97 protein-coding genes, 5 tRNA genes and 4 pseudogenes (1 of these 106 running past the window's edge) are annotated in these 115,343 nt (G+C 69.8%); 38 read left to right on the forward strand and 68 right to left on the reverse strand.

All coding sequences use genetic code 11. The features are described 5' to 3' along the window. Window positions 1-930 carry the 5' portion of a signal recognition particle-docking protein FtsY gene (ftsY, locus tag OG385_RS06210; RefSeq protein WP_266852545.1) on the reverse strand. 291 nt of this gene lie to the left of the window's left edge, so 930 of the gene's 1,221 nt are visible here — the first part of the coding sequence; its start codon is at window positions 928-930; its stop codon lies beyond the left edge, outside the window. A 193-nt stretch (window positions 931-1,123) separates the two neighbouring features. On the opposite strand from ftsY, the gene OG385_RS06215 reads away from it, so the two are divergent. Together OG385_RS06215 and OG385_RS06220 are read left to right on the forward strand one after the other, a co-directional pair. Then, the gene (locus OG385_RS06215) at window positions 1,124-2,599 is read left to right on the forward strand and encodes a cytosine permease (protein WP_266852547.1); all 1,476 of its coding nucleotides are present in this window, start codon (window positions 1,124-1,126) and stop codon (window positions 2,597-2,599) included. A 61-nt stretch (window positions 2,600-2,660) separates the two neighbouring features. After that, the gene (locus OG385_RS06220) at window positions 2,661-3,641 is read left to right on the forward strand and encodes an LLM class flavin-dependent oxidoreductase (protein ID WP_266852549.1); all 981 of its coding nucleotides are present in this window, start codon (window positions 2,661-2,663) and stop codon (window positions 3,639-3,641) included. 52 nt (window positions 3,642-3,693) lie between these two features. Here OG385_RS06220 and OG385_RS06225 read toward each other — a convergent pair whose 3' ends face one another. The 4 genes from OG385_RS06225 to OG385_RS06240 form a co-directional block, all read right to left on the reverse strand. Further along, window positions 3,694-5,112 carry a sugar porter family MFS transporter gene (locus tag OG385_RS06225; protein ID WP_266852551.1) on the reverse strand — a complete coding sequence of 473 codons (1,419 nt, stop codon included), beginning with the start codon at window positions 5,110-5,112 and terminating at the stop codon, window positions 3,694-3,696. A 147-nt stretch (window positions 5,113-5,259) separates the two neighbouring features. Continuing rightward, window positions 5,260-9,078 carry a chromosome segregation SMC family protein gene (locus OG385_RS06230; protein ID WP_266852553.1) on the reverse strand — a complete coding sequence of 1,273 codons (3,819 nt, stop codon included), beginning with the start codon at window positions 9,076-9,078 and terminating at the stop codon, window positions 5,260-5,262. Between the two features lie 233 nt (window positions 9,079-9,311). Further along, the gene (locus tag OG385_RS06235; RefSeq protein WP_164267867.1) at window positions 9,312-9,527 is read right to left on the reverse strand and encodes a hypothetical protein; all 216 of its coding nucleotides are present in this window, start codon (window positions 9,525-9,527) and stop codon (window positions 9,312-9,314) included. Between the two features lie 391 nt (window positions 9,528-9,918). Then, window positions 9,919-10,200 (reverse strand): acylphosphatase, encoded by a 282-nt coding sequence (locus OG385_RS06240; protein ID WP_266852558.1) that lies wholly within the window; start codon window positions 10,198-10,200, stop codon window positions 9,919-9,921. 133 nt (window positions 10,201-10,333) lie between these two features. On the opposite strand from OG385_RS06240, the gene OG385_RS06245 reads away from it, so the two are divergent. Continuing rightward, window positions 10,334-11,221, forward strand: a complete 888-nt coding sequence (locus OG385_RS06245) for a CAP domain-containing protein (protein WP_266852560.1) — start codon at window positions 10,334-10,336, stop codon at window positions 11,219-11,221. Between the two features lie 69 nt (window positions 11,222-11,290). Here the strand turns inward: OG385_RS06245 and mutM are convergent, their stop codons facing one another. From mutM to OG385_RS06290, 9 genes are all read right to left on the reverse strand, one after another. Then, window positions 11,291-12,205, reverse strand: a complete 915-nt coding sequence (gene mutM, locus OG385_RS06250; protein ID WP_266852562.1) for a bifunctional DNA-formamidopyrimidine glycosylase/DNA-(apurinic or apyrimidinic site) lyase — start codon at window positions 12,203-12,205, stop codon at window positions 11,291-11,293. 130 nt (window positions 12,206-12,335) lie between these two features. Beyond that, window positions 12,336-13,139, reverse strand: a complete 804-nt coding sequence (gene rnc, locus OG385_RS06255; protein WP_266852564.1) for a ribonuclease III — start codon at window positions 13,137-13,139, stop codon at window positions 12,336-12,338. Window positions 13,140-13,158: 19 nt separating this feature from the next. After that, window positions 13,159-13,332: a 50S ribosomal protein L32 gene (gene rpmF, locus OG385_RS06260; RefSeq protein ID WP_030753522.1), complete on the reverse strand. Its 174-nt coding sequence runs from the start codon at window positions 13,330-13,332 to the stop codon at window positions 13,159-13,161. A gap of 2 nt (window positions 13,333-13,334) precedes the next feature. Beyond that, window positions 13,335-13,979 carry a DUF177 domain-containing protein gene (locus OG385_RS06265; protein WP_266860673.1) on the reverse strand — a complete coding sequence of 215 codons (645 nt, stop codon included), beginning with the start codon at window positions 13,977-13,979 and terminating at the stop codon, window positions 13,335-13,337. A gap of 183 nt (window positions 13,980-14,162) precedes the next feature. Beyond that, window positions 14,163-15,272: an ATP synthase F0 subunit B gene (locus OG385_RS06270; protein ID WP_266860675.1), complete on the reverse strand. Its 1,110-nt coding sequence runs from the start codon at window positions 15,270-15,272 to the stop codon at window positions 14,163-14,165. A gap of 119 nt (window positions 15,273-15,391) precedes the next feature. After that, window positions 15,392-15,883 (reverse strand): pantetheine-phosphate adenylyltransferase, encoded by a 492-nt coding sequence (gene coaD, locus OG385_RS06275; protein WP_266860677.1) that lies wholly within the window; start codon window positions 15,881-15,883, stop codon window positions 15,392-15,394. Between the two features lie 26 nt (window positions 15,884-15,909). Further along, window positions 15,910-16,494, reverse strand: a complete 585-nt coding sequence (gene rsmD / locus OG385_RS06280) for a 16S rRNA (guanine(966)-N(2))-methyltransferase RsmD (protein WP_266852569.1) — start codon at window positions 16,492-16,494, stop codon at window positions 15,910-15,912. A 108-nt stretch (window positions 16,495-16,602) separates the two neighbouring features. Further along, the gene (gene recG / locus OG385_RS06285; protein WP_266852571.1) at window positions 16,603-18,816 is read right to left on the reverse strand and encodes an ATP-dependent DNA helicase RecG; all 2,214 of its coding nucleotides are present in this window, start codon (window positions 18,814-18,816) and stop codon (window positions 16,603-16,605) included. Window positions 18,817-18,953: 137 nt separating this feature from the next. Further along, window positions 18,954-20,657, reverse strand: coding sequence for a DAK2 domain-containing protein (locus tag OG385_RS06290; protein WP_266852572.1), 1,704 nt, complete (start codon window positions 20,655-20,657; stop codon window positions 18,954-18,956). A gap of 246 nt (window positions 20,658-20,903) precedes the next feature. On the opposite strand from OG385_RS06290, the gene rpmB reads away from it, so the two are divergent. Further along, the gene (gene rpmB / locus OG385_RS06295) at window positions 20,904-21,089 is read left to right on the forward strand and encodes a 50S ribosomal protein L28 (RefSeq protein ID WP_015036441.1); all 186 of its coding nucleotides are present in this window, start codon (window positions 20,904-20,906) and stop codon (window positions 21,087-21,089) included. A gap of 156 nt (window positions 21,090-21,245) precedes the next feature. Here the strand turns inward: rpmB and thiD are convergent, their stop codons facing one another. Both thiD and OG385_RS06305 read right to left on the reverse strand, forming a co-directional pair. Next, window positions 21,246-22,037, reverse strand: a complete 792-nt coding sequence (gene thiD, locus OG385_RS06300; protein WP_266852574.1) for a bifunctional hydroxymethylpyrimidine kinase/phosphomethylpyrimidine kinase — start codon at window positions 22,035-22,037, stop codon at window positions 21,246-21,248. Next, window positions 22,034-22,999 carry a thiamine-phosphate kinase gene (locus tag OG385_RS06305; protein ID WP_266852576.1) on the reverse strand — a complete coding sequence of 322 codons (966 nt, stop codon included), beginning with the start codon at window positions 22,997-22,999 and terminating at the stop codon, window positions 22,034-22,036. The genes thiD and OG385_RS06305 overlap by 4 nt, the downstream gene beginning before the upstream one ends. A gap of 283 nt (window positions 23,000-23,282) precedes the next feature. On the opposite strand from OG385_RS06305, the gene OG385_RS06310 reads away from it, so the two are divergent. Continuing rightward, window positions 23,283-23,516, forward strand: a complete 234-nt coding sequence (locus OG385_RS06310) for an Lrp/AsnC family transcriptional regulator (protein ID WP_266852578.1) — start codon at window positions 23,283-23,285, stop codon at window positions 23,514-23,516. A 19-nt stretch (window positions 23,517-23,535) separates the two neighbouring features. Further along, the gene (locus OG385_RS06315; protein ID WP_266852580.1) at window positions 23,536-24,006 is read left to right on the forward strand and encodes a DUF3515 domain-containing protein; all 471 of its coding nucleotides are present in this window, start codon (window positions 23,536-23,538) and stop codon (window positions 24,004-24,006) included. A 19-nt stretch (window positions 24,007-24,025) separates the two neighbouring features. On the opposite strand, the gene OG385_RS06320 is transcribed toward OG385_RS06315, so the two are convergent. The 3 genes from OG385_RS06320 to OG385_RS06330 are packed head-to-tail and all read right to left on the reverse strand — an operon-like array spanning window position 24,026 to window position 26,974. Further along, window positions 24,026-25,189: a D-alanine--D-alanine ligase family protein gene (locus OG385_RS06320; RefSeq protein ID WP_266852582.1), complete on the reverse strand. Its 1,164-nt coding sequence runs from the start codon at window positions 25,187-25,189 to the stop codon at window positions 24,026-24,028. Window positions 25,190-25,223: 34 nt separating this feature from the next. Then, the gene (locus OG385_RS06325) at window positions 25,224-26,225 is read right to left on the reverse strand and encodes an NAD(P)H-dependent glycerol-3-phosphate dehydrogenase (protein WP_266852583.1); all 1,002 of its coding nucleotides are present in this window, start codon (window positions 26,223-26,225) and stop codon (window positions 25,224-25,226) included. After that, entirely contained in the window at window positions 26,222-26,974 is a 753-nt protein-coding gene (locus OG385_RS06330; RefSeq protein WP_266852585.1) for a 1-acyl-sn-glycerol-3-phosphate acyltransferase, read from the reverse strand. The genes OG385_RS06325 and OG385_RS06330 overlap by 4 nt, the downstream gene beginning before the upstream one ends. Window positions 26,975-27,123: 149 nt before the next feature. Between OG385_RS06330 and cofC the strand changes: the two genes are divergently transcribed. Both cofC and OG385_RS06340 read left to right on the forward strand, forming a co-directional pair. After that, entirely contained in the window at window positions 27,124-27,819 is a 696-nt protein-coding gene (cofC, locus tag OG385_RS06335; protein WP_266852587.1) for a 2-phospho-L-lactate guanylyltransferase, read from the forward strand. Between the two features lie 38 nt (window positions 27,820-27,857). Beyond that, a complete protein-coding gene (locus tag OG385_RS06340) occupies window positions 27,858-28,070 on the forward strand; it encodes a hypothetical protein (RefSeq protein WP_266852589.1) in 213 nt (70 codons plus the stop codon). A gap of 82 nt (window positions 28,071-28,152) precedes the next feature. Here OG385_RS06340 and OG385_RS06345 read toward each other — a convergent pair whose 3' ends face one another. From OG385_RS06345 to leuC, 4 genes are all read right to left on the reverse strand, one after another. After that, a complete protein-coding gene (locus OG385_RS06345) occupies window positions 28,153-28,812 on the reverse strand; it encodes an HU family DNA-binding protein (protein ID WP_266852591.1) in 660 nt (219 codons plus the stop codon). Between the two features lie 125 nt (window positions 28,813-28,937). Next, entirely contained in the window at window positions 28,938-29,183 is a 246-nt protein-coding gene (locus OG385_RS06350) for a hypothetical protein (protein ID WP_266852593.1), read from the reverse strand. Window positions 29,184-29,287: 104 nt separating this feature from the next. Next, complete coding sequence (leuD, locus tag OG385_RS06355; protein WP_266852595.1) at window positions 29,288-29,881, reverse strand: 3-isopropylmalate dehydratase small subunit; 594 nt, start codon at window positions 29,879-29,881, stop codon at window positions 29,288-29,290. 5 nt (window positions 29,882-29,886) lie between these two features. Beyond that, entirely contained in the window at window positions 29,887-31,311 is a 1,425-nt protein-coding gene (gene leuC / locus OG385_RS06360; RefSeq protein WP_266852596.1) for a 3-isopropylmalate dehydratase large subunit, read from the reverse strand. Window positions 31,312-31,482: 171 nt separating this feature from the next. Between leuC and ndgR the strand changes: the two genes are divergently transcribed. Next, entirely contained in the window at window positions 31,483-32,199 is a 717-nt protein-coding gene (ndgR, locus tag OG385_RS06365; RefSeq protein ID WP_164265352.1) for an IclR family transcriptional regulator NdgR, read from the forward strand. A 139-nt stretch (window positions 32,200-32,338) separates the two neighbouring features. Here the strand turns inward: ndgR and OG385_RS06370 are convergent, their stop codons facing one another. After that, entirely contained in the window at window positions 32,339-32,854 is a 516-nt protein-coding gene (locus tag OG385_RS06370; protein ID WP_266852601.1) for a DUF4188 domain-containing protein, read from the reverse strand. A gap of 91 nt (window positions 32,855-32,945) precedes the next feature. On the opposite strand from OG385_RS06370, the pseudogene OG385_RS06375 reads away from it, so the two are divergent. After that, window positions 32,946-33,275: pseudogene (locus tag OG385_RS06375) on the forward strand (transcriptional regulator); the annotation flags it as partial. Between the two features lie 117 nt (window positions 33,276-33,392). Here OG385_RS06375 and OG385_RS06380 read toward each other — a convergent pair. The 9 genes from OG385_RS06380 to OG385_RS06420 form a co-directional block, all read right to left on the reverse strand. Then, window positions 33,393-33,465 (reverse strand) — tRNA-Glu (locus tag OG385_RS06380). A gap of 57 nt (window positions 33,466-33,522) precedes the next feature. Beyond that, a tRNA-Gln gene (locus tag OG385_RS06385) sits at window positions 33,523-33,594 on the reverse strand. Window positions 33,595-33,602: 8 nt separating this feature from the next. Beyond that, a tRNA-Glu gene (locus OG385_RS06390) sits at window positions 33,603-33,675 on the reverse strand. A gap of 61 nt (window positions 33,676-33,736) precedes the next feature. Further along, window positions 33,737-33,809, reverse strand: a tRNA-Glu gene (locus tag OG385_RS06395). 55 nt (window positions 33,810-33,864) lie between these two features. Further along, a tRNA-Gln gene (locus tag OG385_RS06400) sits at window positions 33,865-33,936 on the reverse strand. A gap of 85 nt (window positions 33,937-34,021) precedes the next feature. After that, window positions 34,022-34,741, reverse strand: a complete 720-nt coding sequence (locus OG385_RS06405; protein WP_266852603.1) for an HAD family hydrolase — start codon at window positions 34,739-34,741, stop codon at window positions 34,022-34,024. A gap of 9 nt (window positions 34,742-34,750) precedes the next feature. Beyond that, window positions 34,751-36,220, reverse strand: coding sequence for a glutamate--tRNA ligase (gene gltX / locus OG385_RS06410; RefSeq protein ID WP_266860679.1), 1,470 nt, complete (start codon window positions 36,218-36,220; stop codon window positions 34,751-34,753). A 46-nt stretch (window positions 36,221-36,266) separates the two neighbouring features. Beyond that, the gene (locus OG385_RS06415; protein ID WP_266852605.1) at window positions 36,267-37,052 is read right to left on the reverse strand and encodes a fumarylacetoacetate hydrolase family protein; all 786 of its coding nucleotides are present in this window, start codon (window positions 37,050-37,052) and stop codon (window positions 36,267-36,269) included. Between the two features lie 320 nt (window positions 37,053-37,372). Beyond that, entirely contained in the window at window positions 37,373-37,567 is a 195-nt protein-coding gene (locus tag OG385_RS06420) for a hypothetical protein (RefSeq protein ID WP_266852607.1), read from the reverse strand. 823 nt (window positions 37,568-38,390) lie between these two features. On the opposite strand from OG385_RS06420, the gene OG385_RS06425 reads away from it, so the two are divergent. The 8 genes from OG385_RS06425 to OG385_RS06460 all read left to right on the forward strand — a co-directional run bounded on the left by OG385_RS06425 (window position 38,391) and on the right by OG385_RS06460 (window position 48,894). Continuing rightward, entirely contained in the window at window positions 38,391-42,149 is a 3,759-nt protein-coding gene (locus OG385_RS06425) for a nitrate- and nitrite sensing domain-containing protein (RefSeq protein ID WP_266852608.1), read from the forward strand. Between the two features lie 9 nt (window positions 42,150-42,158). After that, window positions 42,159-42,572: a roadblock/LC7 domain-containing protein gene (locus OG385_RS06430; RefSeq protein ID WP_164260060.1), complete on the forward strand. Its 414-nt coding sequence runs from the start codon at window positions 42,159-42,161 to the stop codon at window positions 42,570-42,572. 119 nt (window positions 42,573-42,691) lie between these two features. Continuing rightward, the gene (locus tag OG385_RS06435) at window positions 42,692-43,099 is read left to right on the forward strand and encodes a DUF742 domain-containing protein (RefSeq protein ID WP_164259976.1); all 408 of its coding nucleotides are present in this window, start codon (window positions 42,692-42,694) and stop codon (window positions 43,097-43,099) included. Beyond that, entirely contained in the window at window positions 43,080-43,661 is a 582-nt protein-coding gene (locus OG385_RS06440) for an ATP/GTP-binding protein (RefSeq protein WP_164259978.1), read from the forward strand. Before OG385_RS06435 ends, OG385_RS06440 begins: the two co-directional genes overlap by 20 nt. A 363-nt stretch (window positions 43,662-44,024) precedes the next feature. Continuing rightward, window positions 44,025-47,255: a nitrate- and nitrite sensing domain-containing protein gene (locus OG385_RS06445; protein WP_266852612.1), complete on the forward strand. Its 3,231-nt coding sequence runs from the start codon at window positions 44,025-44,027 to the stop codon at window positions 47,253-47,255. Window positions 47,256-47,265: 10 nt separating this feature from the next. Beyond that, complete coding sequence (locus OG385_RS06450) at window positions 47,266-47,679, forward strand: roadblock/LC7 domain-containing protein (protein WP_164260062.1); 414 nt, start codon at window positions 47,266-47,268, stop codon at window positions 47,677-47,679. A gap of 89 nt (window positions 47,680-47,768) precedes the next feature. Continuing rightward, on the forward strand, window positions 47,769-48,332 hold the full coding sequence (locus OG385_RS06455; protein WP_266852614.1) for a DUF742 domain-containing protein: 564 nt from the start codon (window positions 47,769-47,771) through the stop codon (window positions 48,330-48,332). Continuing rightward, window positions 48,313-48,894 (forward strand): ATP/GTP-binding protein, encoded by a 582-nt coding sequence (locus OG385_RS06460; RefSeq protein ID WP_014048542.1) that lies wholly within the window; start codon window positions 48,313-48,315, stop codon window positions 48,892-48,894. The genes OG385_RS06455 and OG385_RS06460 overlap by 20 nt, the downstream gene beginning before the upstream one ends. Before the next feature lie 102 nt (window positions 48,895-48,996). On the opposite strand, the gene OG385_RS06465 is transcribed toward OG385_RS06460, so the two are convergent. The 5 genes from OG385_RS06465 to OG385_RS06485 all read right to left on the reverse strand — a co-directional run bounded on the left by OG385_RS06465 (window position 48,997) and on the right by OG385_RS06485 (window position 58,142). Then, on the reverse strand, window positions 48,997-49,203 hold the full coding sequence (locus tag OG385_RS06465; protein WP_266852616.1) for an acyl-CoA carboxylase subunit epsilon: 207 nt from the start codon (window positions 49,201-49,203) through the stop codon (window positions 48,997-48,999). Between the two features lie 49 nt (window positions 49,204-49,252). Beyond that, entirely contained in the window at window positions 49,253-50,836 is a 1,584-nt protein-coding gene (locus OG385_RS06470) for an acyl-CoA carboxylase subunit beta (RefSeq protein ID WP_266852618.1), read from the reverse strand. Window positions 50,837-51,054: 218 nt separating this feature from the next. Continuing rightward, entirely contained in the window at window positions 51,055-53,457 is a 2,403-nt protein-coding gene (locus OG385_RS06475; protein ID WP_266852620.1) for a polysaccharide lyase 8 family protein, read from the reverse strand. Between the two features lie 206 nt (window positions 53,458-53,663). After that, a complete protein-coding gene (locus tag OG385_RS06480) occupies window positions 53,664-57,521 on the reverse strand; it encodes an endo-alpha-N-acetylgalactosaminidase family protein (protein ID WP_266852622.1) in 3,858 nt (1,285 codons plus the stop codon). A 111-nt stretch (window positions 57,522-57,632) separates the two neighbouring features. Beyond that, complete coding sequence (locus tag OG385_RS06485; RefSeq protein WP_266852624.1) at window positions 57,633-58,142, reverse strand: hypothetical protein; 510 nt, start codon at window positions 58,140-58,142, stop codon at window positions 57,633-57,635. 372 nt (window positions 58,143-58,514) lie between these two features. Between OG385_RS06485 and OG385_RS06490 the strand changes: the two genes are divergently transcribed. Next, window positions 58,515-59,123, forward strand: coding sequence for a YceI family protein (locus tag OG385_RS06490; RefSeq protein ID WP_266852626.1), 609 nt, complete (start codon window positions 58,515-58,517; stop codon window positions 59,121-59,123). Here OG385_RS06490 and OG385_RS06495 read toward each other — a convergent pair whose 3' ends face one another. Further along, the gene (locus tag OG385_RS06495) at window positions 59,124-59,681 is read right to left on the reverse strand and encodes a CGNR zinc finger domain-containing protein (protein WP_266852628.1); all 558 of its coding nucleotides are present in this window, start codon (window positions 59,679-59,681) and stop codon (window positions 59,124-59,126) included. A gap of 38 nt (window positions 59,682-59,719) precedes the next feature. On the opposite strand from OG385_RS06495, the gene OG385_RS06500 reads away from it, so the two are divergent. Next, window positions 59,720-60,871 (forward strand): MFS transporter, encoded by a 1,152-nt coding sequence (locus OG385_RS06500; RefSeq protein ID WP_266852630.1) that lies wholly within the window; start codon window positions 59,720-59,722, stop codon window positions 60,869-60,871. Between the two features lie 5 nt (window positions 60,872-60,876). Here the strand turns inward: OG385_RS06500 and OG385_RS06505 are convergent, their stop codons facing one another. Then, a complete protein-coding gene (locus OG385_RS06505; protein WP_266852632.1) occupies window positions 60,877-61,590 on the reverse strand; it encodes a TetR/AcrR family transcriptional regulator in 714 nt (237 codons plus the stop codon). Window positions 61,591-61,696: 106 nt separating this feature from the next. On the opposite strand from OG385_RS06505, the gene OG385_RS06510 reads away from it, so the two are divergent. Together OG385_RS06510 and OG385_RS06515 are read left to right on the forward strand one after the other, a co-directional pair. After that, window positions 61,697-62,434 (forward strand): SDR family oxidoreductase, encoded by a 738-nt coding sequence (locus OG385_RS06510; RefSeq protein WP_266852634.1) that lies wholly within the window; start codon window positions 61,697-61,699, stop codon window positions 62,432-62,434. 84 nt (window positions 62,435-62,518) lie between these two features. Then, complete coding sequence (locus tag OG385_RS06515) at window positions 62,519-62,725, forward strand: 4-oxalocrotonate tautomerase family protein (RefSeq protein ID WP_266852636.1); 207 nt, start codon at window positions 62,519-62,521, stop codon at window positions 62,723-62,725. Window positions 62,726-62,777: 52 nt separating this feature from the next. Here OG385_RS06515 and OG385_RS06520 read toward each other — a convergent pair whose 3' ends face one another. Then, a complete protein-coding gene (locus OG385_RS06520; RefSeq protein WP_266852638.1) occupies window positions 62,778-63,215 on the reverse strand; it encodes an ATP-binding protein in 438 nt (145 codons plus the stop codon). Between the two features lie 111 nt (window positions 63,216-63,326). On the opposite strand from OG385_RS06520, the gene OG385_RS06525 reads away from it, so the two are divergent. From OG385_RS06525 to OG385_RS06540, 4 genes are all read left to right on the forward strand, one after another. Further along, window positions 63,327-64,148: a helix-turn-helix transcriptional regulator gene (locus tag OG385_RS06525; protein ID WP_266860682.1), complete on the forward strand. Its 822-nt coding sequence runs from the start codon at window positions 63,327-63,329 to the stop codon at window positions 64,146-64,148. Beyond that, window positions 64,148-64,375: a DUF397 domain-containing protein gene (locus OG385_RS06530; RefSeq protein ID WP_266852640.1), complete on the forward strand. Its 228-nt coding sequence runs from the start codon at window positions 64,148-64,150 to the stop codon at window positions 64,373-64,375. The genes OG385_RS06525 and OG385_RS06530 overlap by 1 nt, the downstream gene beginning before the upstream one ends. A gap of 65 nt (window positions 64,376-64,440) precedes the next feature. Beyond that, a complete protein-coding gene (locus OG385_RS06535; RefSeq protein WP_266852642.1) occupies window positions 64,441-65,634 on the forward strand; it encodes a phosphatidylserine/phosphatidylglycerophosphate/cardiolipin synthase family protein in 1,194 nt (397 codons plus the stop codon). Window positions 65,635-65,812: 178 nt separating this feature from the next. Continuing rightward, window positions 65,813-66,529, forward strand: coding sequence for a hypothetical protein (locus OG385_RS06540; protein ID WP_266852644.1), 717 nt, complete (start codon window positions 65,813-65,815; stop codon window positions 66,527-66,529). Window positions 66,530-66,661: 132 nt separating this feature from the next. On the opposite strand, the gene OG385_RS06545 is transcribed toward OG385_RS06540, so the two are convergent. Further along, window positions 66,662-68,110 (reverse strand): MFS transporter, encoded by a 1,449-nt coding sequence (locus OG385_RS06545; RefSeq protein WP_266852645.1) that lies wholly within the window; start codon window positions 68,108-68,110, stop codon window positions 66,662-66,664. Between the two features lie 414 nt (window positions 68,111-68,524). Between OG385_RS06545 and OG385_RS06550 the strand changes: the two genes are divergently transcribed. The 4 genes and pseudogenes from OG385_RS06550 to OG385_RS06565 form a co-directional block, all read left to right on the forward strand. Next, window positions 68,525-69,271, forward strand: coding sequence for a GntR family transcriptional regulator (locus OG385_RS06550; RefSeq protein WP_266852647.1), 747 nt, complete (start codon window positions 68,525-68,527; stop codon window positions 69,269-69,271). A gap of 145 nt (window positions 69,272-69,416) precedes the next feature. Beyond that, the gene (locus OG385_RS06555) at window positions 69,417-70,604 is read left to right on the forward strand and encodes an adenosine deaminase (protein WP_266852649.1); all 1,188 of its coding nucleotides are present in this window, start codon (window positions 69,417-69,419) and stop codon (window positions 70,602-70,604) included. 690 nt (window positions 70,605-71,294) lie between these two features. Next, the gene (locus OG385_RS06560) at window positions 71,295-72,497 is read left to right on the forward strand and encodes a globin domain-containing protein (RefSeq protein WP_266852651.1); all 1,203 of its coding nucleotides are present in this window, start codon (window positions 71,295-71,297) and stop codon (window positions 72,495-72,497) included. Window positions 72,498-72,535: 38 nt separating this feature from the next. Then, a pseudogene (locus OG385_RS06565) lies at window positions 72,536-73,072 on the forward strand (pyridoxamine 5'-phosphate oxidase family protein); the annotation flags it as partial. 315 nt (window positions 73,073-73,387) lie between these two features. Here OG385_RS06565 and cimA read toward each other — a convergent pair. From cimA to ureA, 6 genes are all read right to left on the reverse strand, one after another. Beyond that, the gene (gene cimA, locus OG385_RS06570; protein WP_266852653.1) at window positions 73,388-75,001 is read right to left on the reverse strand and encodes a citramalate synthase; all 1,614 of its coding nucleotides are present in this window, start codon (window positions 74,999-75,001) and stop codon (window positions 73,388-73,390) included. 360 nt (window positions 75,002-75,361) lie between these two features. Continuing rightward, a complete protein-coding gene (locus OG385_RS06575; protein WP_266852654.1) occupies window positions 75,362-76,693 on the reverse strand; it encodes an MFS transporter in 1,332 nt (443 codons plus the stop codon). 97 nt (window positions 76,694-76,790) lie between these two features. Further along, window positions 76,791-77,402, reverse strand: a complete 612-nt coding sequence (locus OG385_RS06580) for a TetR/AcrR family transcriptional regulator (protein WP_266852656.1) — start codon at window positions 77,400-77,402, stop codon at window positions 76,791-76,793. 76 nt (window positions 77,403-77,478) lie between these two features. Next, on the reverse strand, window positions 77,479-78,492 hold the full coding sequence (locus OG385_RS06585; RefSeq protein WP_266852658.1) for an agmatine/peptidylarginine deiminase: 1,014 nt from the start codon (window positions 78,490-78,492) through the stop codon (window positions 77,479-77,481). A gap of 95 nt (window positions 78,493-78,587) precedes the next feature. Continuing rightward, a complete protein-coding gene (locus tag OG385_RS06590; RefSeq protein ID WP_266852660.1) occupies window positions 78,588-80,252 on the reverse strand; it encodes an urease subunit alpha in 1,665 nt (554 codons plus the stop codon). Next, window positions 80,245-80,946, reverse strand: a complete 702-nt coding sequence (gene ureA, locus OG385_RS06595) for an urease subunit gamma (RefSeq protein WP_266852661.1) — start codon at window positions 80,944-80,946, stop codon at window positions 80,245-80,247. Before ureA ends, OG385_RS06590 begins: the two co-directional genes overlap by 8 nt. Before the next feature lie 161 nt (window positions 80,947-81,107). Here ureA and OG385_RS06600 point away from each other — a divergent pair, with 161 nt between their 5' ends. Further along, window positions 81,108-82,556 carry a cytosine permease gene (locus tag OG385_RS06600; RefSeq protein ID WP_266852663.1) on the forward strand — a complete coding sequence of 483 codons (1,449 nt, stop codon included), beginning with the start codon at window positions 81,108-81,110 and terminating at the stop codon, window positions 82,554-82,556. A gap of 11 nt (window positions 82,557-82,567) precedes the next feature. Continuing rightward, a complete protein-coding gene (locus OG385_RS06605; RefSeq protein WP_266852665.1) occupies window positions 82,568-83,779 on the forward strand; it encodes an amidase in 1,212 nt (403 codons plus the stop codon). A gap of 127 nt (window positions 83,780-83,906) precedes the next feature. Here OG385_RS06605 and OG385_RS06610 read toward each other — a convergent pair whose 3' ends face one another. Both OG385_RS06610 and OG385_RS06615 read right to left on the reverse strand, forming a co-directional pair. Further along, on the reverse strand, window positions 83,907-85,013 hold the full coding sequence (locus tag OG385_RS06610; protein ID WP_266852667.1) for a branched-chain amino acid aminotransferase: 1,107 nt from the start codon (window positions 85,011-85,013) through the stop codon (window positions 83,907-83,909). Between the two features lie 228 nt (window positions 85,014-85,241). Then, the gene (locus OG385_RS06615) at window positions 85,242-86,282 is read right to left on the reverse strand and encodes a 3-isopropylmalate dehydrogenase (protein WP_266852669.1); all 1,041 of its coding nucleotides are present in this window, start codon (window positions 86,280-86,282) and stop codon (window positions 85,242-85,244) included. Window positions 86,283-86,411: 129 nt separating this feature from the next. Between OG385_RS06615 and OG385_RS06620 the strand changes: the two genes are divergently transcribed. After that, on the forward strand, window positions 86,412-87,992 hold the full coding sequence (locus OG385_RS06620) for a metallophosphoesterase family protein (protein WP_266852671.1): 1,581 nt from the start codon (window positions 86,412-86,414) through the stop codon (window positions 87,990-87,992). Window positions 87,993-88,109: 117 nt separating this feature from the next. Here OG385_RS06620 and OG385_RS06625 read toward each other — a convergent pair whose 3' ends face one another. Continuing rightward, on the reverse strand, window positions 88,110-88,247 hold the full coding sequence (locus OG385_RS06625; RefSeq protein WP_203599203.1) for a hypothetical protein: 138 nt from the start codon (window positions 88,245-88,247) through the stop codon (window positions 88,110-88,112). A gap of 261 nt (window positions 88,248-88,508) precedes the next feature. Between OG385_RS06625 and OG385_RS06630 the strand changes: the two are divergent. Further along, window positions 88,509-88,826, forward strand: a pseudogene (locus tag OG385_RS06630) (PadR family transcriptional regulator); the annotation flags it as partial. Window positions 88,827-89,004: 178 nt separating this feature from the next. On the opposite strand, the gene OG385_RS06635 reads toward OG385_RS06630, so the two are convergent. From OG385_RS06635 to OG385_RS06680, 10 genes and pseudogenes are all read right to left on the reverse strand, one after another. After that, window positions 89,005-90,024 (reverse strand): hypothetical protein, encoded by a 1,020-nt coding sequence (locus tag OG385_RS06635; protein ID WP_266852699.1) that lies wholly within the window; start codon window positions 90,022-90,024, stop codon window positions 89,005-89,007. Between the two features lie 2 nt (window positions 90,025-90,026). After that, window positions 90,027-90,707 carry a hypothetical protein gene (locus OG385_RS06640; protein WP_266852701.1) on the reverse strand — a complete coding sequence of 227 codons (681 nt, stop codon included), beginning with the start codon at window positions 90,705-90,707 and terminating at the stop codon, window positions 90,027-90,029. Window positions 90,708-90,775: 68 nt separating this feature from the next. Continuing rightward, window positions 90,776-91,099, reverse strand: coding sequence for a hypothetical protein (locus tag OG385_RS06645; RefSeq protein ID WP_266852703.1), 324 nt, complete (start codon window positions 91,097-91,099; stop codon window positions 90,776-90,778). Between the two features lie 39 nt (window positions 91,100-91,138). After that, window positions 91,139-91,723 carry a hypothetical protein gene (locus OG385_RS06650; protein WP_266852705.1) on the reverse strand — a complete coding sequence of 195 codons (585 nt, stop codon included), beginning with the start codon at window positions 91,721-91,723 and terminating at the stop codon, window positions 91,139-91,141. Further along, entirely contained in the window at window positions 91,723-93,468 is a 1,746-nt protein-coding gene (locus OG385_RS06655; protein ID WP_266852708.1) for a hypothetical protein, read from the reverse strand. Before OG385_RS06655 ends, OG385_RS06650 begins: the two co-directional genes overlap by 1 nt. A gap of 246 nt (window positions 93,469-93,714) precedes the next feature. Further along, window positions 93,715-94,929: an LPXTG cell wall anchor domain-containing protein gene (locus tag OG385_RS06660; protein ID WP_266852710.1), complete on the reverse strand. Its 1,215-nt coding sequence runs from the start codon at window positions 94,927-94,929 to the stop codon at window positions 93,715-93,717. Between the two features lie 189 nt (window positions 94,930-95,118). Continuing rightward, complete coding sequence (locus OG385_RS06665) at window positions 95,119-97,701, reverse strand: NACHT domain-containing NTPase (protein WP_266852712.1); 2,583 nt, start codon at window positions 97,699-97,701, stop codon at window positions 95,119-95,121. A gap of 333 nt (window positions 97,702-98,034) precedes the next feature. Continuing rightward, window positions 98,035-98,571: pseudogene (locus OG385_RS06670) on the reverse strand (DUF4291 domain-containing protein); the annotation flags it as partial. A gap of 244 nt (window positions 98,572-98,815) precedes the next feature. Beyond that, the gene (pruA, locus tag OG385_RS06675) at window positions 98,816-100,456 is read right to left on the reverse strand and encodes an L-glutamate gamma-semialdehyde dehydrogenase (protein WP_266852714.1); all 1,641 of its coding nucleotides are present in this window, start codon (window positions 100,454-100,456) and stop codon (window positions 98,816-98,818) included. A gap of 48 nt (window positions 100,457-100,504) precedes the next feature. Continuing rightward, the gene (locus tag OG385_RS06680; RefSeq protein ID WP_266852716.1) at window positions 100,505-101,431 is read right to left on the reverse strand and encodes a proline dehydrogenase family protein; all 927 of its coding nucleotides are present in this window, start codon (window positions 101,429-101,431) and stop codon (window positions 100,505-100,507) included. Window positions 101,432-101,625: 194 nt separating this feature from the next. Here OG385_RS06680 and OG385_RS06685 point away from each other — a divergent pair, with 194 nt between their 5' ends. After that, entirely contained in the window at window positions 101,626-102,861 is a 1,236-nt protein-coding gene (locus OG385_RS06685; RefSeq protein WP_266860684.1) for a CdaR family transcriptional regulator, read from the forward strand. Between the two features lie 32 nt (window positions 102,862-102,893). Here OG385_RS06685 and cynR read toward each other — a convergent pair whose 3' ends face one another. Further along, the gene (cynR, locus tag OG385_RS06690; RefSeq protein WP_266852718.1) at window positions 102,894-103,805 is read right to left on the reverse strand and encodes a transcriptional regulator CynR; all 912 of its coding nucleotides are present in this window, start codon (window positions 103,803-103,805) and stop codon (window positions 102,894-102,896) included. Window positions 103,806-103,996: 191 nt separating this feature from the next. On the opposite strand from cynR, the gene OG385_RS06695 reads away from it, so the two are divergent. The 3 genes from OG385_RS06695 (at window position 103,997) to OG385_RS06705 (ending at window position 105,797) form a co-directional block, all read left to right on the forward strand. Further along, window positions 103,997-104,605 (forward strand): carbonic anhydrase, encoded by a 609-nt coding sequence (locus tag OG385_RS06695; RefSeq protein WP_266852720.1) that lies wholly within the window; start codon window positions 103,997-103,999, stop codon window positions 104,603-104,605. A 147-nt stretch (window positions 104,606-104,752) separates the two neighbouring features. Continuing rightward, on the forward strand, window positions 104,753-105,223 hold the full coding sequence (gene cynS, locus OG385_RS06700) for a cyanase (protein ID WP_266852722.1): 471 nt from the start codon (window positions 104,753-104,755) through the stop codon (window positions 105,221-105,223). Window positions 105,224-105,296: 73 nt separating this feature from the next. Further along, window positions 105,297-105,797, forward strand: coding sequence for a nucleoside deaminase (locus OG385_RS06705; RefSeq protein WP_266852724.1), 501 nt, complete (start codon window positions 105,297-105,299; stop codon window positions 105,795-105,797). A gap of 112 nt (window positions 105,798-105,909) precedes the next feature. Here the strand turns inward: OG385_RS06705 and OG385_RS06710 are convergent, their stop codons facing one another. The 6 genes from OG385_RS06710 to OG385_RS06735 all read right to left on the reverse strand — a co-directional run bounded on the left by OG385_RS06710 (window position 105,910) and on the right by OG385_RS06735 (window position 115,069). After that, window positions 105,910-106,497 carry a TetR/AcrR family transcriptional regulator gene (locus OG385_RS06710; protein WP_266852726.1) on the reverse strand — a complete coding sequence of 196 codons (588 nt, stop codon included), beginning with the start codon at window positions 106,495-106,497 and terminating at the stop codon, window positions 105,910-105,912. A gap of 98 nt (window positions 106,498-106,595) precedes the next feature. Continuing rightward, the gene (gene serA / locus OG385_RS06715; protein ID WP_266852728.1) at window positions 106,596-108,188 is read right to left on the reverse strand and encodes a phosphoglycerate dehydrogenase; all 1,593 of its coding nucleotides are present in this window, start codon (window positions 108,186-108,188) and stop codon (window positions 106,596-106,598) included. A 223-nt stretch (window positions 108,189-108,411) separates the two neighbouring features. Further along, entirely contained in the window at window positions 108,412-109,413 is a 1,002-nt protein-coding gene (ilvC, locus tag OG385_RS06720; protein ID WP_266852730.1) for a ketol-acid reductoisomerase, read from the reverse strand. Window positions 109,414-109,565: 152 nt separating this feature from the next. Beyond that, window positions 109,566-110,093: an acetolactate synthase small subunit gene (ilvN, locus tag OG385_RS06725; RefSeq protein WP_266852732.1), complete on the reverse strand. Its 528-nt coding sequence runs from the start codon at window positions 110,091-110,093 to the stop codon at window positions 109,566-109,568. Between the two features lie 20 nt (window positions 110,094-110,113). After that, window positions 110,114-112,000: an acetolactate synthase large subunit gene (locus OG385_RS06730; protein ID WP_266852734.1), complete on the reverse strand. Its 1,887-nt coding sequence runs from the start codon at window positions 111,998-112,000 to the stop codon at window positions 110,114-110,116. Between the two features lie 216 nt (window positions 112,001-112,216). Next, a complete protein-coding gene (locus OG385_RS06735; protein WP_266852736.1) occupies window positions 112,217-115,069 on the reverse strand; it encodes a bifunctional diguanylate cyclase/phosphodiesterase in 2,853 nt (950 codons plus the stop codon). Window positions 115,070-115,343: the final 274 nt, after the last annotated feature.

Consider the following 115,343-nt stretch of genomic DNA (forward strand, 5'->3'; position numbering starts at 1 on the left):
GAGCTCGTCCATCAGGCCGGTCTTGGTGTGCAGCCGCCCGGCGGTGTCGATGAGGACGACATCGGCGCCCTCCTTGATGCCTTCCTTCACCGCGTCGAAGGCGATCGACGCGGGGTCGCCGCCCTCGGGGCCACGCACCGTGCGGGCGCCGACCCGTTCGCCCCAGGTCTGGAGCTGGTCGGCGGCGGCGGCCCGGAAGGTGTCGGCCGCGCCGAGCACCACGCTGCGGCCGTCGGCCACCAGGACCCGGGCGAGCTTGCCGGTGGTGGTGGTCTTGCCGGTGCCGTTGACCCCGACGACCATGACGACGCCCGGGGTCTCCAGACCGCCCTCGGTCTTGACCTCGCGGTCGAAGTCCGTACCGAGCAGGTTCAGCAGCTCCTCGCGCAGCAGGGCTCGCAGATCCTGCGGCGTACGGGTGCCGAGCACCCTGACCCGCTCACGCAGCCGCTCGACCAGCTCCTGGGTCGGCGCGACACCGACGTCGGCCGTGAGCAGGGTGTCCTCGATCTCCTCCCAGGTGTCCTCGTCGAGGTTGTCGCGGGAGAGCAGGGTGAGCAGTCCCTTGCCGAGCGAGTTCTGCGAGCGGGCGAGCCGGGCGCGCAGCCGTACGAGACGGCCCTCGGTCGGTTCCGGGATCTCGATCCGCGGGGCGACGGGCTCCGCGACGACCGGGTCCTCGACCGCGGCGGGGGCGCCCGCGGCCTCGTCGGCGGGCGGGAGGTCCACCTCCTCGATGGTGCGGCGCGACTCGTCGCGCGGTGGGGCAGCGTCCTCGCCGACCTGAGGTTCGGCGGGAGGCGCTGTGATGGTCGGCGCACTCGGCGGTGCCGTGGGCAGCTGCTTCTTCTTGCGGCTGCTGACCACGAGCCCGCTGATCGCGCCGACAGCGACCAGGGCGATGACTACAGCAAGGATCACGATTTCCATAACCCACCCAGTATCAGTCACAGCTCAGCGTTCGGTCACGGCCCGGCCGCAGGTCCCTTCGTGGGAACACACAAGGGACTAAATCCTCTATTTGAAATTTTCCCGGCGGCCCTACCATGATGTCGCTATCTACGCGCGTCACATCGTCTTTCCCCCGTCCCCAACTCCCCTCACACGTGCACGGAGTAACTTCATGCCCCACGCCTCCGACGTCGAAGGCGCGGTGGAAACCCGCGGTCTCGAACCAGTCCCGGACACCGAACGCAAAGGCCGTGTCCGCGACCTGATCCCGACCTGGGTCGCCGCCAATATCAGTGTGCTGCTCCTCGCGATGGGCGCGAGTCTGGTCGTCGCCGACAAGCTGAACTTCTGGCAGGCACTGATCGCCGCCTTCGTGGCCCCGGTCATCAGTTACGGTCTGGTCGGCTTCATCAGCATCGCCGGCAAGCGCGGCGGTGCCCCCGGCATGGCCCTGTCCCGTTCGGTGTTCGGCCAGCGCGGCAATCTGCTGCCCGGCTCGCTGATCTGGATCGCCCGCTGGGGCTGGGAGACGATCAACGCGGTGACCGGTGCGTACGCGCTGCTCACCGTGCTGGACATCTGCTTCGGCATCCACAGCAGCACCCCGCTGATCGTCGTGACCCTGCTGCTGTTCGTCGCTGCCACGTTCCTGATCTCCGGCCTCGGCATCAACGCCCTGCACCTGTGCAACAAGTGGTCCACGTATCTCTTCGGGATCTTCTCCGTCCTGGTGCTGGTCTATCTGATCGCCGACACCGACTGGTCCGCCGTGTTCGCCAAGCCCGCCGGTACCACCGCCTCCCTGGTCGCGGGCATCGGCCTGATCGCGGCCGGCGGCCTCAGCTGGGTCCCGTCAGGACCGGATTTCGCGCGGTATCTGCCGCGGCGCTCCTCCGGTACGGGCATGGTCGGCGCGTCGATCGGCGGCGCGGGCATCGTCGTGCTGCCGATGGTGCTGATGGGCGCCGTGATGGCGGTCTCCACCCCGGACCTCGCGAACGCGTCCGACCCGGTCTCCTTCCTGGGCAAGGTCCTGCCGATGTGGATCGCGGTGCCGTACCTGCTGATCGCCGTGGTCGGCATGGTCCTGATCAACGCGATGTCGATGTACTCGGCCGGCTTCACCGCGCTGACGCTGGGCATCAAGGTGCCGCGCGCCTGGGCGGTCTCCGTGAACGCCGTGATCAGCGTGGTGCTCGGGCTGGTCCTGATGCTGGCGGCGACGAGCTTCCTCGGCTCCTTCGTCGCCTTCCTGTCGCTGCTCGCGGTGGCCTTCTCGGCCTGGATAGGGGTCTTCGGCGCGGACATGCTGCTCGGCCGGAAGTACGACCCGGTGGCCCTGATGGACACCACCCGGACCAGCGCCTACTGGTACCGGGGCGGCTTCAGCCCCGCCGCCGTCGGTGCCTGGCTCGCCGCGCTCATCACCGGGATGCTGTTCACCACGGCGGGCACCGCGGGCTCGGCCTGGTTCAGCGGACCGTTCGCGGACACCTGGCTGGGCCGCAACGGCCTCGGCTGGGTGGTCACCATCCTCGTCTCGGGCGTGCTCTACGCCGTACTCCCGAAGCCGAAGCCGAAGGCGCAGGGCGGCGCGACGGGCCAGGGTCCCGACGCCGACCGTGAGCCCGCGGGTCTACCTATCTGACGCCGCGTCAGCTACCGTCCCCCTTCGCCAGCTCCCACCCGGCGAAGGGGGATTTCCCGTCATGGCCTTCACAGTCGTCAGGTTCAATCTCGTCGATCCGCGGGCGACCCCCGAGTCACTCTCCGCCCGCTATCGCGCCGCCCTGGAGATGGCCGCGTACGCGGACGACCGTGGCGTCGACACCGTCCAGACCGAGGAGCACCACGGCGTCGGCAACAACTGGCTGCCCTCCCCGTTCGTCTTCGCGGGCTCCGTCTTCGGGGCCACCCGCCGGATCGCGGTCACCGTCTCCGCGATCATCGGCCCGCTCTACGACCCGCTGCGCCTCGCGGAGGACATCGCCGTCCTCGACCTGATCAGCGCCGGCCGGCTGGTCACGGTGGCGGGCATCGGCTACCGGCCCGACGAGTACGCGCAGCAGGGCGTCGAGTGGACCCGGCGCGGCCGGCTCCAGGACGAGCTGCTCGATACCCTGCTGGCCGCGTGGACCGGGGAGCCGTTCGCGTACCGCGGGCGTACGGTCCGGGTCACCCCGCGCCCGTACACCACTCCGCACCCGCTGCTGCTCGTCGGCGGATCGTCCCGGGCGGCCGCCCGCCGGGCGGCGCGGCTGGGGCTGCCGCTGTTCCCGAGCGCGTATCTGCCGGAGCTTGAGGCCTACTACCACCAGCAGCGCGCGGAGTACGGGACCGAGGGCTTCTGCATGATGCCGGAGGCCGAGACCCCGCTGCTGCACATCGCGGAGGATCCCGACCGGACCTGGGCCGAGTACGGCGAGTACTTCCTGCACGAGGCGCGCACCTACTCCTCCTGGCAGTCCAAGGACATCCACTCCGCGGTCCGTTCGGCGGCGGAGACGGTGGACGGGCTGCGCGCGGAGGGCGTCTACCGGATCGTCACCCCGGACGAGTGTGTGGCCCTGGCCGAGGGCGGCGCCGGGAGCCTCGTACTGCATCCGCTGTGCGGCGGGATACCGGTGGACGAGGGCTGGCGCAGTCTGCACCTCTTCGCCGAGCGCGTGCTGCCCCGGCTCAAGAGCTGAACCGGGGCGGGCGGGAGCGGGGCACGAGGGCGGGCGCAGGGCAGACCCGGCCTCAGCCCATCTGTTCCAGCGTCTTGCCCTTGGTCTCCTTCACGAACAGCAGCACGAAGGGGATCGAGAGCACAGCGAAGACGGTGTAGATCACGTACGTGGCCGAGAGGTTCCAGCCGGCGAGGCTCGGGAAGCTGGCCGTGATCGCCCAGTTGGCGATCCACTGGGCCGAGGCGGCCACCCCGAGCGCGGCGGCACGGATCTTGTTCGGGAACATCTCGCCGAGGAAGACCCAGACGACGACACCCCACGACATCGCGAAGAAGAACACGAACCAGTGGGCGGCGATGAGCGCGACCCAGCCCTGGGCCGTCGGCAGTTTGCCGCCGACGAGATGGTACGAGAAGGCCCAGGCCTCCAGGGCGAGCCCGATGACCATGCCCACGGAACCGATCAGCACGAGGGGCCTGCGGCCGATCCGGTCCACGAAGATCATGGCGACCACGGTGCCGATGATGTTGATGATGGACGTGGTGAACGAGTACAGGAACGAGGTCGAAGGGTCGATACCGACGGACTGCCACAGGGTCGCGGAGTAGTAGAACGCGACGTTGATGCCGACCAGTTGCTGGAAGGCCGAGAGGCCGATACCGATCCAGACGATGCGTTTGAAGTAGAAGCCCCCGCCCAGCAGGTCGCTGAACTTCGACTTGTGCTCGCGCTTCATGGCCAGCTTGATCTCGGCCACCCGCGCGTCGAGATCGACGTGCGAGCCCTCGACCTCGGACAGCACCTTCCTGGCCCGGTCCGGCTTGCCCGCCTCGATCAGATAGCGGGGCGACTCGGGGATGGCGAAGGAGAGCAGTCCGTAGATGACGGCCGGGATCACCATGACACCGAGCATGAGCTGCCATGCCTCGACACCGAGCAGCTTCCCCCGCTGGTTGCCGTTCGCAGTCTGGAGGATGCCGTAGTTGACGAGCTGCGATACGGCGATGCCGATGACGATCGCCGCCTGCTGGAAGGACCCGAGCCGGCCGCGGTACGCGGGCGGGGAGACCTCGGCGATGTAGGCCGGACCGATGACCGATGCCATCCCGATGCCGAAACCGCCGATGATGCGCCAGAGGGCCAGGTCCCACAGGGCGAAGGGCAGCGCGGAGCCGACGGCGCTGATGGTGAACAGCACGGACGCGATCTGCATACAGCGGATACGCCCGATGCGGTCGGCGATGCGGCCGGCCGTCGCCGCGCCGATCGCACAGCCGATCAGGGCGACGGCGATGACCTGGGCGAGGGTCCCCGAACCGATGTTGTACTTGTCCCGGATGCCCTCGACGGCTCCGTTGATCACCGAGCTGTCGTAGCCGAACAGGAACCCGCCCATCGCGGCCGCCGCCGTGATGAAGATGACGTGAGCGAGGTGCTCCGGGGCAGCCGGGGCGCCTCCGGCCTGCGGTGTGTTCGCCGTGCTTGTCACATGAGCTCCTCGGGCCCGTCCGCGATGACGGCCATGGGGGTACGAGCCCCTCCAGTTCCGCACAGCTTCCGGGCGCCCACCACTTGAGGACCGGCGCATCTGAGGGCCGCTCAGCCCGGCCGGGACCGATTGCCCACCGGGGCCCGTTCAGCGGAGACGCTGGCTGATGACCTTGGAGACCCCGTCGCCCTGCATGGAGACGCCGTAGAGCGCGTCGGCCACCTCCATCGTCCGCTTCTGATGAGTGATCACGATGAGCTGGGAACTCTCCTGGAGCTCCTCCATGATCCGGATCAGCCGCTGGAGGTTGGTGTCGTCGAGCGCGGCCTCCACCTCGTCCATCACGTAGAACGGACTGGGCCTGGCCTTGAAGATCGACACCAGCAGGGCCACGGCGGTCAGCGACCGCTCCCCGCCGGAGAGCAGCGACAGGCGCTTGACCTTCTTGCCCGGCGGCCGGGCCTCGACGTCCACACCGGTGGTGAGCATGTTGCCGGGGTCGGTCAGGATCAGCCGTCCGTCGCCGCCGGGGAAGAGCCGCGCGAAGACCCCTTCGAACTCGCGTGCGGTGTCGCGGTACGCCTCGGTGAAGACCTGCTCGACGCGTTCGTCGACCTCCTTGACCACCAGCAGCAGGTCGGCCCGCGTCTTCTTCAGGTCCTCCAGCTGCTCGGAGAGGAACTTGTGCCGCTCCTCCAGCGCGGAGAACTCCTCCAGAGCGAGCGGATTCACCTTTCCGAGTTGCTGGTACGCCCGTTCGGCCGACCTGAGCCGCTTCTCCTGTCCGGCCCGGTCGAACGGCACCGGCTGGTTCCGCGGATGGTCCGGATCGTCGGGCAGCTCCTCCCCCTCGGCCGCGGGGGACGGCGGCACCGGCTGGTCCGGGCCGTAGTCGGCCACCAGACCGGCCGGCTCCACGCCAAGCTCCTCCAGCGCCCTGGTCTCCAGCTGCTCGATCCGCAGCCGCTTCTCGGCTCCGATCACCTCACCGCGGTGCACCGAGTCGGTGAGCCGGTCGAGTTCGGCCTTGAGGTCGCGGCCCCGGTTCCGCTCGGCGGCCAGCTCCTGCTCGCGCCCGGCCTTGGCGGCCTCGGCGGCGGCCCTCTCCTGCTCGGCGCGGACCAGCGACACCTCGACATGGGCGAGCAACTGGCGCGCCCCGTCGCCGACGGCCGACGCGACCGCTGCCTCGTGGCGCAGCCGGGCGCGGCGCTGCTCGGCGCGCGCCCGGGCCTCACGCTCGGCGCGCGCTCCCCGGTCGAGTGCTTCGGCCCGCCCCGCGAGCCCCTTGACCCTCTCCTCATGGGTACGGGCCTGGAGCCTGGCCTCCATCTCGGTCTGCCGGGCATTGGCCCCGTCGGCGGCCAGCCGGTCCCGTACGGAGGTGTCCGGCTCCTCCTCCATCGGTGACTCCTCGGCCACCAGCAGCCGTTCGGCCAGCTCCTCGGCCTCGCCGGTCGCACGCTCCAGCGCATCCTGGGCCTTGGCTGCGGCCGCCGCCGACCGCTCGGCCTCGCCCGCCGCGCCCCGCGCCTGCCCGGCCAGGCGCCCGAGCTGCTGGGCGACACCGGACTTCTCCCGGTCGGCTGCGCGCCGTAGTTCCGCCAGCTCGTCGACGAGCGCCGCGCACTCCGCGCGCCGGGCTGCCGCGGCGCGCTGCGCGCCGGCCAGCTCGTCGCACCGTACGGCCAGCTCCGCCAGCCCGGCGGCGGCCTCGTCCACGGACGCCTGCACCTCCAGCAGGCTGGGCGCACCGGCGGACCCGCCGTGTGCGAAGTGCGCTCCCAGGACATCGCCTTCGGCGGTCACGGCGGTCAGCCCGGGCCGTTCGGCGATCAGCTCCTCGGCGTCTTCGAGGGTGCCTACGACGACGATGTCGCGCAGCAGTCTCCGCACCCCGGGCAGCAGTTCGGCGGGGCCGCCGACCAGATCGACGGCGAAGGGCGCCGCGAGAGCGAGGGCGGCACGGTCCGGTCCCGGTCCGGTCCCGCCGGACGGGACAGAACCGGCACCGCTGTCCTCGTGGCCTGCGGACCGGCCTACTGAATGGCCTGCTGCCTGACCGCCGGAATGCCCTCCGGGCCGACCTGCGGGCCGGTCCTCCGAAGCAGCCCCCGCACCGTCGTCGCCATGCCGGGCCTCCGGCACCTCAGGAGCCCCGCCGCCCGGCTGCCCGGGAACGGCCGTACGGACCTGGCCCGGCAGCCCACCGGCGCCGGACTCCCGCACCGGTGCCGCGGCCGTGCCGGGCAGCAGGGTCGCGCGGCCGGCGTCCTGCTTGCGCAACCGGCGGATCGCGTCCGCCGCGGTGGCCGTGTCGCGCACCGCGAGCGCGTCGGCCGCCACACCCAGCGCGGCAGCCACCGGGACCTCGTACCCGGCGGCCACCGTCAGCAGCTCCGCGACCGGGCCCAGCAGACCGGCCGGGCGGTCATCGGCTCCGAGCAGCACCCCGGTGCCGTCCTTGCGGCGCAGCCCGAGCGCCAGCGCCTCGTGCCGGGCCGCCAGCGCGGCCCGCTCCCGCTCGGCGGCCGTGGCCGCCTCCCGGGACGCGGTGAGCGCGGTCTCCGCCTCCGCCAGCGCCGACTTCGCCGCGCTGTGCCGGTCGGCGAGGTCCAGGTCACCGGCTTCGAGCCCGTCGACCTCGGCCTTGAGCTGCTCGTACTCCTGCTGGGCCGCTTCGGCGCGCTCCTGCGCCCCGTCCCGCGCCGCGGCGAGCCGGTCGATCTCGGCCTGCGCCGAACCGGCTCTGCTGCGGGCCGCGTTGACCTGCCCGTTCAGCCGCGCGAGCCCTTCGCGCCGGTCGGCGATGGCACGGGCTGCGTCCCTGAGCCTGCGCTCCTCGGCGGCGAGTTCCCGCTCCAGCTCGGCCCGGTGCGCCGAGGTGTCCTCCAGCGCGCGCTCCGCGGACTCCAGCGCGGCCTCCAGCTCGGCCTCCTGCTCCCGGATCCTGGCGGCCTCGCGCTCCATCATCTCGGGGGACTCGGGATCACGGCCCCGCCGCTCCTCATCGGGGGCGGCGGACGCGCTCTTCACCCGCGCGTCGGCGAGCGAGACCGTACCGCGCACCCGCTCGGCCAGCTGCGACAGCTCGTACCAGGTCTGCTGGGCCCGCTGGAGCCTCGGTGCCAGCTGCCGCACCTCGTCCTCCAGGCCGGCCTCGCGTGCGAGCGCGGCCTTGAGCGCCGTCTCCGCGGTCTCCCGGCGCTCCTTCAGCGCGGCCTCGTCGGCGATCTCGCTCCGCAGCGCCCGGCGCATCGTCACCAGATCGTCGGCGAGCAGCCGCAGCCGCGCGTCCCTGAGGTCGGCCTGGATGACGGCGGCGCGCCGGGCGACCGCGGCCTGCCGGCCCAACGGCTTGAGCTGGCGGCGCAGTTCATCGGTGAGGTCCTGCACCCGCGCGAGGTTGGCCTGCATCGCGTCCAGCTTCCGCAGCGCCTTCTCCTTGCGCTTGCGGTGCTTCAGTACGCCTGCGGCCTCCTCGATGAAGGCCCGGCGCCCCATCGGATCCGCGTGCAGTACGGAGTCGAGCTGTCCCTGTCCGACGATGACGTGCATCTCGCGGCCGATCCCGGAATCCGACAGCAGTTCCTGGATGTCCAGCAGCCGGCAGGTGTCGCCGTTGATCTGGTACTCGCTGCCGCCATTGCGGAACATGATCCGGGTAATGGTGACTTCGGCGTACTCGATGGGCAGCACACCGTCGGAGTTGTCGATGGTGAGCGAGACCTCGGCGCGGCCCAGCGGCGGCCGGCCGGTCGTCCCGGCGAAGATGACGTCCTCCATCTTGCCGCCGCGCAGCGATTTGGCGCCCTGCTCCCCCATGACCCAGGAGAGCGCGTCGACCACGTTGGACTTGCCTGATCCGTTGGGCCCCACGACACAGGTGATGCCGGGCTCGAACCGGAGAGTGGTGGCCGAGGCGAAGGATTTGAACCCGCGGAGGGTCATGGCCTTGAGGTGCACGCCGCCGGACTCTACCTTTCACTGCCGGTTTCACCCATGAAGGTGCAGGGCACATCAGACGTTAAAGGAAGCACACGCGGCAGTGCGTGACGGGGCGGGGAGCGACCGGGGGGAAAGAGACAGAAAAGGCAGAAAGAAAGAAGGGACGCCGAAGCGTCCCTTGCATATCCTTGCGCATTGGATCTCAAGCGGCTGTACGGATCAGCCCGGCCGGTACCCTTGTGGGGTGCGGGTCAGGTGAGCGCAGGCTCCGCCTGGGGTACGTCCATGTCGATACCGTCGAGCAACGAGTCTCCGTGGTGCTGGACTGCGGCGGCCAGCGCGTCGTTCTCGGACTGAATCCGTACGAGCTCGGATTCGAGGTCCTGGACGCGCTGCTGAAGCCGTCGCATCTCGGAGAGAAGTCGCGGGTCGGAACCGCCGACGTAACCGAGAAGCGCCTTTGCCATGATGGATGGTCCTCCACACTGAGTGACCGACCGAAGAGTGGTGGGTCGTAGGGGGAATCGCACCCGCGGAACTCGGCAGCCTCTGTCTTCTCTGCTGTTTTCTCTGCGTTTCTCGCTGCCGAGCAGCTGAGGTGCGCGGGGCTTCCAGAGTCTCACCAAAAAGTTTGACGGTCAACACGATCACACCCCGTATCGATGGGCAGACCCGGGGGCACACGCCGGACGATGTCCGGTGCGGCTCTCCTGCGGGGCCCAGGGGGCGTGGAGATCATTCCTACTGCGGCAGCCTGGCACGGAGAGCGCTTCTTGGCAACCACCAGGCATTTTCTGCCTCACACATATGTCAGAGGCAGATCGGCGGGGCCCCCGGCCACCGCCGGGACCGGGCGCGTCAGCGGATCTCGAAGGTCTGGTAGATGTGCCGCGGAGTGTCCCAGATCTCACTGACACCGTCGACGCGGCCGGGTGTGTCGGACGACCTCAGCCACTCCAGGAGAAGGTCGCACTTCTCCCGCGGTCCTTCGGCGACGACCTGCACCCTGCCGTCCTCCAGATTGAGGGCGAATCCGGTGAGCCCACCGATCCGCAGGGCGTTCGCCCTGGTGAACCAGCGGAACCCCACGCCCTGGACCTTGCCGCGCACCCAGGCGGCGAGCCGTACATCTTCGTTCATGTCTGCACGCTAACCGGCCAATCACCCCGGCAGCACTTCGCCCCCACGGCCCATCCGCTACAGTCCCTGGCCATTGAGCTTCACCTGTACGGGTGAGTCACGCCGACGCCGAGCACGAGGAAGGGCACCGCGCATGGGACGCCACAGCCGCTCCGCCGCAGCCGGTTCCGCCACCGTTGATGATCCGGCGGCCTCCGGGACCCGGCGGCGGAACCGGGCCCACGGCAAGGGCCGGGGCTCCACACCTCTGCGCACCGGGCTGCTGGGCGTGTCGGCGGCCGTCGCGGTGGGCGCCGTGGCGATGGCATCGGGGCTGCTGCCCGGCGGCGACACCTACACGGTGGGCGGCTCGGGCGGCAGTGACCAGGTCCGCGCCGACGGCGTACCCGACCTCCAGACCCAGGGCGGATCGTCGGCCACACCCGCATCGGACACCCCGCCCGCACCGGCCGGTCCGGCAACCGCCCGCGCACACGCCCCGTCGGCCTCGCCGTCCGCGCACAAGCCGAAGGCTCCCGCCGTACCGTCGCAGCGGAAGAAGAGCGCCCCCGCGTCGCCCAGCACGGCACCGGCCCGGACGGCGGCGCCCGGTGCGACGCCCCGGCACACCGAGTCCGCCCACACCGAAGCGGCCACCAGTGCCGAGAGCAGCGCGGCCGCGGCGGTTCTCAGCCTGGTCAATCAGCAGCGGGCCCAGGCCGGTTGCCGGCCGGTGCGGGCCGATACGGGGCTCGCCTCGCTGGCCGGGGCCTTCAGTGCCGAGATGGCGTCCCGGGGCTTCTTCGACCACACCGATCCCGACGGGGCCACCCCGTGGGACCGGGCGGACAAGGCGGGCGTGAAGGGCCTGGGCGGCGAGAACATCGCACGCGGCCAGGCCGACGCCGCCGCCGTGATGGACTCCTGGATGCACAGCCCGGGCCACCGCGCGAACATACTCAACTGCGACTTCACGACGCTCGGCGTCGGCGTCCACTTCGGCCCGGGCGGGCCCTGGTGGACCCAGGACTTCGGCTACTGAGCCGGTCCGGCCGGTGAGCGGCCGGACCCCGGCCCGGCAACGCGGCCGGGCATTCGCCCGGGCACCCGGTCAGCCGCGCGGTCCGGCGGGCGGGCGCTGGCAGCGCGGGCAGAAGTAGCTGGACCGGTTCATCCAGGGCCGGCGGCGCATGGGGGTGCCGCAGCGGCGGCACGGCTCGTCCTCCCGCCCGTAGGCGTCCAGCGACCGGTCGAAGTATCCGGATTCGCCGTTCACATTGACGTAGAGGCTGTCGAAGCTGGTGCCGCCCACGGCGAGGGCCTGGTTCATCACATCCCGCACATGGCCGAGGAGTTCCGTGGTCCGGGGGCGGGTGAGCGTGGCGGTGGGGCGCTCGTAGTGCAGCCGCGCACGCCAGAGCGCCTCGTCCGCGTAGATGTTGCCGACCCCGCTGATCAGCGACTGGTCGAGCAGGGCGCGCTTGATGGTGGTGCGGCGCAGCCGGAGCGCCGAGTGGAACGCGGCGTCGTCGAACTCCTCGTCCAGCGGGTCGCGGGCGATGTGCGCGATGACGTCGGGCAGCCCGTCGGGGGTGTTCGGGTGCAGCGAGAGCCCGCCGAAGGTCCGCTGGTCCACGAAGCGCAGCTCGGTGCCCTCGATGTCGTCGAACCGGATCCGGATCCGCAGGTGCTTCTCGTCGGGCACCGCTTCGGGCTGGACCAGGAGCTGCCCGCTCATCCCGAGATGGCCGAGGACCGAGTACGCGGCCCCGGGCTCCCCGCCGGTGGAGTCGGCAGCGGCGGTGTCCGTGGCGGGCACGTCCTCCAGCGGCAGCCAGAGGTACTTCCCCCGGCGGCGGGCCACGCCGAACCGGTGTCCGCGCAGAGCCGTGGCGAAGTCATCGCCGCCCGCGGTGTGACGGCGTACCGCTCGGGGGTGCAGCACCTGCACATCGGCGACGGTACGGCCGGAGACCCAGCGTTCCAGTCCGCGCCGTACGACTTCGACCTCGGGCGACTCGGGCACGCTGCTCCTCAGGGGTGGATCACCGGTGAACGGTGAAGAGGCTGAGAGGGACCATAAAAAGAACAATGGAAAAGAACCACGAAAAGAACCGCCCGCCCCCCGGAGGGGACGGGCGGGGAAAGAACCGGCGTCAGGCCGAGGCCGTGCCGGCGGCCGGAGCCGAAGAGGTGTCGGCGTCCTCTCCGTGGGCGGCGGGGGCGGTCTCGGCCGCCACCGCGCGCTCTTCCGCCGCGGCGCTGATCGCACGCCACGCGGACTCCGCCGCCTGCTGTTCCGCTTCCTTCTTGCTGCGGCCGGTGCCGGTGCCGTACGAGACACCACCGACGCGAGCGGCAGCGGTGAAGGTCTTCTCGTGGTCCGGACCGGTCTCACTGACCAGGTACTCCGGGACCCCGAGGCCTTCGCTTGCGGTGAGTTCCTGGAGGCTGGTCTTCCAGTCCAGGCCCGCACCGAGGTTGGAGGACAGCTCGATGAGGGGGTCGAAGAGCCGGTGCACCAGCTCGGACGCCGCTTCGAGGCCCTGATCCAGATAGACGGCGCCGATCACCGCTTCGAGGGTGTCGGCGAGGATGGATGCCTTGTCCCGCCCGCCCGTGCCTTCTTCGCCCCGGCCGAGCCGGATGAAGAGACCGAGTTCGAGCCCACGGCTCACCCCTGCGAGCGCACGCGAATTCACCACTGCCGCCCGGAGCTTGGCCAGCTGGCCCTCCGGGAGATCGGGGTGGGTGCGATAGAGCGTGTCCGTGACCACCAGGCCGAGCACCGAGTCCCCGAGGAACTCCAGCCGCTCGTTGGTGGGCAGACCGCCGTTCTCGTACGCGTACGAACGGTGGGTCAGCGCACGCACCAGAAGGGCGGACTCGAGTGTGTACCCGAGCCGCCCTTCCAGAAGCGTGTGGGACGAGGCATTGTCCGTCTTGTTGACGTCAGACATTGCGCCTCTCACCAGCCGCTCAGACCTCGAGGACCTGGCGCTTGTTGTAGGTGCCGCAGCTCGGGCACGCGATGTGCTGGAGCTTCGGCTCCTGGCAGCGCTCGCACGCAACCAGGGTGGGGACCGCAGCCTTCCACTGCGACCGGCGGTGGCGCGTGTTGCTGCGCGACATCTTCCGCTTCGGAACAGCCACGGCTACTTCTCCTGCTTCTCGTCGACGCCAGGTTCGGCGCCGTCAACGTTGTCCTTCTCGCCGACCTGGCCGGTCCCGACGAGTCCCTGCAGCGCCGCCCAACGTGCGTCGACGGCGTCATGGTGGTGACCGGGTTCGTCGTCCAGCCTGATTCCGCATTCGGAACACAGGCCGGCGCAATCCTCCCGGCACACCGGCTGCATCGGCAGTGCGAGCACCACCGCATCACGCAGCACTGGTTCGAGGTCGAACAAGCCGTCCTCAAGGGGGGTGATTTCCTCGTCCTCGTCGTCGGCACTGTCAGCCGGGTCCGCCTTCTTGCTGCGGCCCCGGTCGTCGGCTTCGGGGTACGAGAACATCTCCTGGAAATCCGCTTCGAGCTCTCGCTCCAGCGGCTCCAGACACCTTACGCACTCCCCCTTGGCGGCTGAACGGGCGGTGCCTGTGACAAGCACCCCGTCCATGACCGACTCAAGGCGGAGCTGCAGTTCTACGGGAGTGCCTTCCGGCACTCCGATGACCCCGTCGATGCCGAGGTCCTTGGGAGCTGCGACCGAGCGGGTAAGCCGCTGGAGCGCACCGGGACGCCGGCCCAGCTCGTGTGTGTCGAACACGAGGGGGTTGCGGTGGTCGAGGCGGGCGTTCAGGGCTCTTCCTGCTTTCGGATCGCTGAAGACTGGGGAATGAGGCGCCGCCTCGTCGGGAACCGTCCGGAGACCATCGGAACGGGCAGCGCAGATCGCGGAGGTACGGGCGACCGAAGAGCCAGGATACTGGACCGGCCGCCGTAGACCCAATCGGCCCCTTCGGGCCTCCGGGCCCCCCGGCCCTCAGCGCCCCTGTTCGTACTCGCGCAGCTGATCCAGGTTGATCATGCTGGTGTCGAAGAGACTGGTCTCGTCGAGAGCACCCTGCTGCTGGGGGTGGGGCGGCTGCTGGGGATGGGGCGGCTGCATCTGGTCGGGCCCCGGGTAGCCGTACCCGTCCTGCTGGGGCTGCTGCTGGTATGCGTACGGGTCCTGCTGGTACGCGTACTGCTGCTGCTGGTACGCGTACGGGTCCTGGGGCTGCTGCTGGTAGCCGTACGGGTCGTACATCTGCTGGACCGGCTCCTGGACCGGCATGTCGGCGAGGTGCTGCGGCGGCTCGTCCGGCGACAGCTGGGCGGCCATCGGGGCAGGTGACGCCTGGACGGGCACCTGGACTGCCGCCGGGGCCTGCGGCTCCGCCAGGTCCGAGAGGAAGTCGGCGTCACTGCTGTGCCTGCGGCCCATCTCGTCCTGCTCGGCCATGTGCACGCCCAGCTCGTCCGACGCGACCCGGCCGTGCAGTTTCTGCCGGCCGCGCCCCACCGCTTCGAGGGTCTTGGCCATCACGGCCTCGAAGGCTCCGAGCTTGGTGTCGACGTACTCGTCGGCGCGCATCCGGAGCGTCTCGGGGTCCTGGCTGCGCTCCGGCGCCTCCGGGTCCTCGTAACCCTCGTCGTCCAGGCCAGGACCGCGGCCGAGCAGCTTCTCGCGGCCCCGGTCGACGGAGCCGATGGTCTTGGTGAGGACGACTTCGAAGTTCGCCAGCTTGGAGTCGACGTAGTCGTCGGCCTCGGCGCGGATCTCCTCGGCCTCCCGCCGGGCCTCGGCGAGCACCCGGTCGGCCTCGTCCTGGGACTGCCGGGCGACCTCGGTGTCGGAGATGAGGGAGCCGCGCTGGGCGTGCGCCGCCTCGATGATCCGCTCGGCCTCGTCACGGGCCTGCTCGACCAGCTGCTCACGGCCGCCGATCAGCTCCTCGGCCTGCGCGAGAGAGCCCGGCAGGGCCTCGCGCACCTCCTGGAGCATCGCCAGCAGCTCGGCGCGGTTGACCACGCAGGAGGCCGACATGGGCATGGACCTGGCACTGCCGACCGTGTCGACGATCTCGTCCAGCTTCTTCTGCACGTCCACCGTGGGCGCCACCTGTTCTTCCGGCCTGGAGACGGACGGGGACGACTGTACGGCCAGTCGGCGCCCGCCCGACACCTGGTGACGGTCCGTCAGTTCAACCCGGCGCCGTCATGCGGCCCTTATCCGGCTTCCCGCTTCTCGCGGAGGCGCTGCGTCAGGGCCTCGGAGACCAGCGGAGGCAGCAGGTGCGAGACGTCGCCGCCCCAGGTCGCGACCTCCTTGACCAGGCTGGAGGAGAGGAAGCTGTAGGTCGGGTTGGTGGGGACGAACAGCGTCTCGACCCCCGAGAGACCGTTGTTCATCTGGGCCATCTGCAGCTCGTAGTCGAAGTCGCTGACCGCGCGGAGGCCCTTCACGATGGCCGGGATGTCGCGCTGTTTGCAGAAGTCGACGAGAAGACCGTGGAACGACTCGACCTCGACGTTCCCGAAATCGGCCGTGACCTGGCGGATCAGGTCCATCCGCTCTTCGACGGAGAACAGGCCGTGCTTCGACTGGTTGATCATCACAGCCACATGCACGACGTCGTACAGCTTGGAGGCACGGCCAATGATGTCGAGGTGTCCATTGGTGATGGGGTCGAATGACCCCGGACAGACGGCGCGGCGCAACTGAAGTCCCTCGCTCCCGGGTCCGGTCATCGTGCGTCTTCGCACGTAGAGGCGGCGCGACCGTACCAAAGCGTGGCCTCGCCGTACCGGCGGGCCCGCAGCGGCTCAAATCCCTTGGGCCACTTGAACTCTCCGCCTCTTGTGCTCCGTTCCACCGTGACGAGCGCGTCGCCGGTGAGCCAGCCCTGAGCACCGATTGTGAGCAGGATCTCGCGAAGATCGTCATCGGTGACGGCGTACGGCGGATCGAGGAAAACCACGTCGTACGGGGAGTCCGGCGCCGGTCCTGTCACGATCTGCTCGGCTTTGCCCGTCCGCACTTCCGCACCAGGGAGACCGAGCGTACGGACGTTGTCGCGGACCGTGGCCACCGCCCGTGCGTCCGCCTCGACGAGCAGCGCGTGCGCAGCGCCACGGGAGAGCGCCTCCAGGCCGACGGCGCCCGACCCTGCGTACAGATCGGCGATCCGGGTTCCGTCCAGGGTGCCGAGCAGCGCCTCCCAGGTGGAGAAGAGCCCTTCGCGCGCACGGTCGGATGTGGGGCGGGTGCCGTTGCCCGGCGGTACGGCGAGGCGGCGCCCGCCGGCCGTACCGGCGATCACGCGGGTCATCTCGGTCCTTGTCCTTCTCGATGGGCGGATACTCGGTGGGCGGAACTCAGCAGGTGGAACTCGGTGGGCGGAGCCGGTCCTGGCCGGGCTCCTGTCCCGGCCAGTCTCTCAGCCCTTGTCGAGGTACCGCTCGCGCTCCTGGTCGAGGAGGGCGTCCAGGGCGGTGCGCAGTGCGGGCAGCCGGGTGAGCTCCGGATCCGCCGCGACGACTTGGGCGGCCTCCTCGCGGGCCGCCGCGATGACCTCCTCGTCGTCGATGACGGCGAGCATCCGCAGCGAGGACCGCACGCCGGACTGGGCCTGGCCCAGGACGTCGCCCTCGCGGCGCTGTTCGAGGTCGATACGGGACAGCTCGAAGCCGTCGAGGGTGGCGGCCACCGCGCCGAGCCTGGCGCGCGCGGGACCCGCTTCGTGCGCCTCGCTCACCAGGAGGCAGAGACCGGGCGCCGAACCGCGGCCCACCCGTCCGCGCAGCTGGTGCAGTTGCGATACGCCGAACCGGTCGGCATCCATGATCACCATGACGGTGGCATTGGGCACGTTGACCCCGACCTCGATGACCGTCGTCGCGACCAGGACATCCACCTCGCCCGCCGCGAAGCGGCGCATGACGTCGTCCTTGTCGTCCGGTGCCATCCGCCCGTGCAGCAGCTCGATGCGCAGCCCCTTGAGCGGGCCGTTCCTGAGCTGTTCTGCGGTCTCGACCACGGCGAGCGGGGGCCGCTTGTCCGCGTCGGCCCCGGCCTCCCCCGCTGCCGCGTCATCGGATCCGGGCTTCCGCTTCTTCGGCTCGTCCTCGCCGTCCCCGATGCGCGGGCACACCACGTACGCCTGGTGGCCGTTCTCCGTCTCCTCGCGCACCCGCTCCCAGGCCCGGGCCAGGAAGTGCGGCTTGTCCTTGGCCGGTACGACATGGGTGGCGATCGGGGAACGGCCCGCGGGGAGCTGGTCGAGGACGGAGGTCTCCAGGTCCCCGAAGACGGTCATGGCGACCGTACGGGGAATGGGCGTGGCCGTCATGACCAGCAGATGGGGCGGCTGCTTCCCCTTGCCCCGCAGCGCGTCCCGCTGCTCGACACCGAAACGGTGCTGCTCGTCGACCACAACCAGGCCGAGGTCGTGGAACTGGACCTTGTCCTCGATCAGCGCGTGCGTGCCGATGACGAGCCCGGCCTCACCGGTGACCAGGTCGAGCAGCGCCTTGCGACGGGCGGCCGCGCCCATGGAGCCGGTCAGCAGCACGACCTTCGTGGACTGCTCGCTGCCGCCGAGCATCCCGCCCTCGGCCAGCTCGCCCATCATCTCCGTGATGGAGCGGTGGTGCTGCTGGGCGAGCACTTCGGTGGGCGCGAGCATCGCGGCCTGGCCGCCCGCGTCGACGACCGTGAGCATCGCGCGCAGCGCGACCATGGTCTTGCCCGAGCCGACCTCTCCCTGGAGCAGCCGGTGCATCGGGTGCTCGGTCGCGAGACCCTCGAAGATCTCCCCGGTGACCTTCTGCTGGCCCTCGGTGAGGGTGAACGGCAGCTTGGCGTCGAAGGCGTCGAGCAGCCCGCCCGGTACGGGTTTCCGTGCCACCGCGGGCAGTTGGGTCTCGGCGTACCGCCGGCGTGCCAGCGCGACCTGGAGCACGAAGGCCTCGTCCCACTTCAGCCGGTCCCGCGCGACCGCGACATCGGCCTTCGTCTGCGGCCGGTGCACCTTCAGCAGTGCGTCGGGCAGCGTGGTGAGTCCGCGTCCGTCCCGCAGCGCGGGCGGCAGCGGGTCGGCGGCCTCCTGGGCGGCGGGCAGTACGGCGTCGACCGCCTTGGCGATCTTCCAGGACTCCAGCCCCTTGCAGGCCGGGTAGATGGGGATCAGCTGATTCGCCCAGGCCTCGACGGTGCCCGCGTCGGTGTCGGCGTCCAGCAGTTCGTACGTGGGGTGGGCGAGCTGGAACTTCTGGTTGAACTTGGAGACCTTGCCCGCGAACATCGCACGGCGGCCGGGGAGCAGCTCCTTGTGGGGCTTGTGGATGCCCTTGCCGAAGAAGACGAGCTGCAGTCGGCCGCTGCCGTCGGTGATGTTCACCTCCAGGCGCCTGCCCCTGCCCTGGTTGAAGGTGAGCACCCGGGCGTCGGCGACCTGGGCGAAGACGGTGACGTGCTCGTCCAGGGGCAGCTCGGCGAGCTGGGTGAATTCACCGCGCTCGGCGTATCTGCGCGGGTAGTGGTGCAGCAGGTCACCGACCGTGTGCAGGTCGAGGTGCTCGGCCATCACCTTGGCGGTGGGGGCGCCGAGCGTGTTCTTGAGGGGTTCATCGAGCGCGGGCACGCGGTCCATTGCACACCATGGGTCCGACAGCGGGGGTATTTCCCCTTCCCGCCGCCCCTGCCACGCCCTCGCCCCGCCCCGGGCGGGAGCGGATCCTGCCCGCCCGGTGGCCTGCCCGCCGGCCGATCCCGGTCACCCGACCGCGGTCACTCGACCCCGATCAGCAGGGGCGCCAGCTGCCGGCCGCCGTCGTAGACCACCGTGTCGACCGCCAGGTGCCCGCCCCGTACGAACCCTTCGAGCCGGTCGGCGACCGCCACCGGTACCCCGTCGCCCAGGACCAGCGTCACCAGTTCGCCGCCCGCGGAGAGCATCCGGTGCAGCACCGTCTCCGCCGTGGTGGCCAGATCCGCTCCGATCACCGCCACGTCGCCGTCGATGAGACCCAGCACGTCGCCGGCCTGACAGATACCGGCCGAGGTCCAGGACTGCCGCTCGGCGACGGCCAGTTCGGCGTAGCGGGTGGCGCCCGCCGCCGCGGTCATCGCGACGACGTCCTCGTCGAACCGCCGGTCGGGCTCGTGCACGGCCAGCGCCGCGACCCCCTGGACGGCTGCCCGGGTGGGGACCAGGGCCACTCGTACGCCCTCCGCCCTGGCCTGTTCGGCCGCCGCAGCTGCCGTGTGGCGCAGTTCGGCGTCGTTGGGCAGCAGCACCACCTCACGGGCGTGCGCGCGCCGGATCGCGTCGACCAGTTCGCCGCTCGCTGGCGGCTCTCCCGGGCGGGCCAGCACGGTGGTGGCACCGGCTTCCCGGCACAGCGCCGCCAGCCCCTCGCCGGGGACGACGGCGACCACCGCGCGCTGGACCTGCTCGGGCGCCGGGGTCCCGGTGGCGCCGAAGTGGGTGATACGGATCCGGTACGGGCGCCCGGCGTCCACTCCGGCCTCCACGGCGGCCCCGGCGTCGTCCACATGGACATGGACGTTCCACAGGCCGTCACCGCCGACGACGACCAGTGAGTCGCCGATGCCGTCGAGCCGGGCGCGCAGCCGGGCCACGGCGTCGTCGTCGGCTTCCAGGAGGTAGATCACCTCGAAGGCCGGGCCGCCTTCGGCCGGGCAGTCGTCGGTGAAGTGCGGGGGCAGCACGGTGGGAGCCCGCCGCCGCTCGGCGGCCGGAGCCTCACCGGAGAACGCCCCGGCCAGCGCGGCGAGCACGTCGACCAGGCCCCGGCCACCCGCGTCCACGACGCCCGCGCGGCCGAGTACGGCCAGCTGTCCGGGGGTTGCGTCCAGCGCCGCGCACGCTCCTTCGTATGCCGCGCGCGCCACCGCCGTGCAGCCGGCGCCGGTACCGGCTGCCGCGGATGTGCCGGTACGAGCGGCGGCGGCAGCCGCTTCGGCCGCGGCGGTGGCCACCGTCAGAACAGTGCCCTCCACCGGGTGCGCGACCGCCTGGTACGCCGATTCCGCCGCCCGGCGAAGCGCCTCGCTCAGCAGTTCCGCGTGATCATCGTCACCCGCCGGAGCCCCGAGGACCTCGGCCATGCCGCGCAGCAACTGGGCCAGGATCGTGCCCGAGTTGCCGCGGGCCCCGATGAGCGCGCCGTGCGCCATCGCCCGTACCGCGTCCGCCAGCGCGGGGACCGATCCCCCGCCGGGGGCTCCGTCAGTGGTTCCCGCGTCGGGTCCGGCGGCTCCCACCGTCCCGTGCGCGACGAAGACCGCTTCGACCGCCTGGGCGGCGGATTCCACGGTCAGATAGAGGTTGGTGCCGGTATCCCCGTCGGCGACCGGATAGACGTTGATCGCGTCGATCTCCTCGCGGTCCCTGCCCAGTGCCTCCAGCGCCAGTGAGCACCAGGTGCGGACCACGACGGCATCGATATCGTCGGGCGGCTGCGGCACCTGAAGCCTCCTTGAGCAGCGGGGTTGAACCGCAGGGTAGCCCTCGGCCGGGAAGCGGGCAGCGGAACCCGGACGGGGAAGGGGGCGGTGCCAACCATGGTAGTTTCGTTCCACCGGCGCAGTCGTTGTATGCTGCTTCGGTTGCCCGATGAGAATCGGGCCATTCCTCCGGTACCGCCACTTCAGTCAATGATTCCGGCGCGCCGGAATTCACTGTAAGTGCACCTGAAGTCTTTGGAGTGACCCGTGGCTGCCAACTGCGACGTCTGCGGCAAGGGGCCGGGCTTCGGCAACAACATTTCGCACTCGCACCGCCGTACTCCGCGTCGCTGGAATCCCAACATCCAGCGCGTGCGTGCAGTGGTCGGTCGGACGCCGAAGCGGCTCAACGTCTGCACCTCGTGCATCAAGGCCGGCAAGGTCTCGCGCTAATCTGTGGTTGTTCCCCGCCTGTGCGGGGACTGACCCCGCCGACGTTTCGTCGTAGCGCAGCCCCTTGCGGTTGCCTTGAAAAGCCGGTCCACCTCGGTGGACCGGCTTTTTCGCATTCCCGCACCGATGCCGGACGACATCGGTACGGTCAGCCGGTCACCGGCGGAACTGCCAGCCGTGGTCCACCGGGCCGATGCCCGAACCCAGCGGGAATCCGGCGCCGATCGCGCCCGTGACGTACTCCTTGGCCGCGGTCACCGCGTCGGGCACGGCCAGACCGTGCGCCAGCTGCGCCGCGACGGCCGACGCCAGCGTGCATCCGGTGCCGTGCGTATGACGGTTGTCGAGCCGGGGCGCCCGCAGCCAGTGCTCCTCGCTGCCGTCGGTGAGCAGGTCCACCGCGTCACCCGCGAGATGACCGCCCTTGATCAGCACCCACTTCGGCCCGTGGGCCAGCACGGCCGCCGCCGCACGCGGCAGATCGGCCTCGCCCTCCACCTGTACGCCGGTGAGCTGGGCCACCTCGTCCAGGTTGGGGGTGGCGACGGTGGCCACCGGCAGCAGCTGCTTCCGTACGGAGTCCAGCGCCGATGCCGCGAGCAGCGGGTCGCCGTGCTTGGAGACCCCCACCGGGTCGACGACGACCGGGGCCCGCGTCCCGGCAAGCAGCCCGGCCACCGTCTCCACCAGCTCCGCCGACGACAGCATCCCGGTCTTCACCGCGTCGACGCCGATGTCGTCCACGACCGCACGGTACTGGGCGCGTACCGCGTCGGCGGGCAGCTCCCACGCGCCGTGCACGCCCTGGGAGTTCTGGGCGGTGACCGCGGTGAGCACGCTCATGCCGTGCACCCCGAGGGCGAGCATCGTCTTCAGGTCTGCCTGGATGCCCGCGCCGCCGCCGGAGTCCGATCCGGCGATGGTCAGGACCAGTGGCGGCGCCGTCATGACGGGTCCTCCCCGAAGTGGTCCCAGCCGCCCTTACTGGTCCACGGCGCCCCGTCGACCGTCACATGGGGCAGCGCGGAGGGATTGACCACCTCGCCGATCACCTTCCAGCGCGCGGGCAGTTTCACGTCCGGCGGGAAGGTCGCCACGATCGCGTGGTCCTCTCCCCCGGTGAGCACCCACTGGAGCGGGTCCACACCGACGGCCTGGCCGATGTCGCTCATCTGCGTGGGGATGTCGATGAGCCCCGCGCGCAGGTCGATCCGGACCTTGCTGGCCTCGGCGATGTGCCCGAGGTCGGCCACCAGTCCGTCGCTGACGTCGGTCATCGCGGTGGCGCCGAGGCCGGCGGCCGCGGGGCCCGCGTGGTACGGGGGTTCGGGGCGCCGGTGCGCCTCCACGAAGGCACGGGGCGAGCGGAATCCGCGGGAGAGCACCGCGAACCCGGCGGCGGACCAGCCGAGCCAGCCGGTGACGGCCACGACGTCGCCGGGCCTGGCGCCGGACCTGGTGACCGGTTCGTGGTTGCGCAGATCGCCGAGTGCGGTGATGGAGACGGTGATCGTGTCTCCTCGTACGACATCACCCCCGACCACGGCGGCCCCCGCGACCTGGCACTCGTCACGGATGCCGTCCATCAGTTCGGTGGGCCAGGTGACCGGGAGCTCGGCGGGCACGACGAGCCCCAGGAGTATCGCGGTGGGCACCGCGCCCATGGCCGCGATGTCCGCGAGGTTCTGCGCCGCCGCCTTGCGGCCCACGTCGTACGCGGTGGACCAGTCCCGGCGGAAGTGCCGCCCCTCCAGCAGGATGTCCGTGCTCGCCACGACCCGCCGGTCGGGGGCGGCCACGACCGCGGCGTCGTCGCCGGGCCCCAGCCGTACCGCCGGGGTCGTCGTGAGCCGGGAGGTGAGCTCTCTGATCAGCCCGAACTCCCCGAGCTCCCCCACAGTGCCCTTCATCGCCCGTCGCCTCTCCTCGTGATCCGGACCTCATGTCCGGGCTGTCCGCCGGCCTGCCTGCCAGGGGAGGTGTCCCATATGCCCTGCCTGCCCCGATCGGCCAGCGCTCGCGGGCTCCCACTGCCGTAGGTACCGTCAATCAGGTACGTCAACTCTGTATCCCATACACCCCGTACGCGTGCGACTGCCGGGCGCGGGGGGCTCCCCACCACCCGGAACGACGCGATACCGTGGCGTCCCTTTCTCTCCCCCACATGATCCTCGTGGCCGCCTTGGAGGTTCCGTGGTACAGGCGTACATCCTCATTCAGACCGAAGTGGGCAAGGCGACAGCGGTCGCCGAGCTCGTCGGGAAACTCCCCGGGGTGATCCAGGCAGAGGACGTGACCGGTCCGTACGACGTGATCGTGCGCGCACAGGCCGACACCGTCGATGAGCTCGGCCGCATGGTGGTCGCCAGAGTCCAGCAAGTGGACGGCATCACGCGCACCCTGACCTGCCCGGTCGTCCATCTGTAGCCCCCTCTACGCTGAGCCGGTGAAGACCGATCGCCGCCGGCTCCTGTCCCTTTCCGCCGCCGCCCTGCTGCTGGCGGCCGCGGGCTGTTCCTCGACGGACAACAGCACGTCCGTCGCGGTTCCCGAGCCTCCCGCGGCCCAGATCAAGCTCTGCGGGGCGCTCGACAAGGCGCTGCCGAAGACCGTCGCGGGACTGACCCGCGGCGATCCGGCGCCGAAGTCCGAACTGACCGCCGCTTGGGGGGATGCGGCGATCGTACTGCGCTGCGGGGTCCCGCGGCCCGCCGAGATGGACGACTCCCAGGCCAAGGCCGTGGACGCGAACGGGGTCAACTGGCTGCTGGAGCAGCGGGACAGCGGACCCCGGTTCACGACCACGTACCGCAAGGCCTACGTGGAGGTGACCCTGGGGCAGAAGTACGCCCACGACGTCACCCCGCTCTCCGACTTCGCGGGCGCCATCAGGAAGACGGATCCGTCCAGCCTCTGAGGCCGGCCGGCGCACGGTCTCAGCGCAGGCCCGTCGAGCGGCTGAGTGCGGCCTGGATCAGCCGGTCCACCAGCTCCGGGTAGCCGACGCCGCTCTGCTGCCACATGCGCGGGTACATCGAGATGGGCGTGAACCCGGGCATGGTGTTGATCTCGTTGATGACGAACCCGCCGTCCTCGGTGAGGAAGAAGTCGGCGCGCACCAGTCCCTCGCAGGACACCGCGTCGAACGCCTCCACCGCGAGCCGCTGCACCTCGGCGGTCTCCTCGGGCGTCAGCGGTGCGGGCACCATGCCCTCGGCCGACTCACCGGGGATGTACTTCGCCTCGAAGTCGTAGAAGTCGTGCGAGGTGACCGGCGGGATCTCGGCGGGCACGCTCGCCCGCGGACCGTCCTCGAACTCCAGCACCCCGCACTCGATCTCGCGGCCCCGCAGCAGCGCCTCGACCAGCACCTTGGGGTCGTGGCGCCTGGCCTCTTCGACGGCGTCGTCGAGACCGGCCAGTGAGTCGACCTTGGTGATGCCCATCGACGAACCGCCGCGCGCGGGCTTGATGAAGAGCGGCCAGCCGTGCTCGCCCGCGAAGTCCACGATCTTCTTACGGGCGGCAGCCGGGTCCAGGTTCCACTCGCGGGGGCGGATCACCTCGTACGGGCCGACCGGCAGCCCGTACGAGAGGAACACCCGCTTCATGTACTCCTTGTCCTGGCCGACGGCGGACGCGAGGACGCCCGCGCCGACGTAGGGCACTCCGGAGAGTTCGAGCAGCCCCTGCAGGGTGCCGTCCTCTCCGTAGGGGCCGTGCAGCATCGGGAAGACCACGTCGACGTCGCCCAGCGCCTTGGGCACCGAGCCCGGCTCGCTGTAGACGACTTCGCGGTTGCCCGGGTCGACGGAGAGCACCACGGCGCCCTCGGCACCCTCGGCGATCGCTTCCACCGACGGCATGGTGCGGTCGGCGATGGCCATCCGCTCGGGATCGTCCGCGGTCAGCGCCCAGCGGCCGTCCGTGGTGATGCCGATGGGCAGTACGTCGTACTTCGTCCGGTCGATGGCGCGCAGGACGGCACCCGCTGTGACCACCGAGATGGCGTGTTCGGAGCTGCGCCCGCCGAAGACAACCGCCACACGCGGCTTACGACGCTGCTGCTCAGGGCTCTGGGATGAGTTCTCGCTGCTCATATCGCGTTGAGGGTACCTGCTGGTACGTATCGAGTCAGCGTCGCTCGGCCTTGGCGCTCCGGGACATCAGTTCCTTCAGCGCGACGACCGGCGCCTTCCCGTTGTGGACGATGTCCACAACGGTCTCCGTGATGGGCATTTCGACGCCGTGCCGGCGGGCCAGATCGGCCACGGATTCACAGGACTTGACGCCTTCGGCCGTCTGGCTGGTGGCCTCGATGGTCTCCTGGAGCGTCATGCCCCGGCCGAGGTTGGTGCCGAAGGTGTGGTTGCGGGAGAGCGGCGACGAGCAGGTGGCCACCAGGTCGCCCAGGCCGGCGAGTCCGGAGAAGGTCAGCGGATCGGCGCCCATCGCCAGGCCCAGACGGGTGGTCTCGGCGAGTCCGCGAGTGATCAGTGAACCCTTGGCGTTGTCGCCGAGGCCCATGCCGTCGGCGATCCCGACGGCGAGGCCGATCACGTTCTTGACGGCGCCGCCCAGTTCGCAGCCGACGACGTCGGTGTTGGTGTACGGGCGGAAGTACGCGGTGTGGCAGGCGGCCTGGAGCCGCTGGGCCACCGCTTCGTCCCGGCAGGCGACGACGGCGGCCGCGGGCATCCGGCCGGCGATCTCCTTGGCGAGGTTGGGCCCGGTGAGTACGGCGACGCGCTCGGCGGGGACCTTGCCGACCTCCTCGATGACCTCGCTCATCCGCTTGGCCGTGCCGAGTTCGACGCCCTTCATCAGCGAGACCAGGACGGTGCCGGGGTGCAGCAGGCCGGTCCAGTCGGCCAGGTTGGCGCGCAGCGTCTGCGACGGAACGGCGAGCACGGTGAACTCCGCGTCGCGGGCGGCCTCGGCGGGATCGGCGGTGGCCCGCACCGACGCGGGGAGTTCGATCCCCGGCAGATAGTCCGGGTTGGTACGGGTGGTGTTGATGGCATCGGCGAGAGCGGCGCGGCGGCCCCAGAGGGTCACCTCGCACCCCGCGTCGGCGAGGACCATGGCGAACGCCGTGCCCCAGGATCCGTTGCCGAAGACGGCTGCTCGCGTCACTTGGTGCCCTCTCCTGCGGCCTTGCGGCGCTCTGCTGCGCGGGCCTTGCGGTGGTCGTACGGTTCGGCGGGGGCCTGCTCGCCGCGCAGGTCCTCCAACAGGGCGGTGACGGCGGCCATGATGGCCTCGGTCGCCTCTCTCAGCACCTCGGGCGTCGGGTCCTTGCCGTAGAACCGCGCCAGGTCCACCGGCGGTCCGGCCTTGACCTGAAGGGTCTTGCGCGGGAAGAAGTGCACCTTCTTCCCGGTGGCGTACGGCGGCATCGCGAGGTTGGCGCCCCACTGGGCCACCGGGATGACCGGGGCCTTGGTGAGGAGAGCCGCCCGTGCGACGCCGCTCTTGGCGGTCATCGGCCACTGCCCCGGGTCGCGGGTGAGGGTGCCTTCGGGATAGAAGGCGACGCACTGGCCCTTCTCAACGGCGGCAACGGCGGCCCGGAAGGCGCCGAAGGCGTTGGAGGACTCGCGGTACACGGGGATCTGGCCGGTGCCGCGCAGCAGCAGTCCGACGACGGGCACCTTGAAGAGCGCGGCCTTGGCCAGGAAGCGGGGCACCTTGCCCGTGTTGTACTGGAAGTGACCGTAGGAGAACATGTCGAGATATGAGTTGTGATTGACAGCGGTGATAAATCCGCCGTCATCCGGAATGTGTTCCATTCCGCTCCAGTCCCGCTTGAACAGAACCAGCAGTGGCGGTTTAGCAATCACCGCCGCCAGGCGGTACCAGAAGCCGATTCTGCGGCCGGACACTCGGACACCTTCCTCTTGTTCCTCTTGAACCTCAACGCTGCCTGGCTGCCGGACGTCACCTGTCGCCCCAGGCCCCCCTGCTCTGTCGAGAACACCGTACGCCCGGCCCGGCCCGCCCGGTATCGCGGGCTCGGGCCACAATGGGGCCGATGCCGAACACGGATCGGACCGCCAACTGGTCCCTGGTCGTACCTCTGAAGCCCTTGTCGCTGGCGAAGAGCAGACTCTCGCCGACGGCCTCCGACGCGGTGCGTCCCGGGCTCGCCCTGGCCTTCGCGCAGGACACCGTGGCGGCGGCGCTGGCCTGTTCCGCCGTGCGGGATGTGGCCGTCGTCACCAACGACGCGCTGGCCGCCGCCGAACTGGCCGCACTGGGTGCCCGGATTGTGCCGGATACGGCAGCGGCGGGGCTGAACCCCGCACTGGCGCACGGCGCGCGTTCCGTCCGCGAGCTGCGCCCCGGGGCCGCCGTGGCCGCGCTGAACGCCGACCTTCCCGCACTGCGTCCGGCAGAATTGCGACGGGTGCTCGACCGGGCGGCGGAATTCCCCCGTGCATTTCTGACGGATGCCGCCGGAATCGGCACGACTTTGCTGACCGCACGGGCGGAAACGGAATTGAGCCCGGCATTCGGCGGCCTGTCACGGGCCCGGCATTCCGCGTCGGGGGCGGTGGAAATACTGCTCGGGGGCGTGGCTTCGGTCCGCCAGGACGTGGACACCGGTGACGATCTGCTGGCCGCGGTGGCGCTGGGGCTCGGCCCGTACACGGCCCGCAGGTACGCGGCGGTCGCCGGGGAGCGGGGGTCCGCCCGCAGCCGGGAGGGGCGTCACGGGACGCCGTAGGACCGACCGGCAATTGCCGATCGGTCTAAGCTGCGCTCATGCAGGCGACCGCGTACACGTACGACTCCGAGACCCGCAGCGGCAGTGTGCTGCTCGACGACGGCACCCCGGTGGATTTCGGTGCCGCGGCCTTCGACGCGGGCGGCCTGCTGCTGCTGCGGCCCGGGCAGCGCGTACGGATCGAGACGGCTGACAACGGCGGCGCGGGCGAAGCCCCGCGGATCACGCTGGTGACGCTCCAGACGCTCTGAGAGCCGCAACACCGACGCCTCAACGCACCGCGGGCCGGACTCCCCAGGGGGAGTCCGGCCCGACGCGTGGGTGGCCTACCGCTTACTTCTTCCTGGCGGTGGCCTTCTTGGCGGTGGTCTTGCGCGCCGTGGTCTTCTTGGCCGGGGCCTTCTTCGCCACGGCCTTCTTCGCCGGCGCCGTCTTCTTCGCGGCCGCCTTCTTGCCGGTGGCGGCCTTCTTCGCCGGGGTCGCCTTCTTCGCGGTCGCCTTCTTGGCGGTGGTGGCCTTCTTCGCCGCGGTGGCCTTCTTGGCCGCCACCGTCTTCTTGGCGGCGGTCTTCGCCGTCGTGGCCTTCTTCGCCGCCGCCTTCTTGGCGGTGGTGGCCTTCTTGGCCGCGGCCTTCTTGACGGTCGTACGGGTGGAAGCACCGCCCGAGAGGCTGCCCTTGGGCGCCTTCTTCACCGCCACGTCGTTCTTCGGGAGCTTCTTCGAGCCGCTGACGAGGTCCTTGAAGCCCTGACCCGCGCGGAAGCGCGGCACCGAGGTCTTCTTGACCCGCACGCGCTCACCCGTCTGCGGGTTGCGGGCGTACCGGGCCGGCCGGTCGACCTTCTCGAACGAGCCGAAGCCGGTGACCGACACGCGGTCGCCGCCGACAACTGCGCGGACGATCGCGTCCAGTACGGCATCGACAGCGTCTGCGGCCTGCTGGCGGCCACCGACCTTGTCGGCAATGGCCTCTACGAGCTGCGCCTTGTTCACGTCTTCCCCTTCGGAGACATTGCCTGAACGAAACTGTCCAGGCTTTTTCGCACGTTAGGCAGATATATACCGCAAATCAAACACGAAACGGTCTAATCACCCTTGTGCCGCAACGAACTCAACCGTCACGGAGATCCACCAAGGGAGTTGCCATCGGGGAATCGACCCTCGTCGAGGTCCTTCATCAGCCGATCCAGCCGCGTTGCTGCATCGGTGAGATCGTGCTTCGCCGCGGCCGTGATGACCAACAGCTTCCGGGACAGCGCCATCCTTACGCCCTCCGGGACTTGCAGTTCACGCACCCTTGCGTGCGCTTCTTTCATTTGTTCGGCGACTTCCGCGTAAAGCTTGAGTTGGTTGTCGCGTTCCATGCGCCGATTGTGCCATCTGGGGCGAGTTGTCGCCCGGCGGGGGCTCAACAAGCGACTGCGCCCCCTGCCGGTCGGCAGGGGGCGCAGTCCTGAAAACGTGCTGCTCAGACCTCAATTGTGCGGGGCTTGAAGGCGGGTCGGGCCGCCTCGTAAGCCGTGATGTCCGCTTCGTTCTGAAGGGTGAGGCTGATGTCGTCCAGGCCGTTCAGCAGCCGCCAGCGGGCGTTCTCGTCCAGCTCGAAGTCGGCCGTGATGCCCTCGGCGAGGACCTGACGGGCCTCCAGGTCAACGGTGATTTCGGCGGCCGGGTCGGCCTCCGTCAGCTTCCAGATGGCATCCACGACCTTCTGGTCGAGAACCACGGTCAGCAGACCGTTCTTCAGCGAGTTGCCGCGGAAGATGTCGGCGAACCGGGACGAGATGACGGCCTTGAAGCCGAAGTTCTGCAGGGCCCACACCGCGTGCTCGCGGGAGGAACCCGTACCGAAGTCGGGGCCCGCCACCAGCACCGAGGCACCGGCGCGCTCCGGGCGGTTGAGCACGAACTCGGGGTCCTTGCGCCACGCCTCGAAGAGCCCGTCCTCGAACCCGTCGCGGGTGACCTTCTTCAGCCAGTGGGCCGGGATGATCTGGTCGGTGTCGACGTTGCCGCGGCGCAGCGGGACGACCCGGCCGGTGTGCTTGGTGAAAGCTTCCATGGAAATCAGGCCTCCACGAGAGTCGGGGCGTCGGACAGGTCGGCGGGCGAGGCCAGATGACCCAGCAGCGCGGTGGCCGCGGCCACCTGCGGGGAGACCAGGTGGGTACGGCCGCCCTTGCCCTGCCTGCCCTCGAAGTTGCGGTTGGAGGTGGAGGCGCAGCGCTCACCGGGTGCGAGCTGGTCGGGGTTCATGCCCAGGCACATCGAGCAGCCCGCGTGCCGCCATTCGGCGCCCGCCGCGGTGAAGACCTTGTCCAGGCCCTCCTCCACGGCCTGCAGCGCGACCCGCACCGAGCCGGGGACGACCAGCATGCGCACACCGTCGGCGACGCTGCGGCCCTTCAGCAGGGCTGCCGCGCTGCGCAGGTCCTCGATGCGGCCGTTGGTGCAGGAGCCCACGAAGACGGTGTCGACCTTGATGTCGCGCAGCGGCTGGCCCGCGGTCAACCCCATGTATTCCAGGGCCTTTTCGGCAGCCAGACGCTCCGATGCGTCTTCGTACGAAGCCGGGTCGGGGACGCGGGCGGAAAGCGGTGCGCCCTGGCCGGGGTTGGTGCCCCAGGTGACGAACGGGGCCAGTTCAGCGCCGTCGATGAACACCTCGGCGTCGAAGACCGCGTCGTCGTCGGTGCGCAGCGTCTTCCAGTACTCGACCGCCGCGTCCCACTCCGCGCCCTGCGGGGCGTGGTCACGGCCCTTGAGGTAGTCGAAGGTGGTCTGGTCGGGGGCGATCATGCCGGCTCGCGCGCCCGCCTCGATCGACATGTTGCAGATGGTCATCCGGGCCTCCATCGAGAGCTTCTCGATGGCGGAGCCGCGGTACTCCAGGATGTAGCCCTGTCCGCCGCCGGTGCCGATCCGGGCGATGATCGCCAGGATCAGGTCCTTGGCCGTGACCTCGTCGGGCAGTTCGCCCTCCACCGTGATGGCCATGGTCATGGGGCGGGCCATCGGCAGCGTCTGGGTCGCCAGCACATGCTCGACCTGGGAGGTGCCGATGCCGAACGCCAGCGCGCCGAAGGCGCCGTGCGTGGAGGTGTGGCTGTCACCGCAGACCACGGTGGTGCCCGGCTGGGTCAGGCCCAGCTGCGGTCCGACGACATGGACGACACCCTGCTCGACGTCGCCCAGCGGGTGCAGCCGTACGCCGAACTCCGCGCAGTTCTTGCGCAGCGTCTCCAGCTGGACACGCGAGACCGGGTCCGCGATCGGCTTGTCGATGTCGAGGGTCGGGGTGTTGTGGTCCTCGGTGGCGATGGTGAGGTCGAGTCGCCGCACCGGCCGGCCGTTCTGGCGCAGGCCGTCGAACGCCTGCGGGCTGGTCACCTCGTGCAGCAGGTGCAGATCGATGAAGAGAAGGTCCGGCTCGCCTTCGGCGCGCCTGACGACATGGTCGTCCCAGACCTTCTCCGCGAGTGTCCTACCCATCGCTTTCCCTCCGGCCGGCGTCTTCGCCGGCCCAACTAGAAATCGGGCGCCCCGTCCGGACCCCCGTACCGGGCGGCAACTGCGAGCCGTTGTACGGCCGCCCCTACAGGTTGGCAAGTTCCCTGGAAAATTGAACTTGCGTTTCACAGAGTGAGACGCGAGTATCGTTGCATGGACAACTCTAGCGGCGTCGGCGTTCTCGACAAGGCAGCTCTGGTATTGAGTGCTCTGGAGTCCGGCCCGGCCACCCTCGCCGGACTGGTCGCGGCGACAGGGCTGGCACGACCCACGGCACACCGGCTTGCGGTGGCCCTGGAACACCACCGGCTGGTGGCGAGGGACATGCAGGGCCGGTTCATTCTCGGCCCACGGCTCTCGGAGCTGGCAGCGGCGGCGGGCGAGGACCGCCTGCTCGCCACGGCCGGCCCCGTACTCACGCATCTGCGCGACGTCACGGGCGAGAGCGCCCAGCTCTACCGCCGGCAGGGCGACATGCGGATCTGCGTGGCGGCGGCCGAGCGCCTCTCCGGGCTGCGGGACACCGTCCCGGTCGGCTCGACGCTCACCATGAAGGCCGGTTCGTCGGCGCAGATCCTGATGGGCTGGGAGGAGCCCGAGCGGCTCCACCGCGGGCTCCAGGGCGCCCGGTTCACCGCGACCGCCCTCTCCGGCGTACGGCGCAGGGGCTGGGCCCAGTCGATCGGCGAGCGCGAACCGGGCGTGGCATCGGTCTCCGCCCCCGTACGCGGACCCTCGAACCGGGTGGTCGCCGCCGTCTCGGTGTCGGGCCCGATCGAACGGCTCACCCGCCACCCCGGCCGGATGCACGCCCAGGCGGTCATCGACGCCGCCGGACGGCTCTCCGAGGCCCTGCGCCGCACCAGCTGACGCGGGGCCCGCTCACACAGGGCCCTTCAGTCACTCCGCTCAGTCACTGCACCCGGCCCCTCCCCCACAGCCACTCGCACAACGGCCCGCCCCAGCGTCGTGGCGGCCCAGCACCGCGACAGGCCCAGGACCGGTCAGCTCAGCCCGCCTCGGGCCCCGAGCGCGCGCCGGAGCGGTGCGCGAGACGGTCGGCCGCCGCGCGGCCCCGGCGCTCGATCGGGAGCACACCGGTCGCCGCCGCCAGCCCGAACTCCGGCATATCGGCGTAGATGGACTCGTACGACCCCTCCGGCACGATGTACGTCTCGTGCCACAGCCCCACATGCTGCCGGGACTTCCGCTCCTTGCGGTTGACCATGGCCCACGCCGTGCGGTGGAACATGTCGGGCGCGGCCGCGTACGCGAGCAGCTTCTCCTTCGACTCCCAGTACTGCACGACGTAGTACGTCCGCGGCGAGCCGGCCAGCAGCGTGTGCCCGAGGAGTCCGCGGCTCTTGTCCCTGCCCAACTCCCTGAGCATGCGCGGCATCGCCAGCAGAACCGGCAGCCAGTGGTGCACTCCCCAGAAGTGGTTGATGCGCATCCCGATCAGCAGAATGACCACGTCGCCTTCCGCGGCTGCGGTCATCCGGCCCGGAATCGGCTTGGCGAACATGCAGTGCCCCCTTCGCCATGCTGGACGGCAGATATTGGATAGCGGCACTATCCAGTGGTGGGATAGTGGCACTGCCCCGGAGACGGCCACCGCGCGCGCCGAGGTCGACCGGCTGCTGGACCAGTTGGGCTGGGAGAGCGTACGGGAGATCGGCGAACTCTCCCCCGTCCACCGTTCGCTGGTCGCGTCGGTGGCCACCCTGCTGCGGCTCGGCTACCCGTACGAGGTCGGCTACCTGGTTCAGCAGGCCGAGCTGATGTATCAAGTGGCCGTCCAGGACCTGGACATGATGGAGACACACCCCTCGGAGAAGGAGCAGGTGGAGACAGCCGTCGCGGCCACCGTGCTCTACGAGCCGCTGCTGACCTCGCTGCACAGGCTGGCGCAGGAGGAGGAGTCGGCCCGGCGCTACGGGCTCTGAACCGGCGGGAGTTCGGGCATCGGGCAGCCACGCCGGTGGCGCGGCCAGGCCGTGCAACCCGTCAACCGGCCCATACAGAAAGGCCCTTCACCGAAGTGAAGGGCCTTTCCTGTCCTGTACCCCCGACCGGATTCGAACCGGCGCTACTGCCGTGAGAGGGCAGCGTGCTAGGCCGCTACACAACGGGGGCTTGTACTGCAAGGTGGTTACTGCTGATCTACTGCAGATCTTGCGTGAAGATCTTGCGCTGGGCTACCAGGACTCGAACCTAGAATGACGGTACCAGAAACCGTTGTGTTGCCAATTACACCATAGCCCATGGTGGAGTACCCCCGACCGGATTCGAACCGGCGCTACTGCCGTGAGAGGGCAGCGTGCTAGGCCGCTACACAACGGGGGCCCTAGCGATCCTGCATCAAGTTGATCGGGTGCGACCCTGATCAACTCACGGGAAGGATCTGTACCCCCGACCGGATTCGAACCGGCGCTACTGCCGTGAGAGGGCAGCGTGCTAGGCCGCTACACAACGGGGGCTTGTACTGCAAGGTAGTTACTGCTGATGTACTGCTGGTTTACTACTGGCCTTGCGCTGGGCTACCAGGACTCGAACCTAGAATGACGGTACCAGAAACCGTTGTGTTGCCAATTACACCATAGCCCAATGAAACGCAACCCCTTGGGGGTCTTGTTCATCTCGCGCTGTCCGCTCCGGCCTTCCGGCCCACTCGGGCGGCGCAAGAAGAACATTACCCGAAGGTGGACGGCGCTCCAAAACGGGTATCGCCCCGCAGCAGCCCGGGAAGCTGGCCCAGCGCGGTGATCCGGTCCAGCTCGGGCCGTCCGCCGAGGTCCGCCCGGTCCAGCCAGACCGCCCGCAGTCCGGCCGCGAGCGCCCCGGCGGCGTCGATGTCCGGATGATCTCCCACGTACAGGACCTCCGGCGGTTCGAGCCGCAGGGCGTCGCAGGCGGCGTGGAAGGCGCCGGGCGCGGGCTTGGCCACCCCCAGGTCGGCCGCGCAGACGAGCACCTCGAACCGGCCCCGTACGCCCAGGGTGCGCAGCTTGCGGTCCTGGTTGTGGGTGGCCGAGTTCGAGAGGAGCCCGTGCCGGTAGTCGGCCGCGAGCGCGTCGAGCGCCGGCACGGCGTCCGGGAAGAGCGACCAGGCCGCCTCGTAGTGGGCCAGGTGCCGGGCGAACCAGGCGTCGGCCTCCTGGTCGCTCAGTTCCGTACCGGTGAAGGACCGGACCCGTTCGCGGCGCTGGCCCTCCCAGTCAGTCTCCCCCGCGGCGAACCTCGCCCAGTGCAGCTCGGTGATCTCCCGCCAACGGCCGAGGGCCTGCTCGACGGAGGTGTATCCGTCGGGCAGGCCCTCGGTCTTCAGATGCTCCGACAGCCCCACACGGTCCGCGGTCGTGTAGTCGAAGATCGTGTCGTCGATGTCCCAGAGGACCGCGCGGATGGGCATGTGGTCAGCTTAGGCGGCCAGCTTCGCCAGTGCTGCGTCGATCCGCTGGAGCGAGCGCTCCTCGCCCAGGATCTGCAGGGACTCGAAGAGCGGCAGGCCGACCGTACGGCCGGTGACCGCGACGCGGACCGGAGCCTGGGCCTTGCCGAGCTTCAGGCCGTGCTCCTCGCCGGCCGCCAGGACGGCCGCCTTGAGCGCCTCGGGGCTGGTCCAGTCGGCGTCGGCGAGCTTGGCGCGGGCCGTGGTGAGCAGGGCCACCGGGTCGCCCTTCATCGCCTTCGTCCAGGACGCCTCGTCCTCGACCGGCTGGTCCAGGAAGAGGAAGTCGACGTTGGCCGTGATGTCCGAGAGGACCGTGAGGCGGGTCTGCGCGTACGGGGCGATGGCCTCCCAGGCCGCCTGGTCGAAGTTCTCCTCCGGCCAGTTGGCGTGCGGGGCGCGCAGCCACGGGGTGCAGGCCTCGGTGAAGGCCGGCACGTCCAGCAGCCGGATGTGGTCGGCGTTGACCGCCTCGGCCTTCTTCAGGTCGAAGCGGGCCGGGTTGCTGTTGACGTCCGCGATGTCGAACTTCTCGACCAGGTCGGCGACCGAGAAGATGTCCTGGTCCGCCGAGAACGACCAGCCCAGCAGGGACAGGTAGTTGAGCAGTCCCTCGGGCAGGAAGCCCCGCTCGCGGTAGAGGTTGAGGGACGCCTCCGGGTCGCGCTTGGAGAGCTTCTTGTTGCCCTCCCCCATCACGTAGGGGAGGTGGCCGAAGAGCGGGATGTCCTTGGCGGCGCCGATGTCGATCAGTGCCTTGTACAGCGCGATCTGGCGGGGGGTCGAGGAGAGCAGGTCCTCGCCGCGCAGTACGTGCGTGATCTCCATCAGCGCGTCGTCGACCGGGTTGACGAGCGTGTACAGCGGCGCGCCGTTGGCCCGGACGATGCCGTAGTCCGGGACGTTCTCCGGGGTGAAGGTGAGCTCGCCGCGGACCAGGTCGTTGAAGGTGATCGTCTCGTCGGGCATCCGGAAGCGGACGATGGAGGTGCGGCCCTCCGCCCGGTACTCCTCGATCTGCTCCGCGCCGAGGTCACGGCAGTGGCCGTCGTACCCCGATGGCCGGCCGGCCTTGCGGGCGGCGTCGCGGCGCTCGTCGAGCTCGGCGGTGGTGCAGTAGCAGTCGTACGCGTGGCCCGCGTCCTGGAGCCGCTTCGCGATGTCCGCGTAGATGTCCATCCGCTGCGACTGGCGGTACGGCGCGTGCGGGCCGCCCTTCTCGTCGGGCCCTTCGTCCCAGTCCAGGCCGAGCCAGCGCAGCGAGTCGAGCAGCTGGTTGTACGACTCCTCGGAGTCGCGGGCCGCGTCGGTGTCCTCGATGCGGAAGACCATGGTGCCGCCGGTGTGCCGGGCGAAGGCCCAGTTGAACAGGGCGGTGCGGACCAGTCCCACGTGGGGGTTGCCGGTCGGGGAGGGACAGAAACGTACGCGGGGGGGCACCCCCTGCCCGTCGAGCGAAGCCGAGAGCTTGGGGGAGTGTGTCGCGTTAGCCACGCTTGATCACCTTGTTGGTGAGAGTGCCGATGCCTTCGATGGAGACGGCGACCTCGTCGCCGACGTTGAGCGGTCCGACGCCGGCCGGGGTGCCGGTCAGGATGACGTCTCCGGGGAGCAGCGTCATGGCGTCGGAGATGTTGACGATCAGATCCGCGATGGAGTGGATCATCTCGCTGGTGCGGCCGAGCTGGCGCTGGTTGCCGTTGACCGTGGCCTGGATGGTCAGGTCGGACGGGTCGAGGTCGGTCTCCACCCAGGGGCCGAGCGGGCAGGAGGTGTCGAAGCCCTTGGCCCTGGCCCACTGCTTCTCGCGCTTCTGGACATCACGTGCGGTGACGTCGTTGGCGCAGGTGTAGCCGAAGACGACGTCCTTGACGCGGTCGTGCGGGACTTCGCGGCACATCCGGCCGATCACCACGGCCAGTTCGGCTTCGTGGTGCAGTTCGCTGGAGAAGGAGGGGTACTCGATGGCGTCGCCCGAGCCGATCACCGATGTGGTGGGCTTGAAGAAGGCGAACGGTGCGTCCGGGACCGCGTTGCCGAGCTCTGCCGCGTGCTCCGCGTAGTTGCGGCCGAAGGCCACGACCTTGTTGGGGAGCACCGGGGGCAGCAGCCGGACCTTGCTCAGCGGGACCTTGACACCGGAGAGCTCGAAGTCCGAGTACGGGATGCCCTTGATGATGTCGAGGACGAGGTCGCCCGAGGGATCGGAGCCCTCGCCCTCGACCACGCCGAAGGCGACATTGCCGTCGATGGAGAATCTGGCGATGCGCACGAGTGCTGTCGCCCCTCACTTACTGGCTGGCTGGAGTTCTGACGCTCCAGGCTAACGCGGGTCGCGAGGGGCTGCCGCGCGCCAGACCGGCCGGTAAATGGGGGGTGGGTGAAGGAGCGGGGTCTGGTGCGTGCAGTTGCAAGGCGGAGGATTGAGGCAGTGGGGTCTCCCCTGGTCGAGCGAAGCCGAGACCGCCGAGACCTTGGGGAAGGAGCGTTGTTGATTGACGACAACGCCGATGGGGGTCCCCCCTGGCCCTTAAGGCCTTGGGGGAGCGCGCGCCAGACCCCGCGACGCCGCCCCCCATTTACCGGCCGGTCTTATTCGGCGGCGGTGACCTGCGCCGGGGCGGGCGCCTCCATCAGGATCGTGCGGCGCGGGTTGGCCGTCACGGCCGGCAGGGTCGCGGCGTGCTCCGGCTGCTCGGGGCGCTGCAACTGCTCGGCGTCCGTGAGGTGGGCGAGCGTGGTGCGGCGGGGGTTGGCAGTGGTGCGGAACAACGTCGTCGTCTTCATGTGCTTGTGAGGCCCTGTCGGTCGGGCGGCGCCGGGGCGCCGGTTGTCGGATTCGCCATCCCTGTAAAGCGTCAGGCTAAACATCTGATTCCCCGCAGAAGCGTGGGCAGGACAACGATCTAGGTGTGAGTTTGCTCACGAGTTGAGTGATATTTAGGGCATTGCGGTCACCCAACCGCCCTGCAACAAGCGGACATTACGCATGTGAACCGTTCATTCCGCCCCTGATCATGGCGACTGGGACACCCCTGACCTGTAAGCAGTACGTAAACAAAAGTCCGATTTCTCCGGGAACAATTTCTACCCCTGGTGATGTGCTGCTCACGCCGTGTCAATAAGGTCACATCCCGGCACACGGGCCTTGTTGGAGATCCGTCGCTGTGCTGGAATTCCACGCACTGCCGCGCAGTCTTTGTGAAAACACAGGCAGGCCGGCGCACGAAGGGCGCGACGCAGCGCCGAGTGGCGGCGGTAAAGGGGGAGAACACGCCGGTCACTGACGACCACCATGGGGCGCGCCGCGCCCCACGACTCGACACCGTTCCGCCGCCTGTGCGGGGGAACGCCTGGTCCAGAGGTTGCGACGCTAGTGCAGGGACGTTTCAAGAGGGATGGCACGGGCTCTCCCCAGGCCCGCCAGGGTCGAGGGGAAGCCGAGGCTGAACAGGAGCCTCGCGGCGGATCCGACCGCGACTCCTCGGCCCAGCACGCCCAGGCCCCCCGAGGACACAGCCAGACCCCGGCCGGCGGCGGTGAGTCCAAGGCCCCGTCCTCGGCTCCGGCCGCGCCGAAGTCCAAGGGCCAGACCGGCCCGGGCTCACGCATGGCTCTGCGCAACTGGCGCATCAGCACCAGGCTCGTTTCCCTGCTCGCACTGCCCGTGGTCGCCGCGACCACCCTGGGTGGGCTGCGGATCAACGACTCGCTGGACAACATGCAGCAGCTGGATCACATGCAGCTGCTCACCCAGATGACCAAGCAGGCGACCGAACTGGCCGCCGCGCTCCAGGAGGAGCGCGACAGGTCCGCGGGTCCGCTGTCGCACGGCGCGAAGGCCACCGACTTCAACGTCGAAGAGCCCCGCAAGCGCACCGACCTCGCCGACCAGGCCTTCCTCAAGGGCACATCGGACTTCGACAGCGCGAACCGCGACAGCTCGATCGAGTCGATCCGCGGCAGCCTCCGGGGCATCGCCACCAAGCTGACCCGTCTCAAGGCCATCCGCGCCGACGCGTACCAGGGCAGCGCCACCACCTCGCAGACGGTCACCGAGTACAGCGAGCTGATCGACTCGCTGCTCAGCCTCTCCCAGGACATGGCCCAGGCGACCGCCAACCCCGAGATGATCAAGCGGACCCGCGCCCTGGCGGCCTTCTCGTCCGCCAAGGAGTACGCGTCGATCCAGCGCGCGGTCATCGCGGCCTCACTGCCGACGAGCAACAAGGGCCACGGCCACCTGGAGGAGAGCGACCGGCTCTTCGCCAAGTCCGCCATGCAGAGCGAGGAGGACGAGCTCAAGTCCTTCAAGCTGGTCTACGCGGGCAACGCGGCGGCCCTGACCGCCCCGCTGGACACCGGTAACCCGGAGATCACCGCCGCCAACCTGTACGCGAAGCACGTCCTGGAGAACAAGGGCGGTCTGGAGAGCCAGACCCCGCGTTCGTACAAGGACTGGTACGACTCGGACAGCAACCGCATCACGGCCATGAACACCATCGAGGCCACGCTGCTCGGCGAGATGGAGCAGAAGGCCCGCGAGCTGCGCAACGACGCCGAGCGCGAGGCGATCGTCAACGCCGCGCTCATCGTGCTCGTGCTGGGTGTCTCGCTGGTCGGCGCCTTCGTCGTGGCCCGGTCCATGATCCGCTCGCTGCGGCGGCTCCAGGACACCGCTACGAAGGTCGCGAGTGAGCGCCTTCCCGAGCTGGTCAAGCAGCTCTCCGAGACCGACCCGCAGGACGTCGACACCTCCGTGGAGTCCGTCGGTGTGCACAGCCGGGACGAGATCGGAAAGGTCGCGACGGCCTTCGACGACGTGCACCGCGAGGCCGTCCGGCTCGCCTCCGAGCAGGCCATGCTGCGGGGCAACGTCAACGCGATGTTCACCAACCTCTCGCGCCGCAGCCAGGGCCTCATCCAGCGCCAGCTCTCGCTCATCTCCGAACTGGAGTCCCGCGAGGCCGACCCGGACCAGCTGTCCTCGCTCTTCAAGCTCGACCACCTCGCGACCCGTATGCGCCGGAACGGTGAGAACCTCCTCGTCCTCGCGGGCGAGGAGCCCGGCCGCCGGTGGACCCGCCCCGTGCCGCTGGTCGACGTGCTCCGCGCCGCCGCGTCCGAGGTGGAGCAGTACGAGCGCATCGAGCTGGCGGCGGTGCCCGCGACCGAGGTCGCGGGACGCGTCGTCAACGACCTCGTCCACCTGCTCGCCGAGCTGCTGGAGAACGCCACGTCGTTCTCCTCGCCGCAGACCAAGGTCCGCGTGACCGGTCACGCGCTGCCCGACGGACGCGTACTCGTCGAGATCCACGACACCGGCATCGGCCTCTCCCCCGAGGACCTCGCCGCGATCAACGAGCGGCTCGCGTCGCCGCCCACCGTGGATGTCTCCGTCTCCCGCCGCATGGGTCTGTTCGTGGTCGGCCGCCTTTCGCTGCGCCACGGCATCCGCATCCAGCTCCGCCCCTCCGACTCCGGTGGTACGACCGCGCTGGTCATGCTGCCCGTCGATGTCGCGCAGGGCGGCAAGAAGGCTCCGGCCAAGCCGGGTATGCCCGGTGGCCAGCAGCCGCAGCAGCTGGGTCAGTCGCAGCAGAACCAGTCGCAGCAGGGCGCGGGCGCCCCGGGCCGTGCCGGTGCCGGGCTCGGCGCTGGTGCGGGTTCTGGTGCCGGTCTCGGTGCCGGGCTCGGTGCCGGTGCACCGCGCGGTCAGGTCCCGGGTACGGGTCCGCGCGCCGCGCTGCCCGCCCGCGACGGCGACCGTTCGATCCAGCCCGGCGGCCCGCAGCAGCAGGGGCAGCCGCAGGGCGGCTCGGCACCCGCTCCGGCGGTGAACGCGTTCGGCGCGGGGGCGCCCATGCCGCGCAGGGCCGCCCAGGGTGGTCGTGGCGGTCAGGGCGAGACCCCGGGACGCGGCGGCAACGGCCCGCAGCGCCCGCAGCAGCCGGGTGAGGGCATGTTCCAGCCCCCGGCCGGCCGTCAGCAGCAGTTGCCGCCCACCGGTGGCCCGCGCGCGGAGCTGCCCGGCGGCAACCCCGGCGGCCCGCAGTCACAGCCGCAGGCCCGCGGCCCGCAGTCGCAGCAGAACCCGCAGCAGCCGCAGGGTCCGCAGCCGCCGCAGCGCCCGCAGACCACCAGCTGGGGCAATGAACTGCCGCAGCGGGCGGCTCAGGACATGCCGCGCGGCCACGAGGAGCCGGACACCGGCGCGTTCGGTTCCGACCCGTTCGGTCCCGGTACGAACGATTCCGGTACGACCGGCTCCGGCGCCCAGTACCGCCAGCCGTTGCGCCCGCGGCGCCAGTCGGGCGAACGCGCCCCGGCGGACGACCGGTTCGGCAACGACCGGTTCGGCAACGACCGCCCCGCCGACGACCGGCTCTCCGCCGAGCGCCAGGGCCCCGGCTCCACCGCCGAGTTCCAGCGTCCGGACTTCAACGGTCCGCCCCCCGGGAGCACCGGACGGTTCGAGCGTGCCGACGTCTTCGAGCGCCCGGATGTCCGCGGCCCGCAGCGGCGCCCGCAGATACCCCAGGTGCCGCAGATACCGCAGGCCCAGCAGCCGAACGACCGGTTCCAGCAGGACCGCCCGCAGGACGACCTGTTCCAGCAGGACCGTCCCCAGGACGGCCGGTTCCAGGACGAGCGGTACCCGGCGGAGTCCCGGCAGCAGGACCTCCCGTACCAGGACCCGCAGCAGCAGTCGCAGGATCCCGCGTCGACGGCGCAGTTCCCGCGGGCCGAACTGTCGGACTTCGGCGGCTTCAACTCCCCGCGTCCGCCCGCCCCTTCGGAGGGCCGCCCCGGCGGCGCCCCGCAGCAGCGTGACCGTGGCGAGGCCGACTTCGGTGCGCCGCGTCCGCCCGCGCCGCAGAGCCTGCCCGCGCAGCCGCAGTACGACGCGCTGCCGCCGGCCGCCGACCCGGGCGACGGACGTACCCCGCTCTACGACACCCTGGAGACCAACTGGTTCCACGGCGCGCAGTCCGCGAGGACCGCGCAGCCGCAGGAACCGGCCGCTCCCCAGCAGCCCGAGCCGGCCGCTCCCGCGGCACCGCCCCGCGACCCCATGGCCCAGACTGCCCCAGGCAGCAACTGGCGGGCATCGCCCAACGACGAACTCGTACGGCAGGCCGAGCGGGCGAAGAAGCCCGCTGCCGGTGGTGTCACCACATCCGGTCTGCCCCGACGCGTACCGCGTGCCAATCTGGTGCCCGGCACCGCACAGCAGCAGGCCCACCAGGCCGGTCCGCAGGTTTCGCGTGCGCCCGACGACGTACGCGGCCGGCTGACCAATCTCCGGCGCGGCATCCAACAGGGTCGCCAGGCCGGAAACGGCCCCTCTCACCAGCAGGAGCACTAGTTGAGTCCGATGAGCCAGGCGGCGCAGAATCTGAACTGGTTGATCACGAACTTCGTGGACAACACCCCCGGGGTGTCCCACACAGTGGTGGTCTCCGCCGACGGACTTCTGCTGGCCATGTCCGAAGGCTTTCCGCGTGACCGTGCCGACCAGCTGGCCGCGGTGGCGTCCGGGCTGACCTCGCTCACGGCGGGCGCCTCCCGGATCTTCGAAGGCGGCGAAGTCGCCCAGACCGTGGTGGAGATGGAGCGCGGCTTCCTTTTCCTCATGTCGGTCTCGGACGGCTCCTCGCTCGCCGTGCTCTCCCACCCGGACTGCGACATCGGCCTGGTCGGGTACGAGATGGCCCTGCTCGTCGACCGTGCGGGCAGCGTCCTCACCCCGGACCTGCGCGCCGAACTCCAGGGGAGCCTGCTCCACTAGAGACACGCCCCCCACAGGTTCAGCCCGTACGTTCATCAACTACCGTCCGGCCGCATCCCGCCCCCCACCGGCCCAGTCAGACGGCACTCCGTCTCATCGCTGTCACGCCCGGAGGATCCATGACCCCGCCCCCCGCCTCTCACGATCCGTACGGCGTGCTGCACGACGCGTCGTACGACAGTGAGGGCGACCAGCCGCTGGTACGTCCGTACGCCATGACCGGCGGCCGGACCCGGCCCCGCTACCAGCTCGCCATCGAGGCGCTGGTCAGCACCACGGCCGACCCGGTGCACCTCGCGGGCCTGCTCCCCGAGCACCAGCGGATCTGCCATCTGTGCCGTGAGGTCAAGTCGGTGGCCGAGGTGTCGGCGCTGCTCTCGATGCCTCTTGGGGTGGCGCGGATCCTCGTCGCCGACCTGGCGGAGGCCGGCATGGTGGCCATCCACCAGCCGGGCAACGGAGAGGCCGGCGGCACGCCGGACGTGACACTGCTCGAAAGGGTGCTCAGTGGACTTCGCAAGCTCTAGCGGCGGGGCGGCCAGATCGACCACCTCGGCGAAGATCGTGGTGGCGGGGGGCTTCGGCGTGGGCAAGACCACGTTCGTCGGCGCCGTCTCGGAGATCAACCCGCTGCGTACCGAGGCAGTCATGACGTCCGCATCCGCGGGCATCGACGACCTCACACACACCGGGGACAAGACCACCACCACGGTGGCCATGGACTTCGGACGCATCACCCTCGACCAGGACCTGATCCTCTACCTGTTCGGCACACCGGGACAGGACCGCTTCTGGTTCATGTGGGACGACCTCGTACGCGGCGCCATCGGCGCCGTCGTACTCGTCGACACCCGCCGCCTCTCGGACTGCTTCCCCGCGGTGGACTACTTCGAGAACTCGGGACTCCCCTTCGTCATCGCCCTCAACGGCTTCGACGGACACCAGCCCTACACCCCCGACGAAGTACGCGAAGCCCTCCAGATCGGCCCCGACACCCCCATCCTCACCACCGACGCACGACACCGCGCAGATGCAAAGAGCGGACTCATCACACTCGTCGAGCACGCATTGATGGCACGCCTCAAGTAGTCGTCCTTCTACGGCAGTTGTCGTAGCCGACCTGGGGCGGACTGTGGTCTTTGACACGATCCGCCCCCATGTTCATAACGTTTCGACAGAGAATTCATTCTCGGCGGACACCCGTTGCATCCGCATGGTGCCGCTCTGCTCACATCAGCCCCCGCTTTTGGCGCGGCTCGCTCTTTTTGACCGTTTTATCTGAGGCATACGCCACTCGGAGCGGCGGGTTCCAGCTGTTTGGAGCCACGCCGCCCGACGTGCTGGAATTCGGCGAACTCCCGAGTAGGGCCACCGTTCGACGGCTGGTCCGAGCACGGCACTGAATGATGGACGGCACAGCGCAGGTGCCGACGCCGAGAGGTTGTTGGTCGAGTGAGGCGAAGCAGGAAGAGCTCCGCGGCGGAGCAGGCGCGGGGGAACTTCACGCCGCCGCCGCAGTCGGCGACGTCTCCTGCCGGCCGGTCCGGAGCAGCTGCCGGAGGCGGTGACGCCGGCGCGAGCGGCAGCCGGCTGGCGCCGCGCAACTGGCGTGTGCCCACCAAGCTCAACGCCATTCTGCTGATTCCCGTGATCGTGGGCCTCGTCATGGGCGGGTTCCAGGTCAAGAGCTCGATCACCACCTGGAACGGCGCGCGCGACGCCGAGCAGGTCGCTCTCGTCGTGGGGGCCGCTTCGGCGTACAGCGAGGCGCTGCTCGAAGAGCGTGACAACAGCGCGGAGCCGCTGCTGTCCAGCCAACGCGACAACTTCAACGTCAAGCGCGCCTACAGCCGCACCGACGAGGCCGCCAAGGCCTTCGACACCGCGGTGAAGAAGCTCCCGAAGACCAAGGAGCTCCAGCGCCGCCTCCAGCTCTTCCGCGCCGAGGAGCCCTCCCTCGCCACGCTGCGCAAGACCGCTTACACCGCGGCGATGGACCCAGTGAAGACCGAAGAGGGCTACGTCAAGGTCCAGCACTCGCTGATGGAGTTCTCCAATGAACTCGGCCTCGGCACCGGCAACATCAACAGCTACGGCCGCACGGTCTACGCGATCCAGCTGGCCCAGGCAGCAGAATCGCTTCAGCGCTCCATCGGTACGCATCTGCTGGTGCGCCCGAGCCAGGACCCCGCGACCTTCCAGGCCCAGGTCGTCGCCTTCAACTCGTACAACTATCTGGAGCAGATCGCCCTCCAGGAGTACGTGTCCGGCGGCACCGAGGAGGATGCCGCCGCGCTGAAGTCGGAGATGGCCGCTCAGGCCGTCAGTGCCAAGAACTACGTCTCCCGGGACAGGGCGGCGGCCAAGAGCGAGAAGAAGCGCTATGTGAACCCGCCGGTCAAGGGCGGGTCCATGTTCGACGGCATCGCGTCCGAGATCGGCAAGGGCCGGACCCCCGCGGCGCTGAAGGCGAAGGGCATCGACTCCGAGTCCTGGGCGATCGCGGCGGGTACCAGGTTCGACGGTTACAGCACGGTCGAGAAGAACCTGGTCGAGAACGCGGTCGGCGACGCGGCGACGATCTCGCACAACGCGAAGAACGACGCCATCACCAACGGCGCCGTCGTCCTGGTCGCCCTGCTGATCGCCTTCATCCTGGCCGGGATGATGGCGCGCCAGATGAGCCGGGCGATGCGGCGCCTGCGCACCGCCGCCTTCGGCGTGGCCGAGCAGCGGCTGCCGATGCTCGTCGACCAGCTCTCGCGTACGGAGCCGGGCCGGGTGGACACCCGGGTCGAGCCCATTCCGATCCACACCCAGGACGAGATCGGCGAGGTGGCACGCGCCTTCGACCAGGTGCACCGCGAAGCGGTGAGGCTCGCGTCGGAGCAGGCCATGCTCCGGGGCAACGTCAACGCGATCTTCACCAACCTCTCGCGCCGCAACCAGTCGCTCATCGAGGGCCAGCTGACGCTGATCACCGACCTGGAGAACAACGAGGCCGAGCCCGAGCAGCTGGAGAGCCTCTTCAAGCTCGACCACCTCGCGACCCGGATGCGCCGCAACGGCGAGAACCTGCTCGTGCTGGCGGGCGAGGAGCCGGGGCGCCGCTGGAACCAGCCGGTCCCGCTGGTCGATGTGCTCAGGGCCGCCTCGTCCGAGGTCGAGTCGTACGAGCGCATCGAGCTGACCGGGGTCCCGGAGACCGAGATCCACGGGCAGTCCGTCACCGACCTGGTGCATCTTCTCGCCGAGCTGCTGGAGAACGCCACCACCTTCTCCTCGCCGCAGACCAGGGTGCGCGTCACGGCGACCCGGCTGCCGGACGGCCGGGTGATGATCGAGATCCACGACAAGGGCATCGGTCTCACCGCCGAGGACTTCGCGGACATCAACCACAAGCTGGCCAACCCGCCGACCGTGGACGCGGCGATCTCGCAGCGCATGGGGCTGTTCGTGGTCGGCCGCCTCGCCGACCGGCACGGTGTACGGGTGCAGCTGCGCCCCTCGGGCGAGCAGGCGGGCACCACGTCGCTGGTCATGCTCCCGGACGCCATCACGCACGGCGGTGGCGGCGAGCAGCTGCCCGCGGACGACTTCAGCGTCTCGTCGATCATTCCGGAGCAGCAGCCGCGGGAGCAGCAGTCGTTCCCGCAGGCCGCGCAGCGGACGGCCGCCGAACTCGGCTTCGACGACACCCGTTACGGCGACAGCGAACCGCGCCGCCTCGACCCGGTCAACCGCTCGCTGATGCGCGAGGAGCGCCGGGCGGCGCTGGACGGCACGCACGACGGGTCCGGCAGGCCGCTGTTCCGCGACGAGGCGCCGCAGCCGGAGCAGCAGTACGGGCAGGGCGGGCAGCACGCGCAGCACGGCAACGGTTACGCGCAGCAGGGCAACTCCTCTGCGCAGTACGGCCAAGAGCCGCAGCAGGCGCCGTACGACCAGAGCGGTTACGCGGCTCCCGACGGCTACCGGAACGGGGCATACCCGGACTCCGGCCACCCGGTGTCCGACGGCCGGCAGCAGCCGTACGACAGCGCGTTCGAGCCGCAGGCCCATCAGGACGACTGGGCTGGTCAGGCCACGTACCAGGACGGTTTTCGGTCGGCTTACCAGCCGGAGGCGGAATCTGTACAGGGCGCTCCCGCAGCCGCTCCCGAACGCGTAGGCTTCGACCGTCCGGGACCGTCTCCGAGCACCTCCCACGAACTGACCGACGCCGGCCTTCCCCGCCGTGGCGGTCAGCAGGCCCCGAAGCCGGACCCCGGAGCACACCAGCCCGGTCAGCAGAACCCCGGTCACCCCCAGGCCGGTCAGCAGAATCCTGAGGAGCGGAACGACGGGGAAGAGAGCGGGGAGAGCAGCCGTCCGGACGGCTGGCGGTCGTCGAACGACGAGCGCTGGCAGCGGGCGGACAAGCTGCGCGAGCCGAAGGCGGGAGGGGTCACCCCCTCCGGTCTCCCCCGGCGGGTGCCCAAGGCCAACCTGGTCGAGGGCAAGGCTGAAGAGACCCCACAGGGCGGCCCCCAGGTCTCCCGCGCGCCCGAGGACGTCCGGGGCAGGTTGAGCAACCTGCGCCGCGGGGTCCTGCGGGGGCGCAACGAAGGTAGTGACACGAACGGTCAGGCCACCGGGAATCACCACGGCGGTCCTGACAGCACCTACAACCAGGAGCGTTAGTGTGAGCCCGATGAGCCAGGCGGCGCAGAACCTGAACTGGTTGATCACCAACTTCGTGGACAACACCCCCGGGGTGTCCCACACCGTGGTGGTCTCCGCCGACGGACTCCTTCTTGCGATGTCCGAGGGGTTCCCGCGTGACCGTGCCGACCAGTTGGCGGCCGTAGCTTCCGGGTTGACCTCGCTCACCGCGGGGGCGTCCCGGATCTTCGAGGGCGGTCATGTCAACCAGACCGTCGTGGAGATGGAGCGCGGCTTCCTCTTCATCATGTCCGTCTCGGACGGTTCCTCACTGGCCGTTCTCGCTCACCCCGAGGCCGATATCGGCCTGGTGGGTTACGAGATGGCCCTTCTGGTGGACCGCGCGGGCAGTGTTCTGACCCCGGATCTCCGCGCCGAACTGCAGGGCAGTCTTCTCAACTAGCAAACAGACAGTGCGTTTCTCGCCACCGCGCCATAAGGTGCGGTGGCGCAGCCCCACAGGAACAGCGACGGGCAGTTGGAGGAGGAAACGTGGCAACACCCCCAGGCGGTCACCCTTACTACGGTGAGCAGCGGGTTCCGGGCGAGTTCGACCAGAACCGTTTCGACTTTCCCTCCACCCCGGGCAGACACGGCAGGCAGCCGTACCAGCAGCCGGAGCCCCCGTCGCCGTACGACCAGCCGCCGCGCATCCAGCCGGTGCAGCCGCACTGGACACCGCACCAGCAGCCCGACCCGGCTCCGGCTCAGGACCGCAATCCCCTGGTGCGCCCGTACGCCATGACCGGCGGCCGGACCCGGCCGCGTTACCAGCTCGCCATCGAGGCGCTGGTCAGCACCACGGCAGAACCGTCGCAGCTGCAAGGGCAGTTGCCCGAGCACCAGCGGATCTGCCGGCTCTGTGTCGAGATCAAGTCTGTTGCGGAGATCTCGGCACTTCTTACGATTCCTCTCGGCGTCGCCCGGATCCTCGTCGCCGATCTGGCGGAGGCCGGGCTTGTCGCCATCCATCAGCCCGGCGGCGACGATGCCGTCGGCGGCCAGCCAGACGTGACACTGCTCGAAAGGGTGCTCAGTGGACTTCGCAAGCTCTAGCGGCGGTGCAGCCCGCTCCACTACCTCCGCGAAGATCGTGGTGGCAGGGGGCTTCGGCGTGGGCAAGACCACGTTCGTCGGCGCCGTCTCGGAGATCAACCCGCTGCGTACCGAGGCAGTCATGACGTCCGCGTCCGCGGGCATCGACGACCTCACACACACCGGGGACAAGACCACCACTACGGTGGCCATGGACTTCGGACGCATCACCCTCGACCAGGACCTGATCCTCTACCTGTTCGGCACACCGGGACAGGACCGCTTCTGGTTCATGTGGGACGACCTCGTACGCGGCGCCATCGGCGCCGTCGTACTCGTCGACACCCGCCGCCTCGCCGACTGCTTCCCCGCGGTGGACTACTTCGAGAACTCGGGACTCCCCTTCGTCATCGCCCTCAACGGCTTCGACGGACACCAGCCCTACACCCCCGACGAAGTACGCGAAGCCCTCCAGATCGGCCCCGACACCCCCATCCTCACCACCGACGCACGACACCGCGCAGATGCAAAGAGCGCGCTGATCACACTCGTCGAGCACGCCCTGATGGCACGCCTGCGTTAGCGGGGCCCCAGGCCGTACAGCGAAAGGCGCCCGCACCCTCCGGAGAGGGTGCGGGCGCCTTTCGTCTGCGGTCTGTGCGGTCGGGCCGGAGACCGGCCCGGCTCAGCCCTGCCAGGAGTGCGGGGCCCGGAAGCCCGGGGTGCGCTCCAGACGGCGCCAGCCGGCCGTGCTGCGGGGCGTGTGCGCCGGGGCCTCGGGCCGGTTGGCGGCGCGGGCCAGCAGGATCGCGGTGATCGCGGCCAGCTCCTCCGGGTCCGCGTGGCCCTTCTCGACGCGGAGCAGCGATGCGGCGGCGGTGGGAGTACTCAAGGTCTTTCCCCTTACTGGGACATACGTGCTGTGGCTGTGGCTCGGTGGCTTACTGCGGCGGGTTGCCGTGCTTGCGCGAGGGCAGGTCGGCGTGCTTCGTGCGCAGCATCGCGAGCGACGCGATGAGGACCTCGCGGGTCTCGGCCGGGTCGATGACGTCGTCCACGAGCCCGCGCTCGGCCGCGTAGTACGGGTGCATCAGCTCGGCCTTGTACTCCTTGACCATCCGGGCGCGCATGGCGTCGGGGTCCTCGGCTTCGGCGATCTGCTTGCGGAAGATCACGTTGGCGGCGCCCTCGGCACCCATCACCGCGATCTCGTTCGTCGGCCAGGCGTAGGTGAGGTCGGCGCCGATGGACTGGGAGTCCATGACGATGTACGCGCCCCCGTACGCCTTGCGCAGGATCAGCGAGATCCGCGGGACGGTGGCGTTGCAGTACGCGTACAGCAGCTTCGCGCCGTGGCGGATGATCCCGCCGTGCTCCTGGTCCACACCGGGCAGGAAGCCGGGTACGTCCAGGAGGGTGATGATCGGGATGTTGAACGCGTCGCACATCTGGACGAAGCGGGCCGCCTTCTCGGACGCCTCGATGTCCAGGACACCCGCCAGGGCCTGCGGCTGGTTCGCCACGATGCCCACGACCTGGCCGTCCATCCGGGCGAGCGCGCAGATGATGTTCCGCGCCCAGCGCTCGTGGATCTCCAGGAAGTCGCCGTCGTCGACCAGCTCCTCGATGACCTGGTGCATGTCGTAGGGGCGGTTGCCGTCCGCCGGTACGAGGTCGAGCAGCTTCTCGGATCGGCGGTCCGCCGGGTCCTCGCTGGGGTGCGAGGGCGGGTTCTCCCGGTTGTTCGACGGCAGCATCGAGATGAGGTAGCGGACCTCCGCGATGCAGGTCTCCTCGTCGTCGTACGCGAAGTGCGCGACGCCGGACGTCTCGGCGTGCACATCGGCGCCACCGAGGCCGTTCTGGGTGATCTCCTCGCCCGTCACCGCGCGGACCACGTCCGGTCCTGTGATGAACATCTGCGATGTCTCACGCACCATGAACACGAAGTCCGTGAGCGCGGGGCTGTAGGCGGCGCCGCCGGCGCACGGGCCGAGCATCACACTGATCTGCGGGATCACGCCCGACGCACGCGTGTTGCGCTGGAAGATCCCGCCGTACCCCGCGAGAGCGCTGACGCCCTCCTGGATACGGGCGCCCGCGCCGTCGTTCAGGGAGACCAGCGGCGCACCCGCCGAGATGGCCATGTCCATGATCTTGTGGATCTTCGTGGCGTGGGCCTCGCCCAGCGCCCCGCCAAAGATCCGGAAGTCGTGGGCGTAGACGAAGACCGTGCGGCCCTCGACCGTGCCCCACCCGGTGATGACACCGTCGGTGTACGGCTTCTTCGCCTCCAGGCCGAAGCCGGTCGCCCGGTGCCGGCGCAGCTGCTCGACCTCCTTGAACGATCCCGGGTCCACCAGCAGCTCGATGCGCTCGCGCGCGGTCAGCTTGCCCTTCGTGTGCTGGGCCTCGGTCGCTCGCTCACTGGGCCCGCGCCTGGCCTGCTCGCGCAGGGCCAGCAGCTCCGCCACCCGTCCACGTGCGTCGGTGGGCCGGCCCGCGGTCTCGTCCAAAACGGTCATGTTCCGACCCTACGAACTGCGCCAAGAAAACGCGCAGTGCACTTCGCACAGTCTCCGGACCAGTTTCCTGGCCGCCCTGGACAGAAGAGCCCGGCGGCGCAGGCGAAGTGCCAGTCCAGGACCACTCCGGATTGTGGAGTTCCCACAAGAGCTCCGACAAGCTCCGGGAGCGGTGCCAGGACGGGGACGCGAGCGCGGCCGGGCCGTCCGGTGCCCGGTCAGCCGAGGACGACCTCGCAGGCGTGCGTCGCGCCCGCCGTGCCCGGGGTGACCCGCAGCCGCAGCGACCGGCCGGTCGAGACCACCTGCACGGAGGGGTCCGCGCTGGTCACCCGGCGTACCGGCTGCTTCCAGACGATCTCCACCGGCTTCCCGGTCCGCGGCGGCTCGCTGATGTGCAGGGTGGCGGTGCGCCGCTTGCGCCGCACCAGCACGCTCGCCGGAGCCGAGGCGGTGAGCTGCCCCACCGTACCGGGCTGCCAGAAGTTCACCGCGGTCAGCCCGAGTGAGCGTACGGCGACGCCCTGCTGTGCCGCCGTATTGGTCAGTACCTCCAGCCAGCCGCGGTCGGCCGCGCGGGCCGCGAGCGTGCGGGGCGAGGCGCCGGGCATCAGCAGATACGCGTACGAGGCGTCCACCGGGTCCGTGCCGTGGTCGAGCCAGAGGGTCTGGAAGGTGCGGGTCTGCCGCTCGGTCGAGCTGGTGGTGTTGATGTCGTGCCAGGCCCCGGTGCGTGCCTCGCGCAGGGTGTGCAGCGCGTCCGTGCCACCGGGGAAGACCCATCCGCCGTGGCCCGCGAGGTGGGCCCAGCGCGGCCGGCCGCGGTCGTCCAGCGTGAACGCGGCCGTGCCGTCGGCTCCGAGGTTGCGGTTGTCGACCACCGTCTCGACCGGGACGCCGTCGGTCGCGGCGATCCCCGCACCCAGGCAGATCACCGTGTCGGCGACGCAGAACCAGGACTTGTGGGCCTGGAGGGTGGAGAGCAGCCCCTTCACCTGCTGGCCGACGGCCGCGAACTCGCCGTCGCTCGCTCCGCCCACCCACTGGACGGCCGGCTTGGCGGCGCCCCACTCGCCGCCCGCCTCGTCGGCAAGTCGCTTGGTGGACACGGTGGTTCCGGGCATCCGGTACGGGTCGACGGTCGGCCAGAACCAGTCGGTGTAGTGGTCGTTCGCCTGCTGGCCCGGCCACCAGTAGAGCATTCCGGCGCCGGTGTGCCAGCCGTGCAGGTTCTCGCCGTTGCCGCACTCGTAGTACGAGATCCGCTCGGAGGACATCGAGATGTTCGCCGCCCAGCCGGGGCGGCGGTGCACCGCGCGGTCCATGGAGGCGAAGAGGTTGTGGGCGACCGGTTCCGGGGCCGCCGCCACCGGGGCGGCGGCGACCGCGTGCAGCCGGGAGAGGTCGGCGACGCCGAACTGCGTCGCGGTGAGGATCGGGGTCGTGGTGTCCCGCTCGATCCAGCCCTTGACCATCCCCTGCCAGCGCAGCCGCTCGGCATCGGACGCACCCCCCGCCATGACCGCTATGGCGGCGATCAGCCCCTTCCCGTGGAAGTGGTCGCTGCGCATCACGTGCTGGTCGTCGCTGGCGAGGTAACCGCGGCTGACCGCACGCCCGTTGACGCTGTCCATGGCCAGGCCGTTGTAGATGATGGGCGCGTAGGCGTGCTCGACGCTGTCCAGGATGATCTGCCGGTTGGGGTCGGTGACGTCCCAGGTGGAGCCCGCGAGCAGGGTGAAGAGCCGGCCGAGCCCGTCCAGCATGACCTGGCCGTAGGTGCCCGAGTAGGCGATCGACGTGTGCTGGAGGAACGAGCCGTCGGGGTAGAGCCCGTCGCTCTTGGTGACGTACGGGAAGACGGGCGAGAGCGCGTCGCGGGCCAGCGCGATCTTCTCCGGGGAGCGGCCGTTCACGCCGCGCATGGTGACCGAGCGGCAGAGGTCGACCCGGTTGGCGCCGGTCGATGTGCCGGAGTAGTCGGCGAGCACCGAGTCGGGGATGAAGTGGTCGACGGCCGCGCAGGCGGCCTGGATCTGGCTGTCGGTGAGGTGGCCGTAGAGGGCGGCCACCAGGTCCATGAGCAGCCGGGGGCTGCCGATCTGCCACTCCCACCAGTTGCCGTAGACCGTCGTCGTGGGGTTGTAGATCTTCGCGGAGAGGTGGTCGATGCCGGTGATCACATCGGCGAGCAGCCCGGCGTCGCCGGTGAGCCCGGTGCCGTCCTGGAGGTACGCCTCGGCCATCGTCCACAGCCGGGTGTAGCTCTGGGTGATGCCGGCCGGCGGGTCGAACGGGTAGTCCGCCCAGAGGGACTTGTCCGCCGGGGCCATCGACGCCCGGAACTGCGTGGCGAGTTGGCCGGTCGCCTTGAGCTGGGACGCGTACGGCTCCGCGGTCGCGTCGTAACCGGTACCGAGCGCCAGATCCAGCCAGCGGCCGCGCAGCGTCGCGAACTCGTCGTCGGAGCCCGCGTCCGCAGCCGTGGCCGTTCCGGCAGTCGACGGCGCGGACGCGGCGGACGGGGCCGCGTTCGCGTACGGCACGGCGGTCAGCGTGAGCGCGCCGGCGCCCGCGGTGGCGAGGAAGGCGCGACGGGACCAGGGGGGCAGCGAGGGCACAGGAGACTCCCGGAGACAGGGGGCGTGGATCTGCTAACCGCTGGTGTAGCAGGGCCTCAACGGCCGGGCAATGGTCTGGACAACATGAACAGAAAGCGCTTGCTCCCGGATCACCTTGAACCGGGAGCAAGCGCTTTCTCGGTCAGCCTTCCACCGGCCGTCGGCCGGCCCTTCCCACCTCCTCGACCGGCCCCTCGACCGGCCCGTCAGCCGCCGCAGTGGAAGCGGGCGTCGCCCCAGTCCGCGTGATCGTTACCCGGCCCGTCGCCGCCGTCACCCGTGACGAGGTCGACGTACTTCGCCCCGGTCACATCGGCCGTCAGCGACCAGGCGCCGTCGGCCCCCTTGAGCACCGGCGACTTGACCTTCTCGGTGCCGTCGGCGACCACGCTGAACTGCACGCTGCCGCGCGTCCCCTGCGAACTGTCGAGACCCGCCTGCGCGGTGAAGGACGTGCACCGGCCGCCCAGGTAGTAGCGGATGGTGCCGGGCGACGCGGTGCCGAGCCCCTTGGCGTACACCGTGCCGCCGATGGTCAGCGGTGTGCCGTCGCCCGCCGCCGTCTCGCCGTTGTCCATGTCCTTCTCGGCCGGTCCCCAGCCGTTCTCCATGGACGTCCAGTCGAGATCGCTGGCGTAGCGGTCCTCGGTGGGCGGCGGCGGGAGCGTGCGGACCGAGGCGGACGCGGTCAGCTTCCGGGTGCTGCCGCCGACCGTGTACGAGCCGGTGGAGCGCAGCTCGTAGGGCTGGTACGCCGCGTCGGCCGGCGGGGTGACCTGCCAGGTGCCGGTGGCCTCGGCGCCCGGGGCGACGCTGTCGAAGGTGACCGGCCCCGCGGGCTCGGCCTGCCAGCCGTCGGGGAGGTCCAGGCTCACCGAGACACCGGTCACCGCGGTCGCCTCGTAGTTGGTGAAGGTGGCCGAGACCTTGTTCTTCGCACCCGGTTCCAGGGTCTGTTCGGCCGGGTCGACGGAGAGCGTGCCGCAGGCGGCCTGTCCGGTTGCCGGGCCCAGGTCGGTCACCGTGAAGTTGTCGAGCACGAAGTCGGCACCGTCGGGCGCCCCTTCGGACTTGCGCAGCCCGGTGAAGGTGTCCCCGCAGCCGGCCGTGAGCTGCTCGCTGAAGTGCCCTGTGGTCCGCTGTCTGCCGATGGGGGTGCTCCGGGTCTCCACCGATGCGGCGCCGGAGCCCGACGTACGGTCGTAGCCATCGACCCACGCATAGGCGCCCGCGTCGCTCGACTGGTAGTCGAACCGCACCTGGTACGCGTGGCCTTCGGCCATCGGGACGGTCCACGGCGCGGTCCGGTAGACGAGGCCGGTGTTCTCCTCGTGCGACTTCAGCGACTGGCCGCTGCCGATGACGTCGTCGATGGCCTTCCCGTTCCAGCCTGCCTGTGTGTACGGGGCGTGCTTCTGCGCGATGTGGGTGCGGGGGTCGGTGTCGCCGCCCGCGTCGCCCTTGAGGAAGGGTCCCCAGCCCTGGTCGACGTGTTCGAAGTCCTCGGACGCGACCGTCCCCGCCCTGACCGTCGGAGCGTTCGCCACGACCCGGATGTCATCGAGCCGCACCGTGGCCGCCGAGCCCTTCGCGGCCTCGATCCTGAGCGTGGTGGCGCCGTGCTCCGGTGCGGTGAAGTTGACCGCGGCCCGCTGGAACCAGGTGCCGTGCCAGTCGGATGCGGCGACCATGTTCTTCGCGGTCGACCGCTCGACCACCACCGACTTGCCGCCCGCCGAGAGCGTCGTACGTCTCGACCTGCCGGGCTGCACCTCGATCCAGGCCGATGCGGAGTAGCGGGCCCCGGGCTTGAGGCCCCTGAGCTGCTGGGAGACGGCCGCCGTGCCGCTTCCGGAGAGCGCTGCGCTGTTGCGGCCCTGACTGTCGGTGTCCCGTACGGCGGTGCCGGTCCGCTGCCAGTCGCTCAGCTTCGCGTCGTTGAAGCCGGGGTCCTTGACCTCGGTGTCCTGGCCCCAGCGGGGGTCGGCCTGCTTCGGGGCGTGGTCCGGGTAGAGCACGTACGGCTGGCCCGCCGCCGCCGTCAGGGTGATCCGCCCCTTGACCGGCTTGACGGTGCCGGCCCTGGTGCGGCCGTTGTCGGTGAGCTTGTAGACGGTGTACGTCCCGCTCCCCGGCACCTCCCAACTGGTCGTGCCACCCGTCTTGTTGTAGTGGTAGAGCTTCTTGCCGCCGTCCCACGGGATCAGGTAGTCGTTCCCGTCGATGACCTGCCGCCCGTGGTCGTAGACGGCGCGCCTGCCGTCCTTGACGGTGCCGGTCACCCCGCCGGTGAAGGTGATGTCGTTGCCGTCCCAGCGGGTGATCTTCTGGTGCTGGAGGTATTTGGCGGGGAGGTCCTTCTGCCAGACGGTGTCGTAGAACTTCGTCCAGTCGGTCTCGCCCGTCCAGCCCTCGAACTCCTGGATGGCGGTCTGGCCGAGGACCGGATCGTTGTTCCAGACGTCCTTCTCGTCGTTCCGGATGAACCGGATGATCTTCGAGTTGAGGCCCTTGTTGTGGGCGTCGCCGTAATCCAGGTCATTGGCCCAGTGCGACCAGAGCGTGTCCCGCTCGAACTTGTCCGCCCACTCGGACGCCAGGTTCCAGCCCTGCTTGCGGACGGCCTCGGCGGTCTTGTCGGCGATCCAGCCGTGCGTGTAGTAGACGTCGAGGTAGAGCAGCGAGAGGTTGGGGTCGGTCTCGTTCCGCAGCTGCTGGAGCCGGTCGGTCAGGTCGCCGCTGTTGATGTCGTGGCGCTGGTCGATGTAGTAGCTCTGGTCCAGCCAGTTCCAGCCCTGCGCGCTCTTGTCGACCAGGCTGTCGTCGAAGTGGTGGGCGACCGGGTAGGCCTCGGTGGCGTTGATGTGCGCACCGAACGTGGCGCCCCACTTCTTGCCGTCCTTGAGCAGCTTGTTGAGGTCGGTGAGACCGCCGGCCCGGGTGTTGTAGTTGCCCCCGTAGTCGGGGTGCGCCGAGTCGTGGCCCTCGGACTGGTAGCCCTTGAGCAGGGCGAGCTGACCGAGGCCGTCGGTGGCGAGCGAGATGCGCTTGACGTCGTCCAGCGTGCGCAGGAAGGGGTGGGTGGCCTGGCTGGCGAAGTTGAACGGGATGTGGGTGATCACCCGGTCCGGGGTCTCGTTCCCGCCCTTGGGCTCGATGCCGATCGTGCGGAACGCGACGGCGCCGTCCTGCCAGTCGACCACCTTGTCGCCGTTGGCGTCCGGCGTGACGACGACCTTCGCCCAGGGCAGGTTGTTCCCGCTCTCCGGCTTGGCGGCGCCGTCGCCACGGTAGGTCCACTGCCCGGACCAGACCCCGACCCGGACGCTGCCGTCGGCCTCCTTCTGCGCCTGGTGCCAGAAGCGGGCCGCGTCGCCGTTGGTGGCGCCGGCCGGCTTGTCGTACGAGGAGTTGGACTCGACCGCTGCGGCCAGCTGCCCGGTGTTGACGATGGCGTAGGTCGCCCCGACCGGTGAGGCGTCGGTCCCGGTGTCCGCCGTGACCTTGCCGAAGACGTCGGCGGTACGGGTCGAGTCCGCGTCGAGCCGGGTGAAGGCGGTGGCGGCTCCCGGGTCGTCGGACCCCACCGAGACCAGGTCGTGGCCGGGGATGTCGATCGTCCCGACCCGGAACGCCGCGGTGTCCCGTACGGCGGTCACCCTGAACGTGGTGGCGCGCCCCGAGACCGAGAGCTTCGCGTCGATCTCGACCCCGGGCAGGGCGGCGAAGGTGAGGGTGTACGCGGCGGACGAGGCCCGGACCACGGGTGCGCCCTTCACCTGGACCGGGTACGCCTTGCCGTTGAGGGTGACGGCGGTGACCGGCTGCGTACTGCCGAGCAGCCGCGATCCGGTGCCACGGTCGGTGTACGAGACGACTCGCGGGAAGTCCCTGGCGACGGCGACCGAGAGCTGGGCCGAGCCGATGACGGCCTCGCCCCCGACGGCGCCGGTCGCGGGCGCGGCGGTGGTGGAGGCAGAGGCGGACGGGAGGGGCCCGGCCAGGGCGAATACGGCGGAGGACGCGGCGACGAGCGCGCGGACGGATCTGTATCTTCGGGGCATGGTCACTGGGTATCCGCGCCCCGGCCACCGGTCAACGCCCAACACCCTTGCGGGCAGCGGCAGTCCAACAGCCGCTGCCCGAAAGTCCAAGCCGGTGCCGGGCGGCCGGCCTCAGCAGCCGCCGCAGTTGTAGAACGTGACGTCCCAGTGGCTGCCCTCGTCCGCGTACACATTGCCCGCGCCGGACTTCCACTGCGGGTAGCCGTCACCGCGCAGGCCGATGTACGTGAACGTGTTCTTGACGTAGTTGGTCAGGCAGGTGGTCTTGGCGATGTCCAGCTTGTAGCCGTTCCAGTGCGAGTACGTGCCGGACGCGTGGCCCGTCTCGGTGCCTCCCGTGATGTTCATGGCGCAGCCGAGCGCGCCCTTGAGCGTCTGGGCGCCCTGTGCGGTGGCCAGGTTGAGCTGGTCGAAGGAGGTGCAGGTGGCGACGTTCCGGTCGGAGCAGCCACCGGACGACGACCAGGTGATGCCGGACGAGCGGAACATCGACGTGGCCGTGGCGTGACTGATCTTCGTCGCGGCGAAGGCGTCGGTGGCACCTCCGAGGACGCCGACGCCGGGCGCGGAGAGGACACCGAGGACGAGCGCGAGCGCGGCGAGAACCGGGCGGAGTTTCATGGGGGATTCCTCCTGCTGATGACTGCGATGACTGCGTTGACTGCATGGAGTGCGATGTCGGCGTTGTCCGCGTTGTCTGTGGGGCTGCTGTGCAGGTGGAGCGGGACAGATAGTGCCGCAGTTCTACGCGCGTCCGCCAGAGGGCCGTCACCGTGCACCGGACACCGGTCCGCGAAGCCGCCCGCACACTCGTCCGCGCACCCATCCGCACACCCCGCCGCACACTCTTGACGAAGATGTTGAATTTTGAACCAGATGGCTCTATGGTGAATCTCGTTGAAGGTTAAACAACCTTGACGAACGCCACCTGCGCACGCACTCCCGCGCTCACGCACCACCCATTACGCACCACCCATCACCCGAGGAGGAGCCATGGCTCTGTTCAACCGCAAGTCCCCCACCGCCCCGGCAACCACCGCCACCCTCCCGGTGGACCCCGCCCTGGCCGCCCTGTCCGGCGACTACAGCATCGACCCGGCCCACAGCGCCATCAGCTTCACCGTGCGCCACGCCATGGTGACCAACGTGCGCGGCTCCTTCACCGAGCACGAGGGCACGCTGCACCTGGACGGCTCCGACCCCTCGAAGTCCACCGCGGCCATCGACATCCGGATCGAGAGCATCGACACCGGCATCGCGGACCGCGACGGCCACCTGCGCAGCGGCGACTTCTTCGACGCCGAGCAGTTCCCGCACATGACGTTCCGCTCCACGCACGCCGAGCAGCTCGGCGGCGACACGTACCGCATCGTCGGCGACCTGACCATCAAGGACGTCACGAAGCCGCTCGCCATCGACCTGGAGTTCAACGGCTCGGCCACCGACGTCTACGGCAACCAGCGCGTCGGCTTCGAGGGCAGCACCGAGATCCTGCGCTCCGACTGGGGCCTGACCTGGAACGCCGCCCTGGAGACCGGTGGCGTCATGGTCAGCGACAAGGTCAAGCTGGCCTTCGACATCTCGGCGATCAAGTCCGCCTGATCACGGGCCCGTTGCCGCCCCTCGCCCACGCCGGTGCGCCGCGACCCGTTCGCGGGTGGCGCACCGGCGCGAGCAGTACCGGCGGGCAGGACCACTGCCCTCCACGACGAAGACGTTCCCGCAGCCCGTCGAGGCACAGACGCCGCCCGGCGGGCGCTGGCGGTCCCAGAGGCGGACGGCCAGCGCCAGACAGGACGAGGCGAGGAACCACTCGCCCCACGGCGCGTCGTCATCGCGGTCGAGGTGTGGATGCCAGGGCGTGCTGCCGTCGTGCGAGGTGAGACGGAGGCGGCCGGTGCTGCGTCGCAGCAGCCCGTTCACGGCTGACGCGGCGGCGTCGGTCCCCCCGGCCGCGAAGACCTCGCGCAGCGCGCGGGCGGCGGACCGCAGCTCTTCCATATCGCTTGCGGAGAGCGCGAGTTCACCGGTTTTGCCGTGGGTGCGCAGCACATCGGCCACCTGCCCCGCCGCCGCGGTCTCCAGGCTCAGGACGTTGATCAGAGCGGCGGTCCGCTCCAGGGTCTCGTTCGGGGTGAGCACCCGGCGAATGTAACGCATCTGGCGCAGGATTCGGTTACCTGCGTAACGTGATCGTGATGGAGAAGCGTTACACCCTGGCCCGTTACACCACCGGAGCCGTGGCGGCCCGTACGGGGGACGAGATGTCCGGGCCCGCTCTGCTGCTGGCCGGGCTCGCGGCCACCGGTTCCGCCACGGCCGCATCGGCGGTCCTGGCCGGTCTCACGGTCTCGGCGGCGGTCGGCGGCCCCGTGTTCGGCGTGCTCCTCGACCGTTCACCGCGACCCGGCCGCCTGCTGGCCTGCACCCTCACGCTGTACGCCATGGCCCTCGGCGCCCTGCTGCTCAGCCTCGGCCGGGTTCCGGTCGCCTGCACCGTACTGATCGCGGCGGCCGGCGGACTGCTCGGACCGGCGCTCTCGGGCGGCTGGACCTCCCAGCTCCCGCGCGTCGCCGCCTCCGGAGCGCTCCCCCGCGCGAACGCCGTCGACGCGATGACGTTCAACCTCGCGAGCCTGGCAGGGCCCGCCCTGGCCGCAGCGGCCGCCGCTTCGGCGGGCGCGCCCAGCGGTGTGGCCGGGTCGGCCGCGCTGATCTGTCTGGCCCTCCCGGCCGCCCGGGCACTGCCCGAACGGAGCGTTACGGAAGGGACTGCCGCACGCCGGCGGGTCCACACCGACCTCACCGCCGGATTCCTCGCCATCGCCCGCTCCCCCACCCTGGCCCGCGCGACCACCGCATCCGTCGTCTCGTGTGTGGGCAGCGGCGCGCTGCTCGCCTGCACCCCGCTGCTCGGCGAACGGGTGCTCGGCGGCGCCGACCGGGGCGCGGCCCTCCTCAGCGTCGCCGCGGCAGCCGCCCTGGCCGCGAACACCCTGCTCTCCCGCCGCCCGGGGCTGCTGCGCCCCGACACGGTCGTCCGGCTCAGCACCCTGGTCCTGGCCGCAGCCCCGGCCCTCGCGGCGACCGGCCGACCCGTGCCGGTCGCCGCGTCGGCCGTTCTCACCGGGATCGGTGAAGGCCCGCAGCTCACCGCCCTGTTCGCGATCCGGCACCGGGAGGCGCCCGCCCGGTTGCGCGGCCAGATCTTCACCACTGGCGCCAGCCTGAAACTCACCGGGTTCGCCATCGGCGCGGCCATCGCCGGGCCGCTCGCCACCTGGTCGCCGCCCGGCGCACTGCTGGCAGCGGCCGGGGTCCAGCTCCTGGCCGCTGCCAGCTCGTTCTGATCCGCTCAGCCGCCTTGGCGGGCGCCCGGCTCGGTGATGCGGGCGAGCCAGCGCAGCAGCAGGGCGGTCTCCACGGGTTCCAGGGCGTCGGTGCCGTTCAGTTCCAGCTGAGCGTGCAGACGCAGAGCCGCCGAGTGCAGGGGGTCGCCCTCGTCGTGTCCGGTCGGCCGGGTGAGCACCCTGGAGAACATGGCATCGCGCATCAGGTGCGAGACCGTGGAGTCACTGAACAGCGCTGGGGCTGCGATGTGGTGGAGCGCGATGCCGACGTTCGCGGACAGGATCAGCTCTGCGGCGGTGCGCGGTTCGGTTCTGAGGGCGCCCACCGCCGCACAGCGGACGAGCGCCGCGACAAGGAGGTCGAACACGCGCTGCCGGGCGGTGGAGTGCGACCAGGGCCGGGGCGTGAACATCAGTTGGTAGAGCGCCGGATGTTCCCTGGCGAAGGCCATGTGACCGTCCCATCCGGCCAGCAGGTCGGTCACCGGGTCCCCGGTCTGCTCCTGGGCCGCTTTGAGCGCGGCGTATCGCTCGTAGCCGTGGTCGGCCACCGCGTCGAGCAGTCCGCGCTTGTCGCCGAACAGCCGGTAGAGGACCGGCTGCGTCACGCCGACGGCTTCGCAGACCGCACGGGTCGCCACGTCGTGGTCCGAAGAGCCCGCCAGTTGCTGCAGCGCGGCTTCGATCATCGCCGCGCGGATCGTCGCATCCGTTTCCATGAAATCAACGATACGCGACATGGCTAGCGTCGATAAAGGCGCCGTGCTAGCGTTGCCTTATCGTCGATTCACCAAAGCAATATCGGCGATACGGAAAGGATGGCTCATGAACGGGCAGCAGCGTGTCGCCGTGGTCACGGGTGGTTCCCGCGGTATCGGCCGGGCGGCAGCGATCACCCTCGGCTCCCGCGGTTACGCCGTCGCCGTGGGGTTCGCGGGGTCGGCCGACGCCGCGAACCAGGTGGTCGAGACGATCACCGCCGCCGGAGGCCGGGCGATATCCGTGCAGGCCGACGTGGCCGACGAGAACGCGGTCGCGGCGGCGTTCGACTCGGCGGAGAAGGAGTTCGGCGGCGTCGACGTCGTGGTGAACTCCGCGGGGCGGATGGGCCTGTCACCCATCGCAGACCTCGACCTGGCCGTCCTGGACGACCTGTACCGCACCAACATCCGCGGCACCTTCGTCGTGGCGAGGGAGGCCGCACGGCGCGTGCGCGCCGGGGGCGCCATCGTCAATCTGTCCACCTCGGTGGTGGGCCTGCAGTTCCCCGAGTACGGCGCCTACGCCGCCAGCAAGGGAGCCGTCGAGGCGATGACGCTTGTTCTCGCGCGCGAGCTGAGGGGCCGCGACATCACGGTCAACGCCGTCGCCCCCGGCCCCACGGCCACCGAATTGTTCTTCGAGGGCAAGGACGAAGCCACGATCGAACGGCTCGCCAAACAGCCCCCGCTGGAACGGCTCGGCACCCCCGAGGACATCGCCGAGGTCGTCGCCTTCCTGGCCGGCCCCTCGGGGCACTGGGTCAACGGACAGGTCCTGCGCGCCAACGGCGGGATCATCTGACGCCCGGCAGCCACGCTCCGGACCTTTCCCCACCACATCTCTTTTCCCGTTTACCCAACACCCCATCGGAGAGCAGGAATCACCATGCCTTTCGCCAACCTCAAGGTGCCCGCGGAAACCCTGACGCAGGAGTCGAAGAAGAAGCTCATCGACGCCGTCACCGACGCCTACGCCGATGTGTACGGTGAGCGCGCCCGGGCCACCACCCTGGTGGTCATCGACGAGGTCCCCGACGGGGGCTGGGGCGTGGGCGGCACCGTACTCACGGCCGAAATGCTCGGCAAGAGCTGACCGCCTGCCGGCGCGGCAGGCACCACCGGGCCCGCCGCGCTGCCCGAGCACCTCACGTCACCCTCTGCTCGGATTCCGGGCCGGAAAACAGGCACTGAAACTCGCACCACACCGTCTTGCCCGGGTTCCGTTCCCCCACGCCCCACTTGTCCGCCAGGGCCGCCACGACGAACAGCCCCCGGCCGCCCTCCGCCTCGGTGGACTCCTCCGGCACGCGTACCTCGCCCGGACCGCTGTCGTGGATCTCCACATGAAGCAGCCCGTCGCGCTCCAAGTACAGATGCAGCCGAAATCCCCGGCCGGGTGGGACACCGTGCAGCAGTGCGCTGGTGGCCAGCTCGCTCACACAGAGCAGCACATCGTCCGTACGGACCGGAGGGCCCCAGTCGGCGAGCGCCTCGGCGGTGAACTTCCTGGCCCGGGGGACGGACCTGCGTTCCCGCCGGTAGAACGCCTCGCGGAAGTAGGGGAGTTGGAGTTCCTGGTTCATGCACCAACCGTCACGCACTGTGACTAGGTTGAGCCAGTGAGTGAAGGCGTACAGATTCCTGGTACGCCGCGAAACCGGTCATTTACGGCCACGGGCGGGAAGGCAGACGCCATGCACCCGGCAAACAAGCGCAAGAAGAACCCCTCCTGGCACCTGATCGGTGCGCAGCTCAGACACTTCCACAAACGCGCCCGCCTGACGCAGCCGCAGCTGGCCGACGAGGTGAACGTACACGTCGACACGATCGCCTCCATCGAACAGGGACGGCGGCCGCTACAGCCCGACCTGGCCGACCGGCTGGACCGTGCGCTGGATACGGGTGGGGCGCTGGGGGTCGGCGTGGAGGAGATGCCGGGCTGGGAGCGGTTCCCGGCATTCGCACAGGACTTCATCGACTACGAGGAGGATGCGCTGCCCCTGCTTTCGTACCAGAACCAGGTCATTCCCGGGTTGCTCCAGACCGAGGGCTATGCACACGCCGTTATCGACAGCCTGTATCCGCCGATCAGTAGCGAGCAGGTCGAAGAACGAGTCGCCGCGCGAATCGACCGGCAGCGGATCTTCGACCGCAGGCCGTGGCCACCCATGATGAACTACTTGATCGAAGAGGTCATCCTGACCCGCCCCCTCGGCGGGAGCGCGGTTCTGAACGAGCAGCTGCGACACCTACGTCGGTGCGCCGAACTGCCTTTCCTGGGGCTCCAGATCGTGCCCACACGGCGGGGGCGGCACGCTGGACTCGACGGCCCGATGGTTCTGCTGGAGACCCCCGAGCACCATCATCTCGTCTACCTCGAAGGCCAGCGCATCAGTGTCCTGGTCGACGATCCAGATGAGGTCAGCATCTATCAACAGAAGTATGGAATGCTGCGTTCGCAGGCTCTCACCCCCGAAGAAAGCCTGAGTCTGCTGGACGATCCGGCAGGAGCGTGATGAGTCTCAACTGGTTCAAGTCCAGCTACAGCGGTGACGAAGGCGGCAACTGCGTAGAAGTCGCCTGCGACTGGCACAAGTCCACGTACAGCGGCAGCGAAGGCGGCGACTGCGTAGAAGTAGCAGCCCACCCCCGCGCCATCCACGTCCGTGATTCCAAGGTCGCCGCCGGCCCCATCCTGACCGTCGCCCCGCGCGCCTGGGCCGCCTTCCTCGCCGAGCGCTGACGCGTAGCGCTTACGCTCCTCCTCGTCGTCGTGCACCAGGGCACGGCGACGACGAGGAGGTACCCGTGCAGCAGCAGGCGACAGAGGCCGCCCCGCCGGACGTCCAGGGGCGCAAGCAGCGGCTGCGAAGACGGCTGGAGCGGCTGATCGGGATCGCCGCCACCGAGGGAAACGAACTGGTCCCGCTGCGCAACGGCGACGAGATCTTCCCCGCCATGCTGGATGCCGTCCGTACCGCCGAGCACACCATCGACCTGATGACCTTCGTGTACTGGCGCGGGCAGATAGCCCACGACTTCGCGGCGGCCCTGGCGGAACGCGCGCGGGCGGGCGTCCGGGTGCGGCTGCTGCTGGACGGCTTCGGCGCCAAGGAGATCGAGCAGGACCTGCTCGACGCCATGGACGCGGCCGGGGTGCTGGTCGCGTGGTTCCGCAAGCCCCTCCGGCTCTCGCCCTTCAAGCAGAATCACCGTTGCCACCGCAAGGCTCTCGTCGTGGACGAGCACACGGCCTTCACCGGGGGTGTCGGCATCGCCGAGGAGTGGTGCGGGGACGCCAGGGACTCGTCCGAGTGGCGCGACACCCACGTACGGCTGCGCGGGCCCGCCGTGGACGGGGTCGCCGCCGCCTTCGCGCAGAACTGGGCGGAGTGCCACGACGAACTGTTCGACCACCGCGACCGGTTCACGGGGCACGAGCAGCCAGGCGACGCCACTGTCCAGGTCGTGCGCGGCTCGGCCAGCGTCGGCTGGCAGGACCTGCAGACCCTGATCCGCGTGATGCTCACATCGGCGGAGGAGCGCTTCCGGCTGGCCACCGCCTACTTCGCACCGGACACGTACTTCATCGAACTGCTGCGTGCGACGGCACGCCGTGGCGTACGGGTCGAGATCCTGCTGCCGGGGCCGCACACCGACCAGCGCGCCTGCCAGTTGGCGGGGCGGCACCACTACGCGGCCCTGCTGGCCGCCGGCGTCGAGATCCGCGAGTACCAGCCCACCATGCTGCACACCAAGATCATCACGGTGGACCACGTCGCGTCCCTGATCGGCTCGACCAACTTCAACCGCCGGTCCCTCGAACATGACGAAGAGGTCATGCTCGCGGTCCTGGACGAGACGTTCACCGAGGCGCTGGACGTCGACTTCGATGCCGACCTGAAGCGCAGCGAGGCGATCGATGCCACACGCTGGAGCCGTCGTGCGCTGTCCGAGCGGGTACGGGAGACGGCCGTGCTCCCCATCCGGCGCTTCCTTTGAGTCCGGCCCGTCCGGCCTCTGTTACGAAGTGTGTTACCAAATGCGGACAGAACCTGGCGAACAACTTCTGACAGGGGTCCATCTCACAAGGTGTAGCGAACAGAAGAGCTGGCAGGCCGCCCCGCGGAAGCGGGTGCAGACGCCGGATCCTGACCACAACCCTTGGGGGAGCGCCATGATGACCACTCGCCGTGCACGCCGTACCGTCCGTTCCGCCGGCCTGGTGGCCGTCGCCGCCGCTGCGGCGTTCTCGCTGACCGCCTGCGGGAGCGGGGACAGCAACGCCGCGGGCCAGGGCACGAAGGACTCGGCCGCCACCTCCGCGTCCCACTCCACCGGGAACGCCGGTGCGGCGGGCGACTCCAAGACCGACGGCTCGAAGGCGGGCGGTTCCCAGGCCGGCGCTTCCAAGGCCGGCGGCTCCCAGGGCGGCGGCGACCAGAGCATCGCGGACAAGAGCGGGACGACGGCCGAGGCGGGGCCGTCCCTGGACCACAGCCAGCGCCTGCCGGACGGCAGCACGGCCAAGATCTACCAGGTGGGTGCCCAGAAGTACCGCGCCGACATCGTCAGCCACGGTTCGGTTCTGGGCTCGATGGTGACGCACAACACCGACGCCGGGCTCGACTTCAACGACATGTTCATCGTGCTCGGGATCGACGGCTCGCTCCACTCCTGGATGGGCGGCGGACACCAGGGTCCGGGCACGTTCACCGTCGCGGGCGACTGGAAGGTCAAGGTCACGGAGCCCGGCGAAGGCCACTACCGCGCCCAGATCATCGGCCATGACGGGGTGGCCGCCACCCTGGACGCCAACGAGCACGACGAGGGCCTCGACGCCAACGGCATCTACATGGTGCTCAGCGCCTCGGGCGTGCTCAGCGCCCACGCGTAACCCGCCATGCCCCACAGGGCGGTGGAGCTGCTCCGGCAGTTCCACCGCCCTGTTGTCGTCTGCGGTCCGGTGTCGTCACCGCCCCGTTGTCGTCAGCGGCCGTCCGGCAACGCGCGGTTCGCGGCGCCGCGTTCAGCCGTGCATGGCGGGCACCGCCACCCGGCCGCCGTCCGGCTGCGCCGCGCCCTTCGGTACGGCCTTGATCGCCACCGTCGTCACCATGGCCACGGCAAGCAGTCCGCACGAGGCCCACAGGGCGGGCCCGTAGCGGTCCGCGCCGTGCGCGCCGCCGCTCGCCGCGACCGTGATCAGCGCGGAGGCGAGCGCCGTCCCGAGTGAGGCGCCGATGCCGAAACAGGCGCCGTTCAGACCGGGCAGCGCGCCCTTCTGGTTGTCGGGGGAAGAGAGGACGGCCAGGCCGTTGAGCGCGGTGATGCTCAGGCCGTTGTACGTGATCCCGAGCACCGCGAGCGCGGCGGCGAAGACCCACTGATGGGTCATGAACGGCACCGCGACGACGAACGCGATCAGCGAGCCCGCGGAGCCGAGAACCACGCTGCGGTGCCAGCCGATCCGCGGGCCGAGTATGCCCGCGAGGGGAGCGCCGATCACCCCGATGGCCTGGGCCGGTGTCGCGAACAGCAGCGCCGAGTGGGTCGCGCTCATGCCGTAACCAGCCTGCGGGTCCTGGGTGAACAGCGGCACGGTGAGCGTGAGCGCCCCGAAGGCACCGGCCAGGGTCAGTACGGTCGTGGCCAGCAGCGGCCAGGCGCGGCGCGAGACGAGGAGCTTCGTGTCGATGACGGTGTCCCGGGCGCCCCGGCCGGCCAGGGCGAACGCGACCAGAGAGGCGAGGCCGCCCAGCACACAGATCGCGGTGGGCACGGAGAGCCAGCCCCACGACTCGCCCTGCGCCAGGCCGATCAGTACGCCCGTCAGGCCGATGGCGAGCAGGGACGTGCCGCGCCAGTCCATGCGGCCCTTCGCGGTCGGCGGCGTGGCGGGGACGGTCCGGTACACGGCGAGGGTGCCGGCCACCGACACCACGAGACCGGCCAGGAAGATGCCGCGGAAGCCGACAGTGTCCGCCAGCCGGCCACCGAAGACGGCGTCCACCCCCGCGAAACCACCGTTGACGGCGGTGATGATGCCCGCGGCCCGGCCGAAGCCCTTGGCCGAGAGGGTGTCGTCCAGGGTCAGGAACGCCAGGGTGAACAGGGCGGCGGAGAAGCCCTGGAGGACGCGCCCCACAAGGAACACCCCGATGTCGGGGGCCGCCGCGCAGGCGATATCGCCCGCGATGACCAGGAAGCAGCCCAGCAGCATCATCGGTTTGCGGCCGCGGTAGTCGCTGAGCCGGGCCAGGGTGACCTGACCGATCGCCGCGAACAGGAAGAACAGGGTCTGCGAGAGTCCGACGAGGCCGCTGGTGGTGTGCAGCCGGTGCATGACGTCGGGGAGGGCCGGGCTGAGCATGGTGGCGTTGAGCTGGTAGCCGAGCACGGCCAGGGCCAGCGCCAGCAGCATTCCGGGACGGCTGTCGGACCGTGGTGTCTCCGGGCGGTCGGCACATGTCGACATGGCGGCTCCTAGGAGGGGAGGGCGGGGCGGGGAGTACGGAGCGGCCCGAGGGGGCGTCGGCGCACGGCGAGGGCGGAGACGGGGCGGTGGGTGGTGGGCCGGCCCGTCCGTCCGCCGCTGCCGGCCGGTTCCGCCGATGTGTGCGGAGGTGCGGCAGCCGACGCTCCCGGGGCAGCGGCACCGCCGCGCCCGGAACGCTTTTCACGCCTTGTCCGATCACTTGTCAGACAAGGTGTGATGAAGGTCTGGTCTACCCCCGCACTCGAAGAGCTGTCAAGGGTTACCCGCGCCCCAGCGCTGCCGGACCGGTCCGCCCGGTCGGGCATCAACACCGCAGGCTGTGACCGCACTGCGTAGGCTGAGCGGCCGGGCGACGGCAGCCGGGACAGCACGATCACACCCCAGGAGATGGCTATGGCTGACAGACAACAGCAGCGGCGCCCGGTCGTCGTCCTGTACGAGCGGATCGTGGAAGCGGTCCATCAGGGCATCTATCCGCCCGGATCGCAGCTGCCGACCGAACCCAGGCTCGCCGCCGACCTGGGCGTCAGCAGGCCCGCGCTGCGCGAGGCGCTGATCCTGCTCCAGGAGGACGGGGTCATCACGGTGCGGCGCGGAGTGGGCCGCACCGTGAACCACCACCCGCCGCAGCGCGGCTTCGAGACCCTCAAACCCATGGAGGAGCTGCTCGGCGCGGGTGCGGCGGTCCATACCGTACGGCTGGCGCAGACCCTGGAGGAGCCGACCGACTTCTCCGCGCAGCATCTGCTGCTGCCGGCCCACGGCGAGGTCCGGTTCTGGGAGAGCATGATCGAGGTCAACTCCCTGCCGTCCTGCCTCGCCCACGAGTGGGCGGCCACCGACGAGACGCTCACGGGTCTCGGCCTCACCCCGGCGCAGGCGCTCGACACCGCGCCCGGCGCACCGTCGACCATGCTCCGGCTGCTGCTGGATGCGGGGCGGGGCATGGCGCTGAAGGGGTCGTCCACCATGGTCGCCACGATGCTCGGCAGCCGCCGCGGCGCGCAGTTCGACCGGCCGTCGGACACCCCGGCCGTCCTGGTGACGCAGGTGATCCACGCCGGGCGGACCCCCGTCATCGCGGCCAAGTACATGCTGCCCACGGGGGCGCCGGCGCTGCCCGTCTGGCAGTCGCGCTGACCGCGGAACCCGTCCCGGCCGCCGACCGGCCCCGCACCGCCGCCGACCGCGGACCCCGTACCGCCCATGTCGGGGGCGCAGGGGCGCACGCCCCCGGGGCGGCCCGCGTTCGTGCTCCGGCCCGTCGGGTCTACACTCACCTCCCATGCACTTGTCAGACAACACATTCCCCAGCGCGGCGCACACCGTCAGCACCGGCAGCCTCGGCCAGGAGCAGATACGGCAGGCGCCGAAGGTCCTCCTGCACGACCACCTGGACGGCGGCCTGCGCCCGGCCACGGTCGTCGAACTCGCCCGTGACGCGCAGTACGCGGGACTGCCGACCACCGACGCCGCGAAGCTCGGCGGATGGTTCCGCGACGCCGCCGACTCCGGCTCCCTGGAGCGGTATCTGGAGACGTTCGCGCACACCTGCGCCGTGATGCAGACCCGCGAGGCGCTGTACCGCGTCGCCGCCGAGGCCGCGGAGGACCTGGCAGCCGACGGCGTCGTGTACGCCGAGAGCCGCTACGCGCCCGAGCAGCACCTCGAAGGCGGGCTGAGCCTGGAGCAGGTCATCGAGGCGGTCAACGACGGCTTCCGCGAGGGCGAGCGCCGGGCAGCGGCGAACGGCCGCCCCATCCGCGTCGGCACCCTGCTGACCGCCATGCGGCACGCCGAGCGCTCCCGGGAGATCGCCGAACTGGCCCTCGCCTACCGCGACTCCGGCGTCGTCGGCTTCGACATCGCCGGGGCCGAGATCGGCAACCCGCCGGAGCGGCACGTCGACGCCTTCGACCACCTCAGGGCCGCAGGCGCGCACATCACGATCCACGCCGGAGAGGTCGTCGGGCTGCCCTCCATCCAGGAGGCGGTACAGCGCTGCGGAGCCCACCGGATCGGGCACGGAGTCCGGATCACCGATGACATCACCGTCGCCGACGACGGCTCGGTCACGCTCGGCCGGCTCGCCACCTACGTACGGGACCACCGCATCGCGCTGGAGGTCTGCCCGACCTCCAACCTCCAGACGGGCGCCGCCTCCTCGTACGCCGGGCACCCCATCGACCTGCTGCGCCGGCTGAAGTTCCGCGTCTGCGTCAACACCGACAACCGGCTCGTCAGCGGCACCACGATGACGCGGGAGTTCCTGCACCTGTCCGACACCTTCGGTTACGGCCTGGACGAGATGGAGTGGTTCACCGTGAACGCGATGAAGTCCGCCTTCATCCCCTTCGACGAACGCCTCGCCCTGATCGACCAGACCATCCGCCCCGGCTACGCCCAGCTGCGCAACCGGAGCCTCAGCCACCTTCCGGCCGCCCGGCCGGCGACGGCCGGCGTCACCGCGTAACACGTCACCGGCGGAGGGCGCCTGCCGCCGCTCTCCGCCGACTCCCGGGCCGGCCCGGGGGCTTCGCAGATGTGTACCGGCCCCGGGAACGCGGCCCGTTGGCGCCGGCCCCCGAGGACGCGGTCACCGCGCAGTCGGCCCTGCCCCGTTCACCACCCACGGCACCGCGCCGCTCACACAGAGCTTCGATATCCGCATCGGCCGGAACGCGCGCTCCACCGCTGTGAAACTGTCCACACTCGTGATGTCCGTACCTGCGGACGAGCGGCTCCCCCTTGCGGCAGACGGCCTGCGGACGATCTGCGGACGGCCTGCGAACGACCTGTGTCCAGCATGTGGACGGGCCTCCGTCGTGCGCGGCTTGCGCAGGGATCAAGCCCTCGCTGTAATGGCTGCCGCAAAGGAACTGCACCTGTCGCTGCCCGGATCCGCCCTGCGGCCGGCAGGCCCGCAGGATCCACGGAGCCGAGGAGTACGGAAGCACATGAGGGACAGACCTGGTCCGACCGGAATACGCGCCGAGGCCGAAGGCCCGTCCGCGTCGCGCCCGACCACCGGCGCACGGTGAGGGAAGCGCCGCACAGCGGCGGCGGCAGGTGGTTCCGCCGAGGCCCCACCACTCCCGGGCCCATGGCGCCCGGTGTGCGCGCTCCCGAGCCACCTCCCCCGCTCGGCGCGGTGCACGCGGCCATGCCAACGCCATCGGGGGCGGCGTCCAGCGGCGAACAGGACGCGGCGCTCATACGGGCCAGCCTCGCGGTGGTCGAACCGCAGGTCGAAGAGGTCGCGGTCTACTTCTATGCCATCCTCTTCGCCCGGTATCCGGCGGTTCGCGAGCTCTTCCCCGCCAACATGGATGTGCAGCGTGACCGGTTGCTCCGGGCGCTCCTGCGGATCGTCGAACTCGTCGACGACCCCGAGAGCCTGACCCGCTTCTGTTCCCATCTGGGCCGGGACCACCGCAAGTTCGGTACGCAGAACGCCCATTACCCGGCGGTCGGCGAGTGCCTGCTCGAAACCCTGTCCCGGTTCGCGGGCCCGGCCTGGACCCCGGAGATCGCCGGCGCCTGGGAACGGGCGTACGGGGCGGTCGCGGACACCATGATGCGGGCCGCCGAGCAGGACGCCCAGCACTCCCCCGCGGCCTGGAACGCCCAGGTGATCGGGCACGTACGCCACCAGAGCGGCATCGCGGAAATCACCGTGCAGCCCGACCAGCCGTACCCCTACACCGCGGGCCAGTACCTGAGCCTGGAGTCGCCGTGGTGGCCCAGGGAGTGGCGCCACTACTCGCCGGCGCACGCACCGCGCGCGGACTCGGCCCTGACCTTCCACATCCGCGCGGTCCGGGGCGGCCGGGTCAGCCAGGCCCTGGTCGACCACACAGCGGTCGGCGACTGGCTGCGAATCGGCCCGCCCCAGGGGGACATGGCCATCGACCCGGCCTCCCGCGACGATCTGCTCTGTGTGGCGGGCGGCACCGGACTCGCCCCCATCCGGGCCCTGATCGAAGAGGTGGCACGGCAGGGCATCTCGCACCGGCGCAGTGTGGATCTGTTCGTCGGCGCCAGAACGGCCGAGGAACTGTACGGCCTGGACGACATGCTCCGTATGTCCCAGCGCCACCCCTGGCTCACCGTCCGCGCGGCGGTCTCCGAGCAGAACATCGTGGGACGCACCGGCTCCCTCCCCCAGGTGCTGGCCGAGTTCGGCCCCTGGGACCGGCACGAGGCATACCTCAGCGGCCCCCAGCAGATGATCTCCGCGGCCGCCGACGTCCTGCTCCGCCGCGGTCTCTCGCCGAGGAAGCTGCACTACGACCCATGGGGTGCACCCGCACTCGCCTCGTCAATGCGCCGGGCCCTGGCCCAGGAGGAAGACGATCAGCTGTGACCACCTATGACGGGACGTTCGGCTCCCCCGGGGAGCGGATGCTGCAGGACGCGATGGGGACGGCGGACCGTGCCGCCGACTTCTACGACAGGCAGATGCGGCCCTGTCTCACGCCTGCCATGCGTGACTTCATCGCACGGCAGTACATGGTGTTCCTGTCAACGGCGGACGCGCACGGCGAGTGCGACGCGAGTTTCCGGGCGGGGCCGCCCGGGTTCGTCGTCACGCTCGACGACTACACCCTCGCCTACCCCGAGTACCGGGGCAACGGGGTGGTGGCCAGCGCGGGCAACATCACCGAGAACCCGCATCTCGGCATGCTCTTCATCGACTTCACCGAGCATCACATCGGACTCCATGTGAACGGGCGGGCGCAGGTGTACTCGGCGCACGACCACTACGCCCTGTATCCCCATCTGCCCGCCGACACGGCGCCCGGCAGGCAGCCGCAGATGTGGATACATCTGTCGGTCGAAGAGGCGTACATCCACTGCTCCAAGCACATACCCCACCTGGAGCCCGGGAAGCGGCCCCGCGTCTCGCCGGATGAACGGCCCAGGGACTCCGAGTACTTCACCGGGGAACGCCGGCCTGCGCCGTACCCGGCGGCTGCGTCCTACCCGGGGCCGGCAGACCCGGCTCCGTCCTACCCGGGACCCGCGGACCCGGCTCCGTACCCGATGCCCGTGCCCGGCTCTGCGGCCTACCCGGCGCCTCCCGCGCCTCCTGCGGCCCCCGCCCATCACGCCGCCGCCCGGGGCGGGAACTCCTCCGAGGCACCGCCACGGACGCGGCGAGAGCGTCTGCTGAATCTTCTGCGCTGACCGGCCGACCGACCGGGCCGGTCGGCGGGCCCGGCCGGCGGGGATTCCTGCTTGCTCCGCCGGTTCCTACTCCGCCGGTTCCACCCCGGCCCGCAGCAGCCCGTACGTGTACGCGTCCTCCAGCGCCTGCCAGGACGCGGCGATCACGTTCTCCGCGACGCCCACCGTCGACCACTCCGCCGCGCCGTCGCTGGTGGTGATCAGCACGCGGGTGGTCGAGTCCGTACCGTGCCTGCCCTCCAGGATGCGGACCTTGTAGTCCGTCAGCTCCAGCTTCGCGAGCTGGGGGTAGATGCGCTCCAGGCCCACCCGCAGCGCCCGGTCGAGCGCGTTGACGGGGCCGTTGCCCTCGGCCGTCGCGACGATGCGCTCGCTCTTGGCCCACAGCTTCACCGTCGCCTCGTTGGCGTGCGTGCCGTCGGGGCGGTTCTCCACGATCGCGCGCCAGGACTCGATCCGGAAGTAGCGGCGGGCGCGGCCCTCCGCCTCCTCGCGGAGCAGCAGTTCGAAGGAGGCGTCGGCTGCCTCGTAGGTGTAGCCCTGGAGTTCGCGCTCCTTGACGCGCTCGACGACGCGGGCGACCAGCGCGCGGTCGCCGCCCAGGTCGATGCCGAGTTCCTTGCCCTTGAGCTCGATCGAGGCGCGGCCCGCCATGTCGGAGACGAGCATCCGCATGGTGTTGCCGACCTGCTCGGGGGCGATGTGCTGGTAGAGGTCCGGGTCGACCTTGATCGCGGAGGCGTGCAGCCCCGCCTTGTGCGCGAAGGCGGAGACACCCACGTACGGCTGGTGGGTGGAGGGCGTGAGGTTCACGACCTCGGCGATGGCGTGCGAGATGCGGGTCATCTCGGGCAGCGCGCCCTCGGGGACGACCGTCTTGCCGTACTTCAGCTCCAGGGCGGCGACGACCGGGAAGAGGTTGGCGTTGCCGACGCGCTCCCCGTAGCCGTTCGCCGTGCACTGCACATGGGTCGCGCCCGCGTCGACGGCGGCCAGGGTGTTCGCGACGGCGCAGCCCGTGTCGTCCTGGGCGTGGATGCCCAGACGCGCGCCGGTGTCCGCGATGACCGTGGCCACGACGGCCTGGACCTGGGCGGGCAGCATCCCGCCGTTGGTGTCGCAGAGGACGACGACATCGGCGCCGGCCTCGGACGCCGCGCGTACGACGGACTTGGCGTACTCCGGGTTGACCTTGTAACCGTCGAAGAAGTGCTCGCAGTCGAGGAAGACGCGGCGGCCCTTCGCGCGGAGGTACGAGACCGAGTCGCGCACCATCGCCAGGTTCTCTTCGAGCGTGGTGCGCAGCGCCAGCTCCACATGGCGGTCATGGGACTTGGCCACCAGGGTGATCACCGGGGCGCCGGACTCCAGCAGCGCGTTGAGCTGCGGGTCTTCGGCGGCAGGGGTGTTGGGCCTGCGGGTGGCGCCGAAGGCCACCAACTGGGCGTGCCGGAAGTCGATCTCCTGCCGCGCACGGGCGAAGAACTCCGTGTCGCGGGGGTTGGCGCCGGGCCAGCCGCCCTCGATGAAACCCACGCCGAAGTCGTCGAGGTGCCGGGCGATCGTCAGCTTGTCCGAGACGGTGAGGTTGATGCCCTCGCGCTGTGCGCCGTCGCGCAGCGTCGTGTCGAAGACATGGAAACTGTCGTCGGTGCCCTTGGCCTTGGCCTCTGTGGTCATGCTGATCGACTCCTGTCGGGTGGGTGGATCCGGAATGTCTGGCTCCACTTGCCCCCATCTTCGCTTGCGCCTCGTTCCCGGCCGAGGTGGGGCCTGGAAACGAAAAAACCCTTCGCGGGTGCGAAGGGTTAGCGCGCGGGTCTGGGGCACGGTGGCCGCGCCGTACGGGTTGGTACGGGTGCGGTCACTGCGGACCGGCGCGCCTGCTGCCGATAATCATGGCGAACGAGGACACGGTCGCAGTCTGCCACACCGTCCACTCCCCGTAGAGGGAATCTCACGATGCGGTCAAGCTCCTGGGCGGGCGCGGCGTGGACCGCGCCCGCGGATCCGGGCGCACCGGCCGGGCTCAGTAGGGGCTCATAGGGCGGAAGGGCTTGTCTTTCCCAGGTTTTCCGGGGCACGGCCGACCGCGCCCGGGACGGTGGTCCGGTTCAGATCGATGTCGCGGGTCTCCCGCATCGTGAGATACACCACCAGTGAGACGGCCGCGCACCCGGCCACGTACCAGTAGAAGCCCGACTCGGCCCCGGCCTTCTTGAACCAGAGCGCCACATACTCCGCGGTCCCCCCGAAGAGCGCGTTGGCCACCGCGTACGGCAGGGCGACCCCCAGCGCGCGGATCCCGGTCGGGAAGAGTTCCGCCTTCACACACGCGTTGATCGACGTGTAGCCGGTGACGATGAGCAGCGCGAGCAGCGCCAGGCCGAAGGCCGGCCAGAACGTGCCCGCGTGCTTGAGCATCGTCATGATCGGCACGGTCAGGAACGTCGAGCCGACCGCGAAGGTGATCAGGAGCGGGCGGCGGCCGATCCGGTCCGAGAGGAGGCCCGCCAGCGGCTGGATACACATGAAGACGAACAGCGCGCAGAAGCTGACCAGCGAGGCGGTCGGCTTCGGCATTCCCGCGCTGGAGGAGAGGAACTTGGTGAGGTAGGTCGTGTACGTGTAGTACGCGACGGTGCCGCCCATCGTGAGCGCCATGACCAGTACCGCCTCCCGGCGGTGCGCCCAGAGCGCCTTGAGCGTGCCCCGGCTCTCGTCCGCCGCCGCCCCGGACTCCGCGTACACCTCGGTCTCCAGGAGCGAGCGCCGCAGATAGAAGACGACGGCCGCGCCGACAGCACCCACGATGAACGGGATGCGCCAGCCCCAGCTGTGCAGCGCGTCCTCGGACAGGGTGCGCTGGAGGACGATCTGCAGCCCCAGGCCGACGAGTTGGCCCGCGGTCATCGACACGTACTGGAAGCTGGAGGCGAATCCGCGCCTGCCGGGGGCGGAGGCCTCGGTGAGGTAGGTGGCGCTGGCCGCGTACTCACCTCCGACGGAGAGCCCCTGGAGCAGCCGGGCGACCAGCAGGACGGCGACCCCGCCGTACCCGGCGACCCCGTAGGTGGGGGCGACCGCGATGAGGATCGCCGACAGCGACATCAGGGTGACGGTGAGGGTCAGCGCGGCCTTGCGGCCCTTGCGGTCACCGATCCGGCCGAGCAGCCAGCCGCCGACGGGTCGCATGAAGAACCCGACGGCGAAGATCCCCATGGTGTTCATGAGGTTCGCGGTCTCGTTCCCCTTCGGGAAGAACGCGTCGGCGAAGTACACCGCGAAGGTGGCGTACACGAACCAGTCGAACCACTCGACCATGTTGCCGGCCGAACCGACCCAGACTTTCTTCCACTGCTCTCGTCCCATGGGGATTCACGGTGGCGCAGGCGCCTGACGGCCCACAAGAGGGCAGCACGCAACGATCACGCGTACTTGTGTGCGTTGCGTTCCCCGAACGGCCCGTTCACATCCGCAGGGCGAGCGCCTCGTCGATGAAGTCGCTGACGTGGGCCAGGACTTGGGGCCTTCCCGAACCGGGGAGTGCCATCGCGACATGGGTGCTGAAGCCGTCGAGCAGCGCCCGTATCCGGGTCGCGAACCGCTCGGAGTCGACCGCCCGCAGCTCACCGCGCGACGCCCCCTCGACCAGCAGGGCGACCAGATCGCGGTGCCAGGACAGCTCGATGTCGAGCAGCCGGGCACGGGTGTCGTCGTCGACGCCGTGTGCCCGGTTCCACAGTTCGAGCCAGAGCGACCAGTGCGGATCACGGGGGCCCGCGGGGACGTACAGGTCGATGTAGGCGTCGAGCCGTACGCGGACCGGTACCTGCTGGGCGAGCGCCGCCCGGCGGTCCATGCCGAGCAGCTCCTCGCTCCATTCGAGGGTCTGGAGGAGGAGCTCGTCCTTGGAGCGGAAGTAGTACAGGAGGTGCCCGCTGCTCATCCCGACCTCGCGGCCGAGCCCCGCCATGGTGAGCTTCTCCAGGCCACCGGTGGCGATGCTGGCCATGGCCGCGGCCAGCAGGCTCTCGCGAGGCGGGGCGTTCTTGCGCGCGCGGGCCGCCGGTTCGTTCATGCCGCCCAGAATATGGGATGCGCCGGCGGCCGCCACGGGCCCGTCCTTGTCCACTGCTGAGCCTCCTGCCCCGGACCTAGCCGACCAGCGGCTGCTGCTGGGTGATGCAGTGGATGCCGCCGCCACCGGCGAAGATCGTCCGGGCGTCGACCTGTACGACGGTCCGGTCCGGGAAGAGCTCCTGGAAGACCGCGGCCGCCTCCTTGTCCCGGGGATCACCGAACGAGCAGAGCACCACTCCGCCGTTGCAGAGGTAGTGGTTGATGTACGAGTAGTCGACCCACTCCTCGTCGGCCTTCAGGACGGTCGGGGCCGGGACCTCCACCACCTCCAGCGGGCGGCCCTTCGCGTCGGTCTCCGCACGGAGCTGCGCCACGATCCCCTTGCACAGCTCGTGGTCGGGGTGGGCGGGGTCGGGCTGGGTGTGGGCCACGATCACACCGGGCCGCGCGAACGCGGCCACGATGTCGACATGTCCCCGGGTCCCGAACTCGCCGTAGTCGCCGCTGAGTCCGCGCGGCAGCCAGATCGCCTTGGTGGTGCCGAGCCGGGCGTGGATCTCGGCCTCGACCTGTTCGCGGGTCCAGTCGGGGTTGCGCTCCGGGCCGAGCTGGACGGTCTCGGTGAGCAGGACCGTGCCCTCGCCGTCGACATGGATCGCGCCGCCCTCGTTGACCAGCTCCGAGGCGAGGGTCTGCGCCCCGGCCAGGTCGGAGACGTAGGCGCCGATCTTGGAGTCGTGCCCCCAGCGGGCCCAGGACTGGGCGCCCCAGCCGTTGAACGTCCAGTCCACCGCGGCCAGCCGGTCGCCGTCGGTGACGAAGGTCGGGCCGATGTCGCGCATCCAGGCGTCGTCCAGGTCGCGCTCCACCAGCTCGATGTCCGGGCCGAGCAGCGCACGGGCGTCCGCGGACTGGCCGGGGCCGGTCACCATGGTCACCGGCTCGAAGCGGCGGACCGCCCGCGCCACGGCGGCCCACGCCTCGCGCGCCTGCGCCAGGCCCACCTCGTCGTCGAAGGTGGGGTTGGGGCCGGGCCAGGCCATCCAGGTGCGCTCGTGCGGGGCCCACTCGGGCGGCATACGGAACATGGCGGGTCCTCCGGTGGATCGGTCTGACGCGGATTGAAGGCTGTGCGGTGACAAGCTGCGGTTCGGAGAAAGCGGCGGATCAGGGAAGGCGGGGATCAGAGGAAGTACAGACGGTTGAGCGAGACCGACTCCGCGGCCTCCGACTCCAGCGGGTCGCCGTCGAGCGTGACGAGACCCGTGCGCTGGTTCACATCCACCTGTCCCGTACGGGAGTTGAGACGCAGGTCGGCCGGACCGATGCCCCGGGTGCCCCGCACGGCGACGCGCCGGCGGCGGGTCGGCATGTGGTCGCTGCCCAGGTCTATGGCAGCCTGCGCCACGAAGGCCACGCCGAGGTCCGCAGCCGTCGCCCCGTAGGAGCCGAACTGCGGTCCGAGGATCAGGGGCTGGCAGGTGTCGGTGGCGGCGTTCGGGTCGCCGGTCACGCCGTACGCCGGGAAGCCCGACTTGAGGACGAGCTGCGGCTTCGCGCCGAAGGAGTCGGGCCGCCACAGCACGATGTCCGCGAGCTTGCCGGTCTCGATGGAGCCGATCTCGTGGGCGAGACCGTGTGCGATGGCCGGGTTGATGGTCAGCTTCGCCATGTACCGTAGGACACGGGCGTTGTCGTCGTCGCCCTCCGCGCCGCGCTCGGCCTTCATCTTCCCGGCCATCGCGAAGGTCCGGCGCACGGTCTCGCCCGCGCGCCCCATGCCCTGCGCGTCGGACGAGGTGATCCCGATCGCGCCCAGGTCGTGCAGGACGTCCTCGGCGCCCATCGTCCCGGCCCTGATCCGGTCGCGGGCCATGGCCGCGTCGCCCGGGAGATCGGTCTTCAGGTCGTGTACGGAGACGATCATCCCGTAGTGCTCGGCGACCGCGTCCCGGCCGAACGGCAGCGTCGGGTTGGTGGACGAGCCGATGACGTTGGGGACCCCGGCCATCTTCAGCACGTTCGGCACATGGCCGCCGCCGCACCCCTCGATGTGGAACGCGTGGATCGTACGGCCGTCCAGAACGCTCAGGGTGTCCTCGACGGACAGGCACTCGTTCAGTCCGTCACTGTGCAGGGCGACCTGGACGTCGTACTCCTCCGCGACACGCAGCGCGGTGTCCAGGGCGCGGGTGTGCGCGCCCATGTCCTCGTGCACCTTGAAGCCGGACGCGCCGCCCTCGGCGAGCGCCTCCACCAGCGGGGCCCGGTCGGACGACGAACCGCGCGCCAGGAAGCCGATGTTGACCGGCCAGGCGTCGAAGGCGTTGAAGGCGTGGCGCAGCGCCCAGGGCGAGTTGACGCCGACGCCCCAGACCGGGCCGAACTCCTGGCCGATGATGGTCGTCACGCCGGAGGCGAGCGAGGCCTCCATGATGCGCGGTGAGAGCAGATGGACGTGCGCGTCGACGGCTCCGGCGGTGGCGATCAGCCCCTCGCCCGAGACGATCGAGGTGCCGGTGCCGACGACGACGTCGACCCCGTCGAGGGTGTCGGGGTTGCCGGCCCGGCCGATCGCCGCGATCCGGCCCTCCCGGATACCGATGGACACCTTGCGGATGCCCTGCACCGCGTCGATCACCAGCACATTGCTGATCACGACGTCGCAGGTGTCGCGTACGGCGGCGGCCTTGAGGTGCAGTCCGTCGCGGGCGGTCTTGCCGAATCCGGCCAGGAACTCGTCGCCGGGCCGCTGGGCATCGGACTCGACACGGACGGTCAGCCCGGAGTCACCGAGGCGGACCCGGTCTCCGGCGCGGGGTCCGTGCACGGCTGCGTACTCACTCATCGTTCGGCTCCAGTCGTCCGGCTCCCAGATATCCGCAGGCCACCGCGCGGCGCAGGGCCTCTTCCTTCGCACCGTCCGCGTCCAGCGGCCCGTCGACGAGACCCGCGAACCCGATCGCGATCCGGTCGCCGCCGATCGCGATCAGCTCCACATCGGCGCTCTCGCCGGGTCCGAACCGCACGGACGAACCCGCGGGTACGCACAGCCGCATTCCGTAGGCGGCGGCGCGGTCGAAGTCCAGCCGGGGGTTGGCCTCGAAGAAGTGGAAGTGCGAGGTGACGCTGACCGGCACGGACGCGGTGTTGTGCACGGTCAGCGTCACCTCGGGGACGGGGTCCTGGTAGCCCGGCCCGGACAGCACGGCGCCGGGCGCGTCATCGCCGAGCGAGCCGCCGCCGATGGGGTCGGTCACCACGGCGAGCCGCGATCCGTCGTCGAAGACGGCCTCGACGTTCACCTCGGCGACGACATCGGCGACACCGGGCAGCACATCGCCGGGGCCGAGCACCGCGCGCGCCGCCTCGATCGCCTCGGCGAGGCGCCGCCCGTCACGGGCCGCCTCACAGACGGTGTCGGCGATCAGCGCGGTCGCCTCGGGGACATTGAGCAGCAGCCCGCGTGCCCGGCGCGCCCGCGCCAGTTCCGCGGCGCCGAACAGCAGCAGCCGGTCGCGCTCTGTCGGGGTCAGTCTCACGCCCACTCGCTTCCATCGATCGTCCAGTGAACATTGATCATTGTTTAGAACGTCACTCTAACTTCAAACAACGGTTATAGAAAGAACAGAAACCATTGACATGCCAAACCGGAAGGCATCAGATTGAGCGGCACTCAAACAGACGAGCGGAGAGGTACCTCGTGCCGATCGAACAGCGCGGAGTCGACACCATCCCGGACGCGGAGCGAACCAGCGGCCCGCGCGATCTCATCAGCATCCTGCTGGGGTCCAACCTCTGCCTGGGAGTGATCATCTTCGGGTGGTTGCCGGTCTCCTTCGGCCTCGGCCTGTGGCCGGCCGTCACCTCCGTCGTCTCCGGCACCATCGTCGGAACGCTCCTCACCGCACCGCTCGCCCTGGTCTCCCTGCGGACCGGCACCAATCTCTCCACATCGAGCGGCGCCCAGTTCGGCGTACGCGGCCGGCTCATCGGCTCGATCGTCGGCCTGCTGCTCTCGCTCGGTTATACGTCGCTGACTCTCTGGACCGGCGGCGACGTGATGATCGGGACCCTGTCCCGGCTGACCGGGCTGCCGGACAACGGCCTGATGCACGCCATCGTCTACGCGCTGCTCGCCGCCCTCACCGTCACCGGCGCGGTGTACGGGTACCGGATCCTGCTGCGCCTCAGCAAGGCGCTCGCCATCGGTATGACGCTCCTGCTGGTGCTGGGGCTCTTCGCGTACGCCCCCCACTTCACCACCGCGGCCGCCCCCCACACCGGGTATCTGCTCGGCTCCTTCTGGCCCACCTGGTTCCTCTCGGCCGTCGCCGCCGGGCTCAGCGGCCCCATCGCCTTCATCACCCTGCTCGGCGACTACACCCGCTATGTCTCGCCACGCCGCCACACCTCGCGCGCCGTCCTGACCGCCACCTGTTTCGGCCTGATACTCGGGCTGCTCGTCCCCCAGCTCTTCGGCACGTACACCGCACTCGCCGCCCGCTCGGCCGTCGACTTCGCGGGGCCGCTCGTCACCGCGTCGCCCGGCTGGTACCTGATCCCGCTGCTGCTCGCGGCGTCCGCGGGGTCGGTCGGCAACGCCGGTCTCATGCTGTACTCGATGGGCCTGGACCTGGACGCGATCCTGCCGCGCGCCACCCGTGCGCGGGCGACCCTGGTGGTGGCCGGTGTCGCCACCCTCTTCGTCTTCGTCGGCCACTTCGCCTGGAACGCCCAGTCGGCGATGACCTCGTTCGTACTGCTGCTCACGGCGATCGGCACGCCCTGGGCCGTGATCACCGTCATCGGCTACGTCCGGTGCCGCGGCCAGTACGACTCGGAGGCCCTCCAGGTCTTCAACCGCCGGTCCAGGGGCGGGGTCTACTGGTACCGCTCCGGCTGGAACGTCCGGGCGTCGGTGGCCTGGGCGGCCGGCGCGGCCGTGGGCCTGTGCGCGGTCTCCACACCGTTCTACGAGGGCCCCCTGCTGCACCTCACCGGCGGGGTGGACTGCAGCTTCCTCTTCTCCGGTGCGATCGGCGGGCTGGTCTACGCCGCCCTCACCCGGCGCACCGCCACGGCCGGCAGTCCGGCGGCGGCCCCGGCGGACCCTTCCGAGACCACTGCCGGAGCGCTCGCGGAGTTGTAGCGTCATGGCTCATGGAGCGTGAGATACAGGCTTTCGTCCCCGAACCGGGCCGCACCGCACGTATCGCGGCCGAGACGGCGGCAGTCACAGCCCGCTGGCCCGACCCCGCGCACCGGCCGCCCCTCTTCGGCGTCCCGGTCGGCATCAAGGACATCATCCACGTCGACACCCTGCCCACCGGGGCGGGTTCGGCCCTCCCGCCCGAAGCCCTGGCCGGGCGGCAGGCCACCGTTGTCGACCGGCTGCGCGCGGCGGGAGCGGTGATCGCGGGCAAGACCGTGACGGCCGAGTTCGCGGTCCTGGCCCCGGGACCGACCCGTAACCCGCGCAACCTCGCGCACACACCCGGCGGATCGAGCAGCGGCTCGGCGGCGGCGGTCGCGGCCGGGATGGTCCCGCTGGCCGTGGGCACCCAGACGGTCGGCTCGATGATCCGCCCGGCGGCCTACTGCGGGGTGGCCGCCTTCAAACCGACGTACGGGCGCATCCCGGTGGACGGCGTCATCCCGAACGCCCCGAGCTTCGACACCCTCGGCCTCTTCGCGGCGGACGTGGCAGGGCTGGTGCCCGCGCTCGCGGCGGTCTGCGACAACTGGCACCCGTACGAGCCGCCCACGGGCGCGGACCACAGGCCGCCCGGCCTGCCGGTGCTCGCGGTCCCCGAAGGCCCGTATCTGGAGTGCGCGGAACCGGAGGCACTCGATGTCTTCGCGACCCGGGTGGAGCGGCTGCTCGCGGCCGGGTTCACCGTGCGGCGCATCCCGGTGATGGCCGACTTCGAGCAGGTCAGGGCCCAGCTCTTCACGATGAACCGTTACGAGGTGGCCCGCACTCATGCCGAGTGGTTCGCCGAGTACGGCGCGCTCTACCGGCCCGAGACGGTGCGGGCGATCCGGGAGGGCCAGGGCATCACGGAGGTGGAGTACGTCCGGGCACAGCGGGAGCGGGTCGCGTTCCGGGACCGGATGGCGGCGGCGATGGCCGGCACCGACCTGTGGATCACACCGTCGGCGACCGGCCCGGCCCCCGTGGGGCTGACCACGACGGGCAGCTCCGTCATGTGCCTCCCCTGGAGCAACGCGGGACTGCCGTCCCTGACGCTCCCGGCGGGACACGCGGGGAACGGGCTGCCGCTGGGGCTCCAGTGCGTGGGAGCGGCGGGGGACGACGAACGGGTGCTGGCCTGGGGCGCGTTGATCGAAGCGGCGCTCGGCGAGGGGTGACCTCAGCCGTCGGTCGCCGGAGGGGCTTGTTCTGCTTTCAAGCCCCTCCGGGGGCACCTCCCAGCGGAGCTGGGGGAGTTTGAGGAGCGGGGTCCGGGGCGGAGCCCCGGGAGGACAGCCGGGCCGGTCAGCCCAGCGGGTGCATCCACCCGTGCTTGTCCTCGCCGATCCCCCGCTGGATGTCCAGCAGCGCGGCCCGAAGCGCCAGCGTGACCTCGCCGGGCGTACCGTTCCCCTGCTTCCACTCGCCGTCGGCCGACTTCACCGTGCCGACGGGTGTGATGATCGCCGCCGTGCCGCAGGCGAAGACCTCGGTGAGCGAGCCGTTCTCCGTGTCACGGCGCCACTGGTCGATGGAGACCCGGCTCTCCTCCGCTTCGTAGCCGAGGTCGCGGGCGACGGAGAGCAGCGAGTCGCGGGTGACACCCGCAAGGAGAGAACCGGTGAGCTTCGGCGTGACGATCTTCGGCTTGCGGCCGTCCCCGCCCCCGTACACGAAGCACAGGTTCATGCCGCCCAGCTCCTCGACCCACTTGTGCTCGACGGCGTCGAGGTAGGCGACCTGGTCGCAGCCCCGGGCGGCGGCCTCGGCCTGGGCCAGCAGGGACGCGGCGTAGTTTCCGCCGGTCTTGGCCTCGCCCATGCCGCCGGGCACGGCGCGCACCCGGTCCTCGGACAGCCAGATCGAGACCGGCTTGACGCCGCCCTCGAAGTAGGCGCCGGCCGGCGAGGCGATCACGATGAAGAGGTACTCGTTGGCGGGCTTCACACCCAGACCGACCTCAGTGGCGATCATGAACGGACGCAGGTAGAGGGACTCCTCACCGCCGTGCGCCGGAACCCATGCCTTGTCCTGCTGGACCAGCGCGTCACATGCGTCGAGGAAGGTCTCGACCGGCAGCTCGGCCATGGCGAGGCGGCGGGCGGAGAGCTGGAAGCGCTTGGCGTTGGCCTCCGGGCGGAAGGTAGCGACCGATCCGTCGGGCTGGCGGTACGCCTTGAGCCCCTCGAAGATCTCCTGACCGTAGTGCAGGGTCATGTTCGCCGGGTCCAGGGAGAGCGGCGCGTACGGAACGAGCTGCGCGTCGTGCCAGCCGCGCCCTTCCGTCCACTTGATGGTCACCATGTGGTCGGTGAAATGGCGGCCGAATCCGGGATGGGCCAGCAGCGCCTCCCGCTCCGCGTCGGACAACGGGTTGGAAGAGGGCTTGAGCTCGATCGGGAGCGTCGTCATGAGTGGTATGTCCTTCACCGGTTGTTTGTGACGGACCGCGCTCACGCCACTACTAGGACGTCCGAGCTTCCCCACATACCGCGGCCCCACGTCCGATTATCGCTCGTGGGTGGCCGCGGATGAAAGGCATGAATGCGGTCCAGGATTCGATGGTCGCACCCGGGGACCGCAAAACACAGCCGCCGGGTGTCTGGGAGACCCGGCGGCTGTGGTGTATCAGTCGACGGGTCAGCCCGCTACTCGTACCGCGAGCGCGTCACCGATCTGGTCGGTCGTACGCGACTCCGTACCGCGCTCCGCGAGGTCCGCGGAGACCGCGTCCTCGATGCGGGCGGCCTCGGACTCGTGGCCGAGGTGGCGCAGCAGGAGCGCGACGGAGAGGATCGTGGCCGTCGGGTCGGCCTTGCCGGTGCCCGCGATGTCGGGCGCCGAACCGTGCACCGGCTCGAACATCGACGGGAAGGTGCCCGTCGGGTTGATGTTGCCGGAGGCCGCCAGGCCGATGCCGCCGGTCACGGCAGCGGCGAGGTCGGTCAGGATGTCGCCGAAGAGGTTGTCGGTGACGATGACGTCGAAGCGCTCGGGCTGCGTGACGAAGAAGATCGTCGCGGCGTCGACGTGCAGGTAGTCGGTGGTGACGTCCGGAAACTCCTGGCCCACCTTGTCGAAGATGTTCTTCCACATGTGGCCGGCGTAGACGAGGACGTTGTTCTTGTGCACCAGCGTCAGCTTCTTGCGCGGGCGCGCCTGGGCCCGGGCGAACGCGTCACGGACGACCCGCTCGACACCGTACGCCGTGTTCACGCTGACCTCGGTCGCGATCTCGGCGGGAGTGCCGGTGCGGAGGCTGCCGCCGTTGCCGGTGTACGGACCCTCGGTGCCCTCACGGACGACGATGAAGTCGATGTCCGGGCGGCCGGCGAGCGGGGTGGCCGTGTTCGGGAACAGCTTCGAGGGGCGGAGGTTGACGAAGTGGTCGAAGGCGAAGCGGAGCTTGAGCAGCAGACCGCGCTCCAGGACGCCCGACGGCACCGAGGGGTCACCGATCGCGCCGAGCAGGATCGCGTCGTGCTGCTTGAGCGACTCCAGTTCGGCGTCCGGGAGGGTCTCACCGGTGCGGTGCCAGCGCTGGGCGCCGAGGTCGTACTCCTCGGTCTCCAGCTTCACATCCTGAGGAAGGACCGCATTCAGGACCTTGAGGCCCTGGGCCACGACTTCCTGGCCGATGCCGTCACCGGGGATCACTGCGAGATTGAGGCTGCGAGACATGACGGCACCCTACTGCGCGTCCCAGGGGATGACATGTGGTGTCCACTATCCGGACATGTGATCTGCTGTACGGGCGCCGTTCACCCGTACGGCAGGAGCGCGTCAGGCCGACCGGGCACCTTGTCGGCCATGGACACACCTCGCTTCGGTATCCCCGAGAAGCTCGCCGGCCGGATGAGCATGGCCGAGCAGCACGAGTACCTTCGCACCCGGCTCAGCCGTCGCGGGGTGCTCCGTACGACCGCGGCGGGTGCCGCGGTCACCGTAGCCGGAGCCGGCACCGCGCTGGGCACGCAGTCCGCGTACGCCGCGCCCGCGCCCGCGCACCGCCCCGCCCACTCGACGCCGGCCGTCGACGGTTCGCTGGTCGCGCCGTTCGGCAGGCACCTCGCCTACGGCGCCGACCCCAGGACGCAGATGCGGGTCTCCTGGCAGGTCCCGTTCGCGGTGAAGCGGCCGTACATCCGGATCGGCACCTCGCCGTCGGACCTGAGCCGGAAGATCAGCGCCGAGGTACGGCATCTGACGACGCCCAGCCTGAACGGCGGCAAAATCGCCGCCGCCGAGCAGTTCTACGTGCACACCGGACTCGACCGGCTGCGGGCGGGGACGACGTACTACTACGGCGTCGGGCACGACGGGTTCGACCCGGCCGACCACCGCAACGTGGGCACGCTCGGCACCTTCCGCACCGCGCCGTCGCGCGCCGAGTCCTTCACCTTCACGGCCTTCGGCGACCAGGGCGTCAGCTACCACGCACTCGGCAACGACCAGCTGATCCTGGGCCAGAACCCGGCGTTCCACCTGCACGCGGGTGACATCTGCTACGCGGACCCGTCGGGCTCGGGCCAGGAGACGGACACGTACGACGCGCGCACCTGGGACCAGTTCCTGGCGCAGACGGAGACCGTCGCGAAGACGGTGCCGTGGATGGTGACCACCGGCAACCACGACATGGAGGCCTGGTACTCCCCCGACGGCTACGGCGGCCAGAACGCCCGCTGGACGCTGCCGGACAACGGCCCCGACCCGGTCAACCAGCCCGGGGTGTACTCGTTCGTGCACGGCAACGTCGGGGTCGTGGCGCTGGACGCCAACGACGTCTCGTACGAGATCCCCGCCAACTTCGGCATCAGCGGCGGCAAGCAGACCCGCTGGCTCGACCGGCGCCTGGGCGAGCTGCGCGCGAACCGCGACGTCGACTTCGTCGTGATCTTCTTCCACCACTGCGCGTTCTCGACGACGAACTCGCACGCGTCGGAGGGCGGGGTGCGCGAGGAGTGGGTGCCGCTCTTCGAGAAGCACCAGGTGGACCTGGTCGTCAACGGCCACAACCACGTGTACGAGCGCACGGACGCGATCCTGCGGAACAAGGTCGCGCGCAAGGTCCCGATCGGTGAGCGGACGGACCCGACGCGGGACGGCATCGTGTATGTGACGGCGGGCGGTGCGGGCAAGTCGCTTTACGACTTCCCGGCGCCCGACAGCTACGAGGGACACCTCCACGAGCAGGAGAGCGTGCCCACCTACCACTGGGTCAAGGGCGGCGCGAAGGCGCCCGAGACGGTGGAGTGGTCGCGGGTGCGGTACACCGGCTACTCGTTCCTCGCGGTGGAGGTGACGGCAGGCCCGCAGGCGGCGCTGAAGGTCAGCGCGCTCGCCGAATCGGGCGAGCGCATCGACCACTTCGAGATCCGCCGCGGCCGCTGACCCCGAGCCACCGGCCGTGACCTGATATCTCTTCCACCTCTACCACCGCTTCACGACCGCCCTGTGCCGTACGGCGCGGGGCGGTTGCGCGTGTGCGAAGCGATCAGGGCGGGCGGATCAGTGCCCGGTGGAGCCGCCGTTGTCACGGCGGTCGAGTGCGCGCTGGAGGGCGGCTGCCGCGTTCTTGCGGTCGGACTCGCCCGAACGTGCTGCGCGGGCGGTGTGACGGACGCGGCGGACTGTCGTCTCGGCCATGGGGATCGACTCCTTGAAGCAAGGGGGATATCGATGCGCCGGAGGAGGCGGGGAGCCGGCGCCGCAGGGGTTACCTGCTTCAGGCGCTGCTCACGACCGCCAGTCGCTGGGTCGAGCGAGACGTTCGGCTCCTCTCAAGCTAAAGGAGCCGCGCTGTCCTGTCTGCACAATTACTCGGACTTCCTACTATCTGAGACGCGATCATGAATCGGCTTCCCCACCTGGACCGCACCCCTACCTGGGCAGTGGTCCACTGCCGGTATGGCCGCAGACCGCAGATCCAGCTGGCTCAAGGGCGTCCTGGACCTCCTCGTCCTCTCCTGCCTCACCGGCGGCGAGAGTTACGGATACGAGATCGCCAGGGCGCTCGCCGCCGCCGGACTAGGCGAGATCAAGGGCGGGACGCTCTATCCGGTACTGAACAGACTGGAGGAGGCCGGTCTCGCCACCGGGGAGTTCCGTGCCACGGAGCGGGGGCCGGGCCGGCGCTACCACCGCCTGACCGGAGCGGGCCGAAAGGCGCTCGCCGAACAGAGCGCCTCCTGGCCGGAGTTCCACGCGGCTGTGAAGAGCACGCTGTATCCGGGGGAACCGGGGGAACCGGGGGAACCGGGGGAACCGGGGGCATGCCATGAACAGGGGACATGCCAAGACGGGGTATTCCGACGAACTCACCGCCGCGCTCGCGCGACAGGCCCGGAGAGGAGTGGCGGCCACCGTCGCGGACCTCTCGGGCTATCCCGGTACGGGAGGAGGGTCAGCGGTTGACGGCCTGAATCTCCTGAACGGTGACGGGCTGGTCATCGCCGTACTCACCATCGGGAAGGTCGCCTCCCGCGCCCCCGGTTCCTGTCCAGCTGATCTTCCAGGTGGCGGTGGACCGCAGATCGAAGGTGCCGTCGCCGGAAGAGCGCTGGTAGACGACGCCACAGGGCGGAGTCTGGTTTCCCTTCCCTCGCGCATACGGTTCGCCGATGGAACCGTCGCCGTTGATGGCGCACCGACCGGACTCGGGGAGCACCTGTGCGTCGTCGGTGCCGGGGTCCAGGCTGAGCGAGTCCGCCGTGGCCGTCGTCGTCGCCTCGGCGTGGAAGCCGCCGACGTCGAGTGAGGCGGTGACCGAAATGGGTTTGAAATCGGCCTTGTCCAGCCATGCCCAGGTCGGCAGATTGACCTTACTGGCACCGGCCGGAGCGAGACTGACCTTGGTCCCCGGGACCTGCATCTGCTGGTAGGCGAGTCCGGCGAGCGTCTCGGGTTTGATGGCCTCCGGGACGTCGGGAGTCTCACCCTTCTTGACCCAGAAGGGGTCCTTGTCGCACTTCATCTGGTCGGCAAGTGAGGCGTCGTCGTTGAACTGGGGACCCCACCACATCCCCTCTTTCTCCTTGTCAATGTTGTAGTTGTCGCCGGCGTATTTCTGGTTCTGGTCAGAGATTTCCCCCCGGACATCATTGGGGAGGTCCGGGTCATGAACGGCCGAGACATAGACGCCCTGCCGGAACTGCTGAAATTCAGTGGCGGACCACTCCGGGGCGTACCAGCACGCGGGCGGGGTCCAGTTGGAGTCGGTGGAAGCCAACGGGCCGGAATGGCCTCCGCCATTGCCGGACGAGTGGTACTTGATGGATGCCTGGGCGGCGATGGTCCGGTTGGGACCCGTGGTGGATTTGGAGTTCGTGGTAGCCCGCCCGGGTCCCAGCCCAGCCATTGCAGGATCGCTTGTCAGCAGTAGCGCCGAGAAGCACACCACCGACACCACGAGCGGCTTGCGCATCCTCAGCCCCTGCACTGCGCCGCCTCCCCCTGCACCTTGATTTCACTGGCCCTCCAGAGGCCCTTGGTGGCCGTTGATGGCATCATCCCGACCTGCCAGAAAGCGTAGTCACTCAAGCTCTCCTCGGTCTTGTGGACCTTCGCGCTCTTGATTTCCTTGCTATAAAACTTACTGTCGTTGCTGCAAAATGTAACCACAGCACTCTTCGTTCCCTTTACCATTTGAACCTTGGCGCCGGTGTAACGACTTACTCCCGTTGCGGTCAGCCCCGCGTCGATGTTCTTTTGGATCTGCTCCTTCGCGTACTGCTGCGCAGGGCTTTGGAATTCCGAATAGAATTTGTAGGCGGAGTTATCGACATCATGCTTCGTCACTCCGTAGATAACCGCGCGAACGAAGTTTTCGGCATCACCCAGCGCTGCTGCCTGGTCCGCGTTCGGCAGACTTGCCTTGTCGAAGACGAGGCTGACATCTGACGGAAATTTCATCACCGGCCGGTCGATACCGGGCGCCTTGCTCGGCGCAGGCTTGCTCGGCGCCGCGGTCTTCTTCGCTCCCCCGCCATCCGCGCCCGCGATCTTGTCGTTGCCCGAGCCCTTGTCCCCACCTCCGCAGCCGGTCAGCAACAGGGCAGCAGCCGCCGCGAAGGACACGGCGGCGGGCAGGGCACGACTGCGGTTCACTGGTAACTCCCGGTGAGGCGAGGGTTCTTTGAGTCAGGGGATCGTACTAGCACCGGCCACACAGACGTTCAGCCCATCCGCCCGGCGAGAATCCGCCGCTCGGTGTCGGCCTCGGCCTCCGTGACCTCCTTGGGGTGAGCGGCGCGCTCGCGCTGCACATCCGCGAGGAAGCCATGCGCCTGCTTGGACAGATCGGTGTTGGCACCGTGCAGATCACTCCCCCAGGCCCGGGCGTTCTTCCCGACCCAGACCTCGCCCTTGCCACTGGCCATCTGCTTGTCAGCCACCTTGAGGGCGTCTGCGACAGAGGCGATGTTCTTGGACACCTCCTTGCAGAGAGCGTCCAGCTCCTGCCAGATGGGGCTGGGGACCTTCTTCGATTTATCAGTCACCAAGTCATCCTTAGGCGTGTCGCGGTGTGTACCGGCCCACTACGGGGCATCCGGATCAGGAAAGCCAGTAGGAACTGGGGAAGCGGAACCATCCTTCGGGTCATACTTGTCGCTCGATTGACTGCCATAGTCACGAAGGAGCTCCTTCTTCGCATTCCCCACCGGCGTGCATGCGCTCCGAGTCCACAGCGAGAACCGCGGCCCTTGGCCAGCCTCCCGCTGAAGAAACACGAGCACGAGCGTCACATCGTGCGCCTTGGCGGAATAGGCATTCTTACCTGACGCGCGAAGATTCCAACCTGCGCCGCTCAGTTTATTTTTCAGTGAAGCCAAAAATTCCGCATCACTTACCTTCTGCGCCCCTTCGGTGAGAGGGGAGTAGATTTCATACATGGCCGATTTATCAACATCACCACCGGTGCATTCGGTGAATCGACCAGATGCCGTCATCCCCTCTTCGCCAATGGCGCGGTAGATCTTCCAGTAGGACTCAGCCACCGGACGGCGCGCCCGCTCCGCATCTTTCTTTCCGTCCGCAGCGTTCGCCCCATCTCCACCACACGCGCTGAGGACCGAGGCGAGTGCAGCAATCGAAACACAGAGAAGGCCAGTCCGCTTCATCATCACGACGCTCCGGTGAGGCGAGCCAACTCAAGTTGACTGTAGGTTTCTTCGGACGCATTGGCGACACTCTTGTCGTTGAGCCAAGCGTTGTAGGCCAACTTCTGCTCTGCGGATGCGCCGGCCACTAGACCTCCAGAATCATCAAGGAATTTCTTTCCGTCACAGTACTGATCCGCGTACTGTCCAGGGTTCCCCAGGTTGTGATTCTTCTTGAACTCTGTCTTTACTGCCGCAGAATACTCATCACGCCACCCCTTGTACGGGGCCTTGTCCTTCTTCTTGTCCGCCTCAGCCGGATCCACATTTCCAATGAACACTGACAGCGCATAGTTGACAGCCGCCTTGGAAATATTCGCAGCAGCCTCATTCGGTGCGAATGCGACCTCGATTCCCGCACCGGTCACAGCCGTCAGCTGACCCTGGACTGTAGAGTTCCATTTGTCGGCCTTGGCTGAATCCTCGGCCTGCATCTGGCCAAACACTTTCTTCGCCTCAGCGCCGAATATTCCATCGAGCATTCCCTTGGCCCGAGTCGCCTGCGCGTTGCCCGGATTGTTGTCCAATATGTCCTGACCCTGCTGACTACTCATGGCCATCATCGTGGTGGTGGCGTCCGGATTTCGCATGGCCTCGTCGATGAACGCCCGAAGATTGTCCTCGCTCACTGAGACATGCCCCGAACCGGGGTCAGCCGGGGCAGGATCCGTCAGGATGCTCTGAACGTCGTCCCAGTGATACGTGACGATGTCGCCGAACGCTTTCTGGATCTCCGAGTGAGTGTGCTCGTCCGAGTGGTTGGCGTAGTAGTTGATCAATCTCTCCGAATTGTCGGCCGCGACGTTCGCGTCCGCACCCGGGCCGTCAAGCGTCCCCGCCCTGATGACTCCGGCAAACGCCTTCGCCTGGTAGTCCGGCAACCCCCCGTGATGGTCCGAGTCGTCCTTCATCCAGGCCGGAATCACAGCCATGTTGTCGTGCAGGAACTTAGTGGAAGCCGCCGGGTCGTTGCCCATCGCGTCCCAGACCTTCTCGCCGTACATGTAGTTGCCCGGTGCGAGGCACTGCTTGCCCAGGTTCGCCACCACGTCCGACGGGAAACTGGCATGTCCGACCAGGCCCGAAAGGTGCTGGAGGTCCTCGTTGCCGTTCTCGTCCTTGAACGTGGTCCCGTTCCGCATGGCCGTGGCCACCGTCGTGGCAAGGACGGATATCCCGGCGTCCGGGTTACCCGGGTCGTACATCGCCGGGCCGTCCTGGAGCTGATAGAGCGCGGTGTCGCCGAGTTCAGCCATCGCGGCCTTGCAGTAGTCCGGGTCCGTCTCGTTGGCCGCAAGCATCTTCATGTACTCATCAAGGTCCATGTCGCCGTCTTTGTACGCCTTGGCGTCCTTCTTCGCGGCTTTCTGGGCGGCAGCCTGCGTCTTGTACTTGCCCAGTTCGCCCGCTCCGGCTGTGACCATCCCCCCGCCCAGCCCCGCGTCCTTGTCCACCTTCTCCTCGTCCATTGCCAGACTGTGGCGACGCCGGAGCATGGGCAGTTGGCCGTGCGCCCAGGTGAGGTGACCGGTCATCTTCGTCAGGCGGGACGTGTCCATCTGGAGGCGACGCGCGTGGCTCATCCAGCTGTTGATGTGCGGCTGGCCCGCCGCTGCACCGTCACCCGAGTTGGTGTTGACCGACTTGATGAGATCGCCGAGTTTGTCGGGGTTGATGCCTTGGAAATCCTTACCGGCATCCGGATCCATCTACATCCCCCAGTATCGGTGATCAAGCAAGTGAAGGTGGACGAGGCGGAAGCTGCGAGCATGGCAGAGCATCCCCCTCGGACCTCATGACGCTATCTGTCGTGTCCATGGTTTCGCCAGTGCCAACGCTGTTCACGCCCACCGGCCCGCATACCAGAACGCCCCGGCTCGCCCCGACTTCGCATAGATGTCGGAGCAAATCCGGGGCGCACCCTCGAAGGCTCTTCAGGACCCTGCCCTACGGGCCTACCGCACCTTGGCGCCGTTCCTGCGGCGCAGAGCGAATACCAGGCCGCCGCCCAGTGCCACCGCGGCCGCCCCCGCTGCCGTGATCAGCGGGGTGTTGCCGGCGCCGGTCGACGCCATCGTGCCCGTCGCGTCGCCGCCCGTCGTGGATGCGGCACCCGTCGTGGACGCGGTGCCCGTGCCGCCGGTGGACTGGGTGTGGGCGCCGCCCGACGTCCCCGTGCCCCCGGTGCTCGGACCGCCGGTCGTGCCCGTGGTCGAACCGCCCGTCGAGGAACCGCCGTTGGAGCCGCCCGACGAGCCCGAACCCGTACCCGAACCGGAACCGGAGCCAGAGCCCGTGACGTCGATGACGAGCTTCGCCTTGTCGTTGGCGGGGTTCTTGTCGAAGACCGGGTGGATGCCGTACGCCGAGGTGGCCTTGACCTCGCTCGACGTGTCCTTCGCGCCCTTCTCGATCTTCAGCACGAACTTGTACGCGTGGAGCGAGCCCACCTCGTATATGTGGTCGGGCGGCAGGCAGACGTACTTCCGCTTGCCTGGCGCGGAAGGTCCGCTCGGGCCGTCGATCGCGAACGGCTGGCAGTCCTTCGGGACCTCGACGGCCGTCGTGCCCTTGGGGATGTCGACCATCACCGCCGGCTGGTCGTCGCTGGTGTTGTTGTCGATCCAGCCCGGGCCGTCGTTGCGCAGGCCGGCGGTGACCGTGACCTGGTCGCCCGGCTTGCCCTTCGCGGTGTCACCGACCGCGGCGAGGTCGGCCGTGCTGTCCGCGGTGACGGCCAGCGAGCGGTAGCTGAGGGCGGTCGACCCTGACGCCGGGTCGCCGCCTGTGGTGCCCGTGCCGTACTCCACGTTCTCCATCAGCGCCTTCGGCAGCACCTTGAAGTTGATGGGCGTGGTGAAGTGCTGACCGGGTGCGAGGACCTTGTCGAAGTGGCAGAGCGCCACGGACACCTGGTCGCTGTCGGTGGAGTACGTACAGCCGGCGACGTGACCGGGGAAGGCCAGGCCGCGCGTGATCCGCAGCCGCACCGTGACGCCGTCGGCGGCTGCTTTGCCCTGGTTGGTGAAGGTCAGGGAGTCCGTCCGGACCTCGCCCGGCTTCCACGGATCGCTGGACAGCTCGGACACCACGAGAGCCGGGGCGTCCGCGTCGTCGGCATGTGCCTGGACGGCTGGTGCGAGGGCTACGGTGAGCAGGGCTGCAGCCACGGCGGACACGGAGCTGATGCGGTGGCGCAAGGTGATTCTCCTGTATGGGTTCCAGAACGCGTATCAGCCCTTGGATGCTCGAATGACGAATGAAGTTGCCCGCATCCACCGGACCGTCACCAATCCGGCACATCCTCATCACTCGCGCACCCTGCCCGCCCTCACGGGCTCACAGGGGCTCACACCGGCTCACACCGGGACGATCTCGATGCCCTCCGGTACCCCGCCCAGGGTGCGCACCACCCCGCTGCTCACCTGGAGCGTCGTGAGGTGCGGGAAGGCGCTCAGCCAGGTGAGGCCCACCCCCAGGTCGTACGCGAGCCACAGCCTGGTGAGCCGTTCGGCGACGATCCCGTCGAGCAGCTGGTCCGGTGTGAACATCCCGGAGATCTGCACCCGCGACCGTCCGCCCAGCCGGCGCAGCGCGTGCAGCTCGGAGATGTCCGACACGGGGAAGTCCAGTCCGTCCTCGCCGAGATGGGCGATGATCTCGTCCGCGTAGGTGTCGGTGTCATAGCGCCGCCAGGCACCCGCCAGCTGGGAGCGCACGGCCCAGGACGAGCGGTCCCGCATACGGACCAGATACCCGATCGCCCGGTCGTCGGCCACCGATGTGGCGGTGACCGCGAGCCGGTGCGCCTCCTCGTCGGAGACCGTGGCGGGGTCCGGCAGCATCTCCAGGACGATCGGGCCGATCCAGCCGAGCGCGCGGGCCCCTTCGAGCGTGGTCGGCCTGGCCAGGTCCCGGGTGTAGCGGTGGACCCTGGCCCGTACGGCGGGATCGAGTTCCGTCGCGTGTTCGAGGCTGGCCGCGGCGAGCAGTTTGCGGTGCCGGGACTCCACCGGGCGCGCGCCCTTGCGTGCGGCGACCAGTCCGTCCAGCAGGTACGCGCACTCGTCGGGCCTGGCCAGGGCCACCGCCATCCGGATCACCTCCTCCCAGTCGTCCTGGTGAGCGTGGTTGATCAGGAAGTCGAAATCGTGCCGTTCCACGGCGGCGCGGGCGCTCAGATAGTCCTGGAAGGTCCGGTGCACGAAGTCCACCGAGCCGTGCGTGGGCTCGCGCAGCAGGCCCGTCCGGTTGAGGAGATGGCGGTAGATCTCCTCGGGGCCGCCCTGCTCCGCCGCGTGGGGGATGGACGGCAGATACTGGGCGAGAGTGTCCACCGCGACCGAACGGTCCATCTCCGAACGGCCGTTGACGAGCATCCAGTGGGCGAGCTTCTGGAGGAGCTGGACCTTCGGTTCCTGGGTGAGGTCGATGCCGTCGGTGGGGTGCATGTCGCGTTCGCGGTCGCGCCGTTCGAGCAGCATGGACAGTGCGGCGTCGTACAGCGCCTTGCGGCCGCGCGGCAGATAGCCGCGGCGGTCCCGGTGCAGGGCGCAAATCAGTCCGCACATCAGCGGGTTGGTGGCGAGCCGGCCCAGATCGCGGTTGAGCCGGACCGCTCCCAGGAGGGTCTGCTCGTAGTGTTCGAGCCGGTCGAGATCGGTGGCCCCCTCCCGCGCGGCCCGGTGCCAGCGCTGGATGAACGCGGCGACGCCCTCGCGGCTGAGCGGCGAGAGCATCAGCTCGGTGAAGCCCTCTGAGGCCAGCCAGTTCTCCCGTACGGCGGAGGGCCGCGAGGTCAGCAGCCAGACGTTGCCGGGGTAGAGGGCGAGCAGCCGGCGCAGTTCGTGGCGGAGCTGCTCGCGGTCCGCCTCGGACGACTCGTCTATGCCGTCGACCAGCAGCAGCGCCCGCCCGTCGGACATGACACGGTCGGCCCAGCCCGTCGGCTGGGAGCCGGCGCGGGGGTAGCGGGCGGCGGACAGGAAGTCGTCGGGTACCGGGAATCCGCCCTCGCCGAACCGCCGTACGGGCAGCACGAAGGGCACCCGGCCACGCAGCCCGTCCAGCTTCGCGGGCAGGGTGCCGCGCGCGATCGCCACCGCGAGCCACTGCACCAGCGTCGTCTTCCCGGAACCGGCAACCCCGCGCAGCAGCACCCGGTCCCGGCCGGAGAGCGCCTGTTCGGCCGGGAGCGCGGGCTGCGGCGGCGCCGCCCCGGTGACGCCGAACTCCGCCTCCAGGCTGAGGTAGGCGGTGTCCAGCGGCCAGCTGTCCGGCGAGTGGGCGAGCTCGATCCCGAAGATGGTGAGGTGGTTGTGGCCCGCGATGATGTCCCGCGCGTACCGCTCCTCGAACGCGGCGTCCTCGCCGGTCTGCTCGGGAAACCGCCGGGCCAGCGTGTCCATCTGCTCGCTCAGCAGGGCGAGTTGGCGGGTCTGCTCCACGAGGGTCGACGCGACGAAGGTGGAGCGCTGGGTGAAGAAGTGCAGAATGTGCAGACAGGCCGTCTCGACCAGCGCCGCGTGGAAGCGCGCTCCGTCGGCGGACAGCTGGCGGTCGGCCCCGGGTTCGGCGGCGCAGAGCAGGCCCGCGAACTCGCTGGTGCCCAGCCGTACCGCCTGGAGATCGTCGATCTCGATCGCGCCCAGCGCGCCCAGCGTCCGGGAGACCGCGTCGGCGACCGCCTGCTCCTCGTCCGCGCCGATGGGCCGCTCCCCCGGTGCGGCGGACCGCAGTGCCCGTCCGACCAGGGTCTCCGCGAGTCCGGCGAGGTCCTGTTCGTCGAGCGTCCGCTTCTCGCCCCGGAACGAGACCAGACCGGATATCCGTACGGGACGGTCGACCACCCCCGCGCCCGGCCCCTCCTGGACGAACAGCTTCTTCACCAGTGGCACGACGACGCTTGAGGCAAGTTTAGTGGCGAGTGTTGCGGGATCCACGGCGTTCTCCCCCTGACTGCGGTGCGCCGGCAGGCCGGCCGGCGAGAGGGCCCGGCGCCCGGGTACGGCGGGCGCGCGCCCCGTACGAAGGACGTCGCGCGCCCCCCGAACGGTTCACCGTACGCCCCCTGTTGGGGATGGCCGGGCTTCCGCACGGGGGCCGCCGATGGCACCCGTACCACCCCCGCTGCCCGTACCACCCGCACCGCCGGGCCCGTCCGTACCGCGGTCGGTACCGCGGTCGGTACCGCAGTCGGTATCGCAGTCGGTATCGCGGTCGGTATCGCGGTCGGTATCGCGGGGAAGCACGGCCGAGAGCAGCCCGCCGTGCACCGGATACGGCCGCTCGCCGGGCAGCAGCGCCGCCGCTCCCGTCTCGTCACCGGCCTGGACCAGCGCATGGATCCGGTGGACCAGCGGGGTCACATCGGTGATCGACACGGTCCACTCGTCGGCGTACCGGCGGGCGGCGTCACCGGAGAGACCGAGCTGCAGCGAGCGGTACGGCTGCGGCCTGAGCCACAGGTCGCGTTCCGGGTCCCACTGGACACGCGCCGGGGACCGCTTCAACTCCCGCTTCCAGGAGGCCTGATCGGCGTGGACGGCCCGTTCGTACGAGGAGAGGCAGGCGTGCCGCAGCGCCCAGTCGAACCCGGACCTGCTGATCTCGACGGCCAGCACCGTCTCCTGGCCCTCCTTCGCCGCCCAGCCGCAGCGGTACATCATCCACAGGAACGAGGGCTTGATCCAGGTCATCCGGTCGCGCTTCCAGGCCGCGGGGAACCGGCCGTCGCGGGCCGCGGGCAGGCCGATGGACGGGGTGTACGCCTGGTAGACGGTGACCGTGGACTCGGTGTGCAGCGCGCGGATGCGGTGCTTCGGTTCGGTGGCGGGCGGTGCGTCCGTGGCGGGCTGTGCGTGGGTGCCGGGCCCGGTGATCTTCTCTGCCATGCGGCAAGGGTGCGCCGTCACCGCCCGTGCGGGCCACCGGAATTACGGCGACCCGCACGGCACAACGGTCCGGGGGAGCACAGCCCGGCATGGCCCGACATGGATCCGCCCCCTCGCGGCGGGGGACCGGGAGGGGGCGGGGTCTCAGGGGGTGAGCCGGGGATCAGCCCTGGTGGGGGTAGGTGTACTCGGTCGGCGGGACCAGGGTCTCCTTGATGGCCCGGGTCAGGGTCCACCGCTGGAGGTTCTGGGGGGCGCCGGCCTTGTCGCAGGTGCCCGAGGCACGGCCGCCGCCGAAGGGCTGCTGGCCGACCACGGCGCCGGTCGACTTGTCGTTGATGTAGAAGTTGCCCGCCGCGTAGCGGAGCTTCTCCATCGTGTGCGCGGCCGCCGCGCGGTCCGACGCGATGACCGAGCCGGTCAGGGCGTAGTCGGAAGCCGACTCCATCTGCTCCAGCATCGCGTCGTACGAGCCGTCCTGGCTGTCGTCGTAGACGTGCACGGCGAGGATCGGGCCGAAGTACTCGGTCGTGAAGACCTCGTTCGCCGGGTCGGTGCACTCGATGACCGTGGGCCGTACGAAGTAGCCGACGGAGTCGTCGTAGGTGCCGCCCGCGATGACCGTGCAGGTCGGGTCGGCCTTGGCGCGGTCGATCGCGGCCTTGTTCTTCGCGAACGCGCGGTCGTCGATGACGGCGCCCATGAAGTTCGACAGGTCCGTGACATCACCCATGGTGATCCAGTCGACCTCGGCGGCGAACTCCTCGCGGAAGCCGCTGTTCCAGATCGATGCGGGGATGTACGCACGCGAGGAGGCCGAGCACTTCTGGCCCTGGAACTCGAACGAGCCGCGGGTCAGCGCGGTCTTCAGCACGGCGCGGTCGGCGCTGGGGTGCGCGACCACGAAGTCCTTGCCGCCGGTCTCGCCCACCAGGCGCGGGTAGGTGCGGTACTTGTGGATGTTCTCGCCGACCGTCTTCCACAGGTACTGGAAGGTGGGGGTGGAACCGGTGAAGTGGATGCCCGCGAGGTCACGGTGGTTCAGCGCGACCTCGGAGACCGCGACGCCGTCGCCCGTCACCAGGTTGATGACGCCCTTGGGCAGGCCGGCCTCCGTGAGGAGCTCCATGAGCAGGACGGCCGCGTGGGTCTGCGTCGGGGACGGCTTCCAGACGACCACGTTGCCCATCAGGGCCGGGGCGGTCGGCAGGTTGCCCGCGATGGCCGTGAAGTTGAACGGCGTGATCGCGTAGACGAAGCCTTCGAGCGGCCGGTGGTCCATCCGGTTCCAGACGCCCGGGGAGTTGGCCGGAGGCTGCTCGGCCATCAGGTCACGGGCGTACTTGACGTTGAAGCGCCAGAAGTCGATCAGCTCGCAGGGAGTGTCGATCTCGGCCTGCTGGGCGGTCTTGCCCTGGCCGAGCATGGTCGACGCGGCCATGGTCTCGCGCCACGGGCCGGAGAGCAGCTCGGCTGCGCGCAGGATGATCGCGGCGCGGTCGTCGAAGGACATCGCGCGCCAGGCGGGGGCTGCGGCCAACGCGGCGTCGATCGCGTCCTGGGCGTCGGTCTGCGTGGCGTGCGCACCGGTACCGATGACGGACTGGTGGTTGTGCGGCTGGACGACGGTGAACGGCTCGCCGCCGCCCATCCGCTTCGCACCACCGATGGTCATGGTGAGCTCGATCGGGTTCTCGGCCAGCTCCTTGAGCTTGGCTTCGAGGCGCGCACGCTCCGGGGAGCCCGGGGCGTAGGAGTGGACCGGCTCGTTGACCGGCGCGGGGACCTGGGTCACAGCGTCCATGAGTGCCTTGTCTCCTTTATGTCGAGGTGGGGTGGTCAGCCGGGCAGGTCAGCCCTTGGTGAGCACGGAGCGGCCGAAGAACAGCAGGTTGGCCGGCTTCTCCGCGAGGCGGCGCATGAAATAGCCGTACCAGTCGGTGCCGTACGCCGTGTAGACGCGCATCCGGTGGCCCTCGGCCGCGAGCCGGATGTGCTCGTCACTGCGGATGCCGTACAGCATCTGGAACTCGTACTCGTTCAGTTTGCGCCCGGCCCTGCGGGCCAGCTCCTGGCCGATGGCGATCAGACGCGGGTCGTGGGACCCGATCATCGGGTAGCCGTCGCCGTCCATGAGGATCTTCAGGATCCGGACGTACGCCTTGTCGATCTCGGTCTTCACCTGGTACGCGACGGAGGCGGGCTCCTTGTAGGCGCCCTTCACGATGCGGACCCGGCTGCCGGCCGCGGCGAGGCGGCGGGCGTCGTCCTCGGTGCGGAAGAGGTAGGCCTGAATGACACAGCCGGTCTGCGGGAAGTCCTTCCGCAGCTCCTCGTGGATGGCGAACATCGAGTCGAGCGTGGTGTGGTCCTCGGCATCCAGGGTAACCGTGGTGCCGATGGCGGCGGCGGCCTCGACGACCCGGCGGACGTTGGCGAGCGCCAGCTCGTGGCCGCCATCCAGCCCCTGGCCGAACATCGACAGCTTGACCGACATCTCGGCCTTCTCGCCCAGACCGAGGTCCTTGAGGCGGTCGACCAGCTCCAGGTAGGCGTCACGGGCGGCGGTGGCCTGCGCGGGGGTGGTGATGTCCTCACCCACCACGTCGAGGGTGACCTCCAGGCCCTTGTCGGCGGCGTCCTTGATGATCGGGACGACCTGCTCGACGGTCTCACCGGCGATGAAGCGGCCGACGACCTGCTTGGTGCCCGGGGCGGCCGAAATGAACCGGCGCATCTTGTCACTTCGCGCCGCAGCGAGGATCACGGGAGCCAGCACGGAGCACCTCCAACCAAAAGTACGAACGAGGACCGCAGCGGTACGGAAGCGGTATGAACCGAATCGGACCGGTACAGCACGGGGGAACTACTTCGAAACTTAAGGACCGCTCCGATGTTCTGCCATCGACAGCTGTCACGCATCCGTGCCCTGGATCTCAGACATATGTCTGAAGGGGTGGGAGAATGCCAAGCGTGAAGGGTGACTACCAGGAACTGGCCGACGAGATCTCGGCGCTGCTCGGCGCCCCCGCGACCCTGGAGAACCGGGATTTCGGGCTGATCGCCTTCGGTGCGCACAACAGCGAGGACGACAGCGAGATGGACCCGGTCCGTACCCGCTCGATCCTCACCCGGCGGTCCACCCCGGCCGTCCGCTCCTGGTTCGAGGACTTCGGCATCACCCGCGCCACCGGCCCGGTCCGCATCCCCGCCGCACCGGAGGCCGGGGTCTTCCGTGGCCGGATCTGTCTGCCGGTACGCCATCGGGGCACCGTGTACGGATACGTCTGGCTCCTGGACTCCGACCCCGGCCCCACGGACCGCCGGCTGGCCGCGGCGATGGAGGTGACCGCGCGCATCGGCGACCTGCTGTTCGAGGAGGCGCAGGCGGGCGCCGGGCTGTCGCGTGAGTTCCGCGCGGTGCTCACCTCCGAAGCCGGCTGGCCGCGCGACATGGCGGTGGCGGCGCTGCGTACGGCGCTGGGACCGAGCGCGGACGGGCTGCACGCCATGGTGTGCGTGGCGCCCTGGCCGGACGAGGATCCGCCGGTCCGCCCCGTACCGGCCGCCGCTGCGCTGTGCACCCTGCCGGGAACAGGCCCGGACGCAGGCCCTGGCGGCCCCGGACCCGGTACGGGCGGCCCCGGATCCAGTACGAGCAGCGGCCCGGCCGACGGCGGGGGCCCGGTCGCCGAAAACGCTCCGTACGCCCTGGCGGCGCTGATCAGAGTGCGCAGCGCCGGCACCCTCGACCCGGCGCTGAGTGCCGCGTCGCGCCTCGCGGAGCTGGCGGGGGCCGGGGTCACCGCGGGCGTGGCCCCGGCCCGGCACGGTCTGACCGAGCTGTCGGTGTCCTGGCGCGAGTGCGCGGCAGCCGCCCGCGCCGCGGCGGCCGAGCCACGGTTCGGCCCGGTCGCGGAGTGGGCGTCGATCGGCCCGTACCGCCTGCTGACCGCGCTCCCCCGGGGGCTCGCACGCGACACGGTGGTACGGGATCTCACGACGCCGGCCCATGCCGAACTGGCCCACACCGCCGAGGTGTTCCTCGACTGCGCGGGCCAGGCCGGGCGGACCGCGTCGGCGCTCGGCATCCACCGCCAGACCCTCTACTACCGCCTCTCCCGCATCGAGCAGCTGACCGGCCTCGATCTGGACGAGGGCGAGGACCGGCTCCTGCTGCACATGGCGCTGAAGGGGGCGCGGCTGTAGCGGCTCCGGCGGAAGGTGTTCCGGCGGCTCGGTCAGGCGGGCGTGTAGCCGCGGGTGCGGAGCACCTGCTGGACGACGTCGGTGAAGGCGCGGGACGCGGCGCTCCGGTAGGCGCTCTCGCGCCGGAGGAGTGCGACGGTGCGTTGTGGCAGGGGCGGTTCGAGAGGGACGGGGCGCAGGTGCGGGTGGTCGTGGGTGATGGCGTCGGGCAGGACGGTCGCCAGCCCGGTGCGCCGGACGATCTCGGTGAGCGCCTGGATGGAGTTCGCCTCCACCATGATGCGGGGACTGACCCGTTCCTGGGCGAAGTAGGCGTCGATGTGGCCGCGGGTGGCGAAGTCGCCGCTGAGCAGGGCGAGATGACGCTCGGCGAGGGCTCTGGCGGGCAGCGGCTGTCCGCCGTCGGGGTCGGCGTCGGACCTGCCCGCGCCGATGACGAGGCTGAGGGTTTCGGTGAACAGGGCTGTCGCGGCGATACCTGGCAGATGGGGGCCGTCGAAGGCGATACCGAGGTCGAGACCGTCGGCGAGCAGGGCCGACTCGATGTGATCCTGCGTCATCTCCCGGACGTCCAGGGCGATACCGGGATGACGGGTGTGCAGCTCGGCGATCAGGGGCCCGATCAGATAGGCGGTGAAGGTCGGGGTCACCGCCAGGCGCAGGCTGCCCCGGGAGAGGTCCTGCACATCGGCGACGGCACGTTCGGCGGCGGCCAGGTCTCGTAGCGCGCGGCGGGCGTAGTGCACGTACGCCTCGCCGGCGTCGGTGAGGCGTACGGCGCGTCCGGTACGGTCCAGCAGCTGCACCCCCACGCCGCGCTCCAGCTGTTTGATCTGCTGGGACAGGGTGGGCTGGGAGATCCGCAGGTCCTCGGCGGCGCGGGTGAAGCTGCCGTGCTCGGCAACGGCGAGCAGATAGCGCAGATGACGCAGTTCCAGGGCCATGCCTCGACTATAGATGCCATCAATAGGGCTGATGGATATTACGTCTTGGACGCTATAGGCCGAGGTCGTGCATGGTGGATCCAGTCAGCGGATCCGGTCGACGGATCCGGCCGACGGATCCGGTCGGCCCACCGGCTGGGCATCCACCGGCCCGGCATTCACCGGTTCGGCATCCATCGAAGGGAGTGGCCATGCACGACCTCACCGAGGGAGTACGGCGCTTCAAGCGGGACAGCTTTCCCCCCAGGGCGGAACTCTTCGCCCACCTCGCGGACCACCACCGGCCGACGACACTGTTCATCGGCTGCTCCGACGCCCGTGTCCTGCCGGAGCTGATCTGCGCCAGCGAGCCGGGTGAGCTGTTCGTGATCCGTACCGCCGGCAACCTCGTCCCCGCCCACGCCCCGGCCCGCGCCGACGGGATCGCGGCGAGCATCGAGTACGCCGTCACGGTGCTGGGTGTGTCCTCCATCGTGGTCTGCGGGCACTCCGCCTGCGGCGCGATGACCGCCCTGGCCGAAGGCCACGACCTGACCGGTGCCCCCGCGGTCGCCGACTGGCTGCGGCACGCCGCCCCGCCCCAGCCCGCCACCGCGACCGGGGCCGGAGCGGTCACCGTGGACGCGCTGATACGCCGGAACGTGCTCGCACAGCTGACGAACCTGGCCGGCCACCCCTCGGTGGCCCGTGCGCTCGCCGCCGGCACGGTCACCCTGTACGGCTGGGTCTACGACATCGCCACCGGCACTGTCGAAAGGCTCGACCCCGCGACCGGCCGCGGCACCGCACTCGCCGCCTGACCTGCCCCCCCAGCCCCTCCTGATCCCCGACGCAGCGCCGCGCCCGGGATCACCACCCCACCCGAGAACCCGCCGCGCCCGCCCCCGCGGGAAGCAGCACACACAGCTCCCAGCCCCTGGAGAGCACACCGAAAGGAAGACCGGCTCATGATGCACGCCCAGCTGGACCCCACCGCCCGTCAGGCCCTGGCCGTCGCCGCCGTGGAGGCCAAGACCCGCAAGGACCTGTCCTGGCAGCAGATCGCCGACGCCGCCGGGCTGTCACCCGCTTTCACCACCGCCGCCGTCCTCGGCCAGCACGCCCTGCCGGCCGACGCCGCGCAGGCCGTCGCCGAACTCCTCGGCCTGGACGACGACGCGGTGATGCTGCTGCAGACCATCCCGACCCGCGGTTCGATCCCCGAGGGCATCCCGACCGACCCGACGATCTACCGCTTCCACGAGATGCTCCAGGTCTACGGCACCACGCTCAAGGCCCTGATCCACGAGCAGTTCGGCGACGGCATCATCAGCGCGGTCAACTTCCGGCTCGATGTGCGGAAGGTTGCCGATCCGGAGGGCGGCGAGCGCGCCATCATCACCCTGGACGGCAAGTACCTGCCCACCAAGCCCTTCTGACCCGCAGGCCGCAGACCCTCTCCCCCTGGCCCTCCACCCCCACTCCCCCGATTTCACACCTGGAGGAATCCTCATGGACTTCGCGCAGCGCACCATCGACCTCGCCCGGCAGAACGTCGCCGACGGCGGCCGGCCGTTCGCGACCGTCATCGTCAAGGACGGCGAAATCCTGGCCGAGAGCGCGAACAAGGTCGCCCAGACCAACGACCCCACGGCACACGCGGAGGTCCTCGCCATCCGCGACGCGTGCGTGAAGCTGGGCACCGAGCACCTGGCCGGCACCACCATCTACGTCCTGGCCCACCCCTGCCCGATGTGCCTCGGGGCGCTGTACTACTGCTCCCCGGACGAAGTCGTCTTCCTCACCACCCGTGACGCCTATGAGCCGCACTATGTGGACGACCGCAAGTACTTCGAACTCGACACCTTCTACGGTGAGTTCGCCAAGGACTACACCGAGCGCCGGCTGCCCATGCGCCACCAGTCGCATGACGGCGCGGTCGACGTCTACCGGCACTGGCAGGAGCTGAACGGCGGCGAGCGCCGCGTGGCCGGGGCCCCCACCGCCGGCTGATACCCCGGGCCGACCGAAGGGACGGCGGGGGCGGTCTCGCCCCCGCCGCCCCGGGCACGCAGCCGAGCAGGCGGGACCAGTCCGCCCACAGCGCCCTTGCACGGGCCGGCCGTCAGGCCGGCCCGTGTCCGTCGTCCCCGATGATCGCCCTGAGCCCGTCCGTGAGGTCCCGCGCGGAGGGCGCCGTGCCGGGGTCCATCAGCCACTGGACCATCACCCCGACCAGCAGCGCCTGGTAGACGAGCCCGGCCGTACGGGCCTTCTCCGGCTCGGTCTTCTCGTCGATGCCCTGGAAGTTCTCGGCGAGTCCGCTACGGCCCTCCTGCTGCGGCCCGGCGATCGCCTTGCGCAGCTCGGGCTCGTCATCGATGCGCGAGACCACTTCGAGCTGGAGTTTCCACAGGGCCCGGCTGTCCTCGTACGAGCCGATGACCTTCCCCCAGACCGCCTCGAAGCGCTCGTACGGATCGGCGATGGCCGTGGGATCCACCCCGGACTCCTCGCCGACCGCGTCGCCCCACTCCTCGGTCACCTTGAGGAAGGCCAGATTCAGCAGAGCCTCCTTGGAACCGTAGTGGTAGCCGATGGAGGCCAGATTCGTACCTGAGGCGGCGACGATGTCGCGGGCCGTCGTCCGCGCGTACCCCTTCTCCAGCAGGCAGCGCTTGGCGCCTTCGAGCAGATCCTCACGATGTCCCATGACAGCAGCGTACCCGGCTCACAGACGCCTGTGTAAGACGTATGTCTACGAGCCGGGTACGGCGTGACATGCGGAAATCAGCGGTGACGTGCGGGAAATCAGTCGGTCAGGTTGACCGAGCGGGCCGAGGCGGCGCCGATCTCCTCGGAGATCTCGGCCAGCACGGCCGGCGGCACGGTGTCGTCGACGGTGAGGACGACCAGCGCCTCGCCGCCCACGGCCGCCCGCGAGACCTGCATGCCCGCGATGTTCAGCCCGGCCTCGCCGAGGATCTTGCCGACCGCGCCGACCACACCGGGGCGGTCCGCGTAGCGCAGCACGACCATGTGGTCGGAGAGCGCCACGTCCACGTCGTACTCACCGACGGAGACGATCTTCTGGAGGTTCTTCGGACCGGCCAGCGTGCCGGAGACCGAGACCTCTTCGCCGTCCGCGAGAGTTCCCCGGACGGTGACGACGTTGCGGTGGTCGGGCGACTCGGAGCTGGTCGTCAGACGGACCTCGACACCGCGCTCCTGCGCGAAGAGCGGGGCGTTGACGTAGCTCACGGTCTCGTCCACGACGTCCTCGAACACGCCCTTGAGCGCCGAGAGTTCGAGCACCTTGACATCGTGCTGGGTGATCTCGCCGTACACCTCGACGTCGAGCCGGGCGGCGACCTCGCCCGCCAGCGCGGTGAAGATCCGGCCGAGCTTCTCCGCGAGCGGCAGCCCCGGCTTCACGTCCTCGGCGATCACGCCGCCCTGGACGTTGACCGCGTCGGGAACGAGCTCACCGGCGAGCGCGAGGCGTACGGACTTGGCGACCGCGACACCCGCCTTCTCCTGCGCCTCGTCCGTGGAAGCACCGAGGTGCGGGGTGCAGACGACCTGGTCGAACTGGAAGAGCGGGGAGTCCGTGCAGGGCTCCTTCGCGTAGACGTCCAGACCCGCACCGGCGACGCGGCCCTCCTTGAGGGCGGAGGCGAGCGCCTCCTCGTCCACGATCCCGCCACGCGCGGCGTTGACGATCCGGACGTGCGGCTGCACCTTGTGCAGCGCCTCGTCGCCGATCAGGCCGATCGTCTCGGGGGTCTTGGGGAGGTGCACGGTGATGAAGTCCGCGACTTCGAGCAGCTCGTCGAGCGAGAGCAGCTTGACGCCCATCTGGGCGGCGCGCGCGGGCTGTACGTAGGGGTCGTAGGCGACGATCTTCATGCCGAAGGCCGACATGCGCTGCGCGACCAGGACGCCGATCCGGCCGAGGCCGACGACACCGAGGGTCTTCTCGCTCAGCTCGACGCCGGTGTACTTCGAGCGCTTCCACTCGCCGTTCTTGAGCGCGCTGTTGGCCTGCGGGATGTTGCGCGCCGTGGCGACCAGCAGACCGCAGGCGAGTTCGGCGGCGGTGACGATGTTGGAGGTCGGTGCGTTCACGACCATGACGCCGGCCTTGGTAGCGGCGGAGACGTCGACGTTGTCCAGGCCGACACCGGCACGGGCGACGATCTTCAGCTTCTTGGCTGCGGCGACGGCTTCGGCGTCGACCTTGGTCGCCGAGCGCACCAGGATCGCGTCCACGTCGGCGATGGCGGGCAGCAGCTCCGCGCGGTCGGCGCCGTTGCAGTGCCGGACCTCGAAGTCCGGGCCCAGCGCGTCCACCGTGGCGGGCGACAGCTCTTCAGCGATGAGTACGACAGGTTTCGAGCTCACGTTAGTCCTCACAAGTCCGTTGCGGACGGCCGTCCCGACGGCCGCAGGCGGAGGGGCTGGGGCGCGTGGAAGACGCACGACGCTGTGGGCCTGACGCGTATGTCTGAGCAGTGTAGTGGCGTCGCGGCTTACTTATTCCGCCAGTTCGGAAGGATCACCCGTCCGTGGTTGGCCGCAGTGGACAGGGGGCCGTCCCGTCCGGGAGGCCCCCTGTCCTGGTGGCTTACGCCTCGTCGTTGTCGACCCAGCTCATGAGCTTCCGGAGCTCCTTGCCCGTGGTCTCCAGGAGGTGGTTCTCGTCGGCCTTCTTGTACTCGTTGTACTTCTTCAGGCCGCCGTGGTACTCGTCCATCCAGTTCTTGGCGAACGTACCGTCCTGGATCTCGCCCAGGATCTTCTTCATCTCGACCTTGGTCTGGTCGGTGATGATGCGCGGGCCGCTGACGTAGTCGCCCCACTCAGCGGTCTCGGAGATCGACCAGCGCATCTTCTCCAGGCCGCCCTCGTACATGAGGTCCACGATCAGCTTGAGCTCGTGGAGGCACTCGAAGTACGCGATCTCCGGCTGGTAGCCGGCCTCGGTCAGCGTCTCGAAGCCCGCCTTGACCAGCGCGGCGGTGCCACCACAGAGGACGGCCTGCTCGCCGAAGAGGTCGGTCTCGGTCTCCTCGGTGAAGGTCGTCTTGATGACGCCGGCCCGGGTGCCGCCGATGCCCTTCGCGTACGAGAGCGCCAGCGCCAGGCCCTTGCCCGAGGCGTCCTGCTCGACGGCCACGATGCACGGAACGCCGCGGCCCTCCTCGTACTGACGGCGGACCAGGTGACCCGGGCCCTTGGGGGCGACCATGCAGACGTCGACATTGGCCGGCGGCTTGATGAAGTCGAAGCGGATGTTCAGACCGTGGCCGAAGAACAGCGCGTCGCCGTCCTTCAGGTTGCCCTTGATGGACTCCTCGTAGACCTGGGCCTGGATCGGGTCCGGGACGAGGATCATGATGACGTCGGCCTCGGCGGACGCCTCGGCGGGGGTCACCACGCGCAGGCCCTGCTCCTCGGCCTTGGCCTTGGACTTGGAGCCCTCGTGCAGACCGACACGGACGTCGACACCCGAGTCACGCAGCGACAGCGCGTGGGCGTGGCCCTGGCTGCCGTATCCGATGACTGCGACCTTGCGGCCCTGGATGATCGACAGGTCGGCATCGTCGTCGTAGAAAAGCTCGGCCACTGGGATATCTCCTTGGTGTGCAGGTGTTACGGCCCACCGTACGGGGGGCGGGGAGGGGAAGGTTTCCGGGTCTCGCCATGCGAGCGGGCGGGCACCGCGTGATCCGCCGGAACGCGCGGTGCCCGACGGCTCGGAGGCCGCCCGGCGGACTCTCAGGCGCTGCGTTCGAGCGCTCGCAGGCTGCGGTCCGTGATGGAGCGCGCGCCGCGGCCTATGGCGATCGAGCCGGACTGGACGAGTTCCTTGATGCCGTACTGCTCCAGCATCTTGAGCATCGCGTCCAGCTTGTCGGTCCCGCCGGTGGCCTCGATGGTCACGGCCTCCGGTGAGACGTCCACGGTCTTGGCGCGGAACAGCTGGACGATCTCGACGATCTGGGAGCGGGTCTCGTTGTCGGCGCGGACCTTCACCAGGACGAGCTCGCGCTGGATCGCAGCGCCGGGCTCGAGTTCGACGATCTTCAGGACGTTGACCAGCTTGTTGAGCTGCTTCGTCACCTGCTCCAGCGGCAGGTCGTCGACACTCACCACAATGGTGATGCGGGAGATGTCGGGGTGTTCGGTGACGCCCACGGCGAGCGAGTCGATGTTGAAGCCGCGGCGGGAGAACAGGGCGGCGATCCGGGCGAGGATGCCCGGCGTGTTCTCGACCAGGACGGAGAGCGTGTGCTTGGTGGACATGTCGTCGGTCTCTCTCTGTCTCAGTTCTCTTCGCTGTCGCCGAAGTCGGGGCGGACACCGCGGGCGGCCATGACCTCGTCGTTGGAGGTACCGGCGGCCACCATGGGCCAGACCATCGCGTCCTCGTGGACGATGAAGTCGACCACGACCGGGCGGTCGTTGATCGCGTTCGCCTCGGCGATGACCTTGTCCAGGTCCTCCGGGCGCTCACAGCGCAGCGCGACACAGCCCATGGCCTCGGACAGCTTCACGAAGTCCGGGATCCGGGTACCGCCGCTGGCCTTGCCGTCCGCCGCGATGCCGTCGGCGTCGGGGCCCGAGTGCAGCACCGTGTTGGAGTAGCGCTGGTTGTAGAAGAGGGTCTGCCACTGGCGGACCATCCCGAGGGCGCCGTTGTTGATGATCGCGACCTTGATCGGGATGTTGTTGAGCGCGCAGGTGGTCAGTTCCTGATTGGTCATCTGGAAGCAGCCGTCGCCGTCGATCGCCCAGACCATCCGGTCCGGCATACCGGCCTTGGCGCCCATCGCGGCCGGGACCGCGTAGCCCATCGTCCCGGCGCCGCCGGAGTTCAGCCAGGTGGCGGGGTGCTCGTACTGGATGAAGTGCGAGGCCCACATCTGGTGCTGTCCGACGCCCGCCGCGAAGATCGTGTCTCCGTCGGCGGCCCGGCCGATGCGCTCGATGACCTGCTGCGGGGAGAGGCTGCCGTCCGCGGGCAGGTCGTAGCCCAGCGGGTAGGTGTCGCGCCAGCGGTTGAGGTCCGTCCACCAGTCCGCGTACCGCTTCTGGGCGGCCTCACCCATGGTGCCCTCGGTGTGCTCGGCCTGGACGGCCTGGACCAGGTCGGCGATGACCTCGCGGGCGTCTCCGACGATCGGGACGTCCACCTGGCGGTTCTTGCCGATCTCGGCGGGGTCGACGTCCGCGTGGATGACCTTGGCGTCCGGCGCGAAGCTGTCCAGCTTGCCGGTGACGCGGTCGTCGAAGCGGGTGCCGAGCGCGATCAGCAGATCGGACTTCTGCAGTGCGGTCACCGCGGTCACCGCACCGTGCATCCCGGGCATGCCCACGTGCTGCGGGTGGCTGTCGGGGAACGCGCCGAGCGCCATCAGCGTGGTGGTGACCGGTGCCCCGGTCAGCTCGGCGAGCACCTTGAGCTCCGCGGTGGCGTGCGCCTTGATGACACCGCCGCCGACGTACAGCACCGGGCGCTTGGCCTGCGCGATGAGCCGGGCCGCCTCACGGATCTGCTTGGCGTGCGGCTTGGTCACCGGCCGGTAGCCGGGCAGCTCCAGCTGCGGTGGCCAGGAGAACGTCGTCTGCGCCTGCAGCGCGTCCTTGGCGATGTCGACCAGCACCGGGCCGGGCCGCCCGGTCGAGGCGACCTGGAACGCCTCGGCGATCACCCGCGGGATGTCGGCCGCGTCGGTGACCAGCCAGTTGTGCTTGGTGATCGGCATCGTGATGCCGCAGATGTCCGCCTCCTGGAAGGCGTCCGTACCGATGGAGGCGGAGGCCACCTGACCGGTGATCGCGACCAGCGGGACCGAGTCCATGTGCGCGTCGGCGATCGGCGTGACCAGGTTGGTGGCACCGGGCCCCGACGTGGCCATGCACACGCCAACCTTGCCGGTGGCCTGCGCATATCCAGTGGCCGCGTGACCCGCGCCCTGCTCGTGCCGGACCAGGATGTGGCGCACCCGGGTGGAGTCCATCATCGGGTCGTACGCCGGGAGGATCGCACCGCCGGGAATGCCGAATACCGTATCGGCCCCGACTTCCTCAAGAGAACGGATGAGGGACTGCGCGCCCGTGACGTGCTCGACGGTGGCGGACGACGGTCCGCCGTTACGGGCCCGCGGCTGCGGGTGGTGGGCCCCGGTGGCCTGCTCGGTCATCGGCATTCTCTTCTCGAAGCTGAGGGTTTTTGCGGGGATTTTCGCGGTGTTCCGGTGGTGCTGGTGCAACAAAAAACCCCCCGTGCCGTGAGGCAAGCGAGGGGAGCGCGTCGGGGGCATTGAGCGGAGCTGGTGAGGAGCTCTGCTTCAGCCGACGCGCTTTCCAAGTACGAGAATTCGGGTGGTCATGGCACTGACCCTCCTCCCGCCCCCCGGTGACTGTCAAGTGGGTGGGACAGGCGTCTCATTATTTGAACCGGCGAAGGACCGTGTTCCGAGCAGTACCGGCCTGGCCGCACCACCCGGCAGGGGGAAGCGCGAACGGCTCAGGGAGCGGCGCAGCCGGTACTCGTCCAGTGGCCCGGCGAACGCCATGCCCTGCCCGTGCGTACACCCCATCGCGCGCAGCGCGGTCACCTGTTCGGGTAAGTCGACCCCGTCCGCGACCGACTGCATACCCAGGTCGCAGGCGATGCGCAGCAGCCCGCTGGTGATTTTGTGCAGCCGCGCCGATTCCACCACGCCCTCGACCAGTCCGCGGTCCAGTTTGAGTACGTCGACCGGCAGCCGCCGCAGTGCGTTTATCGCGGCGTAGCCCCGGCCGAATCCGTCCAGGGCGATCCGCACACCATGCCTGCGCAGGACCATCAGACGGCGCTCCAGCTCCTCGAAGGCGATCCTGGGGTCGCTGTCGGCGATCTCGATGACCAGGGCGCCGGAGGGCAGCCCGTGCCGGCTGAGGAGCGCCTCGATGGAGCCGAGCGGCATGGACCTGTCCAGCAGCCTGCGCGCGGAGAGGCGCACGGCTACCGGCACCTGGTGCCCGGCGCCTCCGCGGTCCGCGGCCTGCTCGACGGCCTCTTCGAGCAGCCAGCGGCTGAGCTCACCGGTGCGGGCGCCCTCGGCCATGTCCCCGGTCTCGTGGACCTGGAGGAACTCCGCGGGGGTGAAGAGGATGCCCTGGGTCGACCGCCAGCGGGCCTGGGCCGCGACGGCAGCGATCCGGCCGGTCGTGAGATTCACCACGGGCTGGTGCAGCAGGGCGAACTCGCCGTCGTGCAGCGCGGTACGGAGCCGGGCGGACAGCTCGGATCTGCGGACCACCTCGGCCTGCATCTGCGGCGCGTACAGCTCGACGCGGTTCTTGCCGCCGGCCTTCGCCCGGTACATGGCGAGGTCGGCGTTGCGCATCAGATCGGTCGGGGTGATGCCCGACTCGGCGAAGGCGACGCCGATGGAGGCCGCGACCCGCACCTCGCTGCCCTCGATCCGGTACGGCTCGGAGAGCCGCAGCCGCAGCCGGTCGGCGATCTCGTGGACCTGGGATTCGCGGGCGGGCAGGTCCTGGCCGCCGTTGCCGATGATCAGGGCCGCGAACTCGTCGCCGCCGAGCCGGGCCGCCGTGTCCCCGGACCGGACCGACTCCTGGAGACGGCGGGCCGCCTGGATCAGCAGTTCGTCACCGGCCTGGTGGCCGATGGTGTCGTTCACCGCCTTGAAGCCGTCCAGGTCGATGAAGAGCACCGCCGTGCCGTGGTCCGTCGCCCTGCGCCCGACTAGCGCCTTGCGGACCCGGTCGGTGAAGAGCGCGCGGTTGGGCAGGTCGGTGAGCGGATCGTGCTCGGCGTTGTGCTGCAACTGGGCCTGGAGCCGGACCCGTTCGGTCACGTCCCTGCTGTTGAAGATCAGGCCGCCCTGGTGGCGGTTGACCGTGGACTCGACATTGAGCCAGTCGCCGGTGCCGGATCTGAAGCGGCACTCGATACGGGTGGTGGGCTCGCTGGCGGGTGAGGCGGCCAGAAACCGCCGCACCTCGTGGACCACGCGCCCCAGGTCCTCGGAGTGGATGAGTGAGGCGAGCTCGGAGCCGATGAGTTCTTCGGCGTCCCGCCCGTAGACACCGGCGGCGGCGGGGCTGACGTACCGCAGGATGCCGGTGGGTGCGGCGATCATGATGACATCGCTCGACCCCTGCACCAGGGAGCGGAAGTGGTTCTCCTTCTGGGCCAGTTCATGGGTGAGCGCGATGTTGTCGACGAGCATGATGCCCTGCCGTACGACCAGGGCGAGCACGACCGTGCAGCCGGTGAAGACGACCACCCGGTCCACTCTGCGGCCGTCGATCACGTTGTCGAGGATGCCGAGGGTGCAGACGGCGGCGGCGAGATACGGCGTGAGAGCGGACAGCGACCCCGCGATCGGACGGCTCGGGCGGCCCGGATGCCGGATCCCCCTGGGCTCGGGGACCGGGTCGGCCCCGGTGAATCCGGTGGCTCCCAGCCGTGCGGCCCAGGGGGCGTACGCCAGGAGCAGCGACCCCGCGAACCAGCCGGCGTCCAGCAGCTGGCCCGAGTGGTAGTTCGCGCGCAGCAGCGGCGAGGTGAAGAGGGCGTCGGACAGGACGGTGAGGGCGAGCCCCGCGATGGCGGTGTTGATGGCCGAGCGGTTGGCGTTGGACCTGCGGAAGTGCAGGGCGAGCACCATGGACACCAGGACGATGTCGAGGAGCGGGTAGGCGAGCGAGAGGGCCGCGTGGGCCACACTCTCGTGGTTGCCTTCCAGCCGCGCGGTGTGCGCCAGCGCGAGGCTCCAGGAGAGCGTCAGCAGCGAGCCGCCGATGAGCCAGGCGTCCAGCGCCAGGCAGACCCAGCCGGCCCGGGTGACCGGACGCTTGGCGAGCACCAACAGCCCCACGATCGCGGGCGGCGCGAAGCAGAGGAAGAAGAGGTCGGCGAGGGAGGGGGTGGGCACCGGGATCTGCAGGACGACCTCGTACCAGCCCCACACCGCGTTTCCGCAGGAGGCCATCGCGGAGGAGACCGAGAAGAGCAGCCAGGCGGGCCGAAACCTGATCTCCCGGGTGCGCGCGTACAAGAGGCAGGAGACCGCCGCCAGCGCCGCGGCGAAACTGAGGCCGAAGTCGCCCATCACAAGGGCCAGTTGCTTGGAACCCCAGTCGAACGCCGAGCCGACCGCATACCCTCCGCACACTACGGCGAGGAGGAGTTGGGAGAGCAGACCCCCCGGGCCGCCGGAGACCGGCTGCCGGGCGAGCAGCGCCCCCGACGCGCTCACCGCTCCTCCCCCGGAGCCGCTGACCGCGGCATCGCCCGGCACGGGCCGGATCTGTGCAGGGTGGCTCGCCGGGAACGCCGTCGATGGCCCCGCCGCGTCAGCTGGTTCGTCCATTGGCCGTGCATCGCCCGTCGCCCCCTCGGAATCTGTACGCTCCCCCGCACCGTGACCTTGCGCGGTGGAGCCCCCAACCGGACGATACACCAGTACCGTCACTCAGGGACATAGGGCCTCTACTCTCCGTTACGAGCAGGAGAGTTGTGGGCACACAGCG

This window comes from Streptomyces sp. NBC_01306, assembly GCF_026340465.1.
Classification (GTDB): Bacteria; Actinomycetota; Actinomycetes; order Streptomycetales; family Streptomycetaceae; genus Streptomyces.

Coding starts and splice junctions, on each gene's coding strand:
- OG385_RS06215 (WP_266852547.1), top strand. CDS start 1,124: ATGCCCCACGCCTCCGACGTCGAAGGCGCGGTGGAAACCCGCGGTCTC.
- OG385_RS06220 (WP_266852549.1), top strand. CDS start 2,661: ATGGCCTTCACAGTCGTCAGGTTCAATCTCGTCGATCCGCGGGCGACC.
- OG385_RS06235 (WP_164267867.1), bottom strand. CDS start 9,527: ATGGCAAAGGCGCTTCTCGGTTACGTCGGCGGTTCCGACCCGCGACTT.
- OG385_RS06240 (WP_266852558.1), bottom strand. CDS start 10,200: ATGAACGAAGATGTACGGCTCGCCGCCTGGGTGCGCGGCAAGGTCCAG.
- OG385_RS06245 (WP_266852560.1), top strand. CDS start 10,334: ATGGGACGCCACAGCCGCTCCGCCGCAGCCGGTTCCGCCACCGTTGAT.
- rnc (WP_266852564.1), bottom strand. CDS start 13,139: ATGTCTGACGTCAACAAGACGGACAATGCCTCGTCCCACACGCTTCTG.
- rsmD (WP_266852569.1), bottom strand. CDS start 16,494: ATGACCCGCGTGATCGCCGGTACGGCCGGCGGGCGCCGCCTCGCCGTA.
- recG (WP_266852571.1), bottom strand. CDS start 18,816: ATGGACCGCGTGCCCGCGCTCGATGAACCCCTCAAGAACACGCTCGGC.
- thiD (WP_266852574.1), bottom strand. CDS start 22,037: ATGACGGCGCCGCCACTGGTCCTGACCATCGCCGGATCGGACTCCGGC.
- OG385_RS06305 (WP_266852576.1), bottom strand. CDS start 22,999: ATGAAGGGCACTGTGGGGGAGCTCGGGGAGTTCGGGCTGATCAGAGAG.
- OG385_RS06320 (WP_266852582.1), bottom strand. CDS start 25,189: ATGAGCAGCGAGAACTCATCCCAGAGCCCTGAGCAGCAGCGTCGTAAG.
- cofC (WP_266852587.1), top strand. CDS start 27,124: ATGCCGAACACGGATCGGACCGCCAACTGGTCCCTGGTCGTACCTCTG.
- OG385_RS06340 (WP_266852589.1), top strand. CDS start 27,858: ATGCAGGCGACCGCGTACACGTACGACTCCGAGACCCGCAGCGGCAGT.
- OG385_RS06350 (WP_266852593.1), bottom strand. CDS start 29,183: ATGGAACGCGACAACCAACTCAAGCTTTACGCGGAAGTCGCCGAACAA.
- leuD (WP_266852595.1), bottom strand. CDS start 29,881: ATGGAAGCTTTCACCAAGCACACCGGCCGGGTCGTCCCGCTGCGCCGC.
- leuC (WP_266852596.1), bottom strand. CDS start 31,311: ATGGGTAGGACACTCGCGGAGAAGGTCTGGGACGACCATGTCGTCAGG.
- ndgR (WP_164265352.1), top strand. CDS start 31,483: ATGGACAACTCTAGCGGCGTCGGCGTTCTCGACAAGGCAGCTCTGGTA.
- OG385_RS06370 (WP_266852601.1), bottom strand. CDS start 32,854: ATGTTCGCCAAGCCGATTCCGGGCCGGATGACCGCAGCCGCGGAAGGC.
- OG385_RS06405 (WP_266852603.1), bottom strand. CDS start 34,741: ATGCCCATCCGCGCGGTCCTCTGGGACATCGACGACACGATCTTCGAC.
- OG385_RS06420 (WP_266852607.1), bottom strand. CDS start 37,567: ATGAAGACGACGACGTTGTTCCGCACCACTGCCAACCCCCGCCGCACC.
- OG385_RS06425 (WP_266852608.1), top strand. CDS start 38,391: ATGGCTCTGCGCAACTGGCGCATCAGCACCAGGCTCGTTTCCCTGCTC.
- OG385_RS06430 (WP_164260060.1), top strand. CDS start 42,159: ATGAGCCAGGCGGCGCAGAATCTGAACTGGTTGATCACGAACTTCGTG.
- OG385_RS06435 (WP_164259976.1), top strand. CDS start 42,692: ATGACCCCGCCCCCCGCCTCTCACGATCCGTACGGCGTGCTGCACGAC.
- OG385_RS06450 (WP_164260062.1), top strand. CDS start 47,266: ATGAGCCAGGCGGCGCAGAACCTGAACTGGTTGATCACCAACTTCGTG.
- OG385_RS06470 (WP_266852618.1), bottom strand. CDS start 50,836: ATGACCGTTTTGGACGAGACCGCGGGCCGGCCCACCGACGCACGTGGA.
- OG385_RS06480 (WP_266852622.1), bottom strand. CDS start 57,521: ATGCCCCGAAGATACAGATCCGTCCGCGCGCTCGTCGCCGCGTCCTCC.
- OG385_RS06485 (WP_266852624.1), bottom strand. CDS start 58,142: ATGAAACTCCGCCCGGTTCTCGCCGCGCTCGCGCTCGTCCTCGGTGTC.
- OG385_RS06490 (WP_266852626.1), top strand. CDS start 58,515: ATGGCTCTGTTCAACCGCAAGTCCCCCACCGCCCCGGCAACCACCGCC.
- OG385_RS06495 (WP_266852628.1), bottom strand. CDS start 59,681: ATGCGTTACATTCGCCGGGTGCTCACCCCGAACGAGACCCTGGAGCGG.
- OG385_RS06500 (WP_266852630.1), top strand. CDS start 59,720: ATGGAGAAGCGTTACACCCTGGCCCGTTACACCACCGGAGCCGTGGCG.
- OG385_RS06505 (WP_266852632.1), bottom strand. CDS start 61,590: ATGGAAACGGATGCGACGATCCGCGCGGCGATGATCGAAGCCGCGCTG.
- OG385_RS06510 (WP_266852634.1), top strand. CDS start 61,697: ATGAACGGGCAGCAGCGTGTCGCCGTGGTCACGGGTGGTTCCCGCGGT.
- OG385_RS06515 (WP_266852636.1), top strand. CDS start 62,519: ATGCCTTTCGCCAACCTCAAGGTGCCCGCGGAAACCCTGACGCAGGAG.
- OG385_RS06520 (WP_266852638.1), bottom strand. CDS start 63,215: ATGAACCAGGAACTCCAACTCCCCTACTTCCGCGAGGCGTTCTACCGG.
- OG385_RS06525 (WP_266860682.1), top strand. CDS start 63,327: ATGCACCCGGCAAACAAGCGCAAGAAGAACCCCTCCTGGCACCTGATC.
- OG385_RS06530 (WP_266852640.1), top strand. CDS start 64,148: ATGAGTCTCAACTGGTTCAAGTCCAGCTACAGCGGTGACGAAGGCGGC.
- OG385_RS06540 (WP_266852644.1), top strand. CDS start 65,813: ATGACCACTCGCCGTGCACGCCGTACCGTCCGTTCCGCCGGCCTGGTG.
- OG385_RS06545 (WP_266852645.1), bottom strand. CDS start 68,110: ATGTCGACATGTGCCGACCGCCCGGAGACACCACGGTCCGACAGCCGT.
- OG385_RS06550 (WP_266852647.1), top strand. CDS start 68,525: ATGGCTGACAGACAACAGCAGCGGCGCCCGGTCGTCGTCCTGTACGAG.
- OG385_RS06555 (WP_266852649.1), top strand. CDS start 69,417: ATGCACTTGTCAGACAACACATTCCCCAGCGCGGCGCACACCGTCAGC.
- OG385_RS06560 (WP_266852651.1), top strand. CDS start 71,295: ATGCCAACGCCATCGGGGGCGGCGTCCAGCGGCGAACAGGACGCGGCG.
- cimA (WP_266852653.1), bottom strand. CDS start 75,001: ATGACCACAGAGGCCAAGGCCAAGGGCACCGACGACAGTTTCCATGTC.
- OG385_RS06575 (WP_266852654.1), bottom strand. CDS start 76,693: ATGGGACGAGAGCAGTGGAAGAAAGTCTGGGTCGGTTCGGCCGGCAAC.
- OG385_RS06580 (WP_266852656.1), bottom strand. CDS start 77,402: ATGAACGAACCGGCGGCCCGCGCGCGCAAGAACGCCCCGCCTCGCGAG.
- OG385_RS06585 (WP_266852658.1), bottom strand. CDS start 78,492: ATGTTCCGTATGCCGCCCGAGTGGGCCCCGCACGAGCGCACCTGGATG.
- OG385_RS06590 (WP_266852660.1), bottom strand. CDS start 80,252: ATGAGTGAGTACGCAGCCGTGCACGGACCCCGCGCCGGAGACCGGGTC.
- OG385_RS06605 (WP_266852665.1), top strand. CDS start 82,568: ATGGAGCGTGAGATACAGGCTTTCGTCCCCGAACCGGGCCGCACCGCA.
- OG385_RS06610 (WP_266852667.1), bottom strand. CDS start 85,013: ATGACGACGCTCCCGATCGAGCTCAAGCCCTCTTCCAACCCGTTGTCC.
- OG385_RS06615 (WP_266852669.1), bottom strand. CDS start 86,282: ATGTCTCGCAGCCTCAATCTCGCAGTGATCCCCGGTGACGGCATCGGC.
- OG385_RS06620 (WP_266852671.1), top strand. CDS start 86,412: ATGGACACACCTCGCTTCGGTATCCCCGAGAAGCTCGCCGGCCGGATG.
- OG385_RS06625 (WP_203599203.1), bottom strand. CDS start 88,247: ATGGCCGAGACGACAGTCCGCCGCGTCCGTCACACCGCCCGCGCAGCA.
- OG385_RS06635 (WP_266852699.1), bottom strand. CDS start 90,024: ATGCGCAAGCCGCTCGTGGTGTCGGTGGTGTGCTTCTCGGCGCTACTG.
- OG385_RS06650 (WP_266852705.1), bottom strand. CDS start 91,723: ATGATGAAGCGGACTGGCCTTCTCTGTGTTTCGATTGCTGCACTCGCC.
- OG385_RS06655 (WP_266852708.1), bottom strand. CDS start 93,468: ATGGATCCGGATGCCGGTAAGGATTTCCAAGGCATCAACCCCGACAAA.
- pruA (WP_266852714.1), bottom strand. CDS start 100,456: ATGGACGCTGTGACCCAGGTCCCCGCGCCGGTCAACGAGCCGGTCCAC.
- cynR (WP_266852718.1), bottom strand. CDS start 103,805: ATGGCCCTGGAACTGCGTCATCTGCGCTATCTGCTCGCCGTTGCCGAG.
- OG385_RS06695 (WP_266852720.1), top strand. CDS start 103,997: ATGCACGACCTCACCGAGGGAGTACGGCGCTTCAAGCGGGACAGCTTT.
- cynS (WP_266852722.1), top strand. CDS start 104,753: ATGATGCACGCCCAGCTGGACCCCACCGCCCGTCAGGCCCTGGCCGTC.
- OG385_RS06705 (WP_266852724.1), top strand. CDS start 105,297: ATGGACTTCGCGCAGCGCACCATCGACCTCGCCCGGCAGAACGTCGCC.
- OG385_RS06710 (WP_266852726.1), bottom strand. CDS start 106,497: ATGGGACATCGTGAGGATCTGCTCGAAGGCGCCAAGCGCTGCCTGCTG.
- ilvN (WP_266852732.1), bottom strand. CDS start 110,093: ATGTCCACCAAGCACACGCTCTCCGTCCTGGTCGAGAACACGCCGGGC.
- OG385_RS06730 (WP_266852734.1), bottom strand. CDS start 112,000: ATGCCGATGACCGAGCAGGCCACCGGGGCCCACCACCCGCAGCCGCGG.